General features: G+C 61.1%; 100 protein-coding genes, 3 tRNA genes, 2 rRNA genes, 1 other RNA gene and 2 pseudogenes (2 of these 108 only partly in view). 41 read left to right on the top strand and 67 right to left on the bottom strand.

What is annotated here, in order from left to right:
* On the bottom strand, positions 1-1558 hold the 5' portion of the coding sequence (locus PFZ56_RS10095) for a DUF1631 domain-containing protein (RefSeq protein WP_110595990.1). It extends 671 nt beyond the left edge of the window; only the first 1558 of its 2229 coding nucleotides appear in the window; it begins with the start codon at positions 1556-1558; its stop codon lies beyond the left edge, outside the window.
* Between the two features lie 363 nt (positions 1559-1921).
* On the opposite strand from PFZ56_RS10095, the gene nadC reads away from it, so the two are divergent.
* Positions 1922-2770 carry a carboxylating nicotinate-nucleotide diphosphorylase gene (gene nadC / locus PFZ56_RS10090; RefSeq protein WP_102861091.1) on the top strand — a complete coding sequence of 283 codons (849 nt, stop codon included), beginning with the start codon at positions 1922-1924 and terminating at the stop codon, positions 2768-2770.
* Positions 2771-2810: 40 nt separating this feature from the next.
* On the opposite strand, the gene PFZ56_RS10085 is transcribed toward nadC, so the two are convergent.
* From PFZ56_RS10085 to rlmE, 18 genes are all read right to left on the bottom strand, one after another.
* Positions 2811-3107, bottom strand: a complete 297-nt coding sequence (locus PFZ56_RS10085) for a DUF6388 family protein (protein ID WP_047283892.1) — start codon at positions 3105-3107, stop codon at positions 2811-2813.
* Positions 3108-3376: 269 nt separating this feature from the next.
* Positions 3377-3898 (bottom strand): hypothetical protein, encoded by a 522-nt coding sequence (locus PFZ56_RS10080; protein ID WP_110653076.1) that lies wholly within the window; start codon positions 3896-3898, stop codon positions 3377-3379.
* A gap of 483 nt (positions 3899-4381) precedes the next feature.
* A tRNA-Thr gene (locus PFZ56_RS10075) sits at positions 4382-4457 on the bottom strand.
* 117 nt (positions 4458-4574) lie between these two features.
* Positions 4575-6680, bottom strand: coding sequence for a polyribonucleotide nucleotidyltransferase (pnp, locus tag PFZ56_RS10070; protein WP_041115943.1), 2106 nt, complete (start codon positions 6678-6680; stop codon positions 4575-4577).
* A 197-nt stretch (positions 6681-6877) separates the two neighbouring features.
* Positions 6878-7147, bottom strand: a complete 270-nt coding sequence (rpsO, locus tag PFZ56_RS10065) for a 30S ribosomal protein S15 (RefSeq protein ID WP_011059205.1) — start codon at positions 7145-7147, stop codon at positions 6878-6880.
* A 115-nt stretch (positions 7148-7262) separates the two neighbouring features.
* Complete coding sequence (gene truB, locus PFZ56_RS10060) at positions 7263-8180, bottom strand: tRNA pseudouridine(55) synthase TruB (RefSeq protein ID WP_011059204.1); 918 nt, start codon at positions 8178-8180, stop codon at positions 7263-7265.
* A gap of 3 nt (positions 8181-8183) precedes the next feature.
* Positions 8184-8585, bottom strand: a complete 402-nt coding sequence (gene rbfA, locus PFZ56_RS10055; protein ID WP_016967778.1) for a 30S ribosome-binding factor RbfA — start codon at positions 8583-8585, stop codon at positions 8184-8186.
* Between the two features lie 159 nt (positions 8586-8744).
* Positions 8745-11261 (bottom strand): translation initiation factor IF-2, encoded by a 2517-nt coding sequence (gene infB / locus PFZ56_RS10050; RefSeq protein ID WP_102878332.1) that lies wholly within the window; start codon positions 11259-11261, stop codon positions 8745-8747.
* A gap of 27 nt (positions 11262-11288) precedes the next feature.
* Complete coding sequence (gene nusA / locus PFZ56_RS10045; RefSeq protein ID WP_011059201.1) at positions 11289-12770, bottom strand: transcription termination factor NusA; 1482 nt, start codon at positions 12768-12770, stop codon at positions 11289-11291.
* Between the two features lie 47 nt (positions 12771-12817).
* The gene (gene rimP / locus PFZ56_RS10040; RefSeq protein WP_041120545.1) at positions 12818-13276 is read right to left on the bottom strand and encodes a ribosome maturation factor RimP; all 459 of its coding nucleotides are present in this window, start codon (positions 13274-13276) and stop codon (positions 12818-12820) included.
* A 130-nt stretch (positions 13277-13406) separates the two neighbouring features.
* Positions 13407-13483: transfer RNA gene (locus PFZ56_RS10035), tRNA-Met, on the bottom strand.
* 96 nt (positions 13484-13579) lie between these two features.
* Positions 13580-13665 (bottom strand) — tRNA-Leu (locus PFZ56_RS10030).
* A gap of 29 nt (positions 13666-13694) precedes the next feature.
* Positions 13695-14078 (bottom strand): preprotein translocase subunit SecG, encoded by a 384-nt coding sequence (gene secG, locus PFZ56_RS10025; RefSeq protein WP_015634120.1) that lies wholly within the window; start codon positions 14076-14078, stop codon positions 13695-13697.
* Positions 14079-14082: 4 nt separating this feature from the next.
* Positions 14083-14838, bottom strand: a complete 756-nt coding sequence (gene tpiA, locus PFZ56_RS10020) for a triose-phosphate isomerase (protein WP_170001169.1) — start codon at positions 14836-14838, stop codon at positions 14083-14085.
* Between the two features lie 66 nt (positions 14839-14904).
* Positions 14905-16242, bottom strand: a complete 1338-nt coding sequence (gene glmM / locus PFZ56_RS10015; RefSeq protein ID WP_102861085.1) for a phosphoglucosamine mutase — start codon at positions 16240-16242, stop codon at positions 14905-14907.
* Positions 16243-16258: 16 nt separating this feature from the next.
* The gene (folP, locus tag PFZ56_RS10010; RefSeq protein WP_170001170.1) at positions 16259-17110 is read right to left on the bottom strand and encodes a dihydropteroate synthase; all 852 of its coding nucleotides are present in this window, start codon (positions 17108-17110) and stop codon (positions 16259-16261) included.
* An 8-nt stretch (positions 17111-17118) separates the two neighbouring features.
* Positions 17119-19023: an ATP-dependent zinc metalloprotease FtsH gene (ftsH, locus tag PFZ56_RS10005; RefSeq protein WP_102861083.1), complete on the bottom strand. Its 1905-nt coding sequence runs from the start codon at positions 19021-19023 to the stop codon at positions 17119-17121.
* A 201-nt stretch (positions 19024-19224) separates the two neighbouring features.
* Positions 19225-19854, bottom strand: a complete 630-nt coding sequence (rlmE, locus tag PFZ56_RS10000) for a 23S rRNA (uridine(2552)-2'-O)-methyltransferase RlmE (protein ID WP_047283886.1) — start codon at positions 19852-19854, stop codon at positions 19225-19227.
* A 104-nt stretch (positions 19855-19958) separates the two neighbouring features.
* Between rlmE and PFZ56_RS09995 the strand changes: the two genes are divergently transcribed.
* The gene (locus PFZ56_RS09995) at positions 19959-20267 is read left to right on the top strand and encodes a YhbY family RNA-binding protein (protein WP_102861082.1); all 309 of its coding nucleotides are present in this window, start codon (positions 19959-19961) and stop codon (positions 20265-20267) included.
* 12 nt (positions 20268-20279) lie between these two features.
* Here the strand turns inward: PFZ56_RS09995 and PFZ56_RS09990 are convergent, their stop codons facing one another.
* From PFZ56_RS09990 to grpE, 8 genes are all read right to left on the bottom strand, one after another.
* Entirely contained in the window at positions 20280-20684 is a 405-nt protein-coding gene (locus PFZ56_RS09990; protein ID WP_170001171.1) for an MFS transporter, read from the bottom strand.
* Positions 20685-20712: 28 nt separating this feature from the next.
* Positions 20713-21189, bottom strand: a complete 477-nt coding sequence (greA, locus tag PFZ56_RS09985; protein ID WP_011059193.1) for a transcription elongation factor GreA — start codon at positions 21187-21189, stop codon at positions 20713-20715.
* On the bottom strand, positions 21186-24407 hold the full coding sequence (gene carB / locus PFZ56_RS09980) for a carbamoyl-phosphate synthase large subunit (protein ID WP_102878329.1): 3222 nt from the start codon (positions 24405-24407) through the stop codon (positions 21186-21188). The genes greA and carB overlap by 4 nt, the downstream gene beginning before the upstream one ends.
* 130 nt (positions 24408-24537) lie before the next feature.
* The gene (gene carA, locus PFZ56_RS09975; protein ID WP_110595985.1) at positions 24538-25674 is read right to left on the bottom strand and encodes a glutamine-hydrolyzing carbamoyl-phosphate synthase small subunit; all 1137 of its coding nucleotides are present in this window, start codon (positions 25672-25674) and stop codon (positions 24538-24540) included.
* A 256-nt stretch (positions 25675-25930) separates the two neighbouring features.
* Positions 25931-26737: a 4-hydroxy-tetrahydrodipicolinate reductase gene (gene dapB / locus PFZ56_RS09970; protein ID WP_102878327.1), complete on the bottom strand. Its 807-nt coding sequence runs from the start codon at positions 26735-26737 to the stop codon at positions 25931-25933.
* Between the two features lie 10 nt (positions 26738-26747).
* The gene (dnaJ, locus tag PFZ56_RS09965; protein WP_102861077.1) at positions 26748-27872 is read right to left on the bottom strand and encodes a molecular chaperone DnaJ; all 1125 of its coding nucleotides are present in this window, start codon (positions 27870-27872) and stop codon (positions 26748-26750) included.
* A gap of 321 nt (positions 27873-28193) precedes the next feature.
* On the bottom strand, positions 28194-30110 hold the full coding sequence (gene dnaK, locus PFZ56_RS09960) for a molecular chaperone DnaK (protein ID WP_102861076.1): 1917 nt from the start codon (positions 30108-30110) through the stop codon (positions 28194-28196).
* Positions 30111-30212: 102 nt separating this feature from the next.
* Positions 30213-30779: a nucleotide exchange factor GrpE gene (gene grpE / locus PFZ56_RS09955; protein WP_170001172.1), complete on the bottom strand. Its 567-nt coding sequence runs from the start codon at positions 30777-30779 to the stop codon at positions 30213-30215.
* A 249-nt stretch (positions 30780-31028) separates the two neighbouring features.
* Between grpE and recN the strand changes: the two genes are divergently transcribed.
* Positions 31029-32702, top strand: a complete 1674-nt coding sequence (gene recN / locus PFZ56_RS09950) for a DNA repair protein RecN (RefSeq protein WP_123393779.1) — start codon at positions 31029-31031, stop codon at positions 32700-32702.
* Between the two features lie 94 nt (positions 32703-32796).
* On the opposite strand, the gene fur is transcribed toward recN, so the two are convergent.
* A complete protein-coding gene (fur, locus tag PFZ56_RS09945; RefSeq protein WP_011059185.1) occupies positions 32797-33201 on the bottom strand; it encodes a ferric iron uptake transcriptional regulator in 405 nt (134 codons plus the stop codon).
* A 98-nt stretch (positions 33202-33299) separates the two neighbouring features.
* Here fur and PFZ56_RS09940 point away from each other — a divergent pair, with 98 nt between their 5' ends.
* Positions 33300-33827 (top strand): outer membrane protein assembly factor BamE, encoded by a 528-nt coding sequence (locus PFZ56_RS09940; RefSeq protein WP_102861073.1) that lies wholly within the window; start codon positions 33300-33302, stop codon positions 33825-33827.
* Positions 33828-33886: 59 nt separating this feature from the next.
* On the opposite strand, the gene PFZ56_RS09935 is transcribed toward PFZ56_RS09940, so the two are convergent.
* Genes PFZ56_RS09935 through PFZ56_RS09925 form a run of 3 tightly spaced genes read right to left on the bottom strand, consistent with a single transcriptional unit; the run spans position 33887 to position 36039 of the window.
* Positions 33887-34201 (bottom strand): RnfH family protein, encoded by a 315-nt coding sequence (locus tag PFZ56_RS09935; RefSeq protein ID WP_170001173.1) that lies wholly within the window; start codon positions 34199-34201, stop codon positions 33887-33889.
* Positions 34194-34628: a type II toxin-antitoxin system RatA family toxin gene (locus PFZ56_RS09930; RefSeq protein ID WP_016967218.1), complete on the bottom strand. Its 435-nt coding sequence runs from the start codon at positions 34626-34628 to the stop codon at positions 34194-34196. Before PFZ56_RS09930 ends, PFZ56_RS09935 begins: the two co-directional genes overlap by 8 nt.
* Positions 34629-34635: 7 nt before the next feature.
* Complete coding sequence (locus tag PFZ56_RS09925) at positions 34636-36039, bottom strand: sodium-dependent transporter (protein WP_170001174.1); 1404 nt, start codon at positions 36037-36039, stop codon at positions 34636-34638.
* A gap of 117 nt (positions 36040-36156) precedes the next feature.
* Here PFZ56_RS09925 and smpB point away from each other — a divergent pair, with 117 nt between their 5' ends.
* On the top strand, positions 36157-36639 hold the full coding sequence (gene smpB / locus PFZ56_RS09920) for an SsrA-binding protein SmpB (protein ID WP_047283878.1): 483 nt from the start codon (positions 36157-36159) through the stop codon (positions 36637-36639).
* An 81-nt stretch (positions 36640-36720) separates the two neighbouring features.
* Here smpB and PFZ56_RS09915 read toward each other — a convergent pair whose 3' ends face one another.
* Positions 36721-37488: a GntR family transcriptional regulator gene (locus PFZ56_RS09915; RefSeq protein ID WP_102861070.1), complete on the bottom strand. Its 768-nt coding sequence runs from the start codon at positions 37486-37488 to the stop codon at positions 36721-36723.
* Between the two features lie 261 nt (positions 37489-37749).
* Between PFZ56_RS09915 and PFZ56_RS09910 the strand changes: the two genes are divergently transcribed.
* From PFZ56_RS09910 to ssrA, 7 genes are all read left to right on the top strand, one after another.
* Positions 37750-39444 carry a lactate permease LctP family transporter gene (locus tag PFZ56_RS09910; RefSeq protein ID WP_170001175.1) on the top strand — a complete coding sequence of 565 codons (1695 nt, stop codon included), beginning with the start codon at positions 37750-37752 and terminating at the stop codon, positions 39442-39444.
* A gap of 141 nt (positions 39445-39585) precedes the next feature.
* On the top strand, positions 39586-40410 hold the full coding sequence (locus PFZ56_RS09905) for a (Fe-S)-binding protein (protein WP_110595981.1): 825 nt from the start codon (positions 39586-39588) through the stop codon (positions 40408-40410).
* The gene (locus tag PFZ56_RS09900) at positions 40407-41861 is read left to right on the top strand and encodes a LutB/LldF family L-lactate oxidation iron-sulfur protein (RefSeq protein ID WP_102878319.1); all 1455 of its coding nucleotides are present in this window, start codon (positions 40407-40409) and stop codon (positions 41859-41861) included. The genes PFZ56_RS09905 and PFZ56_RS09900 overlap by 4 nt, the downstream gene beginning before the upstream one ends.
* Positions 41861-42532, top strand: coding sequence for a lactate utilization protein (locus tag PFZ56_RS09895; RefSeq protein ID WP_170001176.1), 672 nt, complete (start codon positions 41861-41863; stop codon positions 42530-42532). Before PFZ56_RS09900 ends, PFZ56_RS09895 begins: the two co-directional genes overlap by 1 nt.
* On the top strand, positions 42529-45339 hold the full coding sequence (locus PFZ56_RS09890) for an FAD-binding and (Fe-S)-binding domain-containing protein (protein WP_170001177.1): 2811 nt from the start codon (positions 42529-42531) through the stop codon (positions 45337-45339). The genes PFZ56_RS09895 and PFZ56_RS09890 overlap by 4 nt, the downstream gene beginning before the upstream one ends.
* Positions 45340-45550: 211 nt before the next feature.
* Positions 45551-45838 (top strand): hypothetical protein, encoded by a 288-nt coding sequence (locus PFZ56_RS09885; RefSeq protein WP_102878316.1) that lies wholly within the window; start codon positions 45551-45553, stop codon positions 45836-45838.
* A gap of 87 nt (positions 45839-45925) precedes the next feature.
* Positions 45926-46319: a transfer-messenger RNA gene (gene ssrA, locus PFZ56_RS09880) on the top strand.
* A 513-nt stretch (positions 46320-46832) separates the two neighbouring features.
* On the opposite strand, the gene PFZ56_RS09875 is transcribed toward ssrA, so the two are convergent.
* Positions 46833-47681, bottom strand: coding sequence for an AraC family transcriptional regulator (locus tag PFZ56_RS09875; protein WP_102878315.1), 849 nt, complete (start codon positions 47679-47681; stop codon positions 46833-46835).
* Between the two features lie 157 nt (positions 47682-47838).
* Here PFZ56_RS09875 and PFZ56_RS09870 point away from each other — a divergent pair, with 157 nt between their 5' ends.
* The 3 genes from PFZ56_RS09870 to PFZ56_RS09860 all read left to right on the top strand — a co-directional run bounded on the left by PFZ56_RS09870 (position 47839) and on the right by PFZ56_RS09860 (position 50142).
* A complete protein-coding gene (locus PFZ56_RS09870; protein WP_102878314.1) occupies positions 47839-48387 on the top strand; it encodes a GNAT family N-acetyltransferase in 549 nt (182 codons plus the stop codon).
* 297 nt (positions 48388-48684) lie between these two features.
* On the top strand, positions 48685-49122 hold the full coding sequence (locus tag PFZ56_RS09865; protein ID WP_110595974.1) for a GNAT family N-acetyltransferase: 438 nt from the start codon (positions 48685-48687) through the stop codon (positions 49120-49122).
* A 642-nt stretch (positions 49123-49764) separates the two neighbouring features.
* Positions 49765-50142 carry a DUF6124 family protein gene (locus tag PFZ56_RS09860; protein WP_170001224.1) on the top strand — a complete coding sequence of 126 codons (378 nt, stop codon included), beginning with the start codon at positions 49765-49767 and terminating at the stop codon, positions 50140-50142.
* Positions 50143-50291: 149 nt separating this feature from the next.
* On the opposite strand, the gene PFZ56_RS09855 is transcribed toward PFZ56_RS09860, so the two are convergent.
* From PFZ56_RS09855 to PFZ56_RS09840, 4 genes are all read right to left on the bottom strand, one after another.
* Entirely contained in the window at positions 50292-51284 is a 993-nt protein-coding gene (locus PFZ56_RS09855) for a TerC family protein (protein ID WP_102878311.1), read from the bottom strand.
* Positions 51285-51546: 262 nt separating this feature from the next.
* Positions 51547-52002, bottom strand: a complete 456-nt coding sequence (locus tag PFZ56_RS09850; RefSeq protein WP_110595972.1) for a GNAT family N-acetyltransferase — start codon at positions 52000-52002, stop codon at positions 51547-51549.
* A 70-nt stretch (positions 52003-52072) separates the two neighbouring features.
* The gene (locus PFZ56_RS09845; protein ID WP_170001225.1) at positions 52073-53713 is read right to left on the bottom strand and encodes a glycosyltransferase family 39 protein; all 1641 of its coding nucleotides are present in this window, start codon (positions 53711-53713) and stop codon (positions 52073-52075) included.
* 114 nt (positions 53714-53827) lie between these two features.
* A complete protein-coding gene (locus tag PFZ56_RS09840) occupies positions 53828-54712 on the bottom strand; it encodes an EamA family transporter (protein WP_170001226.1) in 885 nt (294 codons plus the stop codon).
* Between the two features lie 115 nt (positions 54713-54827).
* Here PFZ56_RS09840 and PFZ56_RS09835 point away from each other — a divergent pair, with 115 nt between their 5' ends.
* Positions 54828-55610 carry a helix-turn-helix domain-containing protein gene (locus PFZ56_RS09835; protein WP_110653090.1) on the top strand — a complete coding sequence of 261 codons (783 nt, stop codon included), beginning with the start codon at positions 54828-54830 and terminating at the stop codon, positions 55608-55610.
* Between the two features lie 26 nt (positions 55611-55636).
* Here the strand turns inward: PFZ56_RS09835 and PFZ56_RS09830 are convergent, their stop codons facing one another.
* Positions 55637-55954 carry a hypothetical protein gene (locus tag PFZ56_RS09830; RefSeq protein ID WP_011059155.1) on the bottom strand — a complete coding sequence of 106 codons (318 nt, stop codon included), beginning with the start codon at positions 55952-55954 and terminating at the stop codon, positions 55637-55639.
* A gap of 367 nt (positions 55955-56321) precedes the next feature.
* On the opposite strand from PFZ56_RS09830, the gene PFZ56_RS09825 reads away from it, so the two are divergent.
* The 3 genes from PFZ56_RS09825 to PFZ56_RS09815 all read left to right on the top strand — a co-directional run bounded on the left by PFZ56_RS09825 (position 56322) and on the right by PFZ56_RS09815 (position 58998).
* Positions 56322-56792 (top strand): hypothetical protein, encoded by a 471-nt coding sequence (locus PFZ56_RS09825; RefSeq protein WP_222933437.1) that lies wholly within the window; start codon positions 56322-56324, stop codon positions 56790-56792.
* Positions 56793-56880: 88 nt separating this feature from the next.
* Positions 56881-57369, top strand: a complete 489-nt coding sequence (locus tag PFZ56_RS09820) for a hypothetical protein (RefSeq protein ID WP_170001227.1) — start codon at positions 56881-56883, stop codon at positions 57367-57369.
* 162 nt (positions 57370-57531) lie between these two features.
* Complete coding sequence (locus tag PFZ56_RS09815; RefSeq protein WP_170001228.1) at positions 57532-58998, top strand: glycosyltransferase family 39 protein; 1467 nt, start codon at positions 57532-57534, stop codon at positions 58996-58998.
* Positions 58999-59073: 75 nt separating this feature from the next.
* Here the strand turns inward: PFZ56_RS09815 and PFZ56_RS09810 are convergent, their stop codons facing one another.
* Entirely contained in the window at positions 59074-59409 is a 336-nt protein-coding gene (locus tag PFZ56_RS09810) for a hypothetical protein (RefSeq protein ID WP_060842421.1), read from the bottom strand.
* 185 nt (positions 59410-59594) lie between these two features.
* Between PFZ56_RS09810 and PFZ56_RS09805 the strand changes: the two genes are divergently transcribed.
* Positions 59595-60143, top strand: coding sequence for a hypothetical protein (locus tag PFZ56_RS09805; RefSeq protein WP_249735472.1), 549 nt, complete (start codon positions 59595-59597; stop codon positions 60141-60143).
* A gap of 84 nt (positions 60144-60227) precedes the next feature.
* Positions 60228-60686 (top strand): hypothetical protein, encoded by a 459-nt coding sequence (locus PFZ56_RS09800; RefSeq protein WP_102878303.1) that lies wholly within the window; start codon positions 60228-60230, stop codon positions 60684-60686.
* Between the two features lie 42 nt (positions 60687-60728).
* On the opposite strand, the gene PFZ56_RS09795 is transcribed toward PFZ56_RS09800, so the two are convergent.
* Positions 60729-61286 carry a pesticin C-terminus-like muramidase gene (locus PFZ56_RS09795; RefSeq protein WP_102878302.1) on the bottom strand — a complete coding sequence of 186 codons (558 nt, stop codon included), beginning with the start codon at positions 61284-61286 and terminating at the stop codon, positions 60729-60731.
* 168 nt (positions 61287-61454) lie between these two features.
* Here PFZ56_RS09795 and PFZ56_RS09790 point away from each other — a divergent pair, with 168 nt between their 5' ends.
* From PFZ56_RS09790 to PFZ56_RS09780, 3 genes are all read left to right on the top strand, one after another.
* Positions 61455-61838: a transcriptional regulator gene (locus tag PFZ56_RS09790; protein ID WP_102861053.1), complete on the top strand. Its 384-nt coding sequence runs from the start codon at positions 61455-61457 to the stop codon at positions 61836-61838.
* Between the two features lie 81 nt (positions 61839-61919).
* A complete protein-coding gene (locus PFZ56_RS09785) occupies positions 61920-62576 on the top strand; it encodes a DUF2589 domain-containing protein (RefSeq protein WP_102878301.1) in 657 nt (218 codons plus the stop codon).
* 71 nt (positions 62577-62647) lie between these two features.
* A complete protein-coding gene (locus tag PFZ56_RS09780) occupies positions 62648-63232 on the top strand; it encodes a DUF2589 domain-containing protein (RefSeq protein WP_110595966.1) in 585 nt (194 codons plus the stop codon).
* Between the two features lie 38 nt (positions 63233-63270).
* Here the strand turns inward: PFZ56_RS09780 and PFZ56_RS09775 are convergent, their stop codons facing one another.
* Complete coding sequence (locus tag PFZ56_RS09775; protein ID WP_170001229.1) at positions 63271-63945, bottom strand: histidine phosphatase family protein; 675 nt, start codon at positions 63943-63945, stop codon at positions 63271-63273.
* Between the two features lie 493 nt (positions 63946-64438).
* Here PFZ56_RS09775 and PFZ56_RS09770 point away from each other — a divergent pair.
* Both PFZ56_RS09770 and PFZ56_RS09765 read left to right on the top strand, forming a co-directional pair.
* Positions 64439-65317: pseudogene (locus tag PFZ56_RS09770) on the top strand (methyl-accepting chemotaxis protein); the annotation flags it as partial.
* Positions 65318-65359: 42 nt separating this feature from the next.
* A complete protein-coding gene (locus tag PFZ56_RS09765) occupies positions 65360-66223 on the top strand; it encodes a methyl-accepting chemotaxis protein (RefSeq protein WP_372342433.1) in 864 nt (287 codons plus the stop codon).
* Positions 66224-66295: 72 nt separating this feature from the next.
* On the opposite strand, the gene PFZ56_RS09760 is transcribed toward PFZ56_RS09765, so the two are convergent.
* Positions 66296-66733 (bottom strand): DUF3077 domain-containing protein, encoded by a 438-nt coding sequence (locus PFZ56_RS09760; protein ID WP_170001230.1) that lies wholly within the window; start codon positions 66731-66733, stop codon positions 66296-66298.
* A 563-nt stretch (positions 66734-67296) separates the two neighbouring features.
* Between PFZ56_RS09760 and PFZ56_RS09755 the strand changes: the two genes are divergently transcribed.
* Complete coding sequence (locus PFZ56_RS09755; RefSeq protein ID WP_170001231.1) at positions 67297-68325, top strand: AraC family transcriptional regulator; 1029 nt, start codon at positions 67297-67299, stop codon at positions 68323-68325.
* Positions 68326-68331: 6 nt separating this feature from the next.
* Here the strand turns inward: PFZ56_RS09755 and PFZ56_RS09750 are convergent, their stop codons facing one another.
* The 8 genes from PFZ56_RS09750 to PFZ56_RS09715 form a co-directional block, all read right to left on the bottom strand.
* Positions 68332-68700, bottom strand: a complete 369-nt coding sequence (locus PFZ56_RS09750; RefSeq protein ID WP_110595960.1) for a glyoxalase superfamily protein — start codon at positions 68698-68700, stop codon at positions 68332-68334.
* A 116-nt stretch (positions 68701-68816) separates the two neighbouring features.
* Positions 68817-70283 (bottom strand): amidohydrolase family protein, encoded by a 1467-nt coding sequence (locus tag PFZ56_RS09745; protein ID WP_110653095.1) that lies wholly within the window; start codon positions 70281-70283, stop codon positions 68817-68819.
* A 1-nt stretch (position 70284) separates the two neighbouring features.
* Positions 70285-71145: a MurR/RpiR family transcriptional regulator gene (locus PFZ56_RS09740; RefSeq protein WP_102861044.1), complete on the bottom strand. Its 861-nt coding sequence runs from the start codon at positions 71143-71145 to the stop codon at positions 70285-70287.
* Positions 71146-72495: a gluconate:H+ symporter gene (locus PFZ56_RS09735; protein WP_102861043.1), complete on the bottom strand. Its 1350-nt coding sequence runs from the start codon at positions 72493-72495 to the stop codon at positions 71146-71148.
* A 216-nt stretch (positions 72496-72711) separates the two neighbouring features.
* Complete coding sequence (locus tag PFZ56_RS09730) at positions 72712-74157, bottom strand: SulP family inorganic anion transporter (RefSeq protein ID WP_170001232.1); 1446 nt, start codon at positions 74155-74157, stop codon at positions 72712-72714.
* Between the two features lie 195 nt (positions 74158-74352).
* Positions 74353-76020 carry a gamma-glutamyltransferase gene (gene ggt, locus PFZ56_RS09725; protein WP_110595958.1) on the bottom strand — a complete coding sequence of 556 codons (1668 nt, stop codon included), beginning with the start codon at positions 76018-76020 and terminating at the stop codon, positions 74353-74355.
* Positions 76021-76237: 217 nt separating this feature from the next.
* Positions 76238-77149, bottom strand: coding sequence for a LysR family transcriptional regulator (locus tag PFZ56_RS09720; RefSeq protein WP_170004350.1), 912 nt, complete (start codon positions 77147-77149; stop codon positions 76238-76240).
* Positions 77150-77224: 75 nt separating this feature from the next.
* On the bottom strand, positions 77225-77815 hold the full coding sequence (locus PFZ56_RS09715; RefSeq protein ID WP_102861039.1) for an NAD(P)H-dependent oxidoreductase: 591 nt from the start codon (positions 77813-77815) through the stop codon (positions 77225-77227).
* Between the two features lie 203 nt (positions 77816-78018).
* Here PFZ56_RS09715 and PFZ56_RS09710 point away from each other — a divergent pair, with 203 nt between their 5' ends.
* The gene (locus PFZ56_RS09710; protein ID WP_102861038.1) at positions 78019-78333 is read left to right on the top strand and encodes a putative quinol monooxygenase; all 315 of its coding nucleotides are present in this window, start codon (positions 78019-78021) and stop codon (positions 78331-78333) included.
* Between the two features lie 9 nt (positions 78334-78342).
* Here PFZ56_RS09710 and PFZ56_RS09705 read toward each other — a convergent pair whose 3' ends face one another.
* A complete protein-coding gene (locus PFZ56_RS09705; RefSeq protein ID WP_170004352.1) occupies positions 78343-79107 on the bottom strand; it encodes a sulfite exporter TauE/SafE family protein in 765 nt (254 codons plus the stop codon).
* 238 nt (positions 79108-79345) lie between these two features.
* Here PFZ56_RS09705 and PFZ56_RS09700 point away from each other — a divergent pair, with 238 nt between their 5' ends.
* From PFZ56_RS09700 to PFZ56_RS09690, 3 genes are all read left to right on the top strand, one after another.
* A complete protein-coding gene (locus tag PFZ56_RS09700) occupies positions 79346-80227 on the top strand; it encodes a LysR substrate-binding domain-containing protein (protein WP_110595955.1) in 882 nt (293 codons plus the stop codon).
* 56 nt (positions 80228-80283) lie between these two features.
* Positions 80284-80859, top strand: a complete 576-nt coding sequence (locus PFZ56_RS09695) for an NAD(P)H-dependent oxidoreductase (RefSeq protein WP_102878286.1) — start codon at positions 80284-80286, stop codon at positions 80857-80859.
* A gap of 62 nt (positions 80860-80921) precedes the next feature.
* Entirely contained in the window at positions 80922-81293 is a 372-nt protein-coding gene (locus PFZ56_RS09690; protein WP_102878285.1) for a MerR family transcriptional regulator, read from the top strand.
* A 525-nt stretch (positions 81294-81818) separates the two neighbouring features.
* Here PFZ56_RS09690 and PFZ56_RS09685 read toward each other — a convergent pair.
* Both PFZ56_RS09685 and kynU read right to left on the bottom strand, forming a co-directional pair.
* Positions 81819-83232, bottom strand: a pseudogene (locus PFZ56_RS09685) (amino acid permease); the annotation flags it as partial.
* Between the two features lie 110 nt (positions 83233-83342).
* Positions 83343-84593 carry a kynureninase gene (gene kynU / locus PFZ56_RS09680; RefSeq protein ID WP_102878282.1) on the bottom strand — a complete coding sequence of 417 codons (1251 nt, stop codon included), beginning with the start codon at positions 84591-84593 and terminating at the stop codon, positions 83343-83345.
* Between the two features lie 188 nt (positions 84594-84781).
* On the opposite strand from kynU, the gene PFZ56_RS09675 reads away from it, so the two are divergent.
* Complete coding sequence (locus tag PFZ56_RS09675) at positions 84782-85255, top strand: Lrp/AsnC family transcriptional regulator (protein WP_102878281.1); 474 nt, start codon at positions 84782-84784, stop codon at positions 85253-85255.
* Between the two features lie 6 nt (positions 85256-85261).
* Here the strand turns inward: PFZ56_RS09675 and PFZ56_RS09670 are convergent, their stop codons facing one another.
* Positions 85262-86275: an AraC family transcriptional regulator gene (locus tag PFZ56_RS09670; RefSeq protein WP_123393800.1), complete on the bottom strand. Its 1014-nt coding sequence runs from the start codon at positions 86273-86275 to the stop codon at positions 85262-85264.
* A gap of 348 nt (positions 86276-86623) precedes the next feature.
* Between PFZ56_RS09670 and antA the strand changes: the two genes are divergently transcribed.
* From antA to PFZ56_RS09645, 5 genes are all read left to right on the top strand, one after another.
* Complete coding sequence (antA, locus tag PFZ56_RS09665) at positions 86624-88012, top strand: anthranilate 1,2-dioxygenase large subunit (protein ID WP_110595949.1); 1389 nt, start codon at positions 86624-86626, stop codon at positions 88010-88012.
* Between the two features lie 2 nt (positions 88013-88014).
* Positions 88015-88506: an anthranilate 1,2-dioxygenase small subunit gene (antB, locus tag PFZ56_RS09660; RefSeq protein WP_047301590.1), complete on the top strand. Its 492-nt coding sequence runs from the start codon at positions 88015-88017 to the stop codon at positions 88504-88506.
* Between the two features lie 18 nt (positions 88507-88524).
* On the top strand, positions 88525-89547 hold the full coding sequence (gene antC, locus PFZ56_RS09655; RefSeq protein ID WP_170004356.1) for an anthranilate 1,2-dioxygenase electron transfer component AntC: 1023 nt from the start codon (positions 88525-88527) through the stop codon (positions 89545-89547).
* Positions 89548-89626: 79 nt separating this feature from the next.
* On the top strand, positions 89627-91027 hold the full coding sequence (locus tag PFZ56_RS09650) for an amino acid permease (protein WP_170004358.1): 1401 nt from the start codon (positions 89627-89629) through the stop codon (positions 91025-91027).
* 183 nt (positions 91028-91210) lie between these two features.
* Positions 91211-92419: a benzoate/H(+) symporter BenE family transporter gene (locus PFZ56_RS09645; protein ID WP_170004360.1), complete on the top strand. Its 1209-nt coding sequence runs from the start codon at positions 91211-91213 to the stop codon at positions 92417-92419.
* 14 nt (positions 92420-92433) lie between these two features.
* Here PFZ56_RS09645 and PFZ56_RS09640 read toward each other — a convergent pair whose 3' ends face one another.
* The 3 genes from PFZ56_RS09640 to kynB all read right to left on the bottom strand — a co-directional run bounded on the left by PFZ56_RS09640 (position 92434) and on the right by kynB (position 95798).
* Positions 92434-93933 (bottom strand): PLP-dependent aminotransferase family protein, encoded by a 1500-nt coding sequence (locus PFZ56_RS09640; protein ID WP_170004361.1) that lies wholly within the window; start codon positions 93931-93933, stop codon positions 92434-92436.
* Positions 93934-94199: 266 nt separating this feature from the next.
* A complete protein-coding gene (gene kynA / locus PFZ56_RS09635; protein ID WP_102861023.1) occupies positions 94200-95051 on the bottom strand; it encodes a tryptophan 2,3-dioxygenase in 852 nt (283 codons plus the stop codon).
* 105 nt (positions 95052-95156) lie between these two features.
* Positions 95157-95798 (bottom strand): arylformamidase, encoded by a 642-nt coding sequence (gene kynB, locus PFZ56_RS09630; protein ID WP_170004363.1) that lies wholly within the window; start codon positions 95796-95798, stop codon positions 95157-95159.
* A 276-nt stretch (positions 95799-96074) separates the two neighbouring features.
* On the opposite strand from kynB, the gene PFZ56_RS09625 reads away from it, so the two are divergent.
* The 3 genes from PFZ56_RS09625 (at position 96075) to PFZ56_RS09615 (ending at position 97543) form a co-directional block, all read left to right on the top strand.
* Positions 96075-96419: a cupin domain-containing protein gene (locus PFZ56_RS09625; protein WP_102861021.1), complete on the top strand. Its 345-nt coding sequence runs from the start codon at positions 96075-96077 to the stop codon at positions 96417-96419.
* A 123-nt stretch (positions 96420-96542) separates the two neighbouring features.
* Positions 96543-97028, top strand: a complete 486-nt coding sequence (locus PFZ56_RS09620; RefSeq protein WP_102861020.1) for an antitoxin Xre/MbcA/ParS toxin-binding domain-containing protein — start codon at positions 96543-96545, stop codon at positions 97026-97028.
* Positions 97025-97543: an RES family NAD+ phosphorylase gene (locus PFZ56_RS09615; RefSeq protein WP_102861019.1), complete on the top strand. Its 519-nt coding sequence runs from the start codon at positions 97025-97027 to the stop codon at positions 97541-97543. The genes PFZ56_RS09620 and PFZ56_RS09615 overlap by 4 nt, the downstream gene beginning before the upstream one ends.
* 270 nt (positions 97544-97813) lie before the next feature.
* Here the strand turns inward: PFZ56_RS09615 and mmsB are convergent, their stop codons facing one another.
* Both mmsB and PFZ56_RS09605 read right to left on the bottom strand, forming a co-directional pair.
* Positions 97814-98701 (bottom strand): 3-hydroxyisobutyrate dehydrogenase, encoded by an 888-nt coding sequence (gene mmsB, locus PFZ56_RS09610; protein WP_102861018.1) that lies wholly within the window; start codon positions 98699-98701, stop codon positions 97814-97816.
* A gap of 10 nt (positions 98702-98711) precedes the next feature.
* Positions 98712-100238, bottom strand: a complete 1527-nt coding sequence (locus PFZ56_RS09605; protein ID WP_102878272.1) for a CoA-acylating methylmalonate-semialdehyde dehydrogenase — start codon at positions 100236-100238, stop codon at positions 98712-98714.
* A 148-nt stretch (positions 100239-100386) separates the two neighbouring features.
* Here PFZ56_RS09605 and PFZ56_RS09600 point away from each other — a divergent pair, with 148 nt between their 5' ends.
* The gene (locus PFZ56_RS09600) at positions 100387-101337 is read left to right on the top strand and encodes a LysR family transcriptional regulator (RefSeq protein WP_170004365.1); all 951 of its coding nucleotides are present in this window, start codon (positions 100387-100389) and stop codon (positions 101335-101337) included.
* 46 nt (positions 101338-101383) lie between these two features.
* Here the strand turns inward: PFZ56_RS09600 and PFZ56_RS09595 are convergent, their stop codons facing one another.
* The 8 genes from PFZ56_RS09595 to PFZ56_RS09560 all read right to left on the bottom strand — a co-directional run.
* Positions 101384-101878 carry an OmpA family protein gene (locus PFZ56_RS09595; RefSeq protein ID WP_102878270.1) on the bottom strand — a complete coding sequence of 165 codons (495 nt, stop codon included), beginning with the start codon at positions 101876-101878 and terminating at the stop codon, positions 101384-101386.
* Positions 101879-101892: 14 nt separating this feature from the next.
* A complete protein-coding gene (locus tag PFZ56_RS09590; protein ID WP_102861014.1) occupies positions 101893-103161 on the bottom strand; it encodes a diguanylate cyclase domain-containing protein in 1269 nt (422 codons plus the stop codon).
* The gene (locus PFZ56_RS09585; protein WP_102861706.1) at positions 103158-103739 is read right to left on the bottom strand and encodes a YfiR family protein; all 582 of its coding nucleotides are present in this window, start codon (positions 103737-103739) and stop codon (positions 103158-103160) included. Before PFZ56_RS09585 ends, PFZ56_RS09590 begins: the two co-directional genes overlap by 4 nt.
* Positions 103740-103855: 116 nt before the next feature.
* On the bottom strand, positions 103856-105937 hold the full coding sequence (recD, locus tag PFZ56_RS09580) for an exodeoxyribonuclease V subunit alpha (RefSeq protein WP_170004367.1): 2082 nt from the start codon (positions 105935-105937) through the stop codon (positions 103856-103858).
* Positions 105934-109626: an exodeoxyribonuclease V subunit beta gene (recB, locus tag PFZ56_RS09575; RefSeq protein ID WP_394304632.1), complete on the bottom strand. Its 3693-nt coding sequence runs from the start codon at positions 109624-109626 to the stop codon at positions 105934-105936. Before recB ends, recD begins: the two co-directional genes overlap by 4 nt.
* On the bottom strand, positions 109623-113075 hold the full coding sequence (gene recC, locus PFZ56_RS09570) for an exodeoxyribonuclease V subunit gamma (protein ID WP_170004371.1): 3453 nt from the start codon (positions 113073-113075) through the stop codon (positions 109623-109625). The genes recB and recC overlap by 4 nt, the downstream gene beginning before the upstream one ends.
* Before the next feature lie 163 nt (positions 113076-113238).
* Positions 113239-113354: ribosomal RNA gene (gene rrf, locus PFZ56_RS09565) — 5S ribosomal RNA — on the bottom strand.
* A gap of 139 nt (positions 113355-113493) precedes the next feature.
* Positions 113494-115343, bottom strand: a 23S ribosomal RNA gene (locus tag PFZ56_RS09560); it runs 1042 nt beyond the window's last position.

Below are 115343 nucleotides of genomic sequence, written 5' to 3'. Positions count from 1 at the left end.
ACAGCACCTGGCTCCAGGCATCGCGAACAAAATCCACCACTGTGTGCGGCAGCACCTTGCCCAGCAGCGCTTCATTGAGTGCCTGTTCCACCCGCCGTCTCGCCAGCTCCGCCTTGGCCCGCCCCTCCTCGGCGTCTCGGGTGCGCTGCTCCAGCAACTCGGCACGACGTCGTTCGTCGGCGGTAAAGGCGAGAAAATCGGCCAGCAGCTCGGAAAAGATCGCCGGGTCGTCGGTGAATTCGCTCAGCAGGCGTTGCACCACTTGTTCGATTCGCAGATACAGGCTGTCGCGCTGATGGTCATCGCAGCCGCCCCAGCCCATCGCTGCGGCAGCAATTTCATTGAGCAGGCGCCGTGCCGGGTGGTTGCCGCGACTGAAGAAACTCTTGTCCAGCACCGCCACCTTGAGCATGGGAATCTGCAGGCGGCCGATCAGCGCCTTGAGGGACTCCGGCAGGTTACGGTCGTCAAGGATGCACTCGAAGAGCATGGCAATCAGGTTGATCACATCCTCGTCGGCAACATCCACGACCCGGGACTTGCCGCTCTTGACGCTGACCCGGGTGAGCAGTTGTTCCAGCTGATTGCGCAGGTCGAAATCTTCCTGGGCACTGGGGGCCGGCACGTATTGCTGCAGATGGGACAGCAGGCGCATAAGGTCACGGGTCGAAATCGGTTGGGTTTCGGCGCTGGCCTCAAGGGTCGGGGCAACGCTGCCGCGCACATGCAAAAGCAGTGTCTGCAAGGCCGCGAAGACTTCCTGCACGCTCTCGTCGAGCGGGCTCTGACCCGGTTTGTGCGCACCGCCATCGGCAGTGGCGGTCTGGGCTTCAGCCTGGGCTCGATCCGAGGCCCGGCGCGCCGGGGCCGGCATCAGCTCCGGCAGGATTCCAGTGGCGATCAACAGTTGGTTGGCTTCGCCATAGAGCAGTTCGGCATCACTGAGCACGTACCGCTCGAACAGCTTGAGGATGATCAACTTGACCTTGATCTCCACCCCCAGGCTGCGTCCGGCCTGAAGGAAGTACTCACAGAGCAGCGCCGGAGCCAGAGGGTTTTCCGCATCCGCCAAGCGCCGGCCCAGCAGCACGCCCAGGCGCGCCGTCAGTTGCCCGAGGGCGAAGCCGTCCCGGTTGAGAACCTTGGCCACCATGGCATCCACGGCCACGGTCTTTTCCAGATCATCCCGGGAGGGGTCAAGAGAAGGGTCGTAAGCCACCGAATGGGGAATGACCAGGGCCGGGTCGTACTGCACCAGGCCAGCGAAGGCTTCGAAAAACTTTTCCAGAAAACCGCGTTCGATGCTTTTACGCTTCAAGCGCAGATCGCGCATGGCCTCAAACAGGGTGTTCTGCTCGACATTGTTCTGCGCCCGATCGGCCATTTCGAACAGCGTGTCGTCGGCGTTATCGAACAGTTCCTGTAAACCGTGACGCAGCTGCTGGGCGGCCTTGTCTCGAACCTGAAGCAGAATCACCGGCAGGCGGGCAAGCGGCGAAGCGGTCGCCTGATCTGTAGCCGCCTTGTGCAAAGGCACTACATTCCCGTCGTTGTGCATCCAAGCCTCCTGGAAAGGTGTTTCTTCGGTTCGAAATCAAGGTTCAGTCAAGCCGACGGCGCTCACAGTCGGCTCTCAGCGGAGGCAAATGCATTCCGCTGCACTTTATTTAAGGGGGAGCCAAAGACACGTCAAAGCTATGACGTCAATTACAAGTCATATTATCTTGTAAAAGTCCCCTCTTGCGCCAGCAGACTCTGCCACCTATCCGGAAATAACCCTCATGCAAACTAGAAAAATCACTCTTGCTCATCAGACAAATCGACGAAAGACAGGTTCGTCAAAGACTCGCCGAGATTTGCCACCTTGGGTTCGCCGATCCCATGCCCCTATAATCGGCGCACTTAGTTTGTGGAGCCCGTTATGCCGAATCTACGCCTCGCCGACCTGACCGCCGAAATCGAAGCCAACGTGCGCCGCGCGTTGCTGGAGGACATCGGCAGCGGCGACATCACCGCGCAACTGATCCCGGCCGAACGTCTGGCCAAAGCCACCATCATCACTCGTGAAGCGGCGGTCGTCGCTGGTACAGCCTGGGTGGATGCAGTGTTCCGCCAACTGGACCCGCGGGTTGCCGTGCACTGGCAAGTGGCTGACGGCGAGCGGGTGGTACCCAACCAGGCGCTGTTCCACCTGGAAGGCCCGGCCCGCTCACTGCTCACCGGCGAACGCAGCGCTCTGAACTTCCTGCAACTGCTGTCCGGCGTGGCTACCCGCGCCCGTTATCTGGCCGACTTTGTCACCGATACCCAGGTCAAGCTGCTGGATACCCGCAAGACCCTTCCCGGCCTGCGCCTGGCACAGAAGTACGCGGTTACCTGCGGCGGCTGCCACAACCACCGTATCGGTCTGTATGACGCCTTCCTGATCAAGGAGAACCACATCGCCGCCTGTGGCGGCATCGCCCAGGCCATCAGCGCCGCCCACAAGATCGCCCCGGGCAAGCCGGTGGAAGTGGAAGTGGAAAGTCTTGGGGAGTTGAAGGAAGCCCTGGCAGCCGGTGCCGACATCATCATGCTCGATGAACTGAGCCTGGACGATATGCGCGAAGCTGTGCGTCTGAATGCCGGCAAGGCCAAGCTGGAAGCCAGCGGGGGAATCAACGAAAGCACCTTGCGCCCGATTGCCGAAACCGGGGTGGACTACATTTCCATCGGTGCCATGACCAAGGATGTGAAAGCCCTGGACCTGTCCATGCGGCTGAGCATCTGATCCATGAAAAACGCCAGCCTGATTAAGGCTGGCGTCGGGCTCAACTGTCGATCTCGTTGAGCTGCAGATAATCCTCAAGGTCCATGCCCAGCGCTTCAGCAACCTCCTGATGCACCTCCAGGCGCATAGCCTTCAGTTCCTCCGGTGTCTCGGCCACCAGATCGAGCACCAGTTCCCACGGCTCGATGCCGCGAGACTCTGCCTCGTCCTCAAACGCCCATTGCGCTTGCTGCTTCTGTTCTTCGGGGCTCAGGGCGCTGATTTCCTCTTGCAAGGAAGGCGTGGCAGCCAGGTACCGTTCAAGCGCTACGTCGATTCTTGCCTCTTTAGGAATCATCTCGTTCTCTCTGATCATGGGAATGGAAGATGGATCTGGATCGTTGGGATCTCTCTGCCGCAAAAAACCGTTACAACCGTCGATTTATCTGGCCTTCAGAACCATTCGGGATCATCTGAAAACAGCATGCTGGTACTCAGACAGCAACCGAATATAGGACCTTTGGGCGACGATTTATATGACCTGATGCACCGATGAGCGAGAAATCGGCGGATTTCCGAGCCGTCACCAGACACAGACTCGCCAGAAACCTCAGGAAACAAGGTTGATCAGCCGGCCGCTGTTCCTTTTCTCAAGCAAACGCCTGCCTTGCCCAGTTCGAAAAATCTTCTGAGATTTTCCAGGATGTCGTACTGCTGAACTGTCCCATCACGGGCAATATTCATTTCAGCCCTGGTCACCCACAAGTGCCCGTCCTTGCTTTGATTAGGAATAACGGAGAGCACGATATTGAACTTTGTAGCCTCAGGAGGGGTGCCGGCTGACTTAGGTTCATAAAAATTGAAAGTCAGCTGGTTATCATCATTGGGCGAGACGCTTTGCGCACTGACAACAGGCAGTCCAGCCTTCGCAGCTGCTGGAAAATTTGCCGAGAACAACACGCTTCTACCCCGCACCTCTTTGGTGATCTCCAGATAATATTGTTCAGCATCTTTCACATTCGCTGGAGTCGTGCACTCTTCGCCCTCCATTGCAAAATACTGCCCCTCAAACTCATACGTGGGGGCCTTCTCACAGGCTGCGAGGGACAGCGATACTGCGCTGATTAACGCCAACTTCCACTTCTTCACGCTGAACACTCCTTGATTTCAGGCCGTCATTATGGGCAAGGCCGTTCGCTGGCACCACTTGATTCATGAGCAGCATCAAGTACTTGCACAAGCAACCCAGTACGACTCCCTTCTCATTACGAAAGCATCGACTTTAAATAGCATCGGCCAAACTCTTAGAAGCACGATACGCACTAGCGAATATAGAAAAGTGAAGTCTTAGTTCGGCTTACTATTTGCCTGCCATAAGAACCCTTAAAAACACACCATTCAACAATCAACCCCAGCAGCACCCGGCTCAATAGAACAGCAGCTCCTGAAACTTTCAGAGCAAACTCTGGCAATTATCAATAATGAGTCATGAATACAACCGACGAACTCAACACCAGTTGAAGCTGGCTGCCGACCTTTCTTGGGGAGGTATCTTTCGAGGGCGCTCATTCAGCGCTAGAGGGACTTTGCTGGCGGGGCCAAACACTGGCAAACCGCCCCAAACTCGATATCTGGTGCCGGAGACAGGAATCGAACCTGCGACCTTCGCGTTACGAGTGCGCTGCTCTACCGACTGAGCTACACCGGCGTGGATTAAAACCTAGCACCGGCGCCCGAGGCCGGCAACCAGGAGCCTTTGCGCACATAGCAAAACGCCCCGAACCAGTCGGGGCGTTTGCTTGTTCAGCGTATGGCTAGGGGACGATTAAACGCCCGAAGCTTTGGCTGCTGCCACGTCTTTGATGGACAGCTTGATACGACCGCGGTTGTCCACGTCCAGTACCAGCACTTCCACTTCCTGACCTTCTTTCAGGATGTCGGTGACTTTCTCAACGCGAGCGTCGCTCAGCATGGAGATGTGCACCAGACCGTCCTTGCCCGGCAGGATGTTGACGAAGGCGCCGAAGTCGACGATGCGCTCAACCTTGCCGACGTAGATCTTGCCGATCTCGGCTTCCGCGGTGATGCCCAGAACGCGCTGACGCGCGGCCTCTGCAGCTTCCTTGGTTTCGCCGAAGATCTTGATCGAACCGTCGTCTTCGATGTCGATCGAAGCCTTGGTTTCTTCGCAGATCGCACGGATGGTGGCGCCACCTTTACCGATGACGTCACGGATCTTGTCGGTGTCGATCTTCATCGCGATCATGGTCGGTGCGTTGGCCGACAGCTCGGTACGGGACTGACCGATGATCTGGTTCATCTGACCGAGGATGTTCAGGCGAGCTTCCAGGGCCTGGCCCAGGGCGATCTCCATGATTTCTTCGGTGATGCCCTTGATCTTGATGTCCATCTGCAGCGCGGTGACGCCTTTGGCGGTACCGGCTACCTTGAAGTCCATGTCGCCCAGGTGGTCTTCGTCACCCAGGATGTCGGTCAGGACGGCGAACTTCTCGCCTTCTTTAACCAGGCCCATGGCGATACCGGCAACCGGCGCCTTCATCGGTACACCAGCGTCCATCAGTGCCAGGGAGGCACCGCACACGGAAGCCATGGAGCTGGAACCGTTGGATTCGGTGATTTCCGATACTACGCGGATGGTGTAGGGGAACACGTCAGCGGCTGGCAGCATGGCCTGGACCGAACGACGGGCCAGACGGCCGTGACCGATTTCACGACGACCAGCGCCGCCCATGCGACCACACTCGCCCACCGAGAACGGAGGGAAGTTGTAGTGCAGCATGAAGGGGTCTTTTTTCTCGCCTTCCAGGGTGTCCAGCAGCTGTGCGTCACGGGCAGTACCCAGGGTCGCAACCACCAGGGCCTGGGTTTCGCCACGGGTGAACAGGGCCGAACCGTGAGTCTTCGGCAGGACGCCGACTTCGATGTTCAGCGGACGTACAGTGCGGGTGTCGCGGCCGTCGATACGTGGCTTGCCGTTAACGATGTTTTCGCGAACGGTGCGGTATTCGATCTCGCCGAAAGCGGCTTTGACGTCGGCAGCCGAAGGCTGGCCTTCTTCACCGGAGAGCTTGGCGACCACCTGGTCTTTCAGCTCGCCCAGGCGAGCGTAACGGTCGGCCTTGACGGTGATGGTGTAAGCCTGGGAGATGGCTTCGCCGAACTCGGCACGGATAGCGCCCAGCAGTTCGGTGGCTTCTGGGGCAGCAGCCCAGTCCCAGGTAGGTTTGGCAGCTTCGGCAGCCAGCTCTTTGACAGCCTTGATCACCGACTGGAATTCGTCGTGGGCGAACAGTACAGCACCCAGCATCTGGTCTTCGGTCAGCTCTTTGGCTTCCGACTCAACCATCAGCACGGCTTCTTCGGTACCGGCCACAACCATGTCCAGGCTCGAAGCAGCCAGTTGTTCGTAGGTTGGGTTCAGCAGGTAGCCAGTGCTTTCATGGAAAGCCACGCGAGCGGCGCCGATCGGGCCGTCGAAAGGAATGCCGGAAATCGCCAGGGCAGCCGAGGTACCGATCATCGCAGCGATGTCCGGATCGGTCTTCTTGCTGGTGGAAACCACGGTGCAGACAACCTGCACTTCGTTCATGAAGCCTTCTGGGAACAGAGGGCGGATCGGACGGTCGATCAGACGCGAGGTCAGGGTTTCTTTCTCGGAAGGACGGCCTTCACGCTTGAAGAAACCGCCAGGGATCTTACCGGCAGCGTAAGTCTTTTCCTGGTAGTGAACGGACAGAGGGAAGAAGCCCTTGCCTGGATCCGCTTGCTTGGCGCCAACCACGGTCACCAATACGCTGACGTCGTCGTCAACGGTGACCAATACTGCGCCGGAAGCTTGACGGGCGATACGGCCAGTCTCGAGGGTTACGGTCGACTGACCGAACTGGAATTTTTTGATTACCGGGTTCACGGTGTCCTACCTTCTTTGTGGCTCTTGGGGAAACTTGATTCTTGCGAAATTCTTGGGCAATGCGGGGAATCGGCCCAGCCTTTATTGTCCAGGTAAAACGGTGCAGCAGATAAAACTTGAGGCTGGGAGCCTGCCATACGCCGGCGGAAAAACCGCTGACGCATGGCAAACAACCAACCTCATAGCGCAATCGCTGATTAGCGACGCAGACCCAGACGACCGATCAGGGTGCTGTAACGGCTCAGGTCTTTGCCTTTCAGGTAGTCCAGCAGCTTACGACGCTGGTTTACCATGCGGATCAGGCCACGACGGGAGTGGTGGTCTTTACCGTTGGCTTTGAAGTGACCTTGCAGTTTGTTGATGTTGGCGGTCAGCAGTGCAACTTGCACTTCTGGCGAACCAGTGTCACCAACAGCTTGCTGGTAGTCGGTTACGATCTGAGCTTTTTCTTCAACGCTGAGTGCCATGTGGGCAATCCTTATATCAGGAAACTGTTCAAGAACAGTTTCAACAGGCCAGGGACAAATCCCTGTATCTATAAATGAGTAGTGACCGTGCCTGTTAACAGCCACCCTCGTCCGGTCATTCTGACCGAATCAGTCGACGCGGCGCGATGCGCCCGTCTTCGCTCACTTCACCGATACCGATGAAGCGACCGTTGTGATCCTGTACCCGCACCATGCCGAACTTCGGTGCATCCGGGGCACGTACCGGCTGGCCATTGAGCCAGTAGAACGCGCTGTGCTCCGAGAACTGCAGCAGTGGCCAATCCAGCAAGCCGCTGTCCGATGGCATCAGGAAGCGATCTACCGCTTCATTGCCGCCTTCGGCGTGCACGGCTTCAAGCTCTTCCAGGGTGACCGTCTGGGCCAAGCTGAAAGGTCCGGCCTGGGTCCGTCGCAGTTCTGCAACGTAAGCACCGCAGCCGAGCTTTTCACCAATATCTTCCACCAGGGTGCGGATATAGGTGCCTTTGCTGCAGTCCACCGCCAGGCGCGCAGTGTCGCCTTCAAAGGCGAGTAATTCCAAGCGCGCAATAGTAACAGAACGCGGTTCGCGCTCCACCACTTCCCCTGCACGAGCCAGTTTGTAGAGTGGCTGGCCATCACGCTTGAGGGCCGAGTACATCGGCGGTATCTGTTTGATTTCGCCACGAAATTCCGGCAATACCGCTTCGATATCGGCACGACCAACGGTCACTTCGCGGGTCTGCAAAACTTCGCCTTCAGCATCCGCAGTGGTGGTGGTCTTGCCCAACTGCGCCAGGGTTTCGTAACCCTTGTCGGAATCGAGCAGGTATTGCGAGAACTTGGTGGCCTCGCCGAAGCACAGCGGCAGCACACCGGTGGCCAGGGGATCGAGGCTGCCGGTGTGACCGGCCTTTTCGGCATTGAGCAACCAGCGGACTTTCTGCAGCGCCGCATTGGAGGTGAAGCCCAGCGGCTTGTCCAGAAGGATGATGCCGCTGACGTTACGACGGATACGCTTGACCTGAGCCACCGCTTACTCCTTGGCGTCTTCAGGGGCAGGCGCGTCGCCATGCTGGCTGTCTTCAGCCACGGCGCGCTCGATCAGGGCCGACAAGTGCGCCCCGCGGGCCACGCTTTCGTCGTAATGGAAGTGCAGTTGCGGCACGCTGCGCAGCTTCATTTCCTTGGCCAGTTGCATGCGCAGGAAACCTGCCGCCGAGTTCAGCACCTTGATGCTCTGGGCGATTTCTTCGGCGTTTTCCTGGCCCATCACGGTGATGAAAATCTTCGCGTGACCGACATCGCGGCTGACTTCCACGGCGGTGATGGTCACCAGGCCGACGCGTGGATCCTTGACTTCGCGACGGATCAGTTGCGCCAGTTCGCGCTGCATCTGATCACCGATGCGTTGGGTACGGCTGTATTCTTTTGCCATGTCTTGTTACCTGTTACTGCCTCACGGTGAAACCCGTGTGGTCTGAAAGCGGCAAACGCCCGGCCTGGCAGGAGCCAGACCGGGCGTTGCGTTTAGAGGCCGCTGGCGGTGCCGTGCATGAACATGCTACGGGCCACCAGGGCTCTTGAAGTGCGCGAGTTAGAGGCTGCGAGCAACCTGGACCTTCTCGAAGACTTCGATCTTGTCACCGACTTTGACGTCGTTGTAGCTCTTCACGCCGATACCGCATTCCATGCCGGCACGCACTTCGGAGGCGTCATCCTTGAAGCGGCGCAGGGATTCCAGCTCGCCTTCGAAGATAACGATGTCTTCACGCAGTACACGGATTGGACGGTTACGGTGCACGACACCTTCGATGACCATGCAACCGGCGATCGCGCCAAACTTCGGCGAGCGGAACACGTCGCGAACTTCGGCAACACCCAGGATGTTCTCCCGAACGTCGCTGCCCAACATACCGGTCAGGGCTTTCTTGACGTCTTCGATGATGTCGTAGATCACGTTGTAGTAACGCATATCCAGACCTTCCTGCTCGACGATCTTCCGGGCACCGGCATCGGCACGCACGTTGAAGCCGAACAGTACAGCGTTGGAGGCCAGTGCCAGGTTGGCGTCGCTCTCGGTGATACCACCGACGCCGCCGCCCACTACGCGCACTTGCACTTCGTCGTTGCCCAGGCCGTTCAGAGCGCCTTGCAGAGCCTCCAACGAACCACGGACGTCAGATTTGAGGACGATGTTGAGCGTCTTCTTCTCTTCCTGGCCCATGCTTTCGAAGATGTTTTCCAACTTGCCGGCGTGAGCACGAGCCAGTTTGACTTCGCGGAACTTGCCTTGACGGAACAGAGCCACTTCACGGGCTTTCTTCTCGTCGGCCACTACGCTCATCTCGTCGCCAGCGTCCGGGGTACCGTCCAGGCCGAGGATCTCGACCGGGATGGAAGGACCGGCTTCCTTGATTGGCTTGCCGTTCTCGTCGAGCATGGCGCGCACGCGGCCGTAGTTCGAACCGACCAGCACCATGTCGCCTTGACGCAGCGTACCGTCCTGAACCAGCACGGTAGCTACCGGGCCACGGCCCTTGTCGAGACGGGATTCCACCACGACACCACGGCCTGGGGCCGAAGGAGTCGCCTTGAGTTCCAGTACTTCAGCCTGCAGCAGAACGGCTTCGAGCAGGTCGTCGACACCGGTACCCATTTTCGCGGAGACCGGTACGAACGGCGTATCGCCACCCCAATCTTCCGACGTCACGCCGTGAACCGAGAGCTCACTGCGGATACGGTCCAGATCAGCGCCTGGCTTATCGATCTTGTTCACCGCAACCACCAGCGGCACGCCGGCAGCTTGTGCGTGCTGAACGGCTTCAATGGTCTGCGGCATCACGCCGTCGTCCGCTGCAACCACCAGGATCACGATGTCGGTAGCCTTGGCACCACGGGCACGCATGGCGGTAAACGCGGCGTGACCTGGGGTGTCGAGGAAGGTGACCATGCCGCGCTCGGTTTCTACGTGGTAGGCACCGATGTGCTGGGTAATGCCACCGGCTTCGCCCGCGGCCACTTTGGCGCGACGGATGTAGTCCAGCAACGAGGTCTTACCGTGGTCAACGTGGCCCATTACAGTCACGACCGGCGCACGAGCAACCGCTTCACCTTCAAACTTCAGGGACTCGGCCAGGGAATCTTCCAGGGCAGTGTCGCTGACCAGGGTCACTTTGTGGCCCAGTTCTTCAGCAACCAGCTGGGCAGTTTCCTGGTCCAGAACCTGGTTGATGGTGGCTGGAGTGCCCAGCTTGAACATGAACTTGATGACTTCGGCAGCCTTGACCGACATCTGCTGGGCCAGTTCGCCCACAGTGATGGTCTCGCCGATCTGCACGTCACGTACCACTGGCCCGGTTGGGCTCTGGAAACCGTGAGCGTTGCGCTTCTTCAGCTTGGCCTTGCCGCGACCACCACGACGGAAGCCATCGCTTTCTTCGTCGGTGGTACGTGGAGCAACGCGCGGCGCTGGCGCCTTTTCCTTGACCGAAGCACGATGAGGAGCGTTTTTGCGCTCGCCATCGCCGCTGCGACGGTTGTCGTCGTTGCGGGACTTGTCCGGACGGCGCTGCTCGTCTTTCTTGCGCTCGGCAACCGGCGCCGGAGCGGCCACTGGTGCTTCTTGCACAGCTTCGACCACAGGCGCAGGTGCAGGGGCTGCAGCAGCTTGCGCGGCAACAGGCTCGGCAACCGGAGCAGGCTGGCGACGCGCTTCTTCTTCGGCGCGACGCTTGGCTTCTTCTTCAGCCTTTTGACGAGCAGCATTTTCTACTGCGCGGCGTTCTTCCAGTTCGCGTTGACGCTCGGCTTCGATTTCTTCCGGGCTGCGCTGCACGAAGACTTTCTTCTTGCGCACTTCAACGCTGATGCTTTTGCTACCAGCAACACGCAGGGTGCTGGTGGTCTTGCGCTGCAAAGTGATCTTGCGTGGTTCTTCCACTTTCGCCTTGTGGCTGCTTTTCAGATGAGTCAGCAACGACTGCTTCTCACTGTCGCTCACATGTTCCTCGGCGGCGGTGTGCGGCAGACCTGCCTCACGCATCTGCTGCAGCAGGCGCTCTACCGGTGTTTTGACCTCATCGGCCAGTTGTTTCACCGTGACTTGCGTCATGCACTTCTCTCCTCAGGCCGCGCCTAATTACTCGAACCAGTGGGCTCGGGCGGCCATGATCAACTTGCCGGCACGATCATCGTCAATGCCGTCGATGTCGAGCAGGTCGTCAATAGACTGCTCGGCCAGGTCTTCGCGGGTAATTACGCCGCGCACCGCCAGTTCCATCGCCAAATCCTTGTCCATACCCTCAAGCGAGAGCAGGTCTTCGGCCGGATGGGCGTCTGCCAGCTTTTCCTCAGTAGCGATGGCTTTAGTCAACAAGCGATCCTTGGCCCGAGCGCGAAGCTCGTTGACGATGTCTTCGTCAAAGCCGTCGATGTTGAGCATTTCTTCCAGCGGTACGTAGGCAATCTCTTCCAGGCTGGTGAAGCCTTCATCAACCAGAACCTGTGCCAGTTCTTCATCAACTTCCAGCTCGTCGATGAAGTTGCGCAGGATGTCGCCGGTTTCTGCTTGCTGCTTGGCCTGGATGTCCGATTCGGTCATCACGTTCAGGGTCCAGCCAGTCAATTGGCTGGCCAGACGCACGTTCTGACCACCGCGACCGATGGCCTGAGCCAGATTGTCTGCGCCAACGGCGATGTCCATGGCATGGGCATCTTCGTCAACGATAATTGCCGCGACCTCAGCCGGCGACATGGCATTGATCACGAACTGCGCCGGGTTCTCGTCCCACAGGACGATGTCCACGCGCTCGCCGCCCAACTCACCGGATACGGCCTGGACGCGCGAACCGCGCATACCAATGCACGCGCCCTGCGGGTCGATGCGTTTGTCTTTGGAGCGGACTGCGATCTTGGCGCGCGAACCCGGATCACGGGAGGCGGCCATGACTTCGATCAGGCCTTCGGCAATTTCCGGCACTTCGATACGGAACAGCTCGATCAGCATTTCCGGTGCGGTACGCGACAGGATCAGCTGCGGGCCGCGGTTCTCGGTGCGGATTTCCTTGAGCAGCGCACGCAGGCGCACGCCAACCCGGAAAGTCTCACGGGAGATGATGTCTTCACGGGCCAGCAACGCTTCAGCGTTGTTACCCAGGTCAACGATCACGTTGTCACGTGTCACTTTTTTCACGGTGCCGGAGATGATTTCTCCCAGGCGCTCGCGATAGGCATCAACCACCTGTGCGCGCTCGGCTTCGCGAACTTTCTGCACAATGACCTGCTTGGCGGTCTGGGCAGCGATGCGGCCGAACTCGATGGATTCGATTTTCTCTTCGATCACATCACCGACTTTGGCGTCGGGATGGGTTTCACGAGCCTTGCTCAACCAGGTCTCGACCGCTGGATCATCCAGATCGGCTTCTTCAACCACCGTCCAGCGACGGAAAGTTTCATAGGAACCGGTGTGGCGATTGATTTCCACACGCAGGTCCACTTCGTCTTCAAAACGCTTTTTGGTAGCAGTGGCCAGGGCCAGCTCCAGCGCTTCAAAAATCACGCTTGCCGGTACACCCTTTTCATTGGATACCGACTCAACAACCAGCAGTACTTCTTTGCTCATCGTACGCCTCGCCTTTCGCAAGCCATTGGATCCGCGGGATCCGCGTCTCAGTCAAAACTGGGAATAATGTTGGCCTTGTCGATCATATCGATCGGCAACAGAAACTCGTGATCATCCACCTGCACCACGACGTCCTGCTCCTCCACCCCGCGGAGAAGGCCCTGAAAATTACGCCGACCTTCGAAAGGCGAGCGCAGCTTGATCTTCACTTGCTCACCGACATACTTGGCGAACTGTTCAAGGGTGAACAGTGGGCGTTCCATGCCAGGAGAGGAAACCTCAAGGGTGTATTCAACGGAAATCGGATCTTCTACGTCGAGAACACCGCTGATCTGACGGCTGACGATGGCGCAATCGTCCACCAGCACGCCGCCTTCTTTATCGATATAAACGCGCAACAATGAGTGGCGACCCTGAGCCGAAAACTCAATACCCCAGCATTCATAGCCAAGGGCCACGACCACCGGGGCCAACAAGGCCTGCAACTGTTCTAGCTTGCTCGACACCTGAACCCCCTCGTGCATGCTTGTGCAAATAAAAAATGGGCGAAGCGCCCATCCCGGAAACGCCGTTGAATAGCGGCGTTATAAAGTGTCCAGCTAACAAAAAGCCCCTGAAAAGGGGCTCCGCTAAAACTGGTTGCGGGGGCCGGATTTGAACCGACGACCTTCGGGTTATGAGCCCGACGAGCTACCAGACTGCTCCACCCCGCGACAAAGCTGGGGCGGAAGTATACGACTGATCCCTTTTTGGGTCAATGTAACCTTCCACCTACAAGAAAGCCCGCAACCGCGGGCTCTCCTGACAATTGGTACCGAGAAGGGGACTCGAACCCCTACACCCTATGGGCACAACCACCTCAAGGTTGCGTGTCTACCAATTCCACCACCTCGGCATAGACTACGTTACTGCGTGAAACTCTTCTTACTTCTGCTCTGGAGCTGGAGGTACGTCAGTCGCACTATTGGCCGACTTTTGCTCCTGGAGCACCGGGACATCATCAGAAGCCGGTTTTTGCTTTGGTACTTCAAGTACTGCTGGATCTGGCAAACCTACTTGAGTCAGCTGATGAGCTTTCTCTTTAGCAAAGTAACCTAACCCCAAGCTGGTTATGAAGAAACCGGCGGCAAGTATAGCAGTAAACTTACTAAGAAAGGTAGAGGAACCTTGGCTTCCGAACACAGTATTTGAAGCACCTGCACCGAAAGACGCGCCAGCATCCGCACCTTTACCCTGCTGCAGCAAAACCAGAGCAACTACGCCCAGGGCACCCAGCAGATGAAAAACGACTACGACTGTTTCCAGCATTTTTTCAGTTTCCCGCGGCGCGACAGATCGCACCGAACTCATCTGCATTCAGGGAAGCTCCACCAATGAGCCCCCCATCGATATCCGGCATGCCGAACAGTTCGACCGCATTGGCCGCCTTCACGCTGCCGCCGTATAGAAGCCGCACTCCTCGTGCCACTTCAGAATTCTCTGCCGCCAACTGCGCGCGAATGGCTGCGTGCACATCCTGCGCCTGTTGCGGTGTTGCAGTCAGCCCGCTACCAATGGCCCAGACCGGCTCGTAAGCGATAACAGCACTGGCGAATGCGCCAACACCCAACTCTTCAATGATGCTGCCCAGCTGACGCCCGACAACTTCCAGAGTCTTCCCCGCTTCGCGCTGCTCGAGGGTCTCACCCACACACAGAATCGGCTTCAGGCCACAAGCCTGTGCTGCCGCGAACTTGCGGTTAAGCGTCGCGTCCCGCTCGCCCATTATCATGCGGCGCTCAGAGTGCCCAACCAGCACCAAGGAACAACCTGCGTCCACCAATTGACTCGGGGCGATTTCGCCCGTCAACGCACCTTGCATGGATTCCACCGCAGAGTTCTGCGCGCCGACCTGAATCGACTTGCCTTTCAAGCCATCAATCACTTGATTGATATACAAGCAAGGCGGGAATACCGCGACATCAACACCGCTTGGCAAGGCCAGATGACGAAGGCCGTTGATCAGCTCAGCGACGCTGGCGCGGGTACCGTGCATCTTCCAGTTACCAGCTACCATAGGGCGACGCATGCTGTACCTCGTCGGTCAAAGTGGGCGCAGATGTTACCCAACCAAAACAACACTGGCAAGCCGAAATCAGGCAGAAACTTCAGCAACCAGTTTTGCCAGCTCATCAGCATAAGCGCGAACCTGTGCTTCATCGTCACCTTCGACCATGACACGCACCAGCGGCTCAGTACCGGACTTGCGCAGCAGAACCCGACCACGCCCCGCCATAGCAGTCGTAACGCGCTCGCAAGCCTCTTTCACAGCAGGATGCTCAACCGGGCTCTCGCCACCACCAAAACGGACATTGACCAGCACTTGAGGGCATTTGCGCAGCCCTTGGCGTGATTGCGCCAGGCTTTCACCACGCGCCTTGAGCGCCATTAGCACCTGAAGCGCGGCGATGATCGCATCACCAGTGGTCGCGTGGCGGAAGCACACGATATGGCCGGAATTCTCTCCACCCACCAACCAGTTGCGCTCAAGCAGCTCAGCAATCACATAACGATCACCTACGTTGGCCCGGACAAAAGGAATACCCAGATCCGCCAGAGCCAGCTCCAGCCCCAGATTGCTCATAAGCGTCCCGACTACACCGCCTTGCAACTTGTCACGCTCATGCAGGTCCCGGGCGATGATGAACAGCAGCTCATCACCGTCAACAATTGCACCGGTCTGGTCGACCATCAGCACCCGGTCACCGTCGCCATCAAAGGCAATACCCAGATCCGCGTGCTCAGCCAGGACCGCCGCCTGCAGTTGCGACATATGAGTCGAACCGCAGTTCTCGTTGATGTTCAAGCCATTAGGCTGCGCAGATAGAACCGTGACTTGCGCACCCAACTCGCGGAATACACTCGGCGCGACCTTGTAGGTGGCGCCATGAGCGCAGTCCAGGACGATCTTCAAGCCTGCAAAACTGGTGCTCGATGGCACGCTGCTCTTGCAGAACTCGATATAGCGTCCCGATGCATCATTGATCCGCGACACCTTGCCGAGCTTGCTCGACTCAACCACGGTCATGGGCGCATCCAGTAACTCCTCGATCATCAACTCCACCTCGTCAGGCAACTTGGTGCCCTCACCCGAGAAGAACTTGATGCCGTTGTCATCATGGGGATTGTGCGAAGCACTGATGACAATCCCGGCCTCCGCATGGAAGGTGCGCGTCAGATAGGCGATAGCCGGAGTTGGCATCGGCCCCAACAGCATGACATCTGCACCGGCAGCAGATAGCCCTGCCTCGAGAGCCGATTCGAACATGTACCCAGAGATACGCGTGTCCTTACCTACCAGCACACGGCAAGCCCCCATGCTGCGGAAAGCCATGCCCGCCGCCCAGCCGAGCTTGAGCATGAAGTCTGGAGTAATAGGGTATTCGCCCACACGACCACGAATGCCGTCGGTGCCAAAATATTTCTTAGTCATAAGTACTCCATCGTTCTTATTCAGCGGATTCCACTGCCGCAATCATTCGCACCACATCCACCGTTTCGGCGACATCATGGACGCGGATAATCTTCGCACCCTTGGTCACCGCCAGTGCCGCCAGTGCCAGGCTACCGTGCAATCGCTCGGCTACAGGCCGATTCAGGGACTGGCCAATCATGCTTTTGCGCGACACCCCGACCAGCAGGGGACGCCCAAGGGCATGCAAGACCTCCATATGCTTGAACAGACTCAAGTTGTGCTGCAGGGTCTTGGCAAAACCAAAGCCCGGGTCAAGAACAATCCGCCCAGCCTCGATCCCCACCGACGCACACGCCGCCATCCGCTCAACCAAAAACTCACTCACTTCCCGAGTGACATCCTGGTAATGCGGGTTGTCTTGCATATCGCCAGGCTCACCGAGCATATGCATCAGGCATACAGGCAAACCAGTAGCGGCCGCCGCATCCAGGGCACCATCACGGCGCAGTGCGCGCACATCATTGATCAACCCCGCTCCCAGGCGAGCAGTTTCACGCATGACGGCCGGCGTCGAGGTATCAACGGAAATAACCACATCCAGCTCGCGATTAATTCGCTCCACGACCGGAGCCACACGCTCCAACTCTTCCAGGGGCGATACCGCACGAGCACCCGGCCGCGTCGACTCGCCACCGATATCGATCAGCGTAGCACCAGCAAGAACCATGGCCTCGGCATGCCGCAAGGCGACATCCAGTTGACTGAAGCGACCGCCATCGGAGAAGGAATCGGGGGTGACATTGAGAATGCCCATGACATGCGCACGGGCCAAATCAAGAACCCGGTTGCCGCAAGGCAACCGGGTGGAGGAAGGAACAGAAGTCATTTAAAACCTTAGTGGTCGGCAGCAGGGCCGCCGATGGGTGTTTCCGGACGTTCGTTTTGCACTACTGGAGGAGTAGTACCCGAACCGCCCTCCCAATCACGAGGTTCACGCGGAGTACGCCCAGCCATGATGTCGTCAATCTGATCAGCATCGATGGTTTCGTACTTCATCAAGGCATCTGCCATGGCGTCCAGTTTGTCGCGGTTATCAGTGAGGATCTGCTTGGCGGTGCCATAGCACTGATCAATGATGCTGCGCACTTCGGAGTCGATCAGTTTCGCTGTTTCAGCGGACAAACTGGCATGCTGACTGCCTGCACTGCGACCCAGGAACACTTCGCCCTCTTCTTCCGCATACATCAGCGGGCCGAGTTTTTCGGAGAGCCCCCACTTGGTGACCATGTTCCGAGCAATCTGGCTGGCGCGCATGATGTCGTTGGATGCACCGGTGGTCACACCGTCAAAACCCAGGGTCATCTCTTCTGCAATACGACCGCCATAGAGCGAGCAGATCTGGCTGATCAGGGCTCGCTTGGACAGGCTATAGCGATCCTCTTCCGGCAAGAACATGGTGACGCCCAATGCCCGGCCGCGAGGAATGATCGAGACTTTGTAGACTGGGTCATGCTCAGGCACAACTCGACCAACAATGGCGTGGCCAGCTTCATGATAAGCGGTGTTCTGCTTCTCTTTCTCGGACATGACCATGGATTTGCGCTCTGCGCCCATCATGATCTTGTCCTTGGCCAGTTCAAATTCCTTCATTTCGACAATGCGCTTACCGGTACGAGCCGCGAACAGCGAGGCCTCGTTCACCAGGTTTGCCAAGTCGGCACCGGAGAAGCCCGGCGTACCACGCGCAATCACCGCCGGAGCAACATCTTCGCCCATCGGCACTTTGCGCATGTGGACCTTGAGAATCTGCTCACGGCCGCGAATATCCGGCAGACCAACCACCACCTGGCGGTCGAAACGACCGGGCCGCAGCAGCGCTGGGTCAAGCACGTCAGGACGGTTGGTGGCGGCGATAACAATGATGCCGTCGTTCATTTCAAAGCCGTCCATCTCAACCAGCAATTGGTTGAGGGTCTGCTCACGCTCATCATGACCGCCGCCCATGCCGGCACCACGGTGACGACCGACCGCGTCGATCTCATCGATGAAAATGATGCATGGAGCATGTTTCTTGGCCTGTTCGAACATGTCGCGAACACGGCTGGCACCAACACCAACGAACATCTCGACAAAATCGGAACCGGAGATAGTGAAGAACGGCACCTTGGCTTCGCCCGCAATGGCCTTGGCCAGCAAGGTCTTACCAGTGCCCGGTGGCCCCACCATCAGCACGCCGCGAGGAATACGGCCGCCCAGGCGCTGGAACTTGCCTGGATCACGCAGGAATTCAACCAGCTCGCCAACTTCCTCTTTGGCCTCGTCACAACCAGCAACGTCAGCCAGAGTGGTTTTCACCTGATCTTCAGAGAGCAGACGCGCCTTGCTCTTGCCAAAGCTCATCGGCCCGCCCTTGCCACCTGCGCCACCCTGCATTTGCCGCATGAAGAACATGAAGACGGCAATGATCACCAGGATCGGGAAACTGGCTACCAGCAGTTGGGTCCAGATACTTTGTTGCTCGGGCTGCTTGCCCTCGACCACGACATGGTTGTCCACCAAATCGCCGATCAGACCATTGTCCTGAATGGCAGGACGGATGGTTTTGAAGGTATCGCCATCGCTGCGCTTGCCGGTAATAACGTAGCCATCAACAGCTACGCGCTCGACCTTGCCATCCTTAACTTGCTGGATGAAGTCAGAGTAGTTGAGGGTTTGCGGCTCGTTAGGGCTGGAGAAGTTGTTCATCACCGTCACAAGGACGGCAGCGATGATCAACCAAAGGATCAGATTCTTTGCCATGTCGTTCAATTAACTACCCTCTGAAGCAAGCGCCGCTACTGGCGCGCGCTTCGCATGATATTCACCGGCCTAACTTACTACATTACCTACAGCTCTGGCAGGCGCTGTCTGTAACCCTATGTGAAACTTAGACTACACAATATGCGTTTAATCTGACGGGGCGAAATACGAAAATCCTATCACCCCAGTCAAAAACCTTACTTACTCGCTGCGACCACGAAAGCCCCGCCCCAGCAGATATTGCTCCCGAGAACGGTCACGGGAAGATGTCGGTTTGCGCATCTGCACTTTCTCGAACATCTGCCGAACGCTCTTGTGGTACTCATCAAAACCTTCACCTTGGAAAATCTTGATCAGAAAATCACCACCTGGCCGTAGTACCCTACCCGCAAGATCCAGCGCCAATTCGCACAGGAACATCGCCCGAGGCATGTCCACGGCTGCTAACCCACTCATATTGGGGGCCATATCGGAAATCACAAGGTCAACCTCTGAATTTCCGACAGCTTCGAGAATCTGCGCCAGCACCGCATCCTCGGTGAAGTCCCCTTGAATGAAGGTCACATCGGGGATGCTGTCCATTTCCAGGATATCCGAGGCGATCAATCGCCCCTGACCACCAATCAGACGACTGGTCACCTGCGACCAGCCCCCCGGGGCAGCCCCCAGGTCGATAACACTCATGCCAGGACGGATAAGGCGGTCCTTTTCCTGGATCTCCAGCAGTTTGTAGCTGGCACGGGAACGGTACCCATCTTTTTGCGCCATTTTGACGAATGGGTCGTTGAAGTGCTCTTTCAGCCAGTTATGGCTAGTTTTGGAACGGGCCACGGGCCACCTCAAAATAAAACGGGTCGTGATTAACTGGGCGGTCCCGGACTCGCTCGGGTAAACTGGCCGCCGCTTTTTACAAGATCAGACGCAGGGGTCAGATTATGCCGCTCACTCAAGAGCAGAAGAAACAGTACAAATCCATTGGCCACCATCTGAAACCAGTATTGACTGTGGCTGACAACGGTTTGACCGAAGGTGTGCTAGCCGAACTTGAACGCGCCTTGAGCGATCACGAGCTGATCAAGATCAAGCTCAACATCCTCGAGCGCGAATCGCGCCTGGAAGCCATTGCCGAACTGTGCAAGGCCGGCAAAGCGGATCTGGTGCAGGTCATCGGCAAGATGGCGCTGATCTACCGCAAGAACGCCAAGGTAAACAAGCAATTGTCGAACGTCCATCGTTTCAACTGACGTCGACTCGGGTCAAGGGTGTGCCTGGCGCACCCTTCCACCCCATCCTGGCACCGGCTGCAATACCAGTATCAAGCCGGAAAATCCCAGAACCAGATAGCTGAACAACTGCCAGCGTTGAGCTTCCGGCAACAGAATACGCACGGCGAAATACATGCCGCACGCATACATTGCCATCAACAGCAGTTGCCCCCGAATATCCCGCCAAAGACTTCTCAATCCTTCGGACTGAATCAGCACCAGCGCCTGTAGAACCAGGCACGCCCCCGAAAAGCCCACCAACAAAGCACTGAGCAGGGTAGAAATCTCTTCGATCAGCAAGGGAGCAAGGCCAATCTGGCCCAGGACGGGAAACAAACCGAGATGCAACAGCCATAAGCCGCCGACCCACAGCATCTGGGTCAGCTGCCAAAGCATGGCGCCCGCATGCAGCGGGCGCCTTCTTTCAGATGTGACGGACTTCGACAATCTCATACTCGATTACACCGCCAGGCGTTTTGACCGCCACCACATCACCCTCTTCCTTGGCAATCAAGGCACGAGCAATCGGCGAGCCGACGGAGATTTTACCGAGCTTGATATCAGCCTCGTCCTCACCAACGATCTGGTAGGTCACGCTTTCGTCAGTCTCGACGTTGGCGATCTCGACCGTGGTGCCAAAGATCACCTTGCCGGTATGAGGAATGGTCGTGACATCGATGACCACCGAGTTCTGCAGACGGCCTTCGATATCACGGATCCGAGCCTCGACCATGCCTTGCTGTTCACGCGCAGCATGGTATTCAGCGTTTTCCTTCAAGTCACCCAACTCGCGGGCCGTACCGATGTCCTGGCTGAGCTTAGGACGAACGACCTTGGTCAAGTGAGCATGCTCTTCTTCCAGGGCGCGAGCGCCCTGGACGGTCATTGGGTATTTATTCATGCCTTCAATCCTGCGTGTAGATCCTGCAAGCGACGCACGGTTTTTTCTGGACCGAACTTCAACGCTTCGCAGATAGCTTCGCCAGCAGCAATGGTGGTGGTGCAGTAGATCTTGTGCTGCAAGGCGTTACGACGAATGGAGTAAGAGTCAGCAATCGACTGACGACCTTCAGTGGTGTTGATGATCAGGGTGACTTCGTCGTTCTTGATCATATCGACCACATGAGGACGACCTTCAGTCACCTTGTTCACACGACGCACTTTCAGGCCGGCCGCTTCGATCAGCTTGGCGGTGCCCGCAGTAGCGACCACTTCGAAGCCCAAGTTGATCAGATCACGGGCCACGCCTGCAACCAGAGGTTTGTCATCGTCACGAACACTGATAAATGCAGTACCGCCAGTCGGCAGCACTTCGCTGGCGCCCATCTGGGCCTTGGCGAAAGCCTCACCGAAAGTATCGCCCACACCCATGACTTCACCGGTGGACTTCATCTCTGGGCCGAGGATCGGGTCAACACCCGGGAACTTGGCGAACGGGAACACCGCTTCCTTGACGCTGTAGAAGTTCGGGATGATTTCCTTGGTAAAGCCCAGCTCTTTCAGGGTCTTACCAGCCATCACACGAGCCGCGATCATCGCCAGGGAGACGCCGATGCACTTGGACACGAAAGGCACGGTGCGGGAAGCACGCGGATTCACTTCAATGACGTAGATCTCATTGCCCTGCAGGGCCAACTGTACGTTCATCAAGCCAACCACACCCAACTCCAGGGCCATTTTCTTGACCTGCTCACGCATCTCATCCTGGATGTGCGCCGGCAGCGAGTACGGCGGCAGAGAGCACGCGGAGTCACCGGAGTGAACACCGGCCTGCTCGATATGCTGCATGATCGCGCCGATCACCACGTCGGTACCGTCGCAGACCGCATCCACGTCCATCTCGATGGCGCAGTTGAGGAAGTGGTCCAGCAGCACCGGGCTGTCGTTGGAAACTTGCACCGCTTCACGCAGGTAGCGCTTGAGCTCTTCTTCCTCGTAGACGATTTCCATCGCACGGCCGCCCAGAACATAGGACGGACGCACCACCAGCGGATAACCGATCTTGGTCGCGGCACGAATCGCTTCGTCTTCGCTGCGCACGGTGGCGTTTGGCGGCTGACGCAGGTTCAGGCGCTCAACCATTTGCTGGAAGCGCTCACGGTCTTCTGCACGGTCGATAGCGTCTGGGCTGGTGCCGATGATTGGCACGCCGGCCGCTTCCAGGGCGCGAGCCAGTTTCAGAGGCGTCTGGCCGCCGTACTGAACGATCACGCCTTTTGGCTTCTCAACGCGGACGATTTCCAGCACGTCTTCCAGGGTTACCGGTTCGAAGTACAGGCGATCGGAGGTGTCGTAGTCGGTGGAAACGGTTTCCGGGTTGCAGTTGACCATGATGGTTTCGTAACCATCGTCGCGCAGTGCCAGTGCAGCGTGCACGCAGCAGTAGTCGAACTCGATACCCTGGCCAATACGGTTTGGACCGCCGCCCAGGATCATGATCTTGTCGCGGGTCGATGGCGCGGCTTCGCACTCTTCTTCATAAGTCGAGTACAGGTAAGCGGTGTCAGTAGCGAACTCGGCGGCGCAGGTGTCGACGCGCTTGTAGACCGGGAACACTTCCAGCTTATGGCGGTGAGTGCGCAGGTTCTTCTCGGTCACACCCAGCAGCTTGGCCAGACGCTGGTCGGAGAAGCCTTTGCGCTTCAAGCGGAACATCAGGTCGCGGCCGATAGCCGACAGCCCCAAGGTCTTGACCTTCTCTTCTTCCTTGATCAGATCTTCGATCTGCACCAGGAACCAAGGATCGATCATGTTCATGCCGAAGATCTGCTCGACGGTCATGCCGGCACGGAAGGCGTCAGCCACGTACCAGATACGCTCGGCGCCTGGCACGGTCAGCTCGCGCTTGAGCACATTCATGCTTTCCGGATTGCTCAGGTCGAGCTTCGGATCCAGCCCGCAAACGCCAACTTCCAGGCCACGCAGGGCTTTCTGCAGGGATTCCTGGAAGGTCCGACCAATGGCCATGACTTCACCCACCGACTTCATCTGGGTGGTCAGGCGTGCGTCAGCCTTGGAGAACTTCTCGAAGGCAAAGCGTGGCAGCTTGGTCACGACGTAGTCGATGGACGGCTCGAAGGAGGCTGGAGTCTTGCCGCCGGTGATGTCGTTGGATAGCTCGTCCAGGGTGTAACCCACCGCCAGCTTGGCCGCGACCTTGGCGATCGGGAAACCCGTGGCTTTCGAGGCCAGCGCCGAGGAACGGGACACCCGCGGGTTCATCTCGATCACGACCATGCGGCCAGTGTTCGGGCAGATGCCGAACTGCACGTTGGAACCGCCGGTTTCCACGCCGATCTCACGCAGTACCGCCAGGGAGGCGTTACGCAGGATCTGGTATTCCTTGTCGGTCAGGGTCTGTGCCGGAGCCACGGTGATCGAGTCACCGGTGTGCACACCCATCGGGTCGAAGTTTTCGATGGAGCAGACGATGATGCAGTTGTCCTTCTTATCGCGGACCACCTCCATCTCGTACTCTTTCCAGCCGATCAGCGATTCGTCGATCAACAGTTCCTTGGTCGGCGACAGGTCCAGACCGCGGGCGCAGATCTCTTCGAACTCTTCACGGTTGTAAGCAATACCGCCACCGGTGCCGCCCATGGTGAAGGACGGACGGATGATGCAAGGGAAGCCCAGCTTGTCGAGGACTGCATTGGCCTCTTCCATGCTGTGAGCGATACCGGAACGTGGGCACGCCAGGCCGATGGACTTCATGGCGGCGTCGAAGCGCGAACGGTCTTCAGCCTTGTCGATGGTGTCGGCATTGGCACCGATCATCTCTACGCCGAACTTCTCCAGAACGCCTTCGCGCTCCAGGTCCAGAGCACAGTTCAGAGCAGTCTGGCCGCCCATGGTTGGCAGCAGCGCATCCGGACGCTCTTTCTCGATGATCTTGGCAACGGTCTGCCACTTGATCGGCTCGATGTAGGTGGCGTCGGCCATGGCCGGGTCGGTCATGATGGTGGCCGGGTTGGAGTTCACCAGGATGACCCGGTAACCCTCTTCGCGCAGGGCCTTGCAGGCCTGGGCGCCGGAGTAGTCGAATTCGCAGGCCTGGCCGATCACGATCGGGCCAGCGCCAAGAATCAGGATGCTTTTAATGTCTGTACGTTTTGGCATGGGTTGTCACTCAAATCCGCAGGTCAGTCGGCAAGCCGTCTTGAACATTCTCTGAGGCGCCTGAGGGGATTCCGCCGGACTCGCCGGGGCCACCCTCAAGCGCTGCTCGCTACACTTTCAAGGCGAGCGCTTAGCGTCGCTTGGCCATCTCGTTGATGAAGCGGTCGAACAGCGGCGCCACATCGTTCGGGCCCGGGCTGGCTTCAGGGTGGCCCTGGAAGCTGAACGCGCTCTTGTCGGTACGCTCGATACCCTGCAGGGTGCCGTCGAACAGCGACTTGTGGATCGCCCGGACGTTACCCGGCAACGTGGCTTCATCCACCGCAAAACCGTGGTTCTGGCTGGTGATCATGACCACGCCGGTGTCCAGGTCCTGGACCGGGTGGTTGGCACCGTGGTGGCCGTGGCCCATTTTCAGGGTCTTGGCGCCGGAAGCCAGGGCCAGCAATTGGTGACCCAGGCAGATGCCGAACACCGGAATCTCGGTCTCGAGGATTTCCTTGATGGCCTTGATCGCGTAGTCGCAAGGCTCGGGGTCGCCAGGACCGTTGGACAGGAACACGCCATCCGGCTTGAGGGCCAGGACGTCGCTCGCCGGGGTCTGAGCAGGCACAACGGTCACGCGGCAGCCGCGCTCCACCAGCATGCGCAGGATGTTCAGCTTGACCCCGAAGTCATAGGCAACCACGTGGTACGGCAGATCGGCGGCTTCGATGGTGGCGTGGCTGTCGGTCTTCAGATCCCAGACAGTCGAACGCCATTCGTAGCTTTGCTTGGTGCTGACGACTTTCGCCAGGTCCATGCCTTTCAGGCCCGGGAAGCCGCGCGCTGCTGCAATCGCCGCTTCTTCGGAGATGTTGTCGCCGGCCATGATGCAGCCGTTCTGAGCACCTTTTTCACGCAGGATGCGGGTCAGGCGACGGGTGTCGATACCGGCGATCGCCACGACGTTGTTGGCTTTCAGGTAATCGGACAGGGACAGGGTGTTACGCCAGTTGCTGGCCACCAGCGGCAAGTCACGGATAACCAGGCCAGCCGACCAGACGCGGTCGGACTCGGCGTCTTCCGGCGTGGTGCCGGTGTTGCCGATGTGGGGATAGGTCAGGGTAACGATCTGTTGGGCGTAGGAAGGATCGGTAAGGATTTCCTGATAGCCGGTCATTGCGGTGTTGAACACCACCTCACCAACGGTTTGACCGTCGGCTCCAATGGCTTCGCCGCGAAAAATGCTGCCATCAGCAAGGGCGAGTATGGCTGGCTTAGTCAAGAAGACCTCCCGTAAATAGAGCCTGAAAGGGCGATCGCAGGTTGCAAAAAAGCGGAATGACGTATAGACACGTCACCCCGCTTCTTCGTCGAATTATCTGCGCGCTTTTAGTGGACACACTAAAGCTGTAGCTTACAGAAAAAGGCTTTTTCGGTCCACCGCTAATGAGCCTTAAAGGCAGAGGAATGCGACAGAACATCGCCTAGCGGTGCGAAGCGGGGCTGAAGGACAGCCTCAACCCCACTTCAGATGCATCTCAACGCAAATCCAGCACATCCTGCATGTCGTAAAGACCGGCCTCGCGACCATCCAGCCACAGGGCAGCACGTACCGCCCCCTTGGCGAAGGTCATGCGACTGGAGGCCTTGTGGGTGATTTCCAGGCGCTCGCCCTCAGTGGCAAACAGCACAGTGTGATCCCCCACCACATCACCACCACGCACAGTGGCGAAACCGATAGTTTCGCGCTCACGCGCACCGGTATGCCCCTCGCGACCATAGACCGCAACCTGTTGCAGGTCGCGCCCCAAGGCATTGGCAATCACCTCACCCATGCGCAGGGCAGTACCCGAAGGCGCATCGATCTTGTGACGGTGATGAGCCTCGATGATTTCGATGTCCGCATCATCACCCAGCACCCGAGCCGCCATATCCAGCAGCTTCAGCGAAAGGTTCACCCCGACACTGAAGTTGGCAGCGAAAACGATGGGAATATCCTTGCCCGCCTCGGCCAGCAATTGCTTTTCCTTGGCACCCAAACCTGTAGTACCAATCACCATGGCCTTGCCCGCCTTACGGCAGAAGGCCAGGTTCTTGAGCATCACTTCCGGCAAGGTGAAATCGATCAGCACATCAAACTCATCGACAACCTTCTCCAGGCTATCGGACATCGACACGCCAAGACGCCCCAGGGACGCCAGCTCACCCGCATCCGCACCCACCAGCGAACTGCCAGGACGAACGATCGCCGCCGTCAACCCAGAGAGCGGCGAGCGCAGCTGCACAGCCTCGACCAAAGTCTTGCCCATGCGCCCCGCGGCGCCCATCACTGCTATACGTCGCATGCATTACTCCTTACAGATCGCCGAAGAAGCGCTTGACGCCCTCGAACCAACCCGTGGTTTTCGGCGAGTGCGAATTGTCGCCATCCAGCGAACCGCGCAACTCTTCCAGCAGCTCGCGCTGACGACGACTCAGGTTCACTGGCGTTTCCACCGCAACCCGACACATCAGATCGCCAGCACCGCCGCCACGCACCGGAGCAACGCCCTTGCCACGAATCCGGAACTGCTTGCCGGTCTGAGTCCCCTCAGGAATCTTCAGCTTGACCCGACCATCCAGAGTCGGAATCTCCAGCTCGCCGCCCAAGGCCGCATCAACAAAGCTGATAGGCACTTCGCAGAACAGGTGCTTGCCGTCACGCTGGAAGATCGAGTGCTCGCGCACATTGATCACCACATACAAGTCACCAGTCGGACCACCCTGGGTTCCCGCCTCACCCTCACCGGACAGACGGATACGGTCACCAGTATCGACACCTGCCGGCACTTTTACCGACAGCGTCTTGTACTCTTCGACGCGGCCTTCGCCGTGGCACGAATCGCACGGATCGGAAATGATCTTGCCCTGACCATGGCAACGCGGGCAGGTCTGCTGCACCGAGAAGAAGCCCTGCTGCATGCGCACCTGACCAATACCACCGCAAGTCGGGCAAGTGACAGGCGACGAGCCCTTCTTGGCACCCGAACCATCACACGGCTTGCAATTGACCAGTGTTGGCACACGGATGTTAACCGTGGTGCCCCGCACCGCCTCTTCCAGATTCAGCTCTAGGGTGTAACGCAGATCGCTACCGCGCTGCGCACCACCACGAGAACCGCCGCGACCGCCACCGAAGAAATCACTGAACACATCACCGAAGATATCGGAGAAGTTCTGACCGCCAAAACCGGCGCCACCACCACCCATGCTCGGATCGACACCGGCATGACCATACTGGTCATAAGCTGCGCGCTTACTGGAGTCGGACAGCACTTCGTAGGCCTCGTTGGCCTCCTTAAACATGTCTTCCGACGCTTTGTCGCCGGGATTACGATCCGGGTGATGCTTCATCGCCAGGCGACGGTAAGCCTTTTTCAGCTCCGCTTCGCTGGAGCCACGCTCCACACCCAATACTTCGTAATAGTCACGCTTTGCCATAAGTCTTTGCACTCTTAAGGACGCCCGGCAAACCCTCCTGAGCTCTGCCAAACTCGCTGAGCCCCAATACAGGCCCGGACCCAACTCACGTCAATTCAACGATCCTGGTCTTGGATAGACGACCCGGTTGCAGGTCGATCATTGCGGTCATCGCAGCCGGAAAGCAGGAGCTTCTCCGACCCGACCGCCAGTGCACAAACGGAAGTTGCACACCATCAAAATTCGCTGACTCCAGACACGCCAACGCGGGAGCAAGCTCCCGCGCGGCGACATCCTACCAGTCACCGCCCAAAGGCAGTCAACCGGCCGACCAACAAGCCATTACTTGTGGTCTTTTACTTCTTCGAACTCGGCATCGACGACGTCGTCGGCTTTTTCAGCAGACTCAGCGTGCGGTGCTGCACCCTCAGCAGGCTGAGCCTGTTCGGCGTACATCTTCTGGGCAACCGGGGCCGAGACTTTCGACAGCTCTTCGACCTTGGCGTCGATGGCAGCCTTGTCGTCGCCTTTGACAGCGGCTTCCAGAGCAACCACGGCAGCTTCAATCGCGGTCTTCTCTTCCGCAGTCACTTTGTCGCCGGCATCAGCCACCATCTTGCGAGTCGAGTGCACCAGCGCGTCACCCTGGTTACGGGCAGTGGCCAGCTCTTCGAACTTGCGATCCTCTTCCGAGTTGGCTTCAGCGTCACGGATCATCTGCTGGATTTCTTCATCCGACAGGCCGGAGTTGGCCTTGATCACGATCGACTGAGTCTTACCGGTAGCCTTGTCCTTCGCACCTACGTGCAGGATGCCGTTGGCGTCGATGTCGAAGGTCACTTCGATCTGCGGCACGCCACGTGGAGCAGGTGGAATGTCGGTCAGGTCGAACTTGCCCAGGGACTTGTTCTGCGCGGCTTGCTTACGCTCGCCCTGCAGTACGTGAATGGTCACGGCGCCCTGGTTGTCATCGGCAGTCGAGAACACCTGGGATTTCTTGGTAGGAATCGTGGTGTTTTTCTCGATCAGCGCAGTCATCACGCCACCCATGGTTTCGATACCCAGGGTCAGCGGGCTAACGTCCAGCAGCAGTACGTCTTTCACGTCACCGGCCAGAACCGCACCCTGGATCGCAGCACCCATGGCAACCGCTTCGTCCGGGTTGACGTCCTTACGAGCTTCTTTACCGAAGAAGTCGGTTACGGCTTTCTGTACCAGCGGCATACGAGTCTGGCCGCCGACCAGGATCACGTCGTTGATCGCGCCAACGTCGATACCGGCGTCCTTCAGAGCGATGCGGCATGGCTCGATGGTGCGTTGAACCAGGTCTTCAACCAGAGATTCCAGCTTGGCGCGGGAGATCTTCACGTTCAGGTGCTTAGGACCAGTGGCATCTGCTGTGATGTACGGCAGGTTGACGTCGGTCTGCTGGCTCGAGGACAGCTCGATCTTGGCTTTTTCGGCAGCTTCTTTCAGACGCTGCATGGCCAGCGGGTCACCCTTGAGGTTCATGCCGCTTTCTTTCTTGAACTCATCAACCAGGTAGTCGATCAGACGGATGTCGAAGTCCTCACCACCCAGGAAGGTGTCACCGTTGGTGGCCAGCACTTCGAACTGATGCTCACCGTCGACTTCAGCGATCTCGATCACGGAAACGTCAAACGTACCGCCACCCAGGTCATAAACGATCACGGTGTGATCGCCCTTGGCCTTGTCCATGCCATAAGCCAGAGCGGCTGCGGTTGGTTCGTTGATGATCCGCTTGACGTCCAGACCAGCGATACGACCGGCGTCCTTGGTGGCCTGACGCTGGCTGTCGTTGAAGTAGGCCGGAACAGTAATGACCGCTTCGGTCACTGCTTCGCCGAGGTAGTCTTCGGCGGTCTTCTTCATCTTTTTAAGGATTTCAGCCGAAATCTGTGGCGGAGCCATTTTCTGGCCGTTCACTTCAACCCAGGCGTCGTTGTTGTCAGCCTTGACGATCTTGTAAGGGACCATCTGAATGTCTTTCTGCACAACTTCTTCGTCGAAACGACGACCGATCAGACGCTTAACTGCGTACAGGGTGTTGTGCGGGTTGGTAACAGCCTGACGCTTGGCCGACTGACCTACCAGAATCTCGCCATCGTTGGCATAAGCGATGATCGACGGCGTGGTACGCGCGCCTTCAGCGTTTTCGATAACTTTTACGTTGCCGTTTTCAAGAATGGAGACGCACGAGTTGGTGGTCCCCAAGTCAATACCGATAATTTTGCCCATGTTAACTCTCCCGAAACTTTGGATTTGGATGCCGCAGTTGTGGTGGCGAACTGCGGTAGCACTTAAACGCTTGACTGTTAGATGGGGGCTCTACAGCCGTTTTCAAGCCTTTTCGTCAATCGAAGGCGAAACCGGTGCAGGCGCCTTGCTGACCACGACCATGGCCGGGCGCAGCAGGCGACCATTGAGCTGGTACCCCTTCTGGAACACTTTGAGAACACTATTGGGTTCTACATCCGCGCTTTCCTGCATGGCCATGGCCTGATGCTGTTCAGCGTTGAACGGTTCGCCGTGAGGATCGATGGCTTCCAACTGATAACGCTTGAGGGTGTCGTGGAACATCTTCAAGGTCAGTTCGATACCTTCACGCATTGGGCGAATGCTTTCGTCGTCCGGATTGGACAGTTCCAGGCCACGCTCCAGGCTATCGATCACCGGCAACAGGTCACCGGCGAACTTCTCGAGAGCAAATTTGTGAGCCTTTTCCACATCCTGCTCGGCGCGGCGGCGGACGTTTTGCAGATCGGCCGCAACACGCAAAGCCTGATCCTGCGCACCAGCCAGTTGCTCTTCGAGCACTTGTACACGAGCCACCAGGTCTTCACCCGAAGCCTCGGGGGCCTGATTGGCGTCTAGATTTTGCGTATCCAGCGTCTGTTCGTCAGCCATGAAATTCTCCTTTCAATATCGTCTGTGAGCCAGGCTCACTCTTCTGCACAGCTATATGGGGTCGCATTTTCAGGGTTCAAGCCCGCAGCCACAGCAAAAGTTGTTCCGACCGGATAAATCCTGTACGCGGGCACTCCCGAGGCACTAAAAAGCCAGAATGACCAAGCAAATCGAGCTAAGGGAAAGCATTGTCAGCCCGAAACAAAACACTGTATAAATAACCAGACATCTAGTTTGGGAGCGGCCTTAATGCTGGTGCACCTGTCCGTACACAATTACGCCATCGTCGAACACCTGGATCTGGAACTGGATCGCGGAATGAGCGTCATTACCGGCGAAACCGGCGCCGGCAAGTCGATCATGCTCGACGCGCTCGGCCTGACCCTGGGCGATCGCGCCGACAGTGGCGTGGTACGACCCGGCGCCGACAAGGCCGACATCCTTGCCACCTTCGACCTGTCGGACATTCCCGAGGCCCACAGTTGGCTGGCCGAGCGCGATCTGGATAACGACGGGCCGTGCATACTACGCCGGGTGATCACCGCCGAAGGACGCTCCCGCGGCTATATCAACGGTACGCCCTGCCCGCTCGGAGACCTCAAGGCCCTAGGCGAACTGCTGATCGACATCCACAGCCAGCACGAGCACCAGTCACTGCTCAAGACCGATACCCATCGGCGCCTGCTGGATGAATACGCCGGCGCCACCGATCTCGCCCGCCAGGTGCAGCTGGCCGCCCAGCGCTGGCGCCAGACACGCCAGGAACTGGAACGCCTGTCCAACTCCGGCGATGAACAACGAGCTCGTCACCAACTGCTCAGCTATCAGCTCGAGGAGCTGGAGAACCTCGGCCTGGGGGAGAACGAACTCGAGGAACTGGAGCAGGAACACAAGAACCTGACCAACGCTGAAACCCTGCTGGGTATTTGCCGACAGGTGGTGGAGCAATGCAGCGAAAGTGATTCCGGCAATGTCCTCAACGCGCTGACCGTCAGCCTCAACCGTCTGTCCAGTATTGGCAATTCATCGGGCTCGCTGGGTGAGGCCACCAATCTGCTGGCCAGCGCACAAATCCAGGTTGAAGAGGCCGTGGGCGAACTAAACCGCTTCCTCGATCACTTCGACGCAGACCCGGCACGCTTGCAACAACTCGAAGAACGCCTCGACGCCATCTATACCTTGGCACGCAAGCACCGCATCCAGCCCTTCGAACTCGCAGCCATGCAGCAAACCCTGCTAGATGAGATCGAGACCCTTGACGCAAACGATGAGTCCATCGAGCAGCTCGGCGAAGAGCTGCAGTCCTTCGCCAGGCATTACCATGAAAAAGCCTTGGAGCTCAGCCAACTGCGCCAGCAAGCTGCGACCGGCCTGGCCAGTGCAGTAGAGATGGAAATTCAGCGCCTGGGTATGCCTGGAGGGCGTTTCACCATCGAGCTTCGCGCCAACACCAGCGATGAGCTGCTACCTAATGGCCTGGAGCAGGTTGAACTGTTGGTCAGCGCCAACCCCGGTCAGCCGCTCAAGGCCCTGGCAAAAGTTGCCTCCGGCGGCGAGCTGTCCCGTATCAGCCTGGCGATCCAGGTCATTACCGCGCAGACCTCGCGGGTTCCCACTCTGGTGTTCGATGAAGTCGACGTGGGGATTGGCGGACCGACAGCGGAGATCGTCGGCCAGTTGCTGCGCCGTCTCGGCGAACGCGGCCAGGTGCTGACTGTGACTCACTTGCCTCAGGTCGCCGCCCAAGGGCACCAGCACCTGTTCGTGCACAAGGTACGAGGCAGCGATGCGACACATACAGCAGTATCCAAGCTGGGCAAGAGCGAAAGGGTCGAGGAAGTTGCGCGAATGCTCGGCGGCATCGACCTGACCAAAGAGTCCCTGGCCCACGCCAAAAAGATGGTGGTCACCGCCAAAGCCTGAAGCCTCAGCGCTTCTTTTATATAGACAGAAAGCACGAAGGCGACCCTTAGGTCGCCTTCGATCGTTTCACGACTATGAAAGTCGCGTGAGGGGCTTACTTCTTCTTGCGCACATACAGCACAAGATTGTGATCCACCAACTCGAAACCGTGCTTTTCGACAATCGCCTTCTGAAGCTTTTCGATTTCTTCGTCGAAGAACTCGATCACTTCGCCAGACTCCACGTTGACCATATGGTCGTGGTGACCGCCATCCGCCAGCTCGAATACAGCGTGACCGCCATCAAAATTATGGCGCACCACCAGTCCGGCTGCTTCGAATTGAGTCAGTACACGGTAAACCGTGGCCAGACCCACATCCTCACCAGCTTCCATCAGCGCCTTGTAGACATCTTCAGCGCTCATGTGCCGCTGCTCGGTGGAGTCGAGCATTTGTAGAATTTTGACCCGTGGCAGAGTCACTTTAAGGCCGGCTTTACGTAGTTCGCTATTTTCAACCATGGTCAGCTTTCTCGCCGATGCTGCTTCGCAGCTTCTCTTAATGCGGGTATGATCGGGGTTTACGTTGTCCCAGCCAAGATAGTGGAAGTCGCCCACCGATGCAAAACACCAAGCTCTTGCTAACCAGTTTCACCTTCGTGGGACTGCTCGCACTCGCCGGTTGTTCATTCCCCGGGGTTTACAAAATCGACATCCAGCAGGGCAATGTCGTGACGCAGGACATGATAGACCAGTTGCGCCCGGGAATGACCCGACGGCAAGTAAGGTTTATCATGGGCAACCCTCTGTTGACCGACACGTTCCATGCCGATCGCTGGGATTATCTCTACAGCCTGCAACCTGGTGGCGGTGAACGCCAACAGGAACGCGTCAGCCTGATCTTCAACGGCAACGACCAACTGGTTAGCTTGGCCGGCGACTTCATGCCAGGCGTAAGCCGCGACGAAGCCCTGTTGGGCAAGGAGAGCGGCAACACCGTTACCGCCCCTGCCGAGAACGCCGAGAAGCCAAAAGCCGAGAAACCGGTCAAACCGGGTTCGCTGCTGGACCAGATCCAGAAGGATGTGGATGGCGTCGAAACCGTACCAGTGCCTACACCTGAACCACTGGACACTTCTCCGCAATAATTTGTGGCGAATAAAAAAGCCCGGGCATGCCCGGGCTTTTTATTGGCTGTCACTAACGATCACTGTTCACGCTTACGAGACTCGGCCGCCTTGGCGGCACGCAGACGCCGCACCTCTTTCGGATCGGCCAACAGCGGACGATAGATTTCAATTCGATCTCCGGCCTGAACTACATATTGCCCAGGATCGGATACCTGCTTTCCGAAGATTCCCAGCGGACACGCCGCCAGATCCAGCCCCGCAAAATGCTCCTTTATAGAAGAAGCCTCCAACGCTGCAAGCAGGGTCGAACCCTGGGGCACTTGCACACTCAGCAGCACCTGGCGGTCGACGGCAGCGTGAACCACCTCTATGACAATCAGAGGCTCAACCATGCAGTTGCTTGGCCCGCTGACAGAATGCGTCCACCAGAGTATTGGCCGCCTGATTAAACAGAGGCCCCAGAGTGGCACGCACCAACGGCCCGGCGTAGTCGAACGACAGATCGAGGCTGATCTTGCAGGCCTTCTCCCCCAACGGTTTGAACACCCATAACCCATGCAGTTGGTTGAACGGCCCCTCTTCCAGGTTCATCTCGATCGACTGTCCCGGCACCAGGGTATTGCAGGTCACGAAACGCTGGCTCATGCCGCCCTTGGCCACCGCCAGGCTGGCACGCATCCGTTCCTCGCTGTTTTCCAGCACCTCGGCCGAAGAGCACCAAGGCAGAAACTCCGGGTAACGGGCCACATCATTGACCAGGTCATACAGAAACTGCGCCGGATAGGGCAAAAGGGCCGAACGTTGAATATGGGTCGTCATGTGAGCTTCATTTCCACAACTGGGCGGCAAACACCACAAGAATGCCGACGGGCGCCACATAGCGCATCAAAAACAAGGCCAGGGTGAACAACAACGGACTACGCAACGACAACTCATCACGAACAGCCTCACGGCCCATCACCCAACCTGCAAACACCACGAAGCACAAACCGCCAAGAGGCAACATGATCCGCGAGGTGAAAAAGTCGATCACGCCAAAGAAATCCAGACCGCCGGCCGCGCCCCATCGATAGAGATGAAAAACACCGCCTTCGTTCACGAAGAATTTGGCCTGCTGCCAGATGTTGAAAGAGAACACCGTTCCCAATCCCACGAACCAGCAACTGAACGCCAGCCAGAATGTCACCCAGCCGCGGCGGATTTTAGTCCTCTCGACGAGATAAGCCACCATCGGTTCCAACAAGGAAATCGCCGAACTCCAGGCAGCAATCGCCACCAGGATAAAGAACACTACGCCCATAAGCTGGCCGAACGCCACATTGCCGAAGGCAAACGGCAGACTGATGAACATCAGGCCCGGCCCCTCGCTGGGATTCAGCCCGGCAGCGAATACGATGGGGAACAGGGCCATCCCCGCCACCAGCGAAACGAAGGTATCCAGCAGCGCCACACCGACCACGGTGCCAGCCAGGGACGAATGCTTGGGCATGTAGGCACCGTAGATCATGATCGAACCAACCCCCACGCTGAGGGAAAAGAACGCATGCCCCATGGCCGGCAGCAGCCCGTCCAACAAGCGGTCCAGGTTGAAGTCGAACATGAAATGCAGGCCCTGCATGAAATGCCCAGTGGTCATGCTGTAGCCCAGCAGTACCAACAGCATCACGAACAGCAGCGGCATCATGATCCGCAAACTGCGTTCAAGCCCAGCGACCACTCCCTTGGCAATCACCAATGCCGACAGCAGCATGAACAGCGTGTGCCAAAGCGTCAGTCGCCACGGGTCGGCCGTCACTGCAAAGAAGTACGCACTGACCTGATCCGCCGTGACACCCTGAAAGTCGCCGCGCCCCATGTCGATGATGTAGTCCAGGGACCAACCACCCACCACGCTATAGAAGGAGAGAATCAGCAGCGCCGTGATCATTCCGGCGAAAGCGCCCCAAGACCACCTGGCCGAATGCCCGGCCTCCAGAGCCAGCACCTTCAGGGCATTGGCCGGGCTCTGCCGTGCCCGACGACCGATCAGAGTTTCCGCCAGCATCACCGGCAACCCAATCAGCGCGATACACGCCAGAAACACCAAAACAAAGGCACCACCACCATAGACGCCGACCATGTAGGGGAATTTCCAGATACTCCCCAGGCCCACGGCCGAACCAGTTGCAGCGAGTATAAAGACCCAGCGGCTTGCCCAGCCGCCGTGGACAGAGACCCTGTCTGTCGACATCGTTAACGCGCTCAACCGAAAAAAAAGAGGCCGCATTGTCCGGGATTCAATCAACCTGCTCAAGCACGGTGCGTCACCGTAGCCGACGCGCGCGCAACTCCCTATAATGCCGCCCCTATGGCTAAACAGAAGAAACACCCAACAGGGACCATCGCGCAAAACAAAAAGGCGCGTCACGATTACTTCATCGAACATCGGTTCGAGGCTGGACTGGTCCTGGCCGGCTGGGAAGTAAAGAGTCTGCGGGCGGGCAAGGCGCAACTGGTGGACAGTTACGTGCTGCTCAAGGATGGCGAGGCCTGGCTGTTCGGCAGCCATTTCACCCCGCTGACCACCGCAAGTACCCACGTCATTGCCGACCCGACGCGCTCGCGCAAGCTGCTGCTCAACCAGCGCGAGCTGGAAAAGCTGTTCGCCGCCGTGCAGCAAAAGGGTTACGCCTGTGTGTGCCTTTCGCTCTACTGGAGCAAGCACCTGGTCAAGTGTGAAATTGCACTGGGCAAGGGCAAGAAGGAATACGACAAGCGTCATACCGAACGCGAGCGCGATTCCGATCGCGAGCTGCAGCGTGCGGTGCGGACCAAGGGCAAGGAAGACTGATCTTCCTGCCTTGAGGTCGCTTTCGCCGGCAAGCCGGCTCCTACAACACCCAGGTAGGAGCCAGCTTGCCGGCGATTTGCATTACATGCCCTTGCGCCGTTCGGCCCGGGCTACTCGCTGCACTTCCTGACGCACTTCCTCAAGCACCTCTTGCACATAAAGAATGTGCCGACTGGAAACTTCCCGAGCCTCCTCCGCACGCCCTTCAATAATCGCCAAGTACAGATCGCGGTGCTGACTGATCAGCATGTCGCGAGTTTCCGTGCGCTGCTTGTACATGCCGCCGATGTTGGTCACCACGTTGCGCTTGAGCAGGTCGAACAGGCCGCGAATGGTGTGCAGCAACACCGCGTTATGGCTGGCCTCGGCAATCGCCAGGTGGAACTTGGCATCCGCCGCCCCCTCCTCGATACGACTGACATCGTCGGAGCGAGAATAACAATCCTGCAGCTCCTCGAAGGCTTGAGTCAGCCGCTCACGATCCACCGCCGTCGCGCGCAACGCCGCGTAATAAGCGCAAGACGCCTCCAGGGTATGGCGGAACTCCAGCAGATCGCGCTGGGCATCCGTGTTGTTTTCCAACAGGTGCAGCAAAGGATCGCTGAAGGTCGAGCCCAGGGATTCCACCACATAGTTGCCGCCGCCCTGACGGCTGATCAGCAAGCCCTTGGCCGTCAGCTTCTGGATCGCCTCGCGCAGTGAGGGCCGGGAGACACCGAATTGCTCGGCCAGGGCGCGCTCGGCCGGCAGCCGCTCGCCAGCCTTCAAGGTGCCTTCAAGAATCATCCCTTCCAGACGCTCGACAATATCGTCGGACAAACGGCGCTGGCGTATCTGATCAAACCCCATAACTCACTCTCCACCCTCCCGACCCTTCGCCGGGGGGCTCTATTCTGGCCTATTCACGGCGCGCCAACACCTAGCAGAAGGAAGCCTTTTGCACCGATCAGATGCCCGCGCCATAGCGCATTCGACAAAAGTTTTAGGGCGGCAAATTGACACACCGCGCACAACGCTTTTACCCTAGCCAACAGCGATTGTAAATTGGTCTTACCAATTAACCAAGACGCTAGCAGTGCCTGACCAACAACAATTAGGGGCCACCCCATTATGCAAACCTGGCAACAGCTCTATAGCCCGCTTGGCAGCCTCGGCCTGTCCGCCCTCGCCGCCGTTATCCCGATCGTGTTCTTCTTCCTGGCTCTGGCCGTGTTCCGTCTCAAAGGACACGTCGCCGGGAGTATCACCCTGGCCTTGTCGATCCTGGTGGCGATCTTCGCCTTCAAGATGCCCGCCGACATGGCCTTCGCTGCCGCTGGCTATGGATTTGCCTACGGTCTGTGGCCCATCGCCTGGATCATCGTCGCCGCCGTGTTCCTCTACAAACTGACGGTGAAAAGCGGCCAGTTTGAAATCATCCGCAGCTCGGTACTGTCGATCACCGACGACCAGCGCCTGCAGGTGCTGCTGATCGGCTTCTGCTTCGGCGCCTTCCTCGAAGGTGCGGCCGGCTTCGGCGCACCGGTGGCGATCACCGCCGCCCTGCTGGTGGGCCTGGGCTTCAACCCGCTGTACGCCGCCGGCCTGTGCCTGATCGCCAACACCGCGCCCGTGGCCTTCGGCGCCCTGGGGATTCCGATCATCGTTGCCGGCCAGGTGACGGGCATCGACGCCTTCAAGATCGGCGCCATGACCGGCCGCCAACTGCCGCTGCTGTCGCTGTTCGTGCCGTTCTGGCTGGTGTTCATGATGGACGGTATGCGCGGCGTCAAAGAGACCTGGCCCGCCGCGCTGGTGGCCGGTCTGAGCTTTGCCATCACTCAGTACTTCACCTCGAACTTCATCGGCCCGGAACTGCCGGACATCACTTCGGCCCTGGCCAGCCTGATCTCCCTGACCCTGTTCCTGAAAATCTGGCAGCCCAAGCGCACCGCTGGCGCACAGATCGCCGGTGCCACCTCCAGCGCGGCCGTGACCGCCAGCGCCGGCGGCTTCGGCCAGCCACGCAACACCGTCGCTTCGCCCTACAGCCTGGGGCAGATTTTCAAGGCCTGGTCGCCGTTCCTGATCCTCACCGTGCTGGTGACCATCTGGACCCTCAAGCCCTTCAAGGCGATGTTCGCCGCCGGCGGCTCGATGTACGGCTGGGTGTTCAACTTCGCCATCCCGCATCTGGATCAGTTGGTGATCAAGATGGCGCCGATCGTGACCACACCCACCGCCATCCCGGCGGTGTTCAAGCTCGACCCTATCTCCGCCACCGGCACGGCGATTTTCTTCTCCGCGCTGGTCTCCATGCTGGTGCTGAAGATCAATGTTAAAACTGGTCTGACCACTTTAAAAGAGACCTTCTACGAGCTGCGCTGGCCGATCCTGTCCATCGGCATGGTGCTGGCGTTCGCCTTCGTCACCAACTACTCGGGCATGTCTTCGACCATGGCCCTGGTCCTGGCGGGCACCGGCGCGGCGTTCCCGTTCTTCTCGCCGTTCCTGGGCTGGCTCGGGGTGTTCCTCACCGGTTCCGATACCTCGTCCAACGCCCTGTTCAGCTCGCTGCAGGCCACCACCGCGCACCAGATCGGGGTCAACGACACCCTCATGGTCGCGGCCAACACCAGCGGCGGCGTGACCGGCAAGATGATCTCGCCGCAATCGATCGCCGTGGCCTGCGCCGCCACCGGCCTAGTGGGCAAGGAGTCGGATCTGTTCCGCTTCACCCTCAAGCACAGTCTGTTCTTTGCCACTATTGTCGGCCTGATCACCCTGGCCCAGGCCTACTGGTTCACCGGCATGCTGGTGCACTAAGCAACACCGAAAGAACCGACGCCGCCCTTACCCGCGGCGTCCGCATTCACCACCCGGTCTGCAAGGCTGCTGAAAGCTTGCTGGTTTATCTTTCAGCCGCCGCGACGGACGAATAACCGGGACCACCCGGAGACACGCCTGATGAGCGAGCTTTTCTACAACGCCGTGCCCAATGCGACCCGTGTCGCGCCACCGCTGGCCGAACCCCGGCAGTACCCCAGCGCGAAGCCGTCGCGGGTTTACCTGTTCGGCACCTGCGTGGTCGATCTGTTCTATCCCGAAGCCGGGATGGACGCGATTCACCTGCTGGAGCGCGAAGGCATTCGCGTGGAGTACCCGCAAGGGCAAAGCTGCTGCGGCCAACCCGCCTACACCTCGGGTTACACCGAGCAGGCGCGCACCGTGGCCCGCTCGCAACTGGCGCTGTTTGCCGGCGACTATCCGGTGGTGGTGCCGTCGGGTTCCTGCGCGGGCATGCTGCGCGAGCATTACGCGGACTTGTTCAAGGACGAGCCCGAAACCCTGAAACAGGTGCAGGCCCTGGCCGCCCGCACCTACGAGCTGGCCGAGTTTCTCCTGCACGTGTGCAAGGTGCAGTTCAAGGACAGCGGCGCCCCGGTCAAGGTGGCGCTGCACACCTCCTGCTCGGCTCGACGGGAAATGAACACCCACCTGCACGGCCGTGAGTTGCTGTCACAGCTGAGCAACGTGGAACGGGTAGAACACAGCCACGAAAGCGAATGCTGTGGCTTTGGCGGGACTTTCAGCGTCCGAATGCCGGACATCTCCGGCGCCATGGTGGCGGACAAGACCCGGGCGCTGAAGGAATCCGGCGCGCATCAGGTACTGAGTGCCGATTGCGGCTGCTTGATGAACATCAACGGCGCGCTGGAGAAACAGCAAGAGGCATTGCGCGGCCAGCACCTGGCGAGCTTCCTCTGGCAACGTACCGGAGGTGCACAATGAGCACCCCCGAGCTGATTCCGACCACCAACGTGGCGGACGATTTCCGAACCCGGGCCCACGAAGCCCTGGGGGACAAACAACTGCGAAACAACTTTCGCAGCGCCATGGACTCACTCATGGCCAAGCGTGCGGCCTCGTTCAGCGATGCCCACGAAAGAGAACACCTACGCGCCCTGGGCAACGCTATTCGCGCCCGGGCGCTGTCCAAGCTGCCCGACCTGCTCGAGCGCCTGGAACAGAACCTGACCCGCAACGGTGTGACAGTGCACTGGGCGGAAACGGTGGACGAAGCCAATGGCATCGTCCTCTCGATCATCCGCGCTCACGAGGCGCGGCAAGTGATCAAGGGCAAATCGATGGTCAGCGAAGAGATGGAAATGAACCATGTCCTCGCTGAACAAGGCATTGAATGCCTTGAGTCGGACATGGGCGAGTTCATCGTCCAGCTCGACCACGAGAAGCCTTCACACATCATTATGCCGGCGATCCACAAGAATGCCGGTCAGGTCGCGTCCTTGTTCCACGACAAACTCGGCGTGGAGTACACCAAGGACGTTGACCAACTCATTCAGATCGGTCGCAAGGTCTTGCGGCAGAAATTCTTCGAAGCCGATATCGGCGTCTCCGGCGTCAACTTCGCCGTGGCCGAGACCGGCACCCTGCTGCTGGTGGAAAACGAAGGCAACGGGCGCATGTCCACCACCGTGCCGCCAGTGCACATTGCCGTCACCGGGATCGAGAAAGTCGTCGAGAACCTGCGCGATGTGGTGCCGCTGCTTTCACTGCTGACCCGCTCGGCCCTCGGCCAGCCCATCACCACCTACGTCAACATGATCTCCGGCCCGCGCAAAGAGCATGAGCTGGACGGCCCCCAGGAAGTGCACCTGGTGCTGCTGGACAACGGCCGCAGCCAGGCCTTTGCCGACAGCGAACTGCGCCAGACCCTGAACTGCATCCGCTGCGGCGCCTGCATGAACCACTGCCCGGTCTACACCCGAGTCGGCGGCCACACCTACGGCGAGGTCTACCCGGGGCCTATCGGCAAGATCATCACCCCGCACATGGTCGGCCTGGCCAAGGTGCCGGATCACCCCAGCGCCTCCTCGCTGTGCGGCGCCTGTGGCGAAGTCTGCCCGGTGAAGATCCCGATCCCGGCGCTGCTGCGGCGCCTGCGGGAAGAGAACGTCAAGGCCCCGGACAGCCCGCATCAAGTGATGCGCGGTCAGGGCAGCAAGTACTCGCGCAAGGAGCGTTTCATCTGGAACGCCTGGGCCCGCCTCAACAGCTCGCCGACCCTGTATCGCCTGTTCACCCTGGCCGCCACCCGCCTGCGCGCCCTCACCCCGAGCAAGGTCGGCCCCTGGACGCAGAACCACAGCGCGCCAAAACCCGCCGCCCGGTCGCTGCATGACCTGGCCCGTGAGCACCTGGACAAGCAGGGAGACCGCTGATGAGCGCGAAACACAATATCCTCGCCAAGCTGCGCAACAGCCTGACCGGTACCACGCCGATTGTGGATAACTTCGACGAGGCGCTGGTCACCGAGCCTTACAGCTACACGGCGGAACAACGCATTCCGCAACTGCGCAAACAGATGGAAGCGGTGCACACCGAAATCCACCTGAGCACCGGCGCCGACTGGCCTGAACTGCTGGCCCGGCTGCTGCAGGAGCGCCAGCTGCCCAGCCTGCTGATCGCCCCGAGCACGCCCCACGGCCAGCGGGTCACCCAGCACTGGGCCGAGCGGCCGCAACTGCCGGCGCTCAAGGCCTACGACCGCCCGGTGGAAGAGTGGAAAGCCGAGCTGTTCAACGACACCCCGGCCAGCCTCACCGGCACCCTGGGTGCCATCGCCGCCACCGGCAGCCTGATCCTCTGGCCAACCCGGGAAGAACCGCGGCTGATGAGCCTGGTGCCGCCGGTGCATTTCGCCCTGCTCAAGGCCAGCGAAATCCGCGACAACTTCTATCAGGTGCAGCAACAGATGAACTGGGCCGCCGGCATGCCGACCAACGCACTGCTGGTGTCCGGCCCGTCGAAGACCGCTGATATCGAACAAGTCCTGGCTTACGGCGCCCACGGCCCGAAAGACCTGGTGGTGCTGATCCTGGAGGACCAATGAGCCTACCGGCCGCTTTTCTACGTGATGCCCAGCAACTGATTCCCCAGGAGCGGCGTTTCGACGACCCGCTCTCGACCCTGGCCTTCGGCACCGATGCCAGCTTCTACCGGCTGATCCCCAAGCTGGTGATCCGCGTCGAATCCGAAGATGAAGTGGTGGCCCTGCTCCAGCTGGCCCAGCGCGACCGCGTGCCGGTGACCTTCCGCGCCGCCGGCACCAGCCTGTCCGGGCAGGCCATCAGCGACTCGGTGCTGATCGTTCTGGGGGATAACTGGAACGGCAAGGAGATTCGCCATCAGGGTACGCAGATTCGTCTGCAGCCCGGGGTGATCGGCGCCCAGGCCAATGCCTGGCTGGCACCTTTCGGGCGCAAGATCGGCCCTGACCCCGCCTCGATCAACGCCTGCAAGATCGGCGGCATCGTCGCCAACAACGCCAGCGGCATGTGCTGCGGCACCGCGCAGAACACCTATCACACCCTGGCCGGCATTCGCCTGGTACTGGCCGATGGCACGCGCCTGGACACCGAGGATGAGGCCAGCGTTAGCGCCTTCCGCGCCAGCCATGGTCCGTTGCTGGAGCGCCTAGCCGAACTGGGCCGCAGCACCCGCGCCAACAGCGAGCTGGCAGCGAAGATCCGCCACAAATACCGGCTGAAAAACACCACTGGCCTGTCCCTCAATGCCCTGGTGGATTTCGACGAGCCGCTGGACATCCTCAGCCATCTGCTGGTGGGCTCCGAGGGCACCCTGGGCTTTATCAGCGCGGTGACCTACGACACGGTGATCGACCACCCGAACAAGGCCTCGGCGCTGATCGTCTTTCCCGACGTAGAAACCTGCTGCAACGCGGTGACCGTGCTCAAGAGCCAGCCGGTGTCGGCGGTGGAACTGCTGGACCGCCGCAGCCTGCGCTCGGTGCAGGACAAGCCCGGCATGCCGGCTTTCGTCCAGCAACTCTCGGCCAACGCCTGCGCGCTGCTGATCGAGTCCCGCGCCGCGTCCTCGTCGCTGCTGCACGAGCAACTGGCGCAGATCATGAATTCCCTGGCCGCCTTCCCGGTGGAAAAACAGGTGGACTTCACCGAAGACCCACAGGAAAACGCCAAGCTCTGGGCGATCCGCAAGGACACCTTCCCGGCGGTGGGCGCAGTGCGCAAGACCGGCACCACGGTGATCATCGAAGACGTAACCTTCCCTGTGGAACAGCTGGCCATTGGCGTCAACCGCCTGATCGAGCTGTTCGACAAGCACCACTACGACGAAGCGATCCTGTTCGGCCATGCCCTGGAGGGCAACCTGCACTTCGTCTTCACCCAGGGCTTCAACAGCAGCGAGGAAGTGAACCGCTACCAGGCGTTCATGGACGACGTGGCGCAACTGGTGGCGGTGGAATTCGGCGGTTCGCTGAAGGCCGAGCACGGCACCGGACGCAACATGGCGCCCTTCGTCGAGCTGGAATGGGGCAGCGATGCCTACCAATTGATGTGGCAACTCAAGCGCCTGCTGGACCCCAACGGCATCCTCAACCCGGACGTGGTGCTCAGCGAAGATCCGCAGATCCACCTGAAGCATCTCAAACCGCTGCCGGCGGCCGACGAGATTGTGGATAAGTGCATCGAGTGCGGTTTCTGCGAACCGGTGTGCCCATCCAAGGGCCTGACCCTGAGCCCGCGCCAGCGCATCGTCATCTGGCGCGACATCCAGGCACGCAAACGCGCCGGCATCGACACCTCCGAGCTAGAGGCGGCCTATCAGTACCAGGGCATCGACACCTGCGCCGCCACCGGCCTGTGCGCCCAGCGCTGCCCGGTGGGCATCAACACCGGCGAGCTGGTGAAGAAACTGCGCAGCGAGCACGCCACTCACACCGGCACCGCCGACTGGCTCGGCTCGCATTTCGCCAGCACCTTGCAGGGCGCGCGCTTCACCCTGCACGTGGCGAACGGTGCGCGCATGCTCCTGGGAGCGCCGCGCCTGAGCAAGCTGTCGGCGAGCCTGACGCGCCTGTCCAAAGGCCGGGTGCCGCAGTGGAACAACGCCATGCCCCAGCCGGAAAAGGCCATTCGCTTCAGCCCGAGCGTCAGCGACGCGCGCCCGCGGGTGGTGTACCTGGCGGCCTGCGTGTCCCGAGTGATGGGGCCAGCAGCAGGCGACAAGGAACAATCGTCGCTCTACGAAAAAACCCGCGGTCTGCTGGAAAAGGCCGGCTATCAAGTGGTGCTGCCGGACAACCTGGACAACCTCTGCTGCGGCCAGCCCTTCGCCTCCAAGGGCTACGCCACCCAGGCCGAAGACAAACGCCAGGAACTGATCGGCGCCCTGCTCCACGCCAGCCGTGGCGGCCTTGACCCGATCTACTGCGACACCAGTCCCTGCACCCTGCGTCTGGTGCAGGACCTGGGGGATGTGCGCCTGGACCTCTACGACCCGGTGCGTTTCATCCGCACCCACCTGCTGGAGCGCCTGGAGTTCACCCCCCAGGAAGCGCCAATCGCCGTGCACGTCACCTGCAGCACCCAGCACCTGGGCGAGAGCCAGGCGCTGATCGAACTGGCCCGGCGTTGCAGCAACAACGTGGTGATCCCCGAAGGCATCCACTGCTGTGGTTTCGCCGGCGACAAGGGCTTCACCACCCCGGAGCTCAATGCCCACTCCCTGCGCAGCCTCAAGGACGCGGTGCAGTATTGCAGCGAAGGCATCTCCACCAGCCGCACCTGTGAAATCGGCCTCAGCCAGCACGGCGGGATCGACTATCACGGGCTGGTCTACCTGGTGGACCGGGTCACCCGGGCCAAAGCGGTCTGACTTCAGGGGCAGGACAACAAGGGGCGGCTTCGCCCCTTTTTGGTGCCTGCTTAAACGCGATAACGGCTGTTCCAGTTCATCGCAAAAAAAACAGAACCCCGGCGCACCGCTGTAGTCCATTTTCCAGGCCCGCACAAAAAGGGCTTAGCCCCACTCGGCCGCCCGTCCTGTTGACCGGCAACGCCGAGCCCCTGCGATCAAGGAGATAACCATGAAGCGTTCTGCACTGGCTGGACTGTTCATCACCGCCGCGATGCTGGCCTCCCCGGTGTTTGCCGCCGGGCAAGAGGACCTGTGCCAGATCAACCTGCAAAAGATCAAGGATGCCAAGGTCAGCACCGAGGCCATGAGCTCGGACCTGAGCAGCAACATCGACGCCAAGGTCCAGCAAGCCACCGCCGAACAGGCCAAAGGCACCGAGGAAGGCACCAAGAACTGCATCTCCCTGACCACCCAGGCGATCCAGCAATTGCAGAACAACACCAAGGGCGGTCAATAGGCCGATACATAGGCCAACCTTCGGGTTGGCCTTCTGCGCTCGCTTAGCGTAGAATCCGCCCACCTGTTGGTAATGCACAACAGGTTCGGGGCCGTTTAGGATTCGACGCCGGTTGCGAAACTTTAGGTGCATGCCGAGTTGGTAACAGAACTCGTAAATCCACTGTTGCAACTTCCTATAGTTGCCAATGACGAAACCTACGGGGATTACGCTCTCGCTGCGTAAGCAGCCTTAGCCCTTCCCCCCTGGTACCTTCGGGTCCAGCAATCATCAGGGGATGTCTGTAAACCCAAAATGATTGTCATATAGAACAGAATCGCCGTGCAGTACGTTGTGGACGAAGCGGCTAAAACTTACACAACTCGCCCAAAGCACCCTGCCCGTCGGGTCGCTGAGGGTTAACTCAATAGACACGGCTAAGCATGTAGTACCGACAGCGGAGTACTGGCGGACGGGGGTTCAAATCCCCCCGGCTCCACCAACTCAACAAGAAAAGACGTCCTTGGACGTCTTTTTTTGTGCCTGAGATCCAGAAAATACAGGGCCTGGGCGCCTAATAGCGTCCACAGACGTCCGACAAAATCCCCACCTTCTTGTATTCCACAAGGTATTCCAAGCCCTTCAGGGGTAGTTTTTGGAATACCGAATGATGTCATAGAGTGCTGAACCGCCTTGATTTAGTAGACGTATTCGAGTGATTGCATTTGGCTGACTCCGTTGAAAAAGCCGGCCATGGTTTCTGCAGAAGAAAATAATGCGTCCGAAGTTGAGTTCTTTACTTCGGCAAAGGCTTCCGAACTCAGATTTCGGTTAGTCGTTTGCAAAAAAGGCGTTTTAACCAGTCACGATTCAATCCGTTTAGGCAGTCCGATTCTCAACAGAATCTGCAGAATGCTGCTTGCTGTGAAATGCGGTAGCCGACCTAAAGCGAACGCTCTATATGTAATCAAAATGTAGTGCACCTTCGCTCCTCTATTTCGACCGCAGGTCAGTCCTATCCCCCATCCTCCCTCTTGTGCTTACGATAACGGGACAGCGAAATCCCCGTTTGGCGCTTGAAGTAGCGACACAAGTAAGATGCGTCGGCGAAGTTCAGTTCGTCGGCCACACGGCCAATAGCCAAGTCACTGTATGAAAGAAGCGCCTTGATTTCCAAGGTTACCTGCCGATCAATCAGGCCCTTGGGTGTGTCATTGAAAAATGCTTTGGTCAACTGCGACAGGTAGAACGGCGTGATATTCAGTGCGTCGGCGTAGAACTTCACATCTCGGTGGCGCACACAATGTTTGCCTATCAATTCCCAGAAGCGCCAACTGAGCATTTCCTTCCGGCTGAATCCCCTGTTTTCTATTTGGCTGGCTGGAAGTTGCTCGGCTATTTTCAAAAAGAGGTTCTGCAACTGATTGCGCAACATGATGCGTTGGTAGGTGGGGCAGGTCTGCGCAATGTTCCGCATCTGCGTCACCCAGCCCTCTATCAACGGCATGTCGTCCCTGGATGGAACGCAATGAGGATGGTCATGCAGAAATACGAACAACGTATTTGGCAGTGGGTAGGCAACCTCCGCGGCAAAACTTTTCGGCATAAGGCAGAAAAACACCTTGAAGCGGCGCGAGCGACGTTTGAGCAAGGCAATAGTGTCCTCAGCCAGTAGCATCACAGCACCGCGCCTAACCGCATGCTCTTTGAAGTTAAGTGTGAAGTGGGCACTACCGGAGAGGCACACCAGCAGCGTCAAATAAGCGTGACCGAAGGAAAGCGGTAAACCTAGCCCTTCCGCTAGCGTGGTTTCTCCCATCCGCATCAAGTCGCCAGGAACGGAAAGTTTCGGAATGTGATGCATAGTGACCCAGCGCTACAACAAACAAGAGCCAAAATCCTATCACCGCTTGGCGCAGCTGTTTCTAAAAGTACCGAAAAAGCCGAGGTACTGACGTGTACCGATGATATGCCTCCCAATACTCTGTCCTGAACGAATCAATCCATTACGAGTACAGGACATGACACTTAAAACAGAACGACTCTTGCTGCGCCCCTGGCAGGACACAGACGCCGATGATCTATACGAATATGCCAAAGACGCCCGAGTCGGCCCTATCGCTGGCTGGCCCCCCCACACCAGTGTGGAGAACAGTGCCGACATCATCCGTACGGTCTTCAATCACCCCGAGGTGTACGCGGTCGAATTGAAGGAAAATCGCCGTGCTGTTGGTTGTGTGGGCATTCTCATAGGCAGCAACAGCAATTTTGAAATCAGTGAGCAGGAAGGGGAAATCGCCTACTGGATCGGCGTGCCGTACTGGGGTAAAGGCCTGATTCCGGAAGCAGTACGTGAAGTGATGCGACACGCCTTTGAAAACCTGAACCTCAAAGCACTTTGGTGTGGTTACTTCGCCAACAACATCCAGTCCTATGCTGCTCAATCGAAGTGTGGCTTTCGCTTTCATCACACGGAAGAAAACAAATACAACCAGTTCCTCCAAGACTATCGGACAGAACACATTAGCCGTATCACCTACCAAGAATGGCTGGACCATACGAAAGAGTAAGGACACAAACCAAAGGCACCGATGTACGGCGGCCACAACCGACGGACGCAGCCTGGTGACGACGTAAACCGCACGAACGCCGGAGAGGAGTTCAAACCTTACTTGGAACTGCACGGAGAGCTAACCGGAATCCCCCCCGCCGCCGCAGCACTGCTGCGAACAGCAACAGCAAGAATGCGAAGCCTTGCCGCAGGACAGCGCCGACCTGTTCGCCGCGCTGCTGGTGAAGGCGCAGGATGAACTATATACCCATGAAAGTTAATTGAGCCTCATCAACACCACAACTCAGGAGACTCTATGAAAATCTCACTTACCCAAATAACGCAACAAAACTATGAGGCGATTTGTGAACTGGAGGTCACTGAAGAACAGGAAGACTACGTGGCAAGTAATACCTGGTCGCTCGTTGAGGCTGCGTACAACCCAGGCTACTTCACACGCGCCATAATCGCGGATGGAGAGCCTGTAGGCTTTTTTATGTGGGTGCAGGAATCAAAAGGCAAAGTCTCTATTTGGCGCTTTATGGTGGACAAAGAACATCAGCAGAAATCCATCGGCAGAGTAGCGCTGGGTCTCGCCCTCCAAGAAATAAAACAGATCGCAGATTTGAAAGAAATTGAAATTTGCTACAACCCCAAGAACATCGTAGCTAAAGGGTTTTACTCCAGCTTCGGGTTTGTCGAGGTTGGTATGGATGCAGACGGCGAAGATATGCTGGCGAGGATCAGGATTTGAACTTCGCCAAATACAATCCGAGCTTTGCACAAACGTTCTAATTACCTTCAACTCCAATCGCTTTTGATTCCGAAAGCCCTACGCCATGCAAGCTTTTCCCGACGCTGTACTTCGACGATGAGCACGTGACCATCCTCTACACCGCCGGGGACGCACTTCTCGCCGTGGCGCAAGCGCTAGACGATATCGGGGTTCCTGGTAGCCAACCAAACGAAGCATCAACAAAGCGCGCCTTGTGCGGGCTTTGTTGATGCTGGCCTTAACGTTCAGCCACCATCGCCAACCGCCCCTCCCCACTCTCACGGACCGAGCATTGGTTGCCCCAAAGCCGCGTTAAGTCTCTTTCTATTGTGCGAACTTTCCTAGAAACTCCTAGCCGCTTGCGCCTACCCCCTCACCCTGGCTAGCCTCGATCCGTCACTGCACATTCAGTGACCGGGTTTAGCAGCTCGTAATCGATTAGGCGCACAGCGCCGCCATCTACGTGGCGTTTTTTGGGCTCCGTTTTATGGCGGCCGTGCGCAGGGCACCTTCGGGTGCGCCGGGTTCCTAATCGACCGGTACTGCTAACCTGCGAACGGCCGCCACCCCATCGTTTAGCAGCGACGGTGAAGGCTCCTACCATCGATTAGGAGTTACGCCATGAAAAAGCTCGTCCCCGATCCGCCCCTCACTGCTGCCCAGCGCGGCAGAAACCCCGAACACGATCTGGCCAATCAGCAGATCCGGCAGAAACTGTCACTTCAGCCTGCCGATGCCTCTCTGATCCAGTCGCTGAAGAAAACCATCAGTACCCCGGTGAGTCGCGATTCTCTGTTCTCGGTACGCGGCGGCATCAACGCCGAAGAAGCCCTGCTCCACGTCTCCCTGCTGCTCAAAAGCGCCGAGGAAGTCTCCGATGAAATCACCGAGCGCGGCAGTGGCATCGAGCGCGGTCTGATCTGGTCCCTGGTGCACTCGGTGGAGATGGCGCGAGCGGTGGTAGATGCCTTGCTCGATGGCAGTCGCCACAGGCCCTAGAGGTAGCAAGCCTCGTAAAAGCACAGCGCGGCAGCACGACCTACCGCGCTGTTTTGTAGCGGTCGAATGAAACCGGACACGCACTCAGTCGAGAATGCGCGCCCGGTCCAGGTGTCTGATGCCTCAACAAGGCTGCTGTCCATCGGGATCTAAACCTGCGGACCAGCAGACACCTGCCCGCGGGTTTTCCACAGCGATACCAGCACGCCGCCCAGCAGCAAAGCCAGGGTCACACTCAAGGAAATGACCGCTGGAATCTTGCCGATGATGCCGACCATGAAGATCTTGCCGCCGATAAACACCAGCACCAGCGCCAGGGCGTACTTGAGATAGGCGAAGCGGTGAATCATCGCTGCCAGGGCGAAATACAACGCCCGCAGACCGAGGATGGCGAAGATGTTCGAGGTGTAGACGATGAACGGGTCCTGGGTGATGGCAAAGATCGCCGGGACGCTGTCCACCGCGAACACCAGGTCGGCGCACTCGATCAGCACCAGGGCCAGGAACAACGGCGTGGCCCAGACCACGGACGTACCACTGGCATCGGCCTGGCGGACGAAGAAGCGCCCTTCATGCAGGCGATCGGTCACCCGCATGTGCTTGCGCAGGAACTTCACCAGCAGGTTTTCGCTGAGGTCGGGGTGATCATCGAGCTTGCTGAACAGCATCTTTACCCCAGTCAGCAGCAGGAAGACGCCGAACCCATAGAGAATCCAACTGAACTCGGCGATCAGCGCCGCACCGAGGCCAATCATGATGGCGCGTAGCACTATCACGCCGAGAATTCCCCAGAACAGCACCTCATGCTGATACTGCCGCGGAATGGACAGAAAGCTGAAGATCATCGCCATCAGGAACACGTTGTCCATCGACAACGATTTCTCGATCAGAAAGCCGGTGTAGAAATCCATCCCGGCGTCACCGCCCTTGACCTGCCAGACCCAAAGGCCGAACAGCAAGCCAGCCGCGATGTAGCCCGCAGACAGCAGCAGACTTTCACGAACGCCGATTTCTCGATGCTCACGGTGTAACACCCCAAGGTCGAAGACCAGCAGGCCGACAACGATGCTGATAAACGCGAACCAAAGCCACGTAGCGGTGCCGAGAAACTCAGCAAAAAAGAAGGATTCAAGGGCTGTCATGAGTGCGCCTCCCAGTGTCGAAGTTGTACAAACTGCAACTCCGACATGGCAGCGATTAGCTGTCAGAGGGGCCCGGCGTTGTGAGGAAAAAACTAAATAGCCGCATGGGGTTTCGCAACAATGCAAGAGTTGCAAGTTATGTCTATTTGCAAGACCTCAGTGGCGCTCATCACCTGGCGCCAGCGCACTCGGCGGTCGCCAGTCTGCGGGCTCAATTCGCAGCGGCATCAGCACCGAAGAAGCCCGCCCCGCGTGTTCTTCCTCAAGGGCTCAGGGCCCGCTCCATGATCAACGTCAGCTCCTCGCCCTCGTAATGCTCGCGTACCCGGACAAAACCCAGGCGTGCATAAAAGCCTTCGGCGGTGACCGATGAGGGCACCACCAGCGAGGTCAAACCCGAGTCCAGCGCCGCCTGCTCGACCGCGGCCATCAGTTGCCGGCCCAGGCCATGGCCGTGGTACGCCGGATCGACAAACACCGAACGCACCGCGCGCCCGTCGAGGCTGGCGGTGCCCAGCAATTCCCCGTCCACCAGGGCGACGAACATCTGCCGGCGCTGCATCAGTTGGCGCACGGAATCGGTGGTGAAGCTGGCCTGGACCCGCTCGATCACACTGGCGGGATAGTCCTGGGCATTGCTGGTGAGCAAGGCCGCCAGGATCACTTGGCTGACCCTCGCGGCATCGGCCTCTAGGGCCGGACGCACTTGGCATTCCATGACCACTCCCTGGTTTCAACGCGGATCGCAGTGGCCAAAAATACGACCCGCACCACTCGCTGCCAAGGACTTACTGCAACTGAAACACCAAACAGGGATTGTCATTCAAGCGCCCCTCGTACACCGGCTGCTGGTTTTCCAGCGAGGTGCCCTGGAGCTTCTCTCGATCCTTGCGCGCCACGATCACCCAGGAGCCGTGGGGCAATGTGTCCAGTTGTCCGGGGGCATCGCCGCTGACAAACAGCGGCTGTTCGTCGTGGTCCAGGTTCATCATGTAGCGCACGGCCCAGGTGTCCTGGCCCAGATTGAAGAACACCAGGAGGCCGTGTTCGGCCGCGCGCCGTTGCTCCACCTGGGAAACAAAACCCTGGGTGTCGAATTGCAGGTCCTTGGCCGGGTCCACCACCGCCACCAGCAGCGTCCATTGCGCCGTCAGGGCCAGTCCGCTGAGCAGTACCAGCCGCCGGCCGAAACTGCCCAGGGTCTTGCGCCAGCAGTACAGCGCCAGCAGCTGCAACAGGACAAAGATCGCGATCAGCAGCGGCATGGACACCGGCGGCCAGTAACCGTGTTTGTGCCAGCTGTGTTTAAGGACGAACAGCACCAGGATGCACAACCCCGGCAACAAACCCACCAGCCACAGGTAGGCGCTGCGTACTTTGTCCAGCCGGCCCCGGACCATGAGCAGGCCGTAGGCGGCAACCGCAGCGAACATCGGCACCATGGGCAAGATGTAATAAGCGCGTTTGAAATGCGGCACCGACAAGCCCAGCAGGATCATCAGGCCGCAGGCGCCAAAACGCAGTACCAGGCGCAGCTGCGGGTCGGCATGGCGCCGGAACACTTGGTGGCGCAGCATCCACAGCGTCACCAGGGCCAGGGGCACCACAGGGAAGTAGCGGTACAACGCCAACTGAAAATAGAAGTAGAACGGCTCGCCACTCTCATCCAGACGCCCGCCCACCTGCATGTGGTAGACCTGCTGCACAAAGGCCTCGCCACCGCTGAGATAAGCCAGCTTCAGCAGCAGCCACCAACAGGCTGCCAGCAACAGCAGGCCACTGAAACCGTAGCCGAGCACGCGCTTGAACAAGATACGGCGCGCCTCCTGGGTACGGCTCTCACCCAACAGCCAATAGGTGCAGACCACCCCGCAGACTTCCACCAGCCCCAAGGGCCCACGAATGGCGAAGGCCAGCACGAACAGCGGCAGCACCATCAGTGGCCGCAGCCGCGAGCCACGCTGTTCGCCGCTGTGCAGCAGGTAGAAAGCCCCCAGGCACAGCAGTGAAACCATCTGGTCCAGGCACACCGAGCGGGACTTGTCCAACAGCTGGCTGGTCAGCGCCGTCAGCAGTACCGCGAGCAGCGCCCAGGTGCGCCCCGAAGGCGCCAGCAAGCGATACAGCAACGCCAGCACCCCGGCCGAGGCCAGCGCAGTGGGCAGGATATTGGCCAAGTGATTGGGGGCGCCGAAGGCCTGGGCAAACAGGTAGCTGAAGAAGGTCGCGGTAGCCGGATAGTCCGGATACGGCTGGCCGTAAGTGGTGGGGAACAGGCTCGGCCCGTGACGGAACATCTCCTGCAGAAACAGCGCCCAACGGCCGTCGAAACCCTGGGGCTGCTCGTCCCAGATGCCAAAGGTGAACAGCAGCAGGGCCACCAGGTAGATACCCCAGGACTCAATCCCGAAACGCGTTTCTCGAACCATCTTCGCCCCACCAGAAAGTGCCGTGCCATAAGCTCGGCGTAAGGCTGGACATGGTGCGCGCGATACCCCTGAACGGTGACTGAACGAGGATAAGAAACCCGCCTGCGGCAGCGGCTACAGGGACCGGCGATGCAGGGCCGAAAACCGGCGCCAGTCGAACTGCCCCACTGCCAGCGCCAGCAGGATCAGGCCCATGGATACAGCCTCATCGACCCCGACCCGCTGCCCCAGGATCAACACCGACCCGGCCATGCCGAACACCGGGATCAGCAACGACAAGGGCGCCACCCGAGAGACCGGATACTCCCGCAGCAACAGGTTCCAGCCCCAGTAACAGAAGTGCGTTGCCGCATAGACCTGGAACATCAGGGACAAGGCCGCACTGACAGACACCTGCCCGGCCAGTTGCAGAAACGGCGCACTCCCATGGCTTATCCAGGTCAACGCCAGCAGCGGCAACGGCGCAAACAGGCTGGCCCAGACCACGAAGGCGAACACCTCGCGAACCCCACAACGCTTGATGATGACGTTGCCCACACTCCAGCTGAAGGCGCTCACCAGCAGCAAGGCGTAACCCAGGCTGGTGGCGTGCCCGGGGCTGTCGCCGATGATCCGCAGCAACCCCCACAGCGCAATGGCCGTGGCCAGAACCTGCTGCCAGCGCAGGCGCTCGCCGAACAGCAACACGCCCCAGCCCAGGGAAAAAAAGGCGCTGAACTGGATCAACAGCGAAGCCGTGCCCGGAGCCACGCCCTGCTCAATCCCCAGGTTGATCAGGGCCCACATGGCCACGCCGAAAATCAGCCCGTAGGCCGCCAACCAGGCGAATGCCACAGGCGGGCGAGGTATCAGCAATACCCAGGGCAACGCCGCCAGGGTGAAGCGCAAGGCGGTGAGCAGCAATGGATCGATACTCGCCAGCCCAAGCTTGGTGATGGGGAAGTTCAGGCCCCACAAGGCCGTCACCAGCAAGGCCAGGAACAGGTGTTTTTTCTGCATGTCGCGCGGTCCAGGAAAGGCGGCCGCGAGCAAATCCCCGGCCGGGGCCGAACTATCGCCGGAGCACGCCATGGCCCGCTTGCAGTATCAGGTCAACTATCAGTAGATTCGGGCCATGCGACCTATCGATATCGATCCCTACGAAAACATCCCCCGAGACGCGCTGGTCACGGCCATCGACTATGCGGACGGCCAGTACTTCGCCGAACACCAGCATCGACGCGGGCAATTCGCCTACGCCGCCACCGGGGTCATCAGCGTCTACACCGAACAGGGCAACTGGGTGGTGCCGCCACAGCGGGCCATTTGGGTGCCGGCCGGAGTGACCCATGCCATGCACATGAGCGGGCCGGTGACCATGCTCAACACCTATGTGCGCCCCCGGGCAGCAAAGCGCCTGGGCTTACCGGAGCAATGCGAGGTGCGGGAAGTGTCCGAGTTGCTGCGCCAGCTACTGCTGCGGGCCATGCACCTCCCCACGCTCTACGCCAGGGACGGTGTGCCGGGGCAGTTGATGAACCTGCTGCTGCATGAAGTCGCCAGCATGCCGGCCTTGACCCTCAACGCCCCGCTGCCGGACGAGCCGCGGCTGGCCAGGGTCTGTCGCGAGCTGCTGGAACAGCCATCGCTGGAGTTGGGGATCGATGCCATAGCCGAGCGCGCCGGCATGAGCCGTCGTACCTTCACCCGGCTGTTTCGCCAGCACACCGGCATCAGTTTCGTCGAATGGCGCCAGCAGGCCTGCCTGTTGGCGGCCGTGGTGCGCCTGGGCCAGGGCGAGGCCGTGACCCGGGTCGCCAGCGACCTGGGCTACAGCAGCCCGAGTGCCTTCAGCAGTGTGTTTCGCAAGGTCCTGGGCGAGGCGCCCAGTCGTTACTTTGCCCGGGCCCGGGCCTGAAGGACCCGAGCCTGAGCGAGGCCGTGCTACAGGAACACGGCGGACAACATCCCCAGCGCACCGAGGCAGAAGCCGATCAAGGCGCCGCGCCCGGGCGCCTGCTGGAACAGCGCCCAGATCACCAGCGGCTCCAGAAGCAGCAGCGACGTCACCGAGACCACGGTGATGATCCAGATGTCGCCCACCGCCACGTAACCCAGCCAGTAGGCCGCCAGCAGGCAGATACCGCCCAGGCACATGATCAGCACCGGCAACGCCAGTTCGGCACCGGAGGTGTTGCCGGAATGGGCCAGCCGCGCCACCACCACTTCACTGTAGATGGCGCAAAACTCGCCCAGCACCATCAGCCCTACAGCAGAAACTCCGAGTAATTCTTTGGACATGTAACAAACCCCTTGGTATTGAGAGCCCGATTTTTCAGCTCCCAGGCATTGATCGCTCCGCTAACGGAGCCTGTATCTCGATGCGCAGGGGTACGGGGCAACTCGGTAATCGTCAGGAACTTGAACATGTCCATCTCCTTCTGGGTGGGTGACGCAAGCCGGGCCCGTGAACAGTCGACGGGCCGCTGCCTGTATAAGGGATTTTCTGCCCCGACGTCATCCACCAGAGAACATTGACCGCGAAAAAACCACGCAAACTCCACAATCAAACCGCCTGCTTGCCGATAGCCTGGGTCCGGTCATCCTCAGCCTGAAGCCCGTGCCCACCATGCCCCAAACGTCCAATTCCGTTCGCACCCTGAGCCCCTATCACTGGATCGCCACGTACTTCATCGGCGTTGCGGGACTGGCCTTGGCCCTGATGCTGGTGGTCAATCTGATCCTGCTGAGCACCAGCCAGACGCCGTGGCAATCGCTGCTCAACTCCCTGTCGTTCAGCGTGGCGGTGCTGATGGTGAGCCTGGTGCTGATTACCCTGATCGCCGCCTTGCCGTGCATCCTGTTCTTCTGGCTGGCCCAGCGCTTTACCTGGCGCCGCCTGTGGATCTACCTGGTGAGTGGAGCCCTGGCGGCGCAGTTCGCCATTCCCGTGATGACCCAGCTGCTCCCCGAACTCTTCAACCTCCCACACGGCGTCAGCGCTGCGCTGCACTATTTACAGCTGGCATCGATGTTCGGCGGCTGCGGGGTGTTTCTGGGGGTAGTGTTCTGGTGGCGCAGCGGGCGTCACTTGCGCTGAGCCGAGCCTTTATTCACCACCGGCCCGACGCCAAGCAACCCGCCCCTTGAGCAGGGCCAAAGCAGCCACCCATATAGCGATCTTTTCCATGTCCGTAACAACTCCACCCCAACGCAGCGTGCAGCCAGAGGACTGGTTCGCCGCCTACTTCATCGGCGTCACGGCCATGGCCGTGATCCTGGCCTTGCTGATCATGCTGGCGATGCTGGCCAGCGCCGGCTCGTTGAACGCAGACATCATTACCCAGACGCTGTTCGTGGGCCTGCTGACCCTGGTGGTCAGTGGCGTGCTGATCGGCATTATCACGGCCCTGCCCTGCGCCCTGTTCTTCTGGCTGGCCCAACGGTTTGCCTGGCGCAATGTGCTGATCTACCTGTTCTGCGGTGCACTGGCGGCGATGCCGACCATTCCCGTGGTAGCCAGCCTGGTGCCCTCCAGCTTCTATACCGACCGCTACGAGGATGAACCGCTACCCGACGGTTTGCCGCGCTACCTGCCGCTGGCGCCATTGTTCGGCTGCTCGGGGGCTTTTCTGGGGCTGGTTTTCTGGTGGCGCAGCGGCCGTCACCTGCGCTGATCAACTCCCCAACTCCGCGCGAGCCGGTCCGCCTGAGCCCTCAAGACCGAACCGCACCTTTTCCCCCTACTTGTTCACAATTTGTTAAGAGTTGCCTCCGTATACTTTTGCGCTTGCCCGCGGCCTTCCGGCTGCGCCCCTCGATCTGCCGGCGCAAAACTCATGTCACGACCCGCTCCGCTGTTGTTCCTGCTGGCCTGCCTGCTGTTCTTCTTCGCCCTGGGCAACCACCAGTTGCAAGGTTCCACCGAAGCCCGGGTCGCCGGGATCGCCATGGAAATGCACCTGGATGATGACTGGGTCACGCCGCGCCTGTTCGGCACGCCGTTCCTGGAGAAACCGCCCCTGAGCCTGTGGCTCGACGCCGGCGCCATCCGCGCCTTCGGCGGCACGCCGCTGGCGGTGCGCCTGGCCTCGGCCTTCGCCGGGCTGATCAGCGTGATGCTGCTGTACGCCATGCTGCGCCGCTTCGGCCGGCCGGCCACCCTGGCCGCGGTGGCCGGGCTGATGCTGGCAACCATGGCCAGTTACTGGAGCAACGTGCGCGGCGTGGGTGAAGATGCCCTGCTCAGCCTGGGGGTGACCCTGGCCCTGCTGGCGTTCTTTCAGGCCCAGCGCCGTCAGGCCGAACGGCAACCGGCGCTGCTGGCCTGGCTGGCGTTCGCCGTCGGCATTGCCATCGCCACCCTGAGCAAGGGCATGCTGGGCCTGGCCATGCCAGGGGTGGTGATCTTCGCTTACCTGCTGGCCGACAGCCTGATCGAAAAACGCTTCACCCTCAGCCACTGGTTGCGCCCCGGGTTGCTGACCCTGCTGGGCCTGGTGCCGCTGATGATCTGGCTGTACCTGCTCTACCAGCGCGGTGGCCTGCAAGCCCTGGGCGAAGTGCTGTGGACCAACAGCGTCGGGCGCTTCGGCGGCTCCTTTGTCGAGGCCGGGCACTACGAACCCTTCTATTACTACCTGGCCAAGCTGCCCCAGGCCTTCCTGCCGTGGAACATCCTGGTCTACCTGGGGTTGTGGCACTTTCGTAAAACCCTGGTGCAGAACCGCTACCTGCTGTTCTTCAGCCTCTGGTTGCTGGCGCAATTCACCCTGCTGTGCCTGGCCTCCAGCAAACGCACGGTGTACCTGATGTCCCTGACCCCGGCGGCGGCGGTGCTGGCGGCGGAATATGCCGCGGTGCTCTACCAGCGCCTGGCCCAGCGGGCCCTGGGCACGGGTTTCTGGAGCGCCGTGGGGCGCCAGCGCAAGGGCTTGCTGATAACGCTCATGGCCCTGGTGATCGGCGGCTATCTGGCCAACGCCCAATGGGCTGCGCCCAAGGCCGACCGCAAGCTGTCGTTCGTCCCGGTGACCGACCGGATCATGGCGTTGCAGGGTAGCGGGCACCAGCTGGCGCTGTACCAGGCCAACGAGCGCATCGCCGGCGCCAGCGTGTTCTACACCCAAAGCCTGCTCAAGGACCTGCAGACCGAAGCGCAGTTGCTGGCCTTTCTCGCCGAGTCGCCGCAGCACATGGCGGTACTGGGCGGCGCCGAGGCGCCCAAGCCGCCGTTGCAGATCCAGCAGATCCTCATGGTCGGCCGCCAGGCCTACTACTTCGTCAGCCTGGCGCCCGCCGGCTGACCCAACAAAAACGGCACCTGCTGCAGGTGCCGTTTTCATTTCCAGACCCGCGACGGAGCCCGGCACGGTACGGACTTACTGAGGATTCTTCAGCTTGACCACGTCACCGGAGACCTTGGTGGTGTAGCCGTTCAGGACCCAGGCCCAGAACCAGCTTTCCTGGACCTGGGTATTGATCAGGGCATCACCGCCCTTGGCCTTGATCGCCGCAGTCTGGGCGCGTACGAAGCGATTGTTCTGCTGGATCGGGAACATGCCCAGCAACATGATGCCGGTGGCGCTCCCTTCGCTGTGACCGATGACGGTGTACTGGCTGCTGTCCAACTGCTGGGTTTTCATCGGGGTGCCGGTGCAGCCCGCAAGAACCAGACCGAGGCAGGCAGAGGCAACGACTTTGCTGATGTGCTTCACGACGTAACTCCATGGAGAAAGCGCCCGGGACTCATTTCCCGGGCGCCGGCACTTTACTCGCGCGATACCGTCCTGCCCATCCCCGCCGCCCATACCCCTTGAACCCTTTCCCGCTGATACCCGTCCGCCGCCCTTGAAACCATGACTGCTGCCCAACGACGGGCAATCCCCCCAAGGAGTCAGTCATGAGCATCACCGTTACCACCTCCACCCTGGACCAGGCCGTCGCCCAGAAGCGCTTCGACGATGCCTGCCGCTACCTGCGCCAATCCGATCTGGCCAACTTCCTCCTCGACGAGCTGATCGCCGTCAAAGAGGAACTGACCGTGGAAGTCACCAACTCCTCGGCGGCGGACAAGACCGACCGCTGGATTCCTCCGGCCGCCAACTCCACCACGTCCGCCGGACGCGTGGTGTGGAACCTCAAGTCCCAGGTGTACGCCATCGAGAAACAATACAAACAGCCGGACCTGAGCAACTTCCAGAAATTCCTCGCGCTGTTCGCCAGTGACCGGGTCGAGCGCCTGTCCCCGGCCCTGGTGCTGATGCATGAGTTGGGGCACGCCTGCCAGTTCCTCACCAACAAGGCCGAGTTCCGCAAGCAACTGGCGGACAAAAACATCCTTGAAGTGGAAAACATCAACGTCAACGCCATCGAGAACACCGTGGCCAAGGAGCTGACGGCGAAAAACAACAAGGAAGGCCTGCGCTGGGACTACCTCGACGCCCGCTGAGCCTTGTCCCCCGGCGATGCCCTGTCGCCGGGGTCCTCCCTGTGTTCGTGTCGGGCCCTAGCGGCCTGCAGAAGGAGTTGCCCCATGTTGATTCTGCGTTCACTGATCATCGGCCTGAGCCTGTTGGCCAGCGCCGCCCACGCCCTGGAAACCACCAGCACCCCGGCCGAAACCCTGAAGGCCTACGCCGCCACCCTGGGGAGCACCGCCGGCAGCAGCCAATGGCAGCAGCTGTGGAAACGCGCCCGGGACCAGGGCGCTTTCAATACCGCGGGCGAACAACCGCGCTTCACCATCACCCAGGACAAACTGCCGGACATGGCTCGCACCACCTTGAGCAATGCCAGCAGCGTAACCGCGCAAAACACCACCCAGGCGCTGTACCGCCATGAGTTTGCCACGCCCATCGGCCAGGCCCAGGGCAAGTCCCTCAAGGCGCTGTGCCTGTTGGTGGATTGGCGTTCGCTGCCCACCGGCACCCGGCCCGATGACACCAGCCACATGGGCAGTGCGAGCCTGCTGCAAATCATCCCCTGCCCCTGAAACCGACAAGCCGCCCAGGCCGTTAGTCTGGGCGGCAACGGCTCATGAAGCGATCTGCGAGCTCAGCAGATCGGCCTCCTTGCGCCGACGAGTGCCGTAGCTGTCGCCAAAGTTACGCAGGTTGGCCAGGGCACTGGACCAGTCGCGGGCCACCACCTGGGCCCAGAACTTCGGCGTGCGGCTGGCCAGGTCGCCGTACTGAAAAGCCACCGAGGCGATCACGGTCTGCATCGGTGCCGGCAGTTGGGCGAAATCCACCCCGCTGGCCTTGGCGTAGTTCGCCGCCAGGCGATCGACAAAGGGCGCCTTGAACGCCTCATCGATCAGCTCGGCCTCGTCACTGCCGATGCTCAAGGGCTGGCCATCGAGAAACGCCTTGGCCTTGAGCCCTGTCAGGCCCAGGTAGGGCGTCAAGCGCCGCACCAGATCTGCCGGCAGATTGAGCGCCTGCAAATCCTTCACCCCTCGCTGCCCCAGATCGAAGCCCGTGCCCACCGTGACCCCGCTCTTGCTGTTGGCCGCATCAGGCACATAACCGCGGGTCATGGCACCGCCTTCCAGAGCGGCGATAAAACTGAAATCAATCGCATAGCGTGACATGGATATTTCCTCCTCCAGTTGAAGAAAATCCAGTGCATCACCAGCGACCGATACAACATCAGAATGTAATAGTTCCCTTTAATAGGGGGGAAATTTCCCACTGAACAGAGGACGACACACCTCCTTAGGATCGAACCAGCTGTATTCATAATTCCAAGGAGGTACCAAATGGACGTGAAAGACCTCAGTCTTATCGATATTCGCCAGCTACCCCATTCACTCCAGGCCCTCATCGACTGCATCGGCCTGGAAAACGCCTACCGCCTGACACGTGAATACGGCGGCCGTCCTAAGTACATCCCCAAGCACGCCGAGCGCACTTCGCTGGCGCTGATCCTGCCTCCCGATGCTCTCAACGCCCTGATCGAACGCTTCGCCGGACTGGCCCTGGAGATCCCCAAGGCCGACCACTTCTGCCGGCAGATCCGCAATCAGCACATCCAGCTGGAAAGCCTGGGAGGCATCTCCCGCAGCGTCCTGGCAGACAAGTACGGCCTGAGCCTGCGGCAGATCGGCAACATCCGCCGCCTGGAAGCCAACACTCACCGGTAATCGATTCCCGCTGAATCGGCGGCGCGGGCTTGCTTAAGGTGCAAGGGCGCAACTCGCGCATAAACGATAAGGAGATTGACCATGCCAGATATCGACAAGGGCTTGATCGGCGGCGTGATTGCCGCCCTGCCCCTGGACAAGATGATCACCGGTCCGTTGATGGCAATGATCCAGGCGCAGGTCGCCGCGAGCAAAGCCTATGCAGACTTCCTCATGGGTGTGTGTATCCAGAACGGCCAGGCGGTATCGGTGCAGTTCGACTACGACGAAACCCTGGTGGATGACCAGGGCGTCTACAAGGGTACGGTGAAGAAGTCGATGCGCATCCCGCTGCTGGCGGCCATCAGTCACCCCAACATCACCATCGAGGAAGGCTCCATCGAGTTCGAGCTGACCATCAGCCAGATGGCCGAGGACACCAGCTCCACTGAAGCCTCCGGCAGTTTCGAGGCGAAGATGGGCTGGGGCCCGTTCAGTGTTTCGGTCAAGGGTGCGGCGAGCCACAAATCCACGCAGACCCGCAAGACCGACACCCGGGCACGCTACGCCATCAGCACCAAGATCGTCCGCCAGGACCCACCGGAAGCCCTGATGCGGGTGATCGACTTCCTCACCGACGCCGCCACCAAACCGGTGATGCTGCCGAGCGCCACCGCCACCGACACCGACAAGCTGCCCACCGCCAACGCGCTGAAAATGCCCGATGCTCCGGCGGAAAACAGCGGCAACAAGCCCTGACAACCACGCTTGACCCACCCGCCCCGCCGCCACGGCGGGGCACTTCAGCCATCGAACAAGGAGCATGATCCATGGCGTTTTTTTCCCGTCGCAAGGAGCCCATGTCCGCCAGCGACCTGAGCCACATCACCCGTGGCATGCACCAGGCCGCCGCTGCGACCCACAACCTGATCGCCCAGCAATACATCAAGTTGTTCGACCAGTTCTTCGACTACAACGTCAACGACCTGGGTACGCCGATGAAGGCCAAGATGGTCGAGGTGGCCCTCAACGAACAGCACATCATCAACGTCCCGTTGATTGCCCTGGTCTCGCCCAAGGGCCTGGCCCTGCACAAGATGACCGTCGACCTGTCGGTGCGCATGCAGGGCACCGAACTGCAGAAGGCCAGCCACGACCTGGAGAATGGCGAGCTGCAGAGCGAGAAGTTTTTCGTCACCTTCGGCAGCGGCAAGCGCGAAGGCCAGGAGCGCGATCCGGACGAAGTGCAGATCTGCATGGAGTTTCGCGACTGCGAGCCGCCGGAGGCGATCCAGCGCCTGATCGAGGAGTTCACCAATCTGATCAGTCCACAACGGATCAATGAAGGTCCTGCGCCCGGCGCGCTGGCTCCCGCGGCAACCCCTCCCGCCGATCCGGACCTGCTGGCCCCCTGAGCCTGATCGCCGGCCGCGACGGCCGGCCCCGGGGGCCGTCAGGGCTTGAGGTTTACCGAACGCCAGTCACTGGCCTCGATCATCCCGAGCATCTTCGGCGCCCCGTTGAGGGTATCGGTAGACACGAACAGCGAGGCGCCGTAACCCAGGGTCGGGGTCGACAGTTTCAGTTCCTGCTCCAGTTGGTCCATGCATTCACTGTGGGTCACCAGCACCAGATTGCGGCCAGCGACCTTATGCGCCAGCACGTCGCGCAGCAGGCCGTTCTTGCAGTTGTACAGCCAGTCATCGCCACTGCTGACCTTGCTGAACATATAGCCGGCCGTCTGCGCGGTACGGGTCAGGGGGCTGTTATAGAGGTCGGTGCGTTCCAGGCCCAACTGCTCGAACTGCGCGCCAATGCTCACCGCCACCTCCCGCGCTCGATCGGTAATGCCATCGGCGGGCCCGAGACAGGTGGCACTGGAGCGATCGCAGCGCTCCACGTGGCGCACCAGGACAATCATGTCGCCCTTGGCCCAACTGCGGGTCAAGGCCCTGATCCCGGCCACGTTGCCGTGGGCCAGGTCCGGCACCGCCGCTGGCTTGAGCAGGTACAGACTCAAGGGGAGCAGCAGCAACACGCCCAGCAGCGCCAGTGCGTTCTTGTAACGGACCAGGGAACGCCTAAAGGGCGGACGCTTGGCCACCGCCAGCACGAGTCTTGTAGCCACAGTCCTGCCGCCCTTTGAGGGTGATCCGGGTTTTTGAGCAGCGCGTAGCGAGGCTACAGAACCCGGATGACAATTGAGCGCTGCCGGGCACGCTGGCAGCAACCGGACCGACTCTAGGGCGCACACCGTGGGGGAGCGGTGAAATCAATGTGAAAAAAAGCTCAACGCACGGGCGGTTCATCCCGCAAAATAACCGTCCATCGCCGAAAACATTGTCTTGGGACAATGCGGACGAAATCGTTTCAGCTATGGCACATCCCGCCGATACACCCCCTACAAAACACCTTGCTGGTCACCAACAACAACAATCTTCCAGCCAACTCAAGATCAAGAAGAGCTATGTTCCTGGAGGAATTCAATGAGTAGTTGGTTTGCCAACATCAGCGTCAACCTTAAGCTGGGCCTGGGTTTCGGCCTGGTCCTGGCCCTCACCGGCATCCTGGCACTGACCGGCTGGACCAGTCTGGGCAACCTGATCGACCGCAGTAACTGGATGAGCGACATCACCCAGCTCAACAGCGGCCTGACCAAACTGCGGGTCACCCGTCTGCAGTACATGCTGGCCAACGGCGACGAAACCGCCGCCCAGGGCGTGCAGAAGACCCTGGATGATTTCAGCGCCCAGCAGAAAAAACTCCTGGCCACGTTCCAGAGCCCGGAAAACATCAAGCTCCTGCAAGGCCTGGGCGCGACCATCAGCGCTTATCAGGACTCGCTGAACAAGATGCGCAATGCCTACCGCACCGGCGACGCTGCGCGCCTGGCGATGAACCAGAACGCCGAACGCGCCAATGACCTGATCAATGGCATCAACACCTGGGTCAAGCAACTGCCCCTGAGCGACGAGCGCTTTACGCAGTTCCAGGCCATCACCCAGGCCAAGGAAGCCTTCCAACTGGCGCGCTATGAAGTGCGCGGCTATGTCACCACCAACAACCCGGACACCGAACAGAAAGCCGTCACCCAGCTCAACGCGGCCATTGCCGAAATGGATCAGCTCAAGAGCCATTTCAGCAGCACCCAGCGTGATGCCCTGCAACAGCTGGAAACCGCACTGAGCGGCTACCGCAGCTCGCTGCAGGCCTTCAAGGTCGCCTTCACCGACGCCGTACAGGCGCGCAAGGAAATGACCGAGCAAGGCGCCGACATCGTCAGCCGCAGCGACGCCCTGTACCAGATCCAGCTGGAGCGCCGCGATATCGAAAGCGCCCAGGCCCGCAGCCTGCAATTGATCAGCACCCTGCTGGCCCTGCTGGTGGGCGTACTGGCTGCCGTGATCATCACCCGACAGATCACCCGTCCGCTGCGGGAAACCCTGGCCGTGGTCGAGCGCATCGCTTCGGGCGATCTCACCGAAAACCTGCGGGTGACCCGTCGCGATGAACTGGGCGTGCTGCAACAAGGCATCGTGCGCATGGGCGTGACCCTGCGCGAACTGATCGGTGGCATCCGCGACGGCGTGACCCAGATCGCCAGCGCCGCCGAAGAACTGTCCGCCGTGACCGAAGAAACCAGCGCCGGGGTCAACAGCCAGAAAGTCGAAACCGACCAGGTGGCCACCGCCATGCACGAGATGACCGCCACCGTGCAGGAAGTCGCGCGCAATGCCGAAGAAGCTTCCCAGGCCGCAGCCGCAGCCGACGGCGAAGCCCGCGAAGGCGACAAAGTGGTGGCCCAGGCCATCGAGCAGATCGAGCGCCTGGCCAGCGAAGTGGTGCGCTCCACCGATGCCATGACCGTGCTGCAACAGGAAAGCGACAAGATCGGCAGCGTCATGGACGTGATCAAGGCCGTGGCCGAGCAGACCAACCTGCTGGCGCTGAACGCCGCCATCGAAGCCGCCCGTGCCGGTGAAGCCGGTCGTGGTTTCGCCGTGGTCGCCGACGAAGTACGGGCCCTGGCCCAGCGCACCCAGAAGTCCACCGAAGAGATCGAAGAACTGGTGGCCGGCCTGCAGAACGGCACCCAGCAAGTGGCCACGGTGATGAACAACAGCCGCAGCCTGACCGACAGCAGCGTCGAGCTGACCCGCAAGGCCGGTGCCTCGCTGGAAAGCATCACCCGCACCGTGTCCAACATCCAATCGATGAACCAGCAGATCGCCGCCGCGGCCGAGCAGCAGAGCGCCGTGGCCGAAGAGATCAGCCGCAGCATCATCAACGTGCGCGACGTGTCCGAACAGACCGCCGCCGCCAGCGACGAAACCGCCGCCTCAAGTGTTGAACTGGCGCGCCTGGGCGGCCAGTTGCAGATGATGGTCAGCCACTTCCGCGTCTGATTCGCCGCGGCCCTTCGGTCCTGTAGCCGCTGCCGCAGGCTGCGACAAGGACCGAAGGGCCTTCCTAGGCCCTCAAGAGCGGCGTCCCCTTCGGGGCCGATCGCAGCCTGCGGCAGCGGCTACAGAGGGTTGTTCGGCACCGTCGAGCAGCGCATCCACCACCGCCCGCGCCATCTCCACCGAATGAATCATCGACCAGATCAGCCCGCGCTCGATGCCGCTGGCACTGGTGATTTCGTCGGCCGTCTCTTCCGCGCACTTGAGCAGCAATGAAACGTGCAGCAGCGCCTCTTCGGCATTAAAGCCTTCACGTACCGCGAACAGCGGGCGGCCCTCGCCATCCCGACAACCAAAGCGGGTGCTGCCAGTGGCAGTGAAGTGCTCATGCAAAGGGGGCGAAAGCGCGGTGTTTTGCAGCGCCTGTAGCAAGGTCTTGTTGGGTTCTTCCAGCGCAGTGATCAACTCACGGCTGGGTTGCAGAACGGGTGGATCGGGAACGATTTTCTTCACGGCAAAACTCCTGGAGAAGTTGAACCGCCACGCATCGCTACCAAACGATCAAGGTGGCGGCCATACGCAGGTTGGTAGACCGGGACTCCAGGAAACCCAGCGCACACGAGGTGCCCTGCGCACAGCCGCCATAACACGTCGACAGATCAAGGCCTGTCGAAAGTCAGCGGCGCTTGTGCCTGAAGTGATGCGGGCTACCAAACCCGATCGCTGAAATGCAGCGACGGCCGAAGACTAGCCCTGGACATTCGATAGGCACAAGCCATGCAAACAGTTGAAATGTAACGGGTGGATTCTCGCGGAAATGCCCTACAAATCAAAGCGAAAATCCGCCATCAGAGGCAAACTTTATCGCATCCCTGTAGCCGCTGCCGCAGGCTGCGACAAGGCCCGCAGGGCCTTCCGAGGCCCTCAAGGGCGGCGTCCCCTTCGGGGCCGGTCGCAGCCTGCGGCAGCGGCTACAAGAAGCGGGGGCGCCAGCCATTTACAGCACTTGGGGTTTGCCCTTACCTTTCCCGGTCTGCGTCCTGCTGTCCGAAGGATCTGTCACCAGGAATATCTCGATGCCCAGCCTCGGTTTTACCTCGGTCCCACCCTTGCTCAAATATCTGCTCTATGCCGAGCAATTGGGTATTGCCACGGCGCCGGCGCTGGCGGCGGCGGGGCTTGAGGCCGCGCAGTTGAACGACACCAGTCTGCGCCTGCCAGTGGAGGTGCATGAGCGATTGCTCGACTACTTCTGCCAGCATTCCGGCGACCCGCTGTTCGGGCTCAATTCGGCGCGCTTCGTCAAACCCAATTCCTGGAATGTGCTGGGCTACATCACCATGAACTGCGCCACCCTGGGCGAGGCCATGGGCCGCATCATGCCGTTCGAAAAGCTGGTGGGGGACATGGGCACCAGCCGGGCCGAGGTGGCGGGCGATCAGGTGCGGTTGATCTGGAGCTGTCGTCATCGGCGCCCGGACATTCGCCGGCATCTGGTGGAAAACGTGCTCGCCTCCTGGCTGCTGTATGCGCGCTGGATCGCCGACTCGCAGCTCTCCCCCACTGCGGTGTGGTTCGAGCACTCGCTGCCGGAGCAGACCGAGGTGGCGCAGTACGAGGCCCTGTTCGGCTGCCCGGTGCTGTTCGGGCAAGCCTGCTCGGCCCTGGTGGCACCGCTGCACTACCTGCAGTTGCCCCTGCGCCAGGCCGATGCGCGGCTGCTCAAGACCCTGGAGGATCACGCCCAGGCGATGATGGCCTCGTTGGCCGATGCGCCCCTGGCGTTGCAGGTGCAGAACGTGTTGCGCCAGTTGCTCAAGGACGGCCTGCCGCGCAAGGAGCAGGTGGCGGAGCAGTTGCAGATGTCCGAACGCACGCTGCAGCGCCAGCTGCAACAGGCCGGCACCTCCTACCAACAGATTCTTGATGACTTGCGCCAGGAGCTGGCCGAGCACTATCTGCGCCACAGCGAGCTGTCGATCCAGGGGATCGCCGATTGCCTGGGCTTTACCGAATCCCGTTCATTTCACCGCAGTTTCAAGAGCCGCACCGGGTTGACCCCGGGACAGTTTCGTCAGACCGCGCTGAACGCCGGCAAGGCCTGAGCCCGCTCAGACGCTGATGGCGTTGGTGAACACCAGCCGATTGCCGAACGGATCGCTGATGGTCATGTCCTGGCTGCCCCAGGGCATGGCCTGGATCTGCGGATGGGAAAAACGGTACTGCTTGGCCAGCAATTGCTGCTGGAAGGTTTCCAGTTCATCAGTCTCGATCCGCAGCGCCGCGCCCGGGGTGCAATCGCCGTGATGCTCGGACAGGTGCAACACGCAATCGCCCCGAGACACCTGCATGTACAGCGGGAAATTGTCCTCGAAGCGGTGCTGCCAATCGAGGTTGAACCCCAGGAAGTCCAGGTAAAACTCCCGGGCCTTGGCTTCATCGAAGATCCGCAGGATGGGGGTGGTTTTGCCAAAGCTCATTGCATGACTCCCTGACTGAAATAGGCCGACTCTACAGGTGGCGATTCCCAGCACTTCGGCGCCGCGCAAGGATTCTTTAATGGCACAGCGCCATCACTGTGATGAAGATCAAAGAATCAGACTACGGATGTGAAGCCCCGGCGCAAATCCCCCTCTCGCGGTAAGAAACGTCCCGAGCGTTGACCGTTGGCCTGGCCCTCGGCGTAGCTGCGCACGCCATTGACCCAGACCCCGTCGATCCCTTGCGCGGCTTGCTGCGGGTGCTTGAAATCGGCCACGTCGCGCACCCGCGCCGGATCGAACAGCACCAGGTCGGCCCAATGCCCCTCGCGGATTTCGCCGCGCTGGTGCAGGCCAAATCGCGCCGCTGAAAGCCCGGTCATCTTGTGCACCGCGGTGTGCAGCGGGAACAGGCCCAGGTCGCGGCTGAAGTGGCCCAATACCCGAGGGAAGGCCCCCCACAACCGTGGATGAGGGAAGGGATCTTCCGGCAGGCCATCGGAGCCGATCATCGACAGCGGATGGGCGAGGATGCGCCGCACGTCGCTTTCATCCATGCCGTAGTACACCGCCCCCGCCGGTTGCAGGCGCTCGGCGGCGACCAGCAGGCTGACGCCCCACTCGTCGGCAATCTCGTTCAGATCACGACCGCCCTGTTCGGGGTGCGGCGTGGACCAGGTGATGGTGATGCGGTACGCATCGGTGACTTGCTTGAGATCCAGGGTCGAGGAGCTGGCGGCGTAGGGATAACAATCGCAGCCCACCGGATGATCCTGGGCCGCCTGTTCCAGGGCCGCCAGCAGTTGCGGGCTGCGTCCCCAGTTGCCGGCCCCGGCGCATTTGAGGTGAGAGACGATCACCGGCGCCCGGGCCGCGCGACCGATCAGGAAGGCTTCGTCCATGGCCTCCAGCACCGGCTCGAACTCGCTGCGCAGGTGGGTGGTGTACACCGCCCCGAACGCCGTCAGTTCCTGGGCCAGTTGCAGCACTTCATCGGTCTCGGCACAGAAGGCGCTGGCATAGGCCAGCCCGCTGGACAGGCCGAGGGCGCCGTCCTCCAGGCTTTCGCGCAGTTGCTCGCGCATGGCCGCGATTTCGCCCGCGCTGGCGGTGCGATGCAGGTCCGAAAGGTGGTTGCTGCGCAGCGCCGTGTGCCCCACCAGGGCCGCGACGTTCACCGCCGGGCGCGCCTCATCCACCGCCGCGCGATAGTCGCGAAAGTGCGGATAGACAAACATCGAGCGCTCGCCCAGCAGGTTCATCGGGTCCGGCGGATCGCCCTTGAGGCTCACCGGCGCGGCGCTGATCCCGCAGTTGCCGACGATCACTGTGGTCACGCCCTGGCTGAGCTTGGGCAGCATCTGCGGCTGGCGGATCACCACGGTGTCGTCGTGGGTGTGCACATCGATGAAACCCGGGGCCAGGACTCGGCCGCCGGCATCGATCTCGTGCTCGGCGGTGGCGGCGCACAGGTCACCGATGCGCTGGATGCGACCGTCGCCGATCGCCAGGTCGGCGGGATAGCCCGGGCGGTCGCTGCCGTCGATGATCAGGGCGTTGCGGATCAGCGTGTCGTAGCGCATGTCAGTCTCCCAGGGGCAGGCAGTCGTCGCCGCCCCGGTAATGGTCCAGGGCCAGCTTGATTCGCCGCAGGCGTTCCTGGCTGTCATCGGGCAGGGCCAGGGCCAGCTCGGTAGCCAGTACATCAATGGCCAGCAGCATGCCGTAGCGGGCCGCGGTGGGTTTGTAGATGAACGAGGTTTCGGCGCTGTGCAGAGGCAGCACCACGTCCGCCAGTTGGGCCAGGGGTGACTCGGGCAGGGTAATGGCGAGGATGCCGGCACCGTAGTTGCGGGCCAGGGCCACCGCGTCCAGCAATTCGGGGGTGATGCCGGTCAGGGAACAGGCGATCACCGCGTGTTGCGGCCCCAGGGCGGCGGCGGTCACCCGCATCATCACCGGGTCGTGGCAGGCGGCGATGGGGTAGCCCAGGCGCACCAGGCGCACCTGCAGTTCATCGCTGCACAGCGTCGAGCAGCCGCCCATGCCGAAGGCGTGGATCATCCGTGCGCGCCCCAGCAAGCGCACCGCATCGGCAAACTGCGTTTCCTCGAAACCGGCCAGGTGCTGATGCAGCGCAGACTCGATATCGCCCAGGATCTGCCGGTAGAAACCGGACTGCTCGGGCGCCCCGGCCGGGTCGAGAAAGCGGCTGCCGACACCGCTGGCCTGGGCCAGCTGCAAGCGCAGTTGGCGCAGGTCGCGGCAACCGACGCTGCGGGCAAAGCGCGACAGGGTGGCGGCGCTGACTTCGGCGCGCTGGGCCAGTTCGTCGAGGCTGGCGGAGGCGGCAAAGCCCACGTCGTCGAGCAGCAAGCGGGCGATCCGCCCTTCCCCGGCGCTGAAGTCATCCAGGCGCGAACGGATCTGATAAAGAATGTCCATCTACAACAGCTCCGCGAGTCCCAGGGTCAGGCCGAAGGCGATCAGCGAAATCAGCGTCTCCAGCACGGTCCAGGTCTTGAAGGTTTGAATGACGGTCATATTGAAGTATTCCTTCACCAGCCAGAAGCCACCGTCGTTGACGTGGGACAGAATCACCGAACCGGCCCCGGTGGCAATCACCAGCAGTTCCGGGTGGGGATACCCCAGGCCGACGGCTACCGGCGCCACCACCCCGGAAGCGGTGGTCAGGGCCACGGTGGCAGAACCGGTGGCGACCCGCATCAACACCGCAAACAGCCAGCCCATCCACAGCGGCGACAGCTGGAATTCATGGGCCAGGCCGACGATCTGCTCGGTGACCCCGGAGTCGATGAGAATCCGGTTGAGGCCACCACCGGCCCCCACCAGCAAGGTGATGCTGGCGGTGGGCGCCAGGCACTCGTTGGTGAACTTGAGGATCGATTCACGGTTGATGCCCTGGGCCAGCCCCAGGGTCCAGAAACTCACCAGGGTGGCCACCAACAGGGCGATCACCGAGTTGCCGATAAACAGCAGGAACTGATTGAGCCCGGTGCCGGGCTCCGCCAGCAGGTTGGCCCAGCCGCCGATCAGCATCAGCACCACCGGCAACAGGATGGTGAACATGGTCAGGCCAAAGCTGGGCAGGCGCGCCCGGGGTTCGCGGGCAATGAACTGACGCTCCAGGGGGTTCTCGGCCGGCAGATGGATGTGCGGCACGATAAACCGGGCATACACCGGACCGGCGATGATCGCCGTGGGCACGCCGATCAGGATCGCGTACAGCAGGGTCTGCCCCACCGACGCCTGATAGGCCTGCACCGCCAGCATCGCCCCCGGGTGCGGCGGCACCAGAGCGTGGACCACCGACAGCCCGGCGACCATGGGCAGCCCCACCATCAGCAGCGACACCCCCACCCGCCGTGCCACGGTAAAGGCAATGGGGATGAGCAGTACAAAACCCACTTCGAAAAACAGCGGCAACCCCACCAGAAAGGCGATACAGACCATGGCCCAATGGGCGTTGCGCTCGCCGAAGCGGTCGATCAAGGTCCGCGCCACTTGTTCGGCGCCGCCGGATTCGGCCATCAGCTTGCCGAGCATGGTGCCCAGGGCCACCACCAGGGCGATATGGCCCAGGGTCTTGCCGACCCCGGCTTCATAGGCACCCACCACACCGGACGGCGGCATGCCGGCCATCAGCGCCAGGCCGACGGACACCAGGGTGATGACGATAAAGGGATTGAGTCGGTAGCGGGCGATCAACACGATCAACGCAATGATGGCGACTGCGGCGTAGCCCAGCAGCCAATAACCCGTTGCGGGAGCCATGGTGTTCTCCTTGAAAACAGCGTCACTTTCGAATGGTTGTGAAACTCTTTAATCACTTAAGGAGTTTTGTTTCAAACCAAGTGAAACTAATTTTCGTAAAGAGGCAGGCCTTGTCGCGAACAGCTATGCAAAAGCGCGAGTGATGAAAATCGGTAGTGGCTATTTTCATCCCCGCGCATTGAAAACCGGGCGAGCACTGCCACTCGCCCCCGGGCTTCAGTCGTGTTGCACCCGGGCTCGTTTCAGCAGCTTCTTGCAACGCTCCGACAGGTGCAGCACCCGCAGTTGCTTGCCGGCCTTGGCATAGCGCTCGCGCAAGGTTTTCAGGGCGGCGATGGCCGAGTAGTCGACAAAGCTCAGGTGGCGACAGTCGACGGTCACGTGCTGCGGGTCACCCGCCGGGTCGAACTGATTGAGAAACGGCGTGGTGGAAGCAAAGAACAACGTGCCGTGCAACTGATAGCGCTTGCTGCCGTCGGCCTCCAGGTGAGCGTCGGCGTACAGCTCCCGGGCCTGCTGCCAGGCGAAGTTCAGCGCCGCGATCACAATGCCGCAGAACACCGCTATGGCCAGGTCGGTGAACACCGTGATCACGCTCACGGCGAGGATCACCAGCACATCGTTCATCGGCACCTTGTTGATCACCCGCAACGAGGCCCAGGCAAAGGTCTGCTGCGACACCACGAACATCACCCCTACCAGGGCCGCCAGGGGAATGCGCTCGATCAGCGGCGACAGGAACAGCACGAACAGCAGGATCAGCCCCCCGGCCACCACCCCGGACAAGCGCCCGCGACCACCGGAGCTGAGGTTGATCACGGTCTGGCCGATCATCGCGCAGCCGCCCATGCCGCCGAACAGGCCCGACACCACATTGGCCGCGCCCAGGGCCACGCATTCGCGGTCCGGGTAGCCACGGCTCTCGGTGATTTCGTCGGTGAGGTTCAAGGTCAGCAGGGTTTCCAGCAGGCCGACCATGGCCATCAGCAACGCGTAGGGCACGATGATGCCCAGGGTGTCCAGGTTCCACGGCACCTGGGGCAGCGCCAGGCTCGGCAGGCCGCCGGCGATGTGGGCCATGTCCCCCAGGGTGCGGGTCGGCAGGCCCAGCAGGTACACCAATGCGCCGACGCCAAGGATCGCCACCAGGGCCGGTGGCACCGCCCGAGTCAGGCGTGGCAGCAGGTAGACAATGGCCATGGTCAGCGCCACCAGCCCGGCCATCAGGTACAGCGCCTGGCCGCTGAGCCAGTGTTCACCGCTCTTGAAATGCTCCAGCTGGGCCAGGGCAATGACGATTGCCAGGCCGTTGACGAACCCCAGCATCACCGGGTGCGGCACCATGCGCACCAGCTTGCCCAGGCGCAGCAGGCCAAAGGCGACCATGACCAGCCCGCCCAGCAACACCGTGGCCAGCAGGTACTGCACCCCGTGCTGCACCACCAGGGCGACGATCACCACCGCCATGGAACCGGCAGCGCCGGACACCATGCCCGGCCGACCACCGAACAGCGCGGTCAGGGTGCAGATGAAGAAGGCGCCGTACAGGCCCATCAACGGGTTGAGATGGGCCACCAGGGCGAAGGCGATGCATTCGGGGAGCAAGGCGAAGGAGGTAGTGAGTCCGGCCAGGACATCGGCGCGCAGACGTTTTGCTTTCATGGTTGACCTGATAGGCGGACCGGCGGACGCGGCCCGGGGGAGAGCGGAAAAAGGCGGGCAATGGTACGCAGTTGCGTGGTCGGCGCCTAGACAGGCGAGCGGTCGGAGCCGGCTTACCGACGAAAGCGCCCCGACACCGAGTGCCGGGCTTGAGCGCGCCTTCGCCGGCAAGCCGGCGCTGACAGAGGGTTGTGGTTATTTGACGATCTTGCCGACACCACGACCGCGGGGGTCGGAAGCGGTTTCAAGCTGGGTGCCATTGACCCGGATCGCCTGGATGTCGCCCATCTCCCAACCCTGGTCTTCCAGGGTGTAGCCCATGGTTTTCAGCTCATCGGCGACCTTGCCGGTGAGCGGCGCATAGGCGTCGTAGTAGATCGTGTCCTTGGGCAGCAACTGGTGATGCACGCGCTGCGCGGCCACGGCCTTTTCCAGGGGCAGGTTGTAGTCATAGAGGTTGTTCAGCACCTGGAAGATCGAGGTGAAGATCCGCGAACCACCGGGGGTGCCCAGCACCAGGGTGACCTTGCCATCGCGGGTCACCAGGCTCGGGCTCATGGACGACAGCATGCGCTTGCCCGGGGCGATGGCGTTGGCATCGCCACCCACCACGCCGAAGGCGTTGGCTACGCCGGGCTTGGAACTGAAGTCATCCATCTCATCGTTGAGCAAGAAGCCCGCCCCCTTGACCACCACGCCACTGCCGTAATCCCAGTTCAGGGTGTAGGTGTTGCTCACCGCGTTGCCCTGGGCATCGACGATGGAGAAGTGGGTGGTCTGGTGCGGCTCAAGCCCGGGACGCACTTTCTCGGTGGCCGAGATGGCATTCGGGTTGACCTCGGCGGCGCGTTTTTTCAGATAGGCCGGGTCGGTCAGTTGCTTGACCGGCACGTCGGAGAACGCCGGGTCGCCCAGGTAGTCGGCACGGTCGGCGAACACGCGCTTTTCGATTTCTGCCAGCAAGTGGATGTACTTGGCCGAGTTCAGCTCGACGCCCTTGAAGTCCGCGGCACGTTCTTCCTTGATGCTGATCAACTGCGCCAGGGCCACCCCACCGGAGCTGGGTGGCGGTGCGGTGTACAGGGTGTTGCCACGGAAACTGACCTGCAGCGGCTGGCGCCACTGGACCTTGTAGTCCTGCAGGTCCTGTTTGGTGATCAGGCCTTTGTCGGCCTGCATCTGCGCCACCAGCAAGTCGGCGGTCTTGCCGCTGTAGAACTCCTTGGCGCCCTGGTCGGCGATGCGCTCCAGGGTCGCGGCCAGCTCCGGCTGACGGAAGGTTTCACCGGGTTTCATGCTGCCGAAGTAGTCGCCGAAGTTGGTGCTGCCGTTGAACAGCTTCAACGCATCCTCGCGGTACTGGTACTGCTTGTCCGCCACCTTGAAACCGTTTTTCGCGTAGCCCACGGCCGGCGTGATCAACTCGCTCCACGGCAACTTGCCGAACTTCTGGTGGGCTTCCCACAGCCCCATCACGGTGCCCGGCACCCCGGCGGCGCGCGCGCCCACCAGGCTCAGGTTCTCGATCACCTCGCCCTTTTCATTCAGGTACATGTCCCGGGTCGCGGCCTTGGGCGCGGTTTCCCGGTAGTCGAGGAAGTAGGGTTTGCCGTCGATGAACATCGTCATGAAACCGCCGCCGCCGATGTTACCGGCTTCGGGGTAGGTCACTGCCAGGGCGAAGGCCGTGGCCACCGCGGCGTCCACCGCGTTACCGCCTTTCTTCAGGATCTGCGCCGCGACATCGGCGCCGTACTGGTTGGGCGCAGCCACCGCGCCGCCTTCCAGGGTCACGGCGAACGCCGAACTGCTGGCGGCGATGGCGGCCGTCAGGGCCAGGGTCTTGAACAACAGGATGCGCATAAAGTCCTTCCTTTTCTTGTTTTTGAACGGCAAGAACATAGGCCCGGGATCACGGTTTGAGCAATCGTCAATTGCAGTACGCGCGTACCAACCCACAAACATAAATGACCGTAGGAGCTGGCTTGCCAGCGAAAGCGATTTCAAGACTTGCGCAAAACCTGGGGGCCTCTTCGCCGGCAAGCCGGCTCCTACGGGTGATAGGCGGGGAACGGGGCTTTCAGCCCTGGAACTCGGGGTGGGCGTAATCGGCCAGCTTGCCCTGGATGAAATCCAGGAAGCACTGGATGCGCAGGGCCAGTTGCGAGTTGCGGTAGTACACCGCGTTGATCGGCTGGCGGTAGCCGCTGTTGAACGAGGCCAGCACCGGTTGCAGGCGCCCGGCGCGGATGTCGTCGATGGTCATGAAATGCGACAGGCAGGCAATCCCCTGCCCCTCCAGCGCCAGGTGGCGCAAGGTCTCGCCGCTGGAGGCACTGATGTCCGGCTGGATCTGCCAGCGATCACCGTGCACATGGCGCAACGGCCAGTGGTTGAGGGTTTCGGTCTGGGTGAAGCCGAGCAAGGTGTGTTCGGCCAGTTCGGCCACGCTGTGCGGCGTGCCGTGGCGGGCCAGGTAATCGGGGCTGGCGAGGATATGCAGCGGGCTACAGCCCAGGGAGCGGGCATGCAGGGTCGAGTCCGCCAGCACGCCGATGCGGATGGCGATGTCGGTGCTCTGCTCCAGCAGGTCGATGATCAGGTCGTTGCTGTTGAGTTCCAGCTGGATGTCCGGGTACAGGCGACGGAACTCAGCCACATGGGGAACGATGGCGTGCAGCATGAAGGGCGATGCGGCGTTGATCCGCAAACGCCCGGACGGATTGCGCTGGCGCGAGGACAGGCGCTCTTCGAGTTCGTCCATCTGGTCGAGAATCAGCTTGGCCTGCTCGAAGAAGTAGCGCCCTTCTTCGGTCAGGTCCATGCGTCGAGTGGTGCGGTTGATCAGCGTGGTGTCGAGCTTGGCCTCCAACCGCGACAAGGTGCGGCTGACCGCCGAAGGGGTCTGGGCCAATTGCTCGGCGGCGGCGGAAATCGAACCGCACTCGATGACGCAAACCAAGACTTGCAACTCGTCGGATCGGGCTTTCACAGGAGTCCTTTATCGGCGCTGGTGGGCCCTGGATAAACCGCAGGCCCGCTTCAAGGCGCTCAATAGTAGCCGGATTCAGCCCTGGAGATTGAACACCGCCTTGAGGTGCTCCGCGTAGCGCTGCACGTCGGCTTCGATGTTCGGGCGCTTCATCACGTCGACACAGAGGAAGGTCGGCAAGCCGCGCATGCCGAGGAACTGGTTGGCCTTGTGGAACGGGAAGTACACCGCGTCCACGCCCTTGGCTTCGAAGAAGTCGGTCGGGTCGTCAAAGGCCTGCTGCGGCGCGTTCCAGGTCAGCGACAGCATGTACTGCTTGCCCTGGATCAGGCCGCCGCTGCCGTATTTCTGCGAGGCGTCGGAACGGGTCCGGCCATCGCTGGCGTAGAGGCTGCCGTGGCCTTCGGTGAAGACTTCGTCGATGTACTTCTTGACGATCCACGGCGCGCCCATCCACCAGCCGGGCATCTGGTAGATGATCACGTCGGCCCAGAGAAACTTCGCCACTTCTTCCTGAATGTCGTAGCCCTCGTCGATATGGGTGACCTTGACCTCCAGGCCACCGCGATCCAGCACCGCCAGGGCGGTGTCGTGCAGGGTGGCGTTGTAACGGCCATCGGAGTGGGCGAACTGTTTGGCGCCATTGAGCAGCAGTACTTTTTTCATGATCCGGCCTCATCGGGGACAGCCCATCGCGCATCGGCAGCGACGGGCTGTGAAGGTTGCAAACGATGGCGGCAGGTTAATCAGGCAGGGAGCGGAGAATAAGCCCGGGTTACTCAAAATACATTTGACTAAAACGCACGAATCGATAGCAGATCTTTGCCTTAGGATTTTCAGCACCTTCCCCGTCAATGAGTGTTTTGCGCATGTCCACGCCCCAGGCTTTTATCCTTCACGCCAAGACCCGTCCCGAACGCGCCGACGCCTTCCAGGCGTTCTTCCTGAGCCATGTCGCCGCCAGCCGCGCTGAAGCCGGCTGCATCGAGTACCACATGCTGCGGGACCGGGAAGACCCGAGCCTGTTCATCTTCTACGAGGTCTGGGCTTCCCAGGAGGCGCTGGATAGCCACTCTGGCCTGCCGCATATGCAGCAGTTTCTCGACGCGCGCATGGACTACCTGGAGCGCGACTTCGAGATCCGCGCCATCGACATGCTCAGCCCGGCCGCGGCTGGCCGCTGAGCCAGAGGTCTAGCCGCTGATCAACAGATGCCCGCCCAGCAGCCCCAGGCCGATGAAGAACACCCGCTTGAACAGCAAGGCGCTGATGCGCTGGCGCAACCATTGCCCCAGCCACATGCCCAACAGCGCCGGGGCCAGGGTCAGCAAGGAAGCCCCCAGCTCGGCGCCACCCAGGGCGCCGCGCCACAGCAGGCCGGCGGCCAGGGCCAGGGTCGACACCGTGAACGACAGGCCCAAGGCCTGCACCAACTGATCCCTGTTCAAGCCCAGGGCCTGCAGATAGGGCACCGCCGGGATCACGAACACTCCGGTGGCCGAAGTGATGACCCCGGTGATCAGCCCGCATAGCGGAGCCAGCCAGCGCTCCTGGGTCGGCGACACGCGCAGGGTCGGCAACAGCAGGCCGCTCAGGGCATACAGCAGCAACGCCGCGCCCAACCCCCGCACCACCCAATGCCCGCCCTCGATGCCCAACCACAATGAACCGGCGGCCGTGCCGACGAAGATCGCCAGCAACATCGGCCACAGGCGCTTGAGCAAGGCCGGCAGGTGCCCGCCAAAGGCCAGTTGCCAGAGATTGGTCAGGGTCGCCGGAATGATCAGCAAGGCTGCAGCCTGCGCCGGAGCCATAGCCAGCCCCAACAGCCCCATGGCGATGGTGGGCAGGCCGAGGCCGATCACCCCCTTGACCATGCCGGCCAGTACGAAGGTGCCGATGACTAGCAGAGAAAGGGCCAGTCCGAGGTTTTGATAAAACGCGAGAGAGCTGTTCATGGGCCTATCCTGCGCCCTGCCCGCCGAGCTGAAAATCTGCCATATACTGAGCCAGCCTCTTGCCAGGCAATAGGCACATACCAAAACCTATTGCCCGTACCTCCGTAGGAGCTGGCTTGCCAGGGAAGGCGTACTCAAGCCCGATGCAAAATCCTAAGGCCTCTTCGCCGGCAAGCCGGCTCCTACAAAAACATCTGCACGGCCTCCGTAAGAGACCCCGTTCCCCGAGGAATGCCCCATGCACTTCGACCTGATCGACCTGCGGCTGTACCTGAACATTCTCGACGCCGGCAACATCACCGCCGGGGCCGCTCGCAGCCATCTGTCCCTGGCCGCCGCCAGCGCTCGAATCCGCGCCATGGAAGCCTCCCTGGGCATCGAGTTCCTCGAACGCGGGCGCCGCGGCATTCGCCCGACGCCCGCCGGCAAGGCCCTGGCCCAACATGCCCGGACGCTGTTGCTGTACGCCGAACACCTGCAACAGGACCTCGCCGAATACGCCAAGGGAATCAAGGGCCAGGTGCGCTTGCTGTGCAACACCACCGCCCTCAGCGAGTACCTGCCGGAGCTGCTGGCGGACTTCCTGCACAACCAGCCCCAGGTGGACATCGACCTGCAGGAACTGCCCAGCCAGCGCATCACCCACGCCCTGCGCCAGGGTGCGGCAGACCTGGGTATCGTCTCCGACGCGGTGGACATTCAGGGACTGATGAGCCGGCCTTTCCGTGATGATCCGCTGGTCCTGGTGATGCCCCAGGATCACCCGCTGAGCCTGCAGCCCAACCTCAGCTTCAACGACACCCTGGCCCACGACTACGTTGGCCTGGCCAACCACAGCGCCCTGGCGGTGTATCTGGAGGAACAGGCCCTGCACCTGGGACGACGCATGCAATTGCGCATCCGCGCCGAAGGCTTCGACGCCCTTCTGCGCATGGTGGCCCGTGGGGCTGGGCTGGCGCTGGTGCCCCTGGCGGCCCTGGAGCGCAACCGTCACCTGCCGTTGCAGTCCCGCCCGCTGAGCGAAGCCTGGGCCCGGCGCCGGTTGCTGTTGTGCGCCCGTGACTTCGCAACGCTGCCGCTGTATGCCCAAGGTTTGTGCGCGGCACTGCTGCCGCCTTGACTCTCCCCTTAGGGGCAGACTTTAGCCTTGGGGTTTATCCCTCAAGGACCACGGCAATGAGCAAACGCATCCTGGTGATTCTCGGCCACCCTTCGCGCAACAGCCTGTGCGCGGCATTGAGCGAGCGCTATGTGAAGGCGGCGCAAGAAGCCGGGCATGACGTGCGCCAGCTCAGGCTCGGCGACCTGCGCTTCGATCCGGTGCTGCGCGAAGGCTACCGGCAGATCCAGCCTCTGGAGGAAGACCTGCAACGGGCCCAGGCCGACATCCTCTGGGCCGAGCACCTGACCTGGGTCTTCCCCATCTGGTGGGGTGGGATTCCAGCCCTGATGAAGGGCTTTCTCGACCGTGTGCTGCTGCCGGGCTTCGCCTTCAAGTACCGCCCCGGCAAGGCCTTTCCCGAGCAACTGCTCAAGGGCCGCACCGCCCACCTGATGGTGACCATGGACACCCCGCCCTGGTATTTCCGCTGGTTCTATCGCATGCCCGGCTTGCAGCAGATGCGCCGCACCACCTTGGCCTTCTGCGGCATCAAGCCGTTGCGCACCCTGACCTTTGGCCCGGTGCTGGACGCCAGCGAAGAACGCAAGGCGGATTGGCTGATGCAGGCGCAGTACCTTGCCAGGCAGTGAATCCACCGGATAATGCGCAACGCTGTCCACCGCCCGAAACCGGTACTGAACAAGGAGTTTTCATGTACATCGGCCAAGCCGCGCAACTGTCCGGGACCACCGTCAAGAGCATCCGTCACTACGAAGCCATCGGCCTGTTGCCCGAAGCTCCGCGTCAGGGTCGCTACCGCCTCTATGACGCCCAGAGCGTCGAGCAACTGATGTTCATCAAATGCGCGCAGCAGTTGGGGTTCAAGCTCAAGGAATTACAGCAGGTGTTCGCCACGCACCAGGGCCAGGCCTTTCCCTGGGACCGCGCGCAGGCCGCCCTGGCGCAAAAGAGGCGCGAGCTGCAACAACAGATCGATGACTTGCAGCAGTTGCAGAGCCGGCTCGAAGTCTTCGAGACCAGCCTGCAACAGGCTCGCGAAGAGTGCCCCCTGGGCAGCCTCTAGCGGGTCGTTGAGAAAGGAGCGGAAAGGTGCATTCCGATAGAAAATTCAATTAATCAGTGACGCCAATCAGGCTCAGCGGCTCGCACGAACAAGTACGCTGGCACCGTCCAGACCTCCGGACTCGCTCCACCAGCTCCGCCCTTAGACTTGCGGAGGCAACTTGGGGCACCAAACCAAACTGCGATGTGTTCCTCGGGGACATTGGGGTCCCCCTCAATGCCGACCACGACCGCCAGAAGGCCGTCCAGCTCGACTAAGTCACCACGTTGCCAATTTGTCATGCACAGCACCTTTGAAGGCTTTCGATTTTCAAGTCGGCTCGTTCGCCGCAAGCGCGACACTCACCACAACTCAAGTCGGGGATGACTGCCACCACCCAGCGATTGCGCCCAGGCGGATCGCATTGTAAGCCGCTAAGGCCCAGGAGACCCAGCCTCGCAAGGTGGCGAGACCTCGCCACCCTCCTTAGTCGCTCACTACGCACGCTATACACAACCTGCACCAGCGATGCCCGGAGAATCCGGGAGGCGTGGCCTCAGACCTCGGACAGTCCGGCGACCGTCCTGGGCTTACGGAAGCACAGGTAGTAGACCAGGGTCAGTAACAGCAGGAAGGGCACGCCGAACACCAGGGTCATCTTGAACGCCTCGGTGAAGAAGGTGGTGATCATCACCGCCCCCATCAGCACCAGTCCCAGCAGGGTGCTGTAGGGAAACAGGCGCATGCGGAACGACAGTTGCTGTTCACCATGACGCTGGTGATAACGGCGGAAGCAGTAGTGGGTGAGGAAGATCATGAACCAGGTGAAGATCGCGCCGAACATCGAGATCGCCATCATCAGGACGAATGAGCTCTCCGGGTACAGCACGTTGATCAAGGTGGCCAGGGCAATACCGGAGCTGGACAGCAACAAGGCATTCAGCGGAATCCCGGTCTTGCTCAGGGCGCCCATGGACTTGGGCGCAAAGCCGGCGCGGGACAGGCTGAACATCATCCGCGTGGTGATGTAGAGCTGGCTGTTCATCGCCGACAGGGCCGCGATCAGGATCACGAAGTTCATCACCCCGGTGGCCCCGGGAATGCCGATGGTCTGCATCACCGTGACGAACGGGCTCTGGGCCTTGCCCGCCTGGACCCAGGGCACGATGGCCAGCATCAGGGCCAGGGTCAGCAGGTAGAACACCACCAGGCGCACGATGGTGGCGCGAAACGCCTGCTTCACCGCGCGCTGCGGGTCCTTGGCCTCTCCCGCCGCTACAGCGATCATTTCCACGCTCAGGTAGCTGAAGATCGACACGATCACCGCGATCCACATGCCTTCGAAGCCATTGGGAAAGAAGCCGCCGTGGGCGCTGTAGTTGTGCAGCCCGTAATCCGGGTTGCCGGAGCCGAACACCACGTACACCGCGAGGATGATGAAGCCGACGATGGCGGCGATCTTGATGGTGGAGAACCAGTATTCGAAGTTGCCGAAGGTCTTCACGCTGATGGCGTTGAGCAGGATCAGCACGCTGGAGAAGGATATGATCCACACCCATTCCGGAACGTTGGCGAACCAGTACTTCATGTACATGGCGATGGCCGTGACTTCGGCGCCCACCGCCAGAACGATGGCCGCCCAGTAGGCGTAGCGCACCAGGAAACCGGCCAGCGGGCTGACGTAGAACTCGGCATAAGCGCCGAAGGAACCGGAGGTGGAATGGGCCACGGTCATTTCCGCCAGGCAGCCCATGAGGATCAGGGTGATCAGCGCACCGATGGCGTAGCTCAGCAGCACGCTGGGGCCGGCATAGCCGATGGCATAGGCACTGCCCATGAACAGGCCGGTGCCGATGGCCCCGCCGATGGCGATCATGCTCATCTGGCCGGCGGTCAGCTGGCGCCTGAGGCCGTGCTCGCGATTGGAAATCGCTTCGAAACCCTTGTTGGAGGTGGTCACTTTGAGTGCCTCTTTATTGTTGTGTGCACGTATAAATCGATAGGGCAGCTCGTCCTTGTGCCGCTTGCCCGGGTCGCCGCTGGCTGCGGCAACCCAGGGATAAAACCGTCTCAGGTCACGCTGTGACGCACCTGGAATTGCGCCTGGGCCCAGGTTTTTTCATCGAGGATTTCACCGAGAATCTGCACCGCTTCCCAGACCTCACTGAAGCGGGTGTAGAGCGGGGTGAAGCCGAAACGCATGATCCGTGGCTCGCGATAATCGCCGATCACACCACGGGCAATCAGGGCCTGGATCACCGCGTAGCCTTCGGGGTGTTCGAAGCTCACGTGGCTGCCACGCTTGGCGTGATCGCGTGGGGTCACCAGCTTCAGGTCGTGGCCGGCGCAACGCTGTTCCACCAGTTCGATGAACAGGTCGGTCAGGGCCAGGGACTTGCGCCGCAGGCTCTGCATGTCGGTCTGTTCGAAGACCTCCAGGCCGCACTCGACCATGGCCAGCGAAGTGATCGGCTGGGTGCCGCACAGGTAGCGGGCGATACCGCTGGCGGGCTCGTACTGGGTGGCCATGTCGAACTGCCGGGCATGGCCGAACCAGCCGGACAGTGGCTGGGTCACCAGATTGCACAGGGCAGGAGCAACCCAGGCGAAGGCTTGCGAACCCGGGCCGCCGTTGAGGTATTTGTAGGTGCAGCCGATGGCGTAGTCGGCGCCGCTGCGATTCAGCTCCACCGGCACCGCGCCGGCCGAGTGGGCCAGGTCCCAGAGGCTCAGGGCGCCGGCTTCGTGGATCAGTCCGGTGACGGCCTGCATGTCGTGCATGTAGCCGGTCTTGTAGTTGACGTGGGTGAGCATCACCACCGCCACGTCCTGGTCGATTGCCGCCGGCAGTTGTTCCGGGCTGTCTACCAGGCGCAGGGAATAGCCCTGCTCAAGCATCTGGGTCAGTCCCTCGGCGATGTACAGGTCGGAAGGGAAGTTGCTGCTTTCGGAAACGATCACCCGCCGTTCGGGGGCGCGTTCGGCCTGCACTCGCAAGGCCGCGCTGAGCACCTTGAACAGGTTGATGGTGGTGGTGTCGGTGATCACCACTTCGCCGCTGCCAGCGCCGATCAACGGGGCCAGACGGTCCCCCAGGCGCTGGGACAGGTCACGCCAGCCGGCGCTGTTCCAGCTGCGGATCAGGCCATCGCCCCACTCCTGCTCGATCACTTGCCGGGCCCGTTCCAAGGCGGCCACAGGGCGAGCACCCAGGGAGTTGCCATCGAGGTAGATCACGCCCTCGGGCAAGGCGAACTGTTGGCGCAGCGGCGCCAGTGGGTCCTGTTCATCGAGACGCAGGCAGTGGTTTTTATCGATCATTGGAAGTCCTGTCTTGGTCAAGGTCATGTACGCCTGGCGCGGGCCGGGCACGGGGTCTGGGCGACCCGCAAACCCAGGAAATAATGGACGAAGCCGCAGAGAATTTTCGTGCAAAGTGCAGCGCGTTATCGTACTAATCTCGAATAAAATTCTAATCCTTCAATAAAAAACGCGGATTTATGCCAGCCATGACCCTCGACTCCACCGACCTGCGCATCCTGCACTTCCTGCAACAGGATGGGCGTATCAGCAATCAGGAACTGGCAGAGAAAGTCGCCCTTTCACCCTCCGCCTGCCTGCGCCGCCTGCGCATGCTCGAAGGCGACGGGATCATCAGCGGCTATCGCGCCCAGCTCAACGCCGAGCGCCTGGGGATCGAGTTGGAAGCCATCGTCCATGTGTCCCTGCGCCAGGACGTGGAAGGCTGGCACGAGACCTTTATCAGCAAGGTCCAGCAATGGCCGGAAGTGGTAGCCGCCTACGTGATCACCGGCGCCAGCAACTACGTGCTGCGCATCCGGGCGCGCAACCTCAAGCACTTCTCGGATTTCATCGTCAATCACCTGAACCGCGCGTCCGGGGTTACCGACATCCGCTCGGAAATCGTCCTGCAGAAGATCAAGGAACAGGACGGCCTGCTGGATCTGGTGCTGCGCAAGTAGTCCGTCCTAGAACCCCACCGGGCGCCGCGCCTGGTGGCGCTGGACTGTGGCGCTCGGCGCCTCGTCGAACAGCTTGCGGTACTCCGCGGAAAACCGCCCCAGGTGGGTAAAGCCCCAGGCCAGGGCAATCTCGGAAATATTGCGCGCCGCGCCGTGTTCGAGAATGTCCTGGCGCACGCCATTGAGTCGATGTCGCTTGAGGTAGGCCATGGGCGACAGGGCAAAGTACTTGCGAAAGGCCTCGAACAGCTTGAAGCGTGAAACACCGGCGGCGGCTTCCAGGTCCTCCAGGTGTACCGCCTCTCGGGCATGCTCGTGCAGGTACTGGCGGGCCCGCACCAGATAATGCGGCAGCTTGACCCCGAGCATCGCCTGCAGCTCCGCGGAGTAGTTGTTGGGTTGGGCCAGGATCAGCCCCTTGATCAGGGAGCTCTCGATCTCCCGGGTGAAGGCCAGTTGCTCGTAAAGTTCGTTGCCCTGGGCCAGTTCGCCAATGAAGTGATGCGCCATGCGCCACCAGGCCGCGGCGGCGCCCTGCCGTGCGTCCATGGCAGGCTCGAAGCGCAGCGGCTGCTCGACCGGGCGTTGCAGCAATGCCTCCAGGGCTTCGCTCATGGCCGGCCGGGAAATCACCACCTGCAACTTGCGGCAGTCGCCGGAGATGGCCAGCACCTGGCTTTCGTTGGGGGCAATGATCACCCCCTGGTCAGGGTCCGAACGCAGCAGGCGACCGTCCTTGCTCAGCTCCTGCTCGCCGCACAGGGGCAGGCTCAGGCTGTAGCTGCTGAAGCGCTCGGTGTCTTCGATATCGACGACCACGTCGGTGCCGTATTCGATGATGCCCAGGGTCGTAGCGCGTGACCTGAGGACGTTGGCACTGTGGTGGAAACGAATGCGTTCGGGGTTAGCGGTTTCCAGGCGGTGCGGCCCACAGATACCCGCCATCCAGCTCCTGGCCCCTTCAAGGTCATAGCGATCGATACGAATCTCGCGAAACAGCCCATCAGCCTTGCTATTCATCACGGCGCACCCACGGCAATTATTATTCAGCGCGCTCTGACGGCGCGTCTTGTGTGACAGGGCAAGTTTTGCGCCAGCCGGCAACGCTGCCAACCCAGTGGATAGCAATCGCCCACTAAGTGGATAACCCGCCCCCATCGTCCTCTCTGGCCGGGCCCACAGTAGCCCATCGGCGCCCCGTGGTGCAGCTGTCGATCGCCGATCCGCTCAAAGGTGGGTCGCAGCTGGGTCACAACTACCCAGGCAATTTTATGGATGGCCTTGGCCGACTAAGCGGATAGCCACCGGCGCCCCGCACTCTCTCTAATGACTGCACCCGATTGACCTGAATAAAAAAGGTACCGACTCATGAGTGGTGCAAGAAGCGTCGAGCAGTGGCAAGACTTCATCCACGGCTGCCTGGACTTCCGCCCCGCGGACGGAGTGTTCCGTATCGCCCGGGAGATGTTCACCGAGCCCGAGCTGTTCGATCTGGAGATGGAACTGATCTTCGAGAAAAACTGGATCTACGCCTGTCACGAAAGCGAACTGCCCAACAACCACGACTTCATCACCATGCGCGCCGGGCGCCAGCCGATGATCATCACCCGCGATGGCGAGGGCCGACTCAATGCCCTGATCAACGCCTGCCAACACCGCGGCACCACCCTGACTCGGGTGGGCAAGGGCAACCAGTCGACCTTCACCTGCCCGTTCCACGCCTGGTGCTACAAGAGCGACGGGCGCCTGGTGAAGGTCAAGGCGCCGGGGGAATACGACGAAGGCTTCGACAAGGCCACCCGCGGCCTTAAAAAGGCCCGCATCGACAGCTACAAGGGCTTTGTCTTCATCAGCCTGGACGTGGCCGCCGACAACAGCCTGGAAGACTTCCTGGGCGACGCGCGGATCTTCTTCGACATGATGGTCGCCCAGTCCCCCAACGGTGAGCTGGAAGTACTGCCGGGCAAGTCCGCCTACACCTACGACGGCAACTGGAAGCTGCAGAACGAGAACGGCCTGGACGGTTATCACGTCAGCACCGTGCACTACAACTACGTGGCCACGGTGCAGCACCGTCAGCAGGTCAACGCTGACAACGGCACCGGCAGCAGCGCCACCCTGGACTACAGCAAGCTCGGCGCCGGCGACGCCAGCACCGACGACGGCTGGTTCGCCTTCAACAACGGCCACAGCGTGCTGTTCAGCGAAATGCCCAACCCGGCGGTGCGTTCCGGCTACGCCAGCATCATGCCGCGCCTGGTGGAAGAGCACGGCCAGGCCAAGGCCGAGTGGATGATGCACCGCCTGCGCAACCTGAACATCTACCCCAGCCTGTTCTTCCTCGACCAGATCAGCTCCCAGCTGCGGATCATCCGCCCCATCGCCTGGAACAAGACCGAGATCATCAGCCAGTGCATCGGGGTCAAGGGCGAGAGCGACGCCGACCGGGAAAACCGCATCCGCCAGTTCGAGGATTTCTTCAACGTCTCGGGCATGGGCACGCCGGACGACCTGGTGGAGTTTCGCGAGGCCCAGCGCGGCTTCCAGGGGCGCCTGGAGCGCTGGAGCGATGTCTCGCGCGGCCATCACCGCTGGGCCACCGGCCCCACCGCCAACAGCGAGAACCTGGGCATCCAGCCGGCCATGACCGGTACCGAAATCACCCATGAAGGGCTGTATGTCAACCAGCACCGCAACTGGCAGAAATTCCTCCTCGACGGCCTGCAGCGCCAGTCCCTGAAACTGCGTGAGGTATGAACATGAATGCGCAATTGCAGTACCAGATCGAGCAATTCTTCTATCGCAAGTGCGAACTGTGCGACGCCCAGGACTGGGACGCCTACCTGCAGCTGTTCGCCGTGGACAGCGAGTTCCACCTGCCGCAATGGGACTCGGAACACGTCTACACCCGGGACCCGAAACGCGAGATGTCGCTGATCTACTACGCCAACCGTTCGGGGCTGGAAGACCGGGTGTTCCGCCTGCGCACCGGCAAGGCGGCCTCGACCATTCCCATGCCGCGCACCCTGCACATGGTCAGCAACCTGCGCATCGCCGAGGGCGACAACGGGCTGCTGCAGGTGCGCCTGAACTGGCACACGCTGTTCTATCGCCTGGCCACCTCCGAGGACTTCTACGGTCACGCCACCTACGACCTCAAGCCCCATGGCGACAGCTGGCTGATCCAGCGCAAGCACGTGCTGCTGCTCAACGACACGATCAACTCGGTGCTCGATTTCTACCACCTCTGACTCGACGGACATCTCTTCATGACGCACAAGGTCGCGTTCAGCTTTGCCGACGGCAAGACCCTGTTCTTCCCGGTCAAGGCCAATGAAATATTGCTCGACGCTGCCCTGCGCAACGGCATCAAGATCCCCCTGGACTGCCGCGAAGGCGTCTGCGGCACCTGCCAGGGCCGTTGCGAGTCGGGCCAGTACAGCCAGGACTATGTGGACGAGGAAGCCCTATCGCCCCAGGACCTGGAGCAACGCAAGATGCTCACCTGCCAGACCCGGGTGCAGTCCGATGCGGCGTTCTATTTCGACTTCGATTCCAGCCTGTGCCACAACGCCGATCCGGTGCGACGCACCGGCTCGGTGATCGACGTGCGCCAAGTCTCGGACAGCACCGCCATCCTGCACCTGGACCTGGGTAGCAGCGAGGCACCGCTGGAGTTTCTCCCCGGCCAGTACGCACGCCTGCAAGTTCCCGGCACCGACAGCAGCCGGGCCTACTCCTTCGCCAACCGGCCGGGAGCGGACAACCAGTTGCAGTTCCTGATCCGCCTGCTGCCCGACGGGGTGATGAGCAACTACATCCGCGAGCGTTGCCTGGTGGGCGACAGCATCGAAATGGAGGCGCCGCTGGGGGCTTTCTATCTGCGCCAGATCAGCCGGCCGCTGCTGCTGGTGGCCGGCGGCACCGGGCTGTCGGCGCTGCTGGCGATGCTCGAACAGATCGTCGAGCAGGGCTGCCAGCAACCGGTGCACCTGTACTACGGCGTGCGCCAGAGTGCCGATCTGTGCGAACTGGAGCGTATCCAGGCGCTGGGCGAGCGCCTGCAAGGGTTTCGCTTCACCCCGGTGATCAGCGACGCCGACCCGGATTGGTCGGGCAAGCGCGGCTACATCACCGAGCACTTGGACAGCAGCGAACTGCGCGACCAAGACAGCGACCTGTACGTTTGCGGACCGCCACCGATGGTCGATTCGATTCGAACCTGGCTGCAAGAACAGCAACTTAACCGCGTTCAGCTGTATTACGAGCGGTTTACCGAGAGTAATATCTGATCCCGTCAGCATTGAGCCGCGATCGGTCCCGTTCACCACGGGATCGGTCCTGATAACAACTAGAAGAGAGCGCACATTAGTGGATCAAACCTTGCAACAAGGTGAACTCAAGCGTGGCTTGAAGAATCGCCATATTCAGTTGATCGCCCTGGGCGGGGCGATCGGCACCGGACTCTTCCTCGGCTCGGCCGGGGTGCTCAAGTCCGCCGGACCTTCGATGATCCTCGGCTATGCGATTGCCGGGTTCATTGCCTTCCTGATCATGCGCCAGTTGGGGGAAATGATCGTCGAAGAGCCGGTGGCCGGCTCTTTCAGCCACTTCGCCCACAAGTACTGGGGCGGCTACTTCGGCTTTCTCGCCGGCTGGAACTACTGGGTGCTGTATGTCCTGGTGGGCATGGCCGAGCTCACCGCGGTGGGCAAGTACGTGCAGTTCTGGTGGCCGGAAATCCCCACCTGGGTCAGTGCGGCGGTGTTCTTCGTGCTGGTCAACCTGATCAACATGATGAACGTGAAGTTCTTCGGTGAGGCCGAGTTCTGGTTCGCCATCATCAAGGTGGTGGCCATCGTCGGCATGATCGTCCTCGGTTGCTACATGCTGTTCAGCGGCAGCGGTGGCAGCCAGGCGTCGGTGAGCAACCTCTGGTCCCACGGCGGTTTCTTCCCCAACGGCGGCACCGGCCTGCTGATGGCCATGGCATTCATCATGTTCTCTTTCGGCGGCCTGGAACTGGTGGGCATCACCGCTGCCGAAGCCGCCGAGCCGCGTAAAGTGATTCCCAAGGCCATCAATCAGGTGGTGTACCGGGTGCTGATCTTCTACGTCGGCGCCCTGGCCGTGCTGCTGTCGCTGTATCCGTGGGATGAACTGCTGGTGAGCCTCAACGCCGGCGGCGACGCCTACAGCAGCAGCCCTTTCGTGAAGATCTTCTCGCTGATCGGCAGTGATGCGGCGGCGCAGATCCTCAACTTCGTGGTCCTGACCGCAGCACTGTCGGTGTACAACAGCGGTGTGTACTGCAACAGCCGCATGCTCTATGGCCTGGCCGAACAGGGCGACGCGCCCAAAGCGCTGATGAAGCTCAACAAGCAGGGCGTGCCGATTCTGGCCCTGGGCATTTCCGCGCTGATCACGCTGCTCTGCGTACTGGTCAACTACCTGGCGCCCCACGAAGCGCTGGAGCTGTTGTTCGCCCTGGTGGTGGCTGCACTGATGATCAACTGGGCGCTGATCAGCCTGACCCACCTGCGCTTTCGCAAGGCCATGGCCGAGCAAGGCGTGGTGCCGTCGTTCAGGGCGTTCTGGTCGCCACTGAGCAACTACCTGTGCCTGGCGTTCATGCTGATGATCATCGGCGTGATGTGGATGATCCCGGGCATCCGCGCCTCGGTGTATGCGATTCCGGTGTGGGTCCTGGTGATTTGGGGCTTCTACCGCCTGAGTCATGCACGCAAGGCCGGACAGCCCGCCCTGCACTAAGGCTCAAGGTTGCAACACCCGAAAGCCCGGCCGGGATCAAGGCCGGGCTTTTTTGTCGGCGGCGCAAAAGCGGTCTGCCAATTAGGGCGAATGTGGCCTGAAACAACAGTCCGCCCTCTCTCTAGAATCGACTCCCTCCCGGCACCTGAGCCTGGGAGCCTGTTTCTGGATGGAGAGCGGCTGATGAACAGAACGGCGACAAGCCTGCGCTGGACCGATGTTTTCTCGCCCACCGTGGCGGCGCTGATTTCAGTGCTGGTGAACTACGGCGGAACCTTTGTCCTGGTGTTCCAGGCCGCCGAGCTGGCACGGCTGTCAGCGGCCCAGACTGCGTCCTGGGTCTGGGCGGTGTCGGTCGGTGTCGGCCTGACCGGGCTGTGGCTGAGCCTGCGTTACAAGGCGCCGATCATCACTGCCTGGTCCACACCCGGCGCGGCGTTCCTGGCCACGGTGATGCCCTTTACGCCCTATGCCGAGGTGATCGGTGCCTACCTGATCTCGGCCCTGGGGTTCATCATCCTCGGCGGCTCCGGGGCCTTCGACAAACTGGTGCGGATGATCCCCAAGGGCATCGCCGCCGGCCTGCTGGCGGGCATTCTGCTGCAGTTCGGGATCAATGCCTTTGGCGGCGCCAGCGCCGACCCGCTATTGGTGACAGTGCTGTTGGTGTCCTACGCCCTGCTGCGGCGTTTCACCTCGCGCTTTGCCGTGGTGGGCATCCTGGTCATCGGCCTGGGGCTGCTTATCGCTCAGCAGCGGATCGACTTTTCTGCAGTGCACTTGAGCCTGGCCGTGCCGGTATTCACCGCGCCGCAGTTCTCCCTGCAGGCCTTGCTCGGAGTGGCCTTGCCGCTGTTCGTCATCACCCTCACCGGCCAGTACATGCCCGGCATGCTGGTGTTGCGCAATGACGGCTACAGCACCAGCGCCAATCCAGTGCTCACGGTCACCGGCCTGGGTTCGCTGCTGATGGCACCGTTCGGCGCCCATGCCTTCAACGTGGCGGCCATTACCGCGGCGATCTGTACCGGCAAGGACGCCCATCCTGACCCGAAAAAACGCTACATCGCCGGTATCGCCTGCGGGCTGTTCTACATCCTGGTGGGCACCTTCGGCGTGACCCTGGCCAGCCTGTTCATGGTGCTGCCCAAGACCTTTATCAGCGCCCTGGCGGGCCTGGCGCTATTGGGGGCCATCGGCGGCAGCCTGGCCAATGCCATGGCCGACGCGGCCACCCGGGAAACCGCGCTGATCACCTTCCTCGCCACCGCGGCCAACGTCACCCTGCTCGGGGTCGGCGGTGCCTTTTGGGGGCTGGTGGCCGGCTTGACCGCGCACCTGCTGATCCATGGCCGGGCCACTCTGTTGACCGCCCGTACCGTCAAACCCTGAAGGCCAGCGCCTGGCTAGGCCTTTCTCAGGGCCTGGGCCAGGCGTGCCATGGTCGTTTCGATTTCATGGGCGCTCAGCGAGGCGTAGCCCAGCAACCAACCTGGCTGCTTGTGCTCCCCGGCATACAGCCGGCCGAGCCCCGGCAACTGGATGCCGGCCCTGGCGGCTCGTTGCTGGGTCAACGCTTCGCTCCAGCCGGGCTCCAGCAGGCAAGGAATCTGCAACCCGCCCGGTGGCGGCAAGGCCACGGCAATGCCCTGCAAATGCCGCCCGATGGCATCGAGCATGGCTTGCCGACGCTCGGCGTACAGCTTGCGCATGGCCCGCACATGGGCGTTGTAGTGCCCCTCCTCCATGAACCGCGCCAAGGTCAGCTGGAGGATCTGCGGCGTGTGCCCGTCCATGATGCTGCGGGCCGCGCTGAAGGCGCTCACCAGCTCGCTGGGCAGGGCCATGTAGCCCATGCGCAGGCCCGGGTAGAGGGTCTTGCTGAAGGTGCCGATGTAAAGGGTGCGCTGATACGGGTCCAGGCCCTGGACACAGGCGGTGGGCAAACCGTCGTAGTGGAACTCGCTGTCGTAGTCGTCCTCGATGATCCATTTCTCCTGCTCGGCGGCCCAGCGGGTCAGTTCCAGGCGGCGCTCCAGGGACAGGGTGACGCCCGTGGGGTACTGATGGGACGGCGTCACATAGACACAGCGGGCGCCACTGCGGTCGGCCCGCAGCAGGTCGGTGCGAATGCCCTGGCTGTCGACATCGATGGGCACGATGCGCGCCTCGGCGGCCTCGAATGCCTTGCGTGCGCCGAAGTAGCCCGGGTTCTCCAACAGGATCGGCTTGCCGGCGTCCACCAGCAGTTGCGCGCACAGAAACAGCGCCTGGCGGGTACTGCTCAGCACCAGGATCTGCTCGGGCTGCACCTTGGCTCCGCGCTCCAGGTTCAGGTAGGCGGCAATGGCCTTGCGCAGAGGCAGCGCGCCCTGGGGATCACCATGCAGCAGTACATTGGCGCGGTAATCCTTCAGCGCCTGGCGTTGCAGGCGTTCCCAGACGTCCAGCGGGAAGCTGCGGGTTTCCGGCAGCCCGGTAGCAAAGGCGGTGACGGCCTGCTGATCGCTGACGCCGCCCCTTTGCAACAGCAGCGCGCCGCGCCGACTCAGGCCCGCCCCAGGCTCTCGGCTGTGCCCAGGCTGCCCCTGCAACTGCTGGCGGCGGCGGACCGAGCCGCGCAACTGGGCACCGATGGCTTCACAGACATAACTCCCCGAACCTTCGCGGCGCTGGATAAAACCGTCGCGCTGCAACTGCACATAGGCGTTTTCCACGGTGTCCCGGGAGACCGCCAGCGACTTGGCCAGGGCTCGACTGGCCGGCAACTTCACCCCAGGCCCCAAGGCGCCATCGAGGATCAGCCCGCGCAACGCACGCTGGATGCGCTGGTGCAGATCCAGAGGGCGGAACTCAGGGTCGCTGAGGCGCATCTTGAGGGTTTCAAGCTCGAAGGTCCGGGACATGTGGTCTGCCTGGAAGAGTAAAAATTCTGCACTTAAGGCAGCCACTTTATCTCCAGAGCGCAACTGTCGCCAATGCCTACCACTCTGCAACGACCTATGTAGCCGCTGCCGCAGGCTGCGCTAAGGTCCGCAGGACCTTCCAGACCTCAAGAGCACGTCTGCTGCGCAGGCGATCGCAGCCTGCGGCTGCAGCGACATTAGGGATTCAGGCAATCAGACGCCGGCAGGCAAATGAAAACGCCCCGGCAGGCGGAGCGTTTTGCGGATCAGAGCGAGGATCGCACTCGCCACAACTCGGGGAACAGCACGGTGTCGAGCATCTTGCGCAGGTAGCCCACGCCTTCGGTGCCGCCGGTGCCAGGCTGGAAGCCGATGATGCGCTCCACGGTGGTCACGTGACGGAAGCGCCACTGGCGGAAGGAGTCCTCCAGGTCGATGAACTTTTCCGCCAACTGATACAGGTCCCAATAGGCCGAAGGGTTGGCGTATACCTCGCGCCAGGCCGCCTCCACCGACGGGTCATGCTGAGTCGTGGTGGTGCTGTTCAGGGCCAGGCGCGCGGGGTCGATACTCAAGCCGCTGCGAGCCATCAGGGCAATCGCTTCGTCATACATGGACGGCGTGGCAATCGATTCTTCCAGGGACTGCAGCAGCTCGGGACGGTGGGCGTGAGGCCGCAGCAGGGCCGCGCTCTTGTTACCGAGGATGAATTCGATTTCCCGGTACTGGAACGACTGGAAGCCCGAGGACTGGCCCAGGTACGGGCGGATCGACTTGTACTCGGACGGCGTCATGGTGGCCAGCACGGCCCAGGCGTGCACCAGCTGGTCGAAGATCCGCGACACCCGCGCCAGCATCTTGAACGCCGGGGGCAACTGGCCCTGGCGCACCTGCTCGCGGGCGGCCTTGAGCTCATGAAGCATCAGCTTCATCCACAGCTCCGAAGTCTGGTGCTGGATGATGAAGAGCATTTCGTTGTGGTCCGGCGACAGCGGATGCTGGGCGCTGAGAATACGCCCCAGGTCCAGGTAGTCGCCGTAGCTCATGGAGTCGGAGAAATTCAGCTCGGCGTTATGCCATTCATCCGGTGGGTTGCTTGAAAAAGGACATTGGCTCATGGCGTGGGCTCCTCGCCTCAGGCAGCGGTTACCACCCGCAGGCTGTGCAACCCGGGGCGGGATGCACAACGGCGCGGACGGCCAGCTGTGTATTTATTGTAGGAATCAATCGGCCAGGGGGCGCAGGATCGCCCGCACCGGACTGGCATCCAGGTGGGCAAAGCGCAGTGGCAGGGCAATCAGTTCGTAGTCGCCTTCGGCAACCTCATCCAGGACTATCCCCTCAAGGATCGCCATGCCGTGGCGGGCCACGGTGTTATGAGCATCCATGGTCTTGGACCGCTGGGGATCGAGGGACGGGGTGTCGATGCCGATCAGGCGCACGCCGAGGCTGGCCAGCAGTTCGATGGTGGCTGGAGCTACCGCGGTAAAGTCCGGGTCCCACGTGCTCAGCGGCGCCTGTGGATAAGTGCGTAGCAAGACTCGCGCAGGCAAGTTGTCCAAGCGTCCGAGCACGGCTTCGGGCTGCACCAGGGCGCCGCTGTCCAGGCAATGCAGGACCCGGCACGGGCCCATGTAGACATCCAGCGACACTTCGCCGATGGGCAAGCCGTCCGGCCGGTAATGCAGGGGTGCGTCGACATGGGCGCCAGTGTGGGGCGACAGGGTTACGCGCCCGACATTCACCGGGCATTCGGGCCCGAACTGCCAGACGCGCTCCTCCTGGAACGGCGTGTCCCCCGGCCAGGTCGGGGTCGCGGTACTCAAAGGCGGGCTGATATCCCACCAGCGTGGTGTATTTTCCATTCGTGCGGCTCTCGGTCACTCCGGACTGAATGATACGAGCGATACCAGTAAAGATTCTTGCGAAATAACTCGGGCATCGTCAGATATTTCGCAAATCCTGCTAAAAAACTGCCCTTTGTCGAGGGAATGTTTCAAGCGCCAGCCGCCCGTTATCCCCCAGCCGGCAGCAACTCTCGCATTGCGCTTCTGGATACCCCGAGGTCGAGAACAGACATCCCCCTGAACGTGGGGCGCTATAGGGTGCGTCTTCAGTTCTCTGCCCGCTAGGAGCACAGCATGTCGCAACCCATTACCGTTCTGCGCGATACCCACCCACTGCCCGTCCTCGACGCCTGCAAGTGGGAAAAACTCGAGGGCGATCCCCACACCGTGAACCTCAACGCCTATACCAGCGAGGACGGCAGCAAGATCATGGGCACCTGGATCTGCACCCCGGGCAAGTGGCGAGTGGCCTATGAGAAGTGGGAGTACTGCCATTTCCAGGAAGGGTACTGCGTGATCACCCCGGATGGCCGCGATCCCATCCACTTGCGTGCCGGCGATATCTTCGTGGTGGAACCCGGGATGAAAGGCACCTGGGAAGTGGTGGAAACCGTGCGCAAATACTTCGTGTTTGCCTGAGTCAGAACACACCGGGGGGCCCCTTCGACCTGGGCTCCCCTTCCGGCATTGCCATTGAACACAACGCGCTCCGCCAAATGTCTATATAATCACTGCCAAATGGCAAAGGCAGGAGTAGCACTCATGGTTGCGCTGACAGGCACCGGCATTGCCCCCAAACGGCGGGGCAAACTGGTATTGAAAGAACAGTCTGCGGACATCCTCCTGGGTGGCCGGGCACGGTTTGACGACCGCATTTCGATCTATCGCTTGACCGAGGAAGGCATCCCTCTGACGGCGATCATCAAGTTCGTCTCCTCGGTCCCCATGCTCAAGGACGAACAGGTCCTGGCCAAGATCATCGGCCTCTCCGAACGCACCCTGCATCGGCGCCTGAAAACCCCGGACGAACCCCTGAACCCGGAGCAGAGTGCCCGCGCGGTACGCTTTGCCCAGGTGCTGGCCAAGGCCCAGGACGTCTTCGGCAGCAGTGAAGAGGCACAGGACTGGATGGCCAAGCCGGTGATGGGCCTCGACGGCCATAAACCGGTGGATCTGCTGACCAACCCCATCGGCTTCGAACTGGTGGACGAGTTCCTCACCCGCCTGGAATACGGGGTCTATCAGTGATCAGTATTCCGGGCAGCAGCGAGATTCATTTCTGGCGACTGGACGCCGCCCGGCACGCCGACAGCTGGGACAGTGGCATCGGTGCCGAGCTGTGCGGCGGCCGCTGGAACTCCAAAGGGGTCAAGGCCGTGTATGGCAGCGCCGATCCGGCCACGGCGATTCTGGAAGTGGCGGTGCACAAGGGCTTTGCCGCACTGGATAACGTGCCCCATGTCCTCACTGGCGCCCTGATCCAGGACCCGTCGGCCATCTACCGCGTGGATGAACGCAGCCTGCCCAATCCCAACTGGCTGATCCCGGGCATTCCCAGTGCCGGCCAGCAGAAATTCGCCGACCAGTTGCTGGCCGACCATCCATTCGTGCTGGTGCCCTCATCGGTGTCCCGGCACAGCTGGAACATTCTGATCAATCCATTGCTGGCCAAAGGGCTGTATCAGGTGGTGATCCAGGAACGCTTCGGCCTCGACACCCGTCTCAACCCTCCCCCGCACACCGCTGCCAATCGCCCGAACTGAACCCACAAAAAAGCGGGAACCTGCCCGACGCAGATTCCCGCAAACGCCCCGGCTGAAGGGGCCGCGTTCAACACCAATCTTCGCCAGACTTGAAATCGCTGCGGCCCTTCGGGCCGTTCGCAGCCTGCGGCAGCGGCTACACCCATCCTTGTAGCCGCTGCTGAGCCCGCGAAGCTGCGAAAAGGACCGCAAGGCCTTGCTTGGCGCTATCCAGCTTTGAGATCGCTGCGTCCGTTCGCAGCCTGCGGCAGCGGCTACACAAGCTTTGCCTTACTGCGGTTTGCGGTAGCTGTTGACGATGGCCGAGAAGTCCTTGCCGCCTTCCCCACGCTGGCTCATGGCCTGGTACAGCTGCTGGGCCACGGCGCCGAGCACCACCGGCTGGTGAGCCTGGCGCGCGGCCTCGGTGGCCAGCCCCAGGTCCTTGAGCATCAGCTCGGCACCAAAGCCGCCGGTGTAGCCCCGGGACGCAGGGGCGGTTTCAATTACTCCAGGCCACGGGTTGTAGGTATCGGAACTCCAGCAACGACCGGTGGAGCTGTTGATGATCCCCGCCAGCACCTGGGTATCGATGCCCAGGGCATCCCCCAGGGCCATGGCTTCGCTGACGCCGATCATCGAAATCCCCAGCAGCAGGTTGTTGCAGATCTTGGCGATCTGCCCGGTGCCCACTTCGCCGCAATGCACGATGTTGCGCCCCATCTGCGCCAGCACTGGCTGCAGGGTGGCGAACAGCTCGGCACTGGCGCCGACCATGAAGGTCAGGGTCCCAGCCTGGGCGCCACCGGTGCCGCCGGACACCGGCGCATCGGCCATGGCCACACCTTGCTTGGCAGCCACAGCGGCCACTTCACGAGCGGTCTGCGGGTCGATGGTGCTGCAGTCCACCGCCGGGACGCCGCGGCCAATCCCCGCCAGCACCCCGTCTTCACCCAGCCACACACTGCGCACATGGGCGGCGGCCGGGAGCATGGTGATCACCAGTTCGGCGCCTTCGGCGGCCGCCTTGGGCGAGGCAGCAACACGCCCGCCCAGTTGCGCCAACTCCGCCAACACGCTCTGGTTGAGGTCGAACAGGTTCAGCTGATGCCCGGCCTTGATCAGGTTGCGGGCCATGGGTGCGCCCATGTTGCCCAGGCCGATAAATGCAATGTTCATGTCAGGCTCCTCAACGCAGGCTGATGGTGGTGTTCACACCGTCATTGACGCTGTCATCGTCGAACCAGCGGGCGGTGACGGTCTTGGTCTGAGTGTAGAACTGCACCACTTGCTTGCCGTACGGGCCCAGGTCACCGAGCTTGGAGCCGCGGGAGCCGGTGAAGCTGAAGAACGGAACCGGCACCGGAATCGGGATGTTGATACCCACTTGGCCGACGTCGATTTCGCTCTGGAACTTGCGCGCCGCCGCACCGCTCTGGGTGAACAGGCCGGTGCCGTTGCCGAAGGGGTTGGCGTTGACCAGGGCGATGGCCTGATCCAGGGTGTCCACCTCCAGCACCACCAGCACCGGGCCGAAGATTTCCTGGGTGTAGATCTGCATAGAGGGGGTTACCCCGGAGAACAGGGTCGGGCCGATGAAGTTGCCTTGCTCGTAGCCCGGGACCTGGATGCCGCGGCCATCGAGCTCCAGCTTGGCGCCTTCTTTCACGCCGCTTTCGATCAGTTCCAGAATCCGCGCCTTGGCGCGCTTGGACACCACCGGGCCAACATCGGTGCCCGGCTCGCTGCCGGCGTTGACCTTGAGTTTCTGTGCCAGGGCCTTGAGGTCCGGCAGCCATTGTTTCGAGGCGCCCACCAGCACCACCACCGAGGTGGCCATGCACCGCTGACCAGCAGCGCCGAAGCCTGCGCCCACCAGGGCATTGAGGGTCTGTTCGCGGTTGGCGTCGGGCAGCACGACGGCGTGGTTCTTGGCGCCCATCATCGATTGCACACGCTTGCCGTGCTTGCCCGCCAGGTCATAGACGTGAGTGCCGACCGCGGTCGAACCGACGAAGGACACGGCTTTGATGTCCTTGTGAGTGCACAGCGCATCCACCACGTCCTTGCCGCCGTGCACCACGTTGAGCACGCCGGCCGGGACCCCAGCTTCCACCGCCAGCTCCACCAGCAGCATGGTGGACAGCGGGTCCTGCTCGGAAGGCTTGAGAACGAAGGTGTTGCCGCAGGCGATGGCCATCGGGAACATCCACAGCGGGATCATCGCCGGGAAGTTGAACGGGGTGATCCCGGCGCACACACCGATCGGCTGGCGCAGGGTATAGGTGTCCACACCGCCGGCGACGTTCTCGGCGAACTCGCCCATCTGCAGGGTGCCGATGGAGCAGGCATGCTCCACCACTTCCAGGCCGCGGAAGATGTCACCCTCGGCGTCGGCGAGGGTCTTGCCCTGTTCGGCGCTGAGGACTGCGGCAATGCGCTTGGAATGCTCACGGATCAAGGCCTGGAGCTTGAGCATGATGCGCATCCGCGCGCCGATCGGAGTCAGTTTCCAGGTCTGGAAAGCGCGCTGGGCGGCGGCGATCGCGGCATCGACTTCAGCGGCCGTGGCAAAGGGCACCTTGGCCAGCACTTCCTGGGTCGCCGGGTTGACGATGTCGTGCCATTCCTGGCTCTGGGACTGGACCCATTCACCGTCGATCAGCAGTTTGACCTGTTGCAGGGTGGTGCCGTCGGGCTTGAGGGATGCGTTCATGGGGTCTCCTGACTTCTTGAGTTCTTATGCAGGGAACCAAGGCGGGCAAGCGCCTTGAAAGAGGGGCTGTCGCGAGTTGGTGTCGGACGGTTTTTGGAGTATAGATGTGCAAACTTCTAATAAGAACGCACATAAAAACCGGTCCATCATGCAAAAAAACATCACCTCGCTAAGCTCCCTGAACTGGGACGACCTGAAGTTTTTCCTCGAAGTGGCGCGCACCCGCAAGGCCAGCAGCGCGGCCAAGCGCCTGGCGGTGGACTACACCACGGTGTCGCGACGCATCGGTTCGCTGGAAACCGCCCTGGGCACCCTGTTGTTCGAAAAGTCCCGCACCAACGGTTTTGTTCTGACCGCCGAGGGCCAGCGCCTGCTGGGTTATGCCGAGTCCATCGAAAGCACCCTGCACATGGCGTGCGAGCAGGTCTCGGGTTCTGGCGTGGCGCTGTCCGGACACGTACGCATGGGCTGCACCGAGGGCTTCGGCAGCTTCTTCATCACCCCGCAGTTGAGCCACTTCCTCGATGAGTACCCGGCGATCTCAGTGGACATCCTGCCGCTGCCGCACTTCATCAGCCTATCCAAGCGCGAGGCGGACATCGTCATTGCCCTGGAACGCCCGGAGCACGGCCCCTACGTGTGCTGCAAGCTGTGCGACTACCGCCTGCAGCTATACGCCACCCAGGAATACCTCGACCGCCACCCGCCGATCCGCCGCCCCGGCGACCTGAGTGAGCATCAATTCATCAGCTACGTGGACGACCTGGCGTTCAGTTCCGAGCTGCTGTACCTGGCCAATGTGGTGCCCGGGGCCAGCGCCAACCTGCGCAGCACCAGCGTCATTGCCCAGTACGTGGCGGCGCAGCAGGGCCGCTCGCTGGCGATCCTGCCGTGCTTCCTGGCGGCCCAGGACCCGCGCCTGCTGCCGGTGCTGCCCAAGGAGATCAACCTGACCCGGCAATTCTGGATGTACTGCCGGGAAGACCTGCGCAAACTGAAGCGGATTACCCTGTTGTGGGATTACATCCGCGAGGTGACCGAGCAGAATCGGCCGCTGCTCATGGGGGACAGTCGCAGCATGCTGTTCGCCGCCCCCTGATCTTTAGCGACCGCCAAGCTAAAGCCGCAAAAGTGTGGATCGCCGATCAGTCGGCGATCACCACGATCGACACCCGGCGGTTCTCGGTGCGCCCGGCTGCGGTGCTGTTGGAAGCCACCGGCTCGCTGCTGCCCAGACCGCGCAGCTGGATGTTCTCTTCACGCATGCCGACCTGGGTCAGCACCTTGACCACGCTCTTGGCCCGGCGCACGGAAAGCTGCACGTTGTAGGCCTCCTTGCCCGAAGCGTCGGTGTGGCCATCGACCCGGACCTTCTGGATATCCACACTGAGCAGGGCCTTGCCGATGCGCTGGACGATCTCGGTGCTGGCCTGGTTCAGGGTCTCCACATCGCTGCCAAACAGCACCTTGCCCGACAGGCCGAAGGCCCAGCCTTCATCCGTCAGTTCGAAGCCCTCCTGTTTCAGTACCGCGATCTGCTGTGGAGTCAGACCTTTGGGCGGCACGCTCTGGCAGCCGGTCAGGGCCAAGAGGGCCATCAATACCAGGGTGCTGAACAGTCGAACCGTACGTTGCGTCATTGAGAACAAGGGAATTAGCTCCTGTTTTGAACCTGAACGATAGGGAGCTCCGCCCCCACTGTGTGTTGCCCGCCTCGCGAGCCGCGCTTGGCGTGGTACATGGCCTCATCGGCAGCGTTCAACAGGCTGCCGGGAGTCACGCCATGGTCCGGGTACACGGCAATGCCGATGCTCAGCGACGTCATGATCGACAGGTTGCCAGGCAATTGAATCGGCACGTCCATGCTGTGGATGATTTTGTCTGCGATGCGCTGGGCATCTTCAACCCGGTGCAGCGGGCTGAGCAGCACGGCGAATTCGTCGCCGCCCAGCCGGGCCACCAGATCCTCTTCACGCAGCTGCGCGCGAATTCGCGTGGCCACCGCCACCAGCACCGCATCACCCGCGGCGTGGCCGAAGTTGTCGTTGATTTCCTTGAACCGGTCACTGTCGAGAAACAGCACCGCCATGCGCTCGTTGAGCTTGTTGGCGCTGCGCAGTGCACGAATCAGCCGCCCCTCGAAAAACGCCCGGTTGGGCAGGCCGGTCAGGCTGTCGTGACTGGCCTGGTGAGCCAGGGTCTCATTCTCGCTTTGCAGGTGAGTCTGCCAGGCTTCCAGCTCATCGAGCAGGGCATTGAAGTCGTTGCCGAGGTTGTCCAGTTCGGCGATTTCCGCCGGCGGCACCCGCTGATCAAAGGCCCGCTCGCGCCGCGCCGCGTGGGCCACTTCCGCCAGGCTGCGCAAGGGTCCGGTGATCCCCCGCAGTTGCCGGCGTGCCAGGTACAGCGACACCCAGGCACTCAAGGCGGTACAAAGCACGATACCCACCAGACCACTGAGCAGAAAGCGCAGCAGACTGCCGCCATGGCCGGTGACGTTGACGCTGCCCACTTCTCGGTTCTGATGAAGAATCGGCAAGCTGATGGGCTTTTCCAGGATCGCACTGGCAACGTGCATTTCCAGACGGGTCAGCAGACCGCTTTCCGGACGTTGCCAACTGGCCAGCAGGCGGCCCTGGTTGTCATAGACCTTGGCATCGGCCACCTCTTCGGTTGAGGCAATCAGGGCCAGGGCCTCGGTGGCCACCACACTGTCGTTGAACACCACCGCCGCTTCCACGGTGTAGCTGATGGACCGGGCAATCAGGTGCAGGTTGTGATCGGCATAGACGCGCAATGCCAGGACCCCGAGGAAGGTCAGGGACAGGCTGGCCATGGAGATCGCCAACAGGGCGACGATCAGGTGACCGCGACCTATAACCGACCGCAGGGTCGGGCGGGCGTTGGGCTTGAACAGCTTCATGGCGCCGCCGGGCGACGACGCGACAGTTGCAGCACGCTGGGATGGATCTTCACCCCGCTGCGGGCCACTGAATCCAGGTTGACCTCGAACGACACTTGGTTGTCGCTGACCCGCAGGCAGAACAGGCTGCCAACGGTGCACTGATCGCCCCCCTCGCTGATGCTCAGCACGGGTTGGCCGATCAGCGAATTGAACAGGCGACTCCGTTCATCGTTGCTCAGTTTGCCGACATAGACCGAGTCGCACTCACTGACGATTGCCGGGCTGCTGGCCAACAAGCGACGCACCAGCACCGGACGGCCGGTAGCCTGAGTAGTGCCCTTGAGCAGATCGTCGGTGTATTCGGTCGGGCCTACCACGCACAGGCGCAGTTCTGCAGGTTCCACCGGCCAGCGAGCGTAGCTGAGGATACCCAGCACCACTTGCGTCACTGCCTTGGCCCGCTGTTCCGCCAGGCTGGTAGAGGCTGACGGCTCTGGCTGCGCAATGGCAAGCAGACTGAACAGGCAAAGAATGGTCGACAGTACACACTGCCTCCACCCCAAAATGCGCTCTGTCCTGAAGACAGCCACGTCCATGCAGGGATTCTCTTTGAATTTCACGGAAATGATGCCGCAACGATAGCACAGCCCGGGAAAATGCAGCGAGCCCAGCGCCCCAAAACGGTGCTGGGCACTGGACAGCAACGCAGTGCTCAGTCCAGTTCCAGCATCAACCCGCTAAGGCGCTTGACCTTGCGCCGCACCGCCTCTTCAAACACCCCGGCCCGAGGCTCGATCAGGCTGAACCAATCCTTGGCCCGGGTGATTCCTGTATAGATCAATTCCTTGGTCAGCACCGGGTTCAGGGCGTCGGGCAGGATCAGCGCAGTATGGGCGAACTCTGAACCCTGGGACTTGTGCACGGTCATGGCGTAGACCGTTTCCACATCATTGAGCCGGCTCGGCAGTACCAGGCGTACCCCGCCCTGGCCATCGTTGCGCGGGAAAGCTACCCGCAGCACCTGACGCCCGGCTTGCGGCCCCTCATGTTCCGGCAGCTTGAGGGCAATGCCAATATCGCCATTCATCAGGCCCAGACCATAGTCGTTACGGGTCATCAGCACGGGGCGGCCTTCGTACCATTGCTGGTCGCTGTCGATCAGCCGAGCCTTGAACAACGCCTGGGTGATCCGCAGGTTCAATCCTTCGACGCCCCACGGCCCCTTGCGCACGGCACAGAGCAACTGGAAACCATCGAAGGCCTGCAGGACGTTGCGCGCCCAATCAGTCCAGCGGCGGTCTTCCTGAGCGGTGTCTGCGGGTGGACGCTGACTGCGCAGCACATTCAGGTAATGCCGATAGCCTTGTGGCCCCTCGCCGTGGCCTTCCAGCAACAGGCGCTCAAGGGCTCGGTCCTGCTCGCCCTTGAGACTCAAGCTGTACAAGTCCGCATGGCTGCGAGCCGCCAGCAGGCGCCGGGCCTCCTCGGCCTGTTGTTGATTGACCCAGCGCGCCAGCTGGCCAATGCCACTGCCTTCGCCGAAGCGCCGGGAGTGGCGCAGCATCACCACCTGCTGCGCCAGGGGATGCTGGTGCCCGGTGTCTTCCTGCAAGCCGCTGGCGCCCAGGTTCTCAGCGCTGACCGCTTCCAGCCAGGCGCGAGTCTGCGGGTTGTACCAGCCGGCCTCGGCATCGCGACACAGGTCACCGAGCACCGCCCCCGCCTCCACCGACGCCAGTTGATCCTTGTCTCCCAGCAGCACCAGGCGGGCATGAATGGGCAAGGCGTCCAGCAGATTGGCCATCATTTCCAGGTCGATCATCGAAGCTTCGTCCACCACCAGCACATCCAGGGGCAGACGGTTGCCAGCGTGGTGGCGGAAATGCCGGGTGCCCGGGCGATTGCCCAGCAAGCGGTGCACCGTGGTCACCTCGCTGGGGATCTTTTCCCGTACCTCGTCGGCGACTGCCAGGGACCGCACTTGCAGGCTGATGGACTCGGTAAGGCGGGCCGCGGCCTTGCCAGTGGGCGCCGCCAGACGAATGCGCAAGGGTTTGCGCGCCTCCACCGCCGGGGCCTGGAGCAACGCCAGCAGACGCACCACGGTGGTGGTTTTGCCCGTGCCGGGGCCGCCGGTGATGATGCTGAAGGCGCCTCGGGTCGCCAGGGCACAGGCGAGTTTCTGCCAATCGATGGGCCCGGCAGCCTTGGCCGGGCCAAACAGCCCGTCCAGGCGCTGGGCCAGATTCTCCGGAGTCGCTTCCGTCGACGCCAGGCGCTGGCGCAGGGCGTTGTCGATCCGCCGTTCATAGGCCCAGTAGCGCCGCAGGTACAGGCGCTTTCCGGACAGCACCAACGGCCGCTGCTGGGACGCCTCGCCGTGATCAGCCGACAGGGCCACCAGCCGGCTGCCGGCCAGGACCTTGCACCAGTGCGCCCCCTCCAGATTCGCCAACACCTGGGAAGGCAGCACCGTGGCACCGCCTTGCGAATCCCCTTCCGGCGGCAGCGACAGAGCGAAATCCGGCTCCTTGAGGGTTTCGAACAGGTCCAGGCAGACATGCCCATGACCCAACTGGTGACTGGTCAGGGCCGCGGCCATGAGCACCAACGGATCGCAGCCGGGGTCCAGCTCATGGAGGAAACTGACAAAAGCCTTGTCCAGGGCCCGCAGCCAGCCGCGCTCGACCCAGCGCTCGAGCAACAACAGCAGGTCTTCGGCGCGAGCCAGGGGCGCCAGCTCTAACTGGGGCGCTGGCGGCTCGGCCAACTGGGCAAACAGATCCTGGGTCATAACAGCACTCCCTGTTCCCAGGCGGGCTCGGCCTTGGGCGGCTCGGGCTGGCCCTGGAACATGCGGTCGAGGCGTTCGATCAACTGCCGTGGCGGCCGGGCAAAGTACGCGCCCTGGCTCGCGGAGCGGCTACCGCGCAAAAACAGGTACAAGGCGCCGCCGATGTGCCGATCGTAATCGTAGTCCGCCAGCCGGGCCTTCAACTGCCGGTGCAGCGCCAGCAGGTAGAGCACGTATTGCAGGTCGTAGCGGTTGTCGAGAATCGATTGTTCCATGGCCTGCTCGGTGTAGGCCGCGTCGTCCACGCCCAGCCAGTTGGATTTGTAGTCGGCCACGTAATAGCGGCCCTGATGTTCGAATGTCAGGTCGATGAAGCCCTTGAACATGCCATTGAGCAGCACCGGCTCGGCGGTGACCCGAGGCGCGCCCTGGTGGGTCTGCTGGCGCACCAGCTCGTCGAGCTTGAGCACTTCGACCTTGTGACTGGCAAACCAGAACTCCATTTCGACCCGGTACTGGGTCAGTCGCCCCAGCACCACTGGCGGTTGCCCATCCCCCACAGGCAGGGGCGCCTGCAACAAGTGCTGCAGCCAATCGCTGAGGGTCAAAATCCAGCCTTGCCAGCCGCGACGATTGCAACGGCGGGCGATGGCATCCTCGATCACCGCGGGGGCGGCGGCAAAACCCTCCTCCCCGGCCCATTCCAGCAGACCGTGGAGGAAAGTGCCGGGGTTCGGCCCCCGGGGAAACCGGTGAATATCGCCACCACTGGCGACGACTTCCCGAGGGGCCTCGGGATCCAGCCGCTCATCGTCGAAGAGCTTCTGTGCCTGGGGATTTTCCGGAGCTTCGGTGCTGCCGCTGCCCAAGGTATCGCTGATGCGCAAGGCACTGTAGGAGGCGATCCACCAGTTCTCCGCCGCCCGTCGAATCGGCTGCAGCGGGGCCAGCAGGCTGGCGTCATTGCGCGGTGGGTAAAAGCGCTGGTCATCGGCCGCAGGCAGCTCGCTGACACCGATGGCCTCACAGCCTTGCTGCAAGTCCAGGAGCCAGCGCAGCAATCCCTTGGACTCGCCCAACAGGGCACCGCCGCCAAGCAGGTAGCCCAGGGCCGACAAGTGCAACACCGAGCTGCTGTGGTTGCCGCGCTTGAGGTCGGCCACTCCCAGCCAGCAGGCATGCTGGGCCCGGGTCAGGGCCACGTAGAGCAGACGCAGATCTTCCGCCAGACGCTCCTCATCGGCTTGGGCGATCAGCTCCGGCGTCGGTCGCAAACTGACCTGGGCCTTGCCGGCAGCATCGTGGTAATGCAGCGGCAGGCGACTGCCATCCACCGGTTTGGTGGAGCAGATGAAGGGCAGGAACACCAAGGGGTATTCCAGGCCCTTGGACTTGTGGATGGTCACCACCTTGACCAGTTGCTCGTCGCTTTCCAGGCGCAGGATCTGCTCTTCACCGGCCTGCCCGGACAACGCCAGATGCTCGGCCAGATGGCGGATCAGCGCCTGCTCACCGTCCAGTTCCGCAGCGTTCTGCTGCAACAACTCAGACAGGTGCAGGAGGTTGGTCAGCACCCGCTCGCCGTCGCTGCGGGCCATCAGCGCCTGGGGCAGCTGGAAGTCATGGAGCAAGCGTCGGAGCATCGGCAGCACGCCCTGGCTGCGCCAGATCGTGCGGTATCCGCGGAACTGCATGACTCGGGCTTCCCAGGCCAGTTCGTCCTGGTTCAGCCGCTCCAGTTCCACCAGGGACAGGTTCAGGGTCAGGGAGGCCAGGGCGGCCCGCAGCGGACGCTCCACATCCGGTTCGGCGCAAGCCTTGAGCCATACCAGCAGGTCCCGGGCTTCCTGGGCGGCGAACACCGAGTCCTTGTCCGAGAGATACACGCTGCGCACCCCGCGGGCGGCCAGCTCACCGCGCACCGCCTGGGCCTCCTTGCCGTCGCGGACCAGGATGGCAATATCCGCCGGCAACAGGCCCTTGAGTTCCTGCTGGTCGCGGACAAAGCCACTGCGCCCCTGCTGACCGCCATTGAGCAGATCGACAATGGCACTGGCACAGGCCGCGGCCTGCTGCTGACGATACTGGGCCCCGGACAGCGGTTGCTCCGAAGGCAGTTGCCAGAAGTTCAGCGCTGGCACCGCTTGGCCATCCACCTGCAGGCGCTCCTTGCGGCCCTGAGCGGCTACCGCCAGGAAGGGCACCGGATTCTCGCCATCCTCTTCACGAAACAGGAAAGCCCCCTGCCCTTGCTGGCGCTGTTCGGCTTGCAGGAACACATGGTTGACCGCACTGACCATGGCCTGGCTGGAACGAAAGTTGGTGCCCAGGGTATGCAAGCGTCCCGCGGTGGCCTGGCGGGCCCGCAGGTAGGTGTAGATGTCGGCGCCACGGAAGGCGTAGATCGCTTGCTTGGGGTCGCCAATCAGGAACAGCCCGGTTTCGGGGTCGTTGGCCTCGATGCGGTAGATGCTTTCGAAGATCCGGTACTGCACCGGATCGGTGTCCTGGAACTCGTCGATCAGGGCCACCGGGAACTGCTCGCGGATCAGAGTCGCCAGGCGCTCGCCGCCATCGCTTTGCAGGGCGCTGTCCAGACGCAGCAACATATCGTCAAAGCCCATTTCGGCGCGGCGACGCTTCTCTTCTTCAAAACGCGCACCGACCCACTGCGCAGCATGCTGCAGGACCGCGGCGTCCGGGCTGGGCAAGGCGTCGAGGCTGGCCTTGAGTTCAGCCATGGCATCGAGCCCCGGGTGCTGCGGAGCTTCACCTTTCCAGGCCTCGCTCATTCCGTCTGGGGTCAGGCGGGTGAAGCCGGTGCCAATATCCAACTGCTCAACGGATTCGTCCTCGGCCCAGGCAATGATCTTTTCAAACCAGGGCTCGAAGAAACGAGCCTGCATCTTGCGGCCGTCGACACTCTTGCTGGCAACGCCTTGCAGACAGATCTCCCGCAACTCCACCGCCCATTGCCGCCAGGGCGCCTTGAGTTGCACCAGCGCTTCCCGACGCTCCTGCAAACAGGCTTCGATCAATTCACTGGGGGTCTGTTCCGACGGCTCACGACGCTCGCTGCCGAACATTGCCCGCACCCGGGGCAGCAATTGGGCCGGGCCGACCCAGTTGGAGCGCACCCAGTTGAGCGCATCGCCCTGCATCGGATAGCAGAACAAGCGCCAGTAATCGCGCAGCACCTGACCCAGCAGATCGCTGTGGTCGGTTTCCAGGGTCTGGGTAAACAGGCTGCCGCTGTCGAAAGCGTGCTCGCGGAGCATGCGTTGGCACCAGCTGTGAATGGTGGAGACGGCGGCCTCATCCATCCACTGCGCGGCGATGTCCAGGCGGTTGGCGCAGGCGGCCCATTGTTCGGCGGGGTACTGCTCCCGCAGCTCGACGATCAGGCTATCGGGGGCGCTGGTTTCGTCACGGAAGAAGCGTGCGGCCTCCGCTAAACGGGTGCGGATGCGTTCGCGCAATTCCTTGGTGGCCGCATCGGTGAAGGTCACCACCAGGATCTGCGGTGGCAGCAATTCGCGACCAAAGCCTGCGGACTCGCCACCGTGGCCCAGCACCAGACGCAGATAGAGCGCGGAGATGGTGAAGGTCTTGCCGGTGCCGGCACTGGCCTCGATCAGTTGGCTACCCCGTAGCGGGAAGGCCAGGGCCAGAGGGACTTGTTGAGTCATGCGCCGGCCTCCTCGCCAAGGGCTGAACGCCAGGGGGCGTCCAGCAGGGGGCGATAGAGTGTCTCGGCCCAGCCGCTGAAGGTTTCATCAGCGATCAGGGCGTTGTAGTCGGCGAATTGCCGAGCCAATGCCGGGCTTTCTCGACGCTCGCCTTCACTGTTCTGACCATCGCCATCGTAGGTCTTGCGGGCCGCGGCAGCGGCTTTGTCAGGATCGGTCTGGCCCAGCCAGGCGAAGGCAGTCTTGACGGCCACCGGCAGTGCCTGACGCATGCCCGATTGCCAGGCCAGCAGCAGATTGCCGAGGATCGCCCGAGCCTGATCCTGTTCCAACGGCGGCAACAGCAGGCTGTCATCGCTGGCCACCAACGCGGTGGTCAGTGAGTAACCGCTGGCGCAGGCCAGCAGATGGTTGATCCAGGGCTTGATCAAGCGGTGCCATTTACGGGTTTTGAGCGAACCTATGCCGTTGGGAATGGTGGTCACGGCCAATAGCCCGCCATCCGCCCGTTGATGCAGGTGGCTCAACCAGCCTTCCAGGCGCACACCCTGCAATTCAAGGCTGACAGGCAGTGCGCTGGTGACCGGGGTTGGCCACAGATCCAGCAACTGCCGATAGCGCTGCAGCAGGTCCGGCAGGGGCTCCATGAGTTCGCGCTGCAGGCACTCGCCGAAACCGGCCATAGGCAACAGGCCGCTGGCTTGCAGCCTTTGCGCCTGGGCCTGCAAGGCCTGATCCGGGTGTGCGGCATCGCTCAATGCGGCCTCCAGCAAGCTGTCGCTGAGGCTGTATCGTTGCAGGGCGTCGAGGACAAAGGGCTCCTCGTCAGCCAGTGGTGCTTCCATGGCTTCAAAAAACACCTTGAGCCGTTGGCTGAAAAAGTGCCGTACCGGGTTGCGCAGAAAATCCTGCAACTGGGCCAGGCTCAAGGGCTCATCCTGTACATAAGGCTCGAGGCGTTCGGTGGTGCCGGTTTCTGCCGGGGCCTGATGCAATACCTGCCACTCCCGGGCGTAACTGAACAGGACGTCATTGTCATGAAAGTAGCGGGCACTGAAGGGCTGCAGCGGGTGCTCCTGGGTCAGGGCCTCAAGCAGGGACTGCTGCGCATCGGCCAATCGCCAGCCACCGGCCAGATGATCGCGCAACTGGCCGATCAGCACCGAGGCAGGCCGTTCGCTGTTATCGCGGATGCTGCGGCCAACCCAACTGACATAGAGTTGGTCCCGGGCTGAGAGCAACGCTTCGAGCAGCAGATAGCGGTCATCTTCGCGTCGAGAACGGTCGCCGGGGCGGTAGTCGCTGCCCATCAGGTCGAAGTCCAGGGGCGGTTGCGCCCGTGGGTAGTCACCGTCATTCATGCCCAGCAGGCACACCAGCTTGAAGGGGATTGCACGCATCGGCATCAGGGTGCAGAAATTCACAGCGCCGGCGAGGAAGCGCTGGGACAAGCGGCCCTGATCAAGGCCCGCCAGCCAGGCTTCACGCACCACGGTCAGGGGCAATTGATCTTGCAGACCGACGGAGTCGCAGGTTTCCAGCCAGTTTTCCCGAAGGTCCTCGAGCTGGCCCAACAGGTAATCGTCATGCTCGGTGCTAGCCAGGAAGAACTGTTCCAGCAAGTGCTGCAGGCGCTCGCCCCATTGGGCTGGCACAGCAGGCTGAGTGAGTTGCTGGTAGGCAATCTGCAGGGCATCCAGCAGTGCGACCAAGGGGCCGATCAGCGCGGCATCCAGGCCGCCGATTTCGTCATAAGGCTCAATGCCGTCGCAGGCATCGGAGCGGCCGACCGCATATCCCAGGAGCATTCGGCGCAGGCCGAAACGCCAGCTGTTTTGCTCAAGCTCCTGGGGCAGTCCCAATTCGGCACGTTGTTCGGCGTTCATGCCCCAACGGATGCCGGCACCTTCGATCCAACGGTGCAAGGTAGGCAGGTCGGCTTCATCGACACCAAAACGCGCACGCAATGCCGGGACGTCCAACAGGTCGAGAATCTCACTGACCGGGAAGCGGCTGTCTGGGAGTTTGAGCAGGTGTTCGACGGCGATCAGCAACGGGTCGCGACCGCGCTGTCCCTGGTCGGTGAGGGTAAAGGGAATGAAACGTCGGTCATCACGCTCCAACTGGCCGAATACCGCACGGATATGCGGGGCGTAGCTGTCGATGTCGGGGACCATGACGATGACGTCGCGAGGCCGCAGGTCGGGCTCGGCGCTGAAGCGTGCCAGGAGCTGGTCGTGGAGGATTTCCACCTCGCGCTGGGCACTATGGGCAATGTGAAAACGGATCGACTGGTCCTGCTGGAGATCGACTTCGGGCCACAGTTCGCGAGTCTCGTTGAGGGGACGCAGCTCGAGGATATCGTCCTGCAGCTGCTGAAGCATGGTGCGTGGCTGGCTGTCGCTGAACAGGTCGATGCGGCCATCGCGGAAAGCCGCGCGATAACTGTTGGGGTCGTCGTAGCTGTCCAGCAGGTTGATGTAGTCACGGCCCTGCTTGCCCCAGGCGGCCAGCAACGGATGGGCATGCTGGTGCAGGGTTTGCGGGTCCAGGGCCAGTGGCATACCGGCTTTGCGCGCCTGGCGTTTGTACTGATGGCGCAGCAGATCCTTGTCGGCAACGATGTCCGCCCAGTGATGGCGGCAGGGGTTGTGCACACAGAGAAGGACTTGGCTGAAACGAGCCAATCCGGCCAAAGCCTCCAAGGCCTGGGCCGGCAAGGAAGAAATGCCGAAAACGATCACCCGTGACGGCAGGCCAGCAGGGGCTTGGTCCAGGTTATTGATCCGCTCGATAAAGCGTTGGTGGACTCCGGCTCGGCTCTGGGCCATGCCCTCGGTACCCACATCCAGAAGCAGTGCTCGCCACAGTTCGGCTTGCCAGCAGTTGGCCGGGGTCAGGGCTTTGGCTTCGCCACGAACGTTACGCAGTGAATGGCGTCCAGCGGCCCAGTCCTCCAGCCAATCGGCCCGATAGACCTGGTACTGGTCGAACAGGTCGGCAAGGCGCTCTGCCAGTTGGTAGCGTTTACGCAAATCACTGTCGTGGGTCAGGAAGCGCTGCAGGGGTTCGAAGTGGGGCTCATCGATCAGTTCTGGCAGCAGGCGCATCAGACGCCAGGTCAGCGGGGCTTTGTCCAAAAGGGATTTAGGCGGGATTTCATCGCGTCCCAATACCAGACGATAAAGCTGCCACATGAAGCTGCCAGGCAATTGCACATCGATGGCGGCGGCAATGCCGCAACCGCCGGAGTCGTCCTCTTCAGGATCTTCAGCCAGGGCCAACTTCAGCCATTGCGCGATGCCATTGCTCTGCACCAGGGCGATTTCATTTTCCAGAGGGGCCAGCGGGTAGCGCCGCATCCAGCTGACCACCAGGCTGCGCAACTCGTCCAGGCGGTTACCGTGAACCACCATAAAACCTGGGGTGAGGGACGAGGCGTCCGGCATAAGGGCTTCCTTGGAGAATACAAAAAGCTAGGCCGGAACCTTAGCACTGTCACGGGGTGGTGGCAGCCGGAGCGAGCAAACAGCACAAGAGAAACCGCTGCAGCTTTTCTCCGCGCAAAAACAAAACCCCAATTGCTTTCGCAATTGGGGTTTCGGAATTTAATCTTGACGATGACCTACTCTCACATGGGGAAACCCCACACTACCATCGGCGATGCATCGTTTCACTTCTGAGTTCGGGATGGGATCAGGTGGTTCCAACGCTCTATGGTCGTCAAGAAATTCGGTAGCCAGTCCGTTGCTCATGCAACGTGCCAGCGAATGGGTATGTAATAGATTTGTGTGTTGTGCAAACTTTCGGTTCGTAGCGTCTTCACACACCGCAACTCGCTTCTTAAGCAAATTGCTTGGGTGTTATATGGTCAAGCCTCACGGGCAATTAGTATTGGTTAGCTCAACGCCTCACAGCGCTTACACACCCAACCTATCAACGTCGTAGTCTTCGACGGCCCTTTAGGGGATTCAAGATCCCAGTGAGATCTCATCTTGAGGCAAGTTTCCCGCTTAGATGCTTTCAGCGGTTATCTTTTCCGAACATAGCTACCCGGCAATGCCACTGGCGTGACAACCGGAACACCAGAGGTTCGTCCACTCCGGTCCTCTCGTACTAGGAGCAGCCCCTCTCAAATCTCAAACGTCCACGGCAGATAGGGACCGAACTGTCTCACGACGTTCTAAACCCAGCTCGCGTACCACTTTAAATGGCGAACAGCCATACCCTTGGGACCGGCTTCAGCCCCAGGATGTGATGAGCCGACATCGAGGTGCCAAACACCGCCGTCGATATGAACTCTTGGGCGGTATCAGCCTGTTATCCCCGGAGTACCTTTTATCCGTTGAGCGATGGCCCTTCCATACAGAACCACCGGATCACTAAGACCTACTTTCGTACCTGCTCGACGTGTCTGTCTCGCAGTCAAGCGCGCTTTTGCCTTTATACTCTACGACCGATTTCCGACCGGTCTGAGCGCACCTTCGTACTCCTCCGTTACTCTTTAGGAGGAGACCGCCCCAGTCAAACTACCCACCATACACTGTCCTCGATCCGGATAACGGACCTGAGTTAGAACCTCAAAGTTGCCAGGGTGGTATTTCAAGGATGGCTCCACGCAAACTGGCGTTCACGCTTCAAAGCCTCCCACCTATCCTACACAAGCAAATTCAAAGTCCAGTGCAAAGCTATAGTAAAGGTTCACGGGGTCTTTCCGTCTAGCCGCGGATACACTGCATCTTCACAGCGATTTCAATTTCACTGAGTCTCGGGTGGAGACAGCGCCGCCATCGTTACGCCATTCGTGCAGGTCGGAACTTACCCGACAAGGAATTTCGCTACCTTAGGACCGTTATAGTTACGGCCGCCGTTTACCGGGGCTTCGATCAAGAGCTTCGCGTTAGCTAACCCCATCAATTAACCTTCCGGCACCGGGCAGGCGTCACACCCTATACGTCCACTTTCGTGTTTGCAGAGTGCTGTGTTTTTAATAAACAGTCGCAGCGGCCTGGTATCTTCGACCGGCATGAGCTTACGGAGCAAGTCCTTCACCCTCACCGGCGCACCTTCTCCCGAAGTTACGGTGCCATTTTGCCTAGTTCCTTCACCCGAGTTCTCTCAAGCGCCTTGGTATTCTCTACCCAACCACCTGTGTCGGTTTGGGGTACGGTTCCTAGTTATCTGAAGCTTAGAAGCTTTTCTTGGAAGCATGGCATCAACCACTTCGTCACCTAAAAGGTAACTCGTCATCAGCTCTCGGCCTTAGAACCCCGGATTTACCTAAGATTCCAGCCTACCACCTTAAACTTGGACAACCAACGCCAAGCTGGCCTAGCCTTCTCCGTCCCTCCATCGCAATAACTAGAAGTACAGGAATATTAACCTGTTTTCCATCGACTACGCTTTTCAGCCTCGCCTTAGGGACCGACTAACCCTGCGTCGATTAACGTTGCGCAGGAAACCTTGGTCTTTCGGCGTGGGTGTTTTTCACACCCATTGTCGTTACTCATGTCAGCATTCGCACTTCTGATACCTCCAGCAAGCTTCTCAACTCACCTTCACAGGCTTACAGAACGCTCCTCTACCGCATCACTTACGTGATACCCGTAGCTTCGGTGTATGGTTTGAGCCCCGTTACATCTTCCGCGCAGGCCGACTCGACTAGTGAGCTATTACGCTTTCTTTAAAGGGTGGCTGCTTCTAAGCCAACCTCCTAG

Origin of the sequence: Pseudomonas danubii (assembly GCF_042980055.1) — a bacterium.
GTDB classification, from domain to species: domain Bacteria; phylum Pseudomonadota; class Gammaproteobacteria; order Pseudomonadales; family Pseudomonadaceae; genus Aquipseudomonas; species Aquipseudomonas danubii.
Note: the sequence above shows the minus strand (reverse complement) of the source record. Positions and strands in the feature narration are given on the sequence as shown.

What these genes read in the sequence shown, in the direction of transcription:
- nadC (WP_102861091.1), top strand. Translation starts at nt 1,922, where the DNA reads ATGCCGAATCTACGCCTCGCCGACCTGACCGCCGAAATCGAAGCCAAC.
- PFZ56_RS10085 (WP_047283892.1), bottom strand. Translation starts at nt 3,107, where the DNA reads ATGATTCCTAAAGAGGCAAGAATCGACGTAGCGCTTGAACGGTACCTG.
- rpsO (WP_011059205.1), bottom strand. Translation starts at nt 7,147, where the DNA reads ATGGCACTCAGCGTTGAAGAAAAAGCTCAGATCGTAACCGACTACCAG.
- rbfA (WP_016967778.1), bottom strand. Translation starts at nt 8,585, where the DNA reads ATGGCAAAAGAATACAGCCGTACCCAACGCATCGGTGATCAGATGCAG.
- infB (WP_102878332.1), bottom strand. Translation starts at nt 11,261, where the DNA reads ATGACGCAAGTCACGGTGAAACAACTGGCCGATGAGGTCAAAACACCG.
- nusA (WP_011059201.1), bottom strand. Translation starts at nt 12,770, where the DNA reads ATGAGCAAAGAAGTACTGCTGGTTGTTGAGTCGGTATCCAATGAAAAG.
- secG (WP_015634120.1), bottom strand. Translation starts at nt 14,078, where the DNA reads ATGCTGGAAACAGTCGTAGTCGTTTTTCATCTGCTGGGTGCCCTGGGC.
- tpiA (WP_170001169.1), bottom strand. Translation starts at nt 14,838, where the DNA reads ATGCGTCGCCCTATGGTAGCTGGTAACTGGAAGATGCACGGTACCCGC.
- glmM (WP_102861085.1), bottom strand. Translation starts at nt 16,242, where the DNA reads ATGACTAAGAAATATTTTGGCACCGACGGCATTCGTGGTCGTGTGGGC.
- folP (WP_170001170.1), bottom strand. Translation starts at nt 17,110, where the DNA reads ATGACTTCTGTTCCTTCCTCCACCCGGTTGCCTTGCGGCAACCGGGTT.
- ftsH (WP_102861083.1), bottom strand. Translation starts at nt 19,023, where the DNA reads ATGGCAAAGAATCTGATCCTTTGGTTGATCATCGCTGCCGTCCTTGTG.
- PFZ56_RS09995 (WP_102861082.1), top strand. Translation starts at nt 19,959, where the DNA reads ATGCCGCTCACTCAAGAGCAGAAGAAACAGTACAAATCCATTGGCCAC.
- PFZ56_RS09990 (WP_170001171.1), bottom strand. Translation starts at nt 20,684, where the DNA reads ATGCTTTGGCAGCTGACCCAGATGCTGTGGGTCGGCGGCTTATGGCTG.
- greA (WP_011059193.1), bottom strand. Translation starts at nt 21,189, where the DNA reads ATGAATAAATACCCAATGACCGTCCAGGGCGCTCGCGCCCTGGAAGAA.
- carB (WP_102878329.1), bottom strand. Translation starts at nt 24,407, where the DNA reads ATGCCAAAACGTACAGACATTAAAAGCATCCTGATTCTTGGCGCTGGC.
- dapB (WP_102878327.1), bottom strand. Translation starts at nt 26,737, where the DNA reads ATGCGACGTATAGCAGTGATGGGCGCCGCGGGGCGCATGGGCAAGACT.
- dnaJ (WP_102861077.1), bottom strand. Translation starts at nt 27,872, where the DNA reads ATGGCAAAGCGTGACTATTACGAAGTATTGGGTGTGGAGCGTGGCTCC.
- dnaK (WP_102861076.1), bottom strand. Translation starts at nt 30,110, where the DNA reads ATGGGCAAAATTATCGGTATTGACTTGGGGACCACCAACTCGTGCGTC.
- grpE (WP_170001172.1), bottom strand. Translation starts at nt 30,779, where the DNA reads ATGGCTGACGAACAGACGCTGGATACGCAAAATCTAGACGCCAATCAG.
- recN (WP_123393779.1), top strand. Translation starts at nt 31,029, where the DNA reads ATGCTGGTGCACCTGTCCGTACACAATTACGCCATCGTCGAACACCTG.
- fur (WP_011059185.1), bottom strand. Translation starts at nt 33,201, where the DNA reads ATGGTTGAAAATAGCGAACTACGTAAAGCCGGCCTTAAAGTGACTCTG.
- PFZ56_RS09940 (WP_102861073.1), top strand. Translation starts at nt 33,300, where the DNA reads ATGCAAAACACCAAGCTCTTGCTAACCAGTTTCACCTTCGTGGGACTG.
- PFZ56_RS09935 (WP_170001173.1), bottom strand. Translation starts at nt 34,201, where the DNA reads ATGGTTGAGCCTCTGATTGTCATAGAGGTGGTTCACGCTGCCGTCGAC.
- PFZ56_RS09930 (WP_016967218.1), bottom strand. Translation starts at nt 34,628, where the DNA reads ATGACGACCCATATTCAACGTTCGGCCCTTTTGCCCTATCCGGCGCAG.
- PFZ56_RS09925 (WP_170001174.1), bottom strand. Translation starts at nt 36,039, where the DNA reads ATGTCGACAGACAGGGTCTCTGTCCACGGCGGCTGGGCAAGCCGCTGG.
- smpB (WP_047283878.1), top strand. Translation starts at nt 36,157, where the DNA reads ATGGCTAAACAGAAGAAACACCCAACAGGGACCATCGCGCAAAACAAA.
- PFZ56_RS09915 (WP_102861070.1), bottom strand. Translation starts at nt 37,488, where the DNA reads ATGGGGTTTGATCAGATACGCCAGCGCCGTTTGTCCGACGATATTGTC.
- PFZ56_RS09910 (WP_170001175.1), top strand. Translation starts at nt 37,750, where the DNA reads ATGCAAACCTGGCAACAGCTCTATAGCCCGCTTGGCAGCCTCGGCCTG.
- PFZ56_RS09905 (WP_110595981.1), top strand. Translation starts at nt 39,586, where the DNA reads ATGAGCGAGCTTTTCTACAACGCCGTGCCCAATGCGACCCGTGTCGCG.
- PFZ56_RS09900 (WP_102878319.1), top strand. Translation starts at nt 40,407, where the DNA reads ATGAGCACCCCCGAGCTGATTCCGACCACCAACGTGGCGGACGATTTC.
- PFZ56_RS09895 (WP_170001176.1), top strand. Translation starts at nt 41,861, where the DNA reads ATGAGCGCGAAACACAATATCCTCGCCAAGCTGCGCAACAGCCTGACC.
- PFZ56_RS09890 (WP_170001177.1), top strand. Translation starts at nt 42,529, where the DNA reads ATGAGCCTACCGGCCGCTTTTCTACGTGATGCCCAGCAACTGATTCCC.
- PFZ56_RS09885 (WP_102878316.1), top strand. Translation starts at nt 45,551, where the DNA reads ATGAAGCGTTCTGCACTGGCTGGACTGTTCATCACCGCCGCGATGCTG.
- PFZ56_RS09875 (WP_102878315.1), bottom strand. Translation starts at nt 47,681, where the DNA reads ATGCATCACATTCCGAAACTTTCCGTTCCTGGCGACTTGATGCGGATG.
- PFZ56_RS09870 (WP_102878314.1), top strand. Translation starts at nt 47,839, where the DNA reads ATGACACTTAAAACAGAACGACTCTTGCTGCGCCCCTGGCAGGACACA.
- PFZ56_RS09865 (WP_110595974.1), top strand. Translation starts at nt 48,685, where the DNA reads ATGAAAATCTCACTTACCCAAATAACGCAACAAAACTATGAGGCGATT.
- PFZ56_RS09860 (WP_170001224.1), top strand. Translation starts at nt 49,765, where the DNA reads ATGAAAAAGCTCGTCCCCGATCCGCCCCTCACTGCTGCCCAGCGCGGC.
- PFZ56_RS09855 (WP_102878311.1), bottom strand. Translation starts at nt 51,284, where the DNA reads ATGACAGCCCTTGAATCCTTCTTTTTTGCTGAGTTTCTCGGCACCGCT.
- PFZ56_RS09850 (WP_110595972.1), bottom strand. Translation starts at nt 52,002, where the DNA reads ATGGAATGCCAAGTGCGTCCGGCCCTAGAGGCCGATGCCGCGAGGGTC.
- PFZ56_RS09845 (WP_170001225.1), bottom strand. Translation starts at nt 53,713, where the DNA reads ATGGTTCGAGAAACGCGTTTCGGGATTGAGTCCTGGGGTATCTACCTG.
- PFZ56_RS09840 (WP_170001226.1), bottom strand. Translation starts at nt 54,712, where the DNA reads ATGCAGAAAAAACACCTGTTCCTGGCCTTGCTGGTGACGGCCTTGTGG.
- PFZ56_RS09835 (WP_110653090.1), top strand. Translation starts at nt 54,828, where the DNA reads ATGCGACCTATCGATATCGATCCCTACGAAAACATCCCCCGAGACGCG.
- PFZ56_RS09830 (WP_011059155.1), bottom strand. Translation starts at nt 55,954, where the DNA reads ATGGTGCTGGGCGAGTTTTGCGCCATCTACAGTGAAGTGGTGGTGGCG.
- PFZ56_RS09825 (WP_222933437.1), top strand. Translation starts at nt 56,322, where the DNA reads ATGCCCCAAACGTCCAATTCCGTTCGCACCCTGAGCCCCTATCACTGG.
- PFZ56_RS09820 (WP_170001227.1), top strand. Translation starts at nt 56,881, where the DNA reads ATGTCCGTAACAACTCCACCCCAACGCAGCGTGCAGCCAGAGGACTGG.
- PFZ56_RS09815 (WP_170001228.1), top strand. Translation starts at nt 57,532, where the DNA reads ATGTCACGACCCGCTCCGCTGTTGTTCCTGCTGGCCTGCCTGCTGTTC.
- PFZ56_RS09805 (WP_249735472.1), top strand. Translation starts at nt 59,595, where the DNA reads ATGAGCATCACCGTTACCACCTCCACCCTGGACCAGGCCGTCGCCCAG.
- PFZ56_RS09800 (WP_102878303.1), top strand. Translation starts at nt 60,228, where the DNA reads ATGTTGATTCTGCGTTCACTGATCATCGGCCTGAGCCTGTTGGCCAGC.
- PFZ56_RS09795 (WP_102878302.1), bottom strand. Translation starts at nt 61,286, where the DNA reads ATGTCACGCTATGCGATTGATTTCAGTTTTATCGCCGCTCTGGAAGGC.
- PFZ56_RS09790 (WP_102861053.1), top strand. Translation starts at nt 61,455, where the DNA reads ATGGACGTGAAAGACCTCAGTCTTATCGATATTCGCCAGCTACCCCAT.
- PFZ56_RS09785 (WP_102878301.1), top strand. Translation starts at nt 61,920, where the DNA reads ATGCCAGATATCGACAAGGGCTTGATCGGCGGCGTGATTGCCGCCCTG.
- PFZ56_RS09780 (WP_110595966.1), top strand. Translation starts at nt 62,648, where the DNA reads ATGGCGTTTTTTTCCCGTCGCAAGGAGCCCATGTCCGCCAGCGACCTG.
- PFZ56_RS09765 (WP_372342433.1), top strand. Translation starts at nt 65,360, where the DNA reads ATGGGCGTGACCCTGCGCGAACTGATCGGTGGCATCCGCGACGGCGTG.
- PFZ56_RS09755 (WP_170001231.1), top strand. Translation starts at nt 67,297, where the DNA reads ATGCCCAGCCTCGGTTTTACCTCGGTCCCACCCTTGCTCAAATATCTG.
- PFZ56_RS09750 (WP_110595960.1), bottom strand. Translation starts at nt 68,700, where the DNA reads ATGAGCTTTGGCAAAACCACCCCCATCCTGCGGATCTTCGATGAAGCC.
- PFZ56_RS09745 (WP_110653095.1), bottom strand. Translation starts at nt 70,283, where the DNA reads ATGCGCTACGACACGCTGATCCGCAACGCCCTGATCATCGACGGCAGC.
- PFZ56_RS09740 (WP_102861044.1), bottom strand. Translation starts at nt 71,145, where the DNA reads ATGGACATTCTTTATCAGATCCGTTCGCGCCTGGATGACTTCAGCGCC.
- PFZ56_RS09735 (WP_102861043.1), bottom strand. Translation starts at nt 72,495, where the DNA reads ATGGCTCCCGCAACGGGTTATTGGCTGCTGGGCTACGCCGCAGTCGCC.
- PFZ56_RS09730 (WP_170001232.1), bottom strand. Translation starts at nt 74,157, where the DNA reads ATGAAAGCAAAACGTCTGCGCGCCGATGTCCTGGCCGGACTCACTACC.
- ggt (WP_110595958.1), bottom strand. Translation starts at nt 76,020, where the DNA reads ATGCGCATCCTGTTGTTCAAGACCCTGGCCCTGACGGCCGCCATCGCC.
- PFZ56_RS09715 (WP_102861039.1), bottom strand. Translation starts at nt 77,815, where the DNA reads ATGAAAAAAGTACTGCTGCTCAATGGCGCCAAACAGTTCGCCCACTCC.
- PFZ56_RS09710 (WP_102861038.1), top strand. Translation starts at nt 78,019, where the DNA reads ATGTCCACGCCCCAGGCTTTTATCCTTCACGCCAAGACCCGTCCCGAA.
- PFZ56_RS09705 (WP_170004352.1), bottom strand. Translation starts at nt 79,107, where the DNA reads ATGAACAGCTCTCTCGCGTTTTATCAAAACCTCGGACTGGCCCTTTCT.
- PFZ56_RS09700 (WP_110595955.1), top strand. Translation starts at nt 79,346, where the DNA reads ATGCACTTCGACCTGATCGACCTGCGGCTGTACCTGAACATTCTCGAC.
- PFZ56_RS09695 (WP_102878286.1), top strand. Translation starts at nt 80,284, where the DNA reads ATGAGCAAACGCATCCTGGTGATTCTCGGCCACCCTTCGCGCAACAGC.
- PFZ56_RS09690 (WP_102878285.1), top strand. Translation starts at nt 80,922, where the DNA reads ATGTACATCGGCCAAGCCGCGCAACTGTCCGGGACCACCGTCAAGAGC.
- kynU (WP_102878282.1), bottom strand. Translation starts at nt 84,593, where the DNA reads ATGATCGATAAAAACCACTGCCTGCGTCTCGATGAACAGGACCCACTG.
- PFZ56_RS09675 (WP_102878281.1), top strand. Translation starts at nt 84,782, where the DNA reads ATGACCCTCGACTCCACCGACCTGCGCATCCTGCACTTCCTGCAACAG.
- PFZ56_RS09670 (WP_123393800.1), bottom strand. Translation starts at nt 86,275, where the DNA reads ATGAATAGCAAGGCTGATGGGCTGTTTCGCGAGATTCGTATCGATCGC.
- antA (WP_110595949.1), top strand. Translation starts at nt 86,624, where the DNA reads ATGAGTGGTGCAAGAAGCGTCGAGCAGTGGCAAGACTTCATCCACGGC.
- antB (WP_047301590.1), top strand. Translation starts at nt 88,015, where the DNA reads ATGAATGCGCAATTGCAGTACCAGATCGAGCAATTCTTCTATCGCAAG.
- antC (WP_170004356.1), top strand. Translation starts at nt 88,525, where the DNA reads ATGACGCACAAGGTCGCGTTCAGCTTTGCCGACGGCAAGACCCTGTTC.
- PFZ56_RS09645 (WP_170004360.1), top strand. Translation starts at nt 91,211, where the DNA reads ATGAACAGAACGGCGACAAGCCTGCGCTGGACCGATGTTTTCTCGCCC.
- PFZ56_RS09640 (WP_170004361.1), bottom strand. Translation starts at nt 93,933, where the DNA reads ATGTCCCGGACCTTCGAGCTTGAAACCCTCAAGATGCGCCTCAGCGAC.
- kynA (WP_102861023.1), bottom strand. Translation starts at nt 95,051, where the DNA reads ATGAGCCAATGTCCTTTTTCAAGCAACCCACCGGATGAATGGCATAAC.
- kynB (WP_170004363.1), bottom strand. Translation starts at nt 95,798, where the DNA reads ATGGAAAATACACCACGCTGGTGGGATATCAGCCCGCCTTTGAGTACC.
- PFZ56_RS09625 (WP_102861021.1), top strand. Translation starts at nt 96,075, where the DNA reads ATGTCGCAACCCATTACCGTTCTGCGCGATACCCACCCACTGCCCGTC.
- PFZ56_RS09620 (WP_102861020.1), top strand. Translation starts at nt 96,543, where the DNA reads ATGGTTGCGCTGACAGGCACCGGCATTGCCCCCAAACGGCGGGGCAAA.
- mmsB (WP_102861018.1), bottom strand. Translation starts at nt 98,701, where the DNA reads ATGAACATTGCATTTATCGGCCTGGGCAACATGGGCGCACCCATGGCC.
- PFZ56_RS09605 (WP_102878272.1), bottom strand. Translation starts at nt 100,238, where the DNA reads ATGAACGCATCCCTCAAGCCCGACGGCACCACCCTGCAACAGGTCAAA.
- PFZ56_RS09600 (WP_170004365.1), top strand. Translation starts at nt 100,387, where the DNA reads ATGCAAAAAAACATCACCTCGCTAAGCTCCCTGAACTGGGACGACCTG.
- PFZ56_RS09595 (WP_102878270.1), bottom strand. Translation starts at nt 101,878, where the DNA reads ATGACGCAACGTACGGTTCGACTGTTCAGCACCCTGGTATTGATGGCC.
- PFZ56_RS09590 (WP_102861014.1), bottom strand. Translation starts at nt 103,161, where the DNA reads ATGAAGCTGTTCAAGCCCAACGCCCGCCCGACCCTGCGGTCGGTTATA.
- PFZ56_RS09585 (WP_102861706.1), bottom strand. Translation starts at nt 103,739, where the DNA reads ATGGACGTGGCTGTCTTCAGGACAGAGCGCATTTTGGGGTGGAGGCAG.
- recD (WP_170004367.1), bottom strand. Translation starts at nt 105,937, where the DNA reads ATGACCCAGGATCTGTTTGCCCAGTTGGCCGAGCCGCCAGCGCCCCAG.
- recB (WP_394304632.1), bottom strand. Translation starts at nt 109,626, where the DNA reads ATGACTCAACAAGTCCCTCTGGCCCTGGCCTTCCCGCTACGGGGTAGC.
- recC (WP_170004371.1), bottom strand. Translation starts at nt 113,075, where the DNA reads ATGCCGGACGCCTCGTCCCTCACCCCAGGTTTTATGGTGGTTCACGGT.